Origin of the sequence: Streptomyces roseochromogenus subsp. oscitans DS 12.976 (genome assembly GCF_000497445.1) — a bacterium.
Classification (GTDB): domain Bacteria; phylum Actinomycetota; class Actinomycetes; order Streptomycetales; family Streptomycetaceae; genus Streptomyces; species Streptomyces oscitans.
The window spans coordinates 3,931,150-4,023,446 of the sequence record NZ_CM002285.1 but is presented as its reverse complement, the minus strand read 5'-3'; the positions used below and the strand labels follow the sequence as shown (position 1 = coordinate 4,023,446).

Annotated in this window: 94 protein-coding genes and 6 pseudogenes (1 of these 100 running past the window's edge); 59 read left to right on the top strand and 41 right to left on the bottom strand. The window is 69.9% G+C overall.

Going from position 1 to position 92,297, the window contains the following annotated elements; translation table 11 throughout:
* Positions 1-60: 60 nt before the first annotated feature.
* The 9 genes from M878_RS67100 (at position 61) to M878_RS67065 (ending at position 7,847) form a co-directional block, all read left to right on the top strand.
* A complete protein-coding gene (locus M878_RS67100; RefSeq protein WP_023547642.1) occupies positions 61-705 on the top strand; it encodes an HAD family hydrolase in 645 nt (214 codons plus the stop codon).
* A gap of 93 nt (positions 706-798) precedes the next feature.
* Complete coding sequence (locus M878_RS67095) at positions 799-1,506, top strand: VC0807 family protein (RefSeq protein WP_023547641.1); 708 nt, start codon at positions 799-801, stop codon at positions 1,504-1,506.
* Positions 1,507-1,586: 80 nt separating this feature from the next.
* The gene (locus tag M878_RS67090; RefSeq protein ID WP_031225147.1) at positions 1,587-2,813 is read left to right on the top strand and encodes an MFS transporter; all 1,227 of its coding nucleotides are present in this window, start codon (positions 1,587-1,589) and stop codon (positions 2,811-2,813) included.
* Complete coding sequence (locus M878_RS67085) at positions 2,764-3,936, top strand: acetoin utilization protein AcuC (RefSeq protein ID WP_031225145.1); 1,173 nt, start codon at positions 2,764-2,766, stop codon at positions 3,934-3,936. The genes M878_RS67090 and M878_RS67085 overlap by 50 nt, the downstream gene beginning before the upstream one ends.
* A 166-nt stretch (positions 3,937-4,102) precedes the next feature.
* Entirely contained in the window at positions 4,103-4,918 is an 816-nt protein-coding gene (locus M878_RS67080; RefSeq protein WP_031225144.1) for a phosphatase, read from the top strand.
* A gap of 129 nt (positions 4,919-5,047) precedes the next feature.
* Positions 5,048-5,260, top strand: coding sequence for a helix-turn-helix domain-containing protein (locus tag M878_RS67075; RefSeq protein ID WP_121791081.1), 213 nt, complete (start codon positions 5,048-5,050; stop codon positions 5,258-5,260).
* Between the two features lie 136 nt (positions 5,261-5,396).
* Positions 5,397-5,495 carry a 30S ribosomal protein bS22 gene (locus tag M878_RS94395; RefSeq protein ID WP_003948845.1) on the top strand — a complete coding sequence of 33 codons (99 nt, stop codon included), beginning with the start codon at positions 5,397-5,399 and terminating at the stop codon, positions 5,493-5,495.
* A gap of 210 nt (positions 5,496-5,705) precedes the next feature.
* Positions 5,706-6,767: an NAD-dependent epimerase/dehydratase family protein gene (locus M878_RS67070; RefSeq protein ID WP_031225143.1), complete on the top strand. Its 1,062-nt coding sequence runs from the start codon at positions 5,706-5,708 to the stop codon at positions 6,765-6,767.
* 15 nt (positions 6,768-6,782) lie between these two features.
* Positions 6,783-7,847, top strand: a complete 1,065-nt coding sequence (locus M878_RS67065; protein WP_023547635.1) for a lysophospholipid acyltransferase family protein — start codon at positions 6,783-6,785, stop codon at positions 7,845-7,847.
* Between the two features lie 57 nt (positions 7,848-7,904).
* On the opposite strand, the pseudogene M878_RS67060 reads toward M878_RS67065, so the two are convergent.
* The 3 genes and pseudogenes from M878_RS67060 to M878_RS67050 form a co-directional block, all read right to left on the bottom strand.
* Positions 7,905-9,121, bottom strand: a pseudogene (locus tag M878_RS67060) (DUF5667 domain-containing protein).
* Positions 9,122-9,368: 247 nt separating this feature from the next.
* Entirely contained in the window at positions 9,369-10,157 is a 789-nt protein-coding gene (locus tag M878_RS67055; protein ID WP_023547633.1) for an ECF subfamily RNA polymerase sigma factor, BldN family, read from the bottom strand.
* 426 nt (positions 10,158-10,583) lie between these two features.
* Entirely contained in the window at positions 10,584-11,513 is a 930-nt protein-coding gene (locus M878_RS67050) for an HAD family hydrolase (RefSeq protein ID WP_023547632.1), read from the bottom strand.
* 118 nt (positions 11,514-11,631) lie between these two features.
* Between M878_RS67050 and M878_RS67045 the strand changes: the two genes are divergently transcribed.
* The 5 genes from M878_RS67045 (at position 11,632) to M878_RS67025 (ending at position 17,341) form a co-directional block, all read left to right on the top strand.
* Positions 11,632-11,913, top strand: a complete 282-nt coding sequence (locus M878_RS67045; RefSeq protein WP_023547631.1) for a glutaredoxin family protein — start codon at positions 11,632-11,634, stop codon at positions 11,911-11,913.
* Between the two features lie 280 nt (positions 11,914-12,193).
* Positions 12,194-12,970, top strand: coding sequence for a redox-sensing transcriptional repressor Rex (locus M878_RS67040; protein ID WP_023547630.1), 777 nt, complete (start codon positions 12,194-12,196; stop codon positions 12,968-12,970).
* Positions 12,967-14,661, top strand: coding sequence for a glutamyl-tRNA reductase (locus M878_RS67035; RefSeq protein ID WP_023547629.1), 1,695 nt, complete (start codon positions 12,967-12,969; stop codon positions 14,659-14,661). The genes M878_RS67040 and M878_RS67035 overlap by 4 nt, the downstream gene beginning before the upstream one ends.
* Entirely contained in the window at positions 14,658-15,617 is a 960-nt protein-coding gene (gene hemC, locus M878_RS67030) for a hydroxymethylbilane synthase (RefSeq protein ID WP_031225142.1), read from the top strand. Before M878_RS67035 ends, hemC begins: the two co-directional genes overlap by 4 nt.
* On the top strand, positions 15,614-17,341 hold the full coding sequence (locus tag M878_RS67025) for a bifunctional uroporphyrinogen-III C-methyltransferase/uroporphyrinogen-III synthase (RefSeq protein WP_023547627.1): 1,728 nt from the start codon (positions 15,614-15,616) through the stop codon (positions 17,339-17,341). The genes hemC and M878_RS67025 overlap by 4 nt, the downstream gene beginning before the upstream one ends.
* A gap of 52 nt (positions 17,342-17,393) precedes the next feature.
* Here M878_RS67025 and M878_RS67020 read toward each other — a convergent pair whose 3' ends face one another.
* Together M878_RS67020 and M878_RS67015 are read right to left on the bottom strand one after the other, a co-directional pair.
* On the bottom strand, positions 17,394-17,576 hold the full coding sequence (locus M878_RS67020) for a DUF397 domain-containing protein (RefSeq protein ID WP_023547626.1): 183 nt from the start codon (positions 17,574-17,576) through the stop codon (positions 17,394-17,396).
* Positions 17,573-18,406, bottom strand: a complete 834-nt coding sequence (locus M878_RS67015; RefSeq protein ID WP_023547625.1) for a helix-turn-helix domain-containing protein — start codon at positions 18,404-18,406, stop codon at positions 17,573-17,575. Before M878_RS67015 ends, M878_RS67020 begins: the two co-directional genes overlap by 4 nt.
* A gap of 119 nt (positions 18,407-18,525) precedes the next feature.
* On the opposite strand from M878_RS67015, the gene M878_RS67010 reads away from it, so the two are divergent.
* The 4 genes from M878_RS67010 to M878_RS66995 all read left to right on the top strand — a co-directional run bounded on the left by M878_RS67010 (position 18,526) and on the right by M878_RS66995 (position 21,775).
* Complete coding sequence (locus M878_RS67010; RefSeq protein ID WP_425347933.1) at positions 18,526-19,008, top strand: ATP-binding protein; 483 nt, start codon at positions 18,526-18,528, stop codon at positions 19,006-19,008.
* 229 nt (positions 19,009-19,237) lie between these two features.
* Entirely contained in the window at positions 19,238-20,206 is a 969-nt protein-coding gene (locus tag M878_RS67005; protein ID WP_023547623.1) for a hypothetical protein, read from the top strand.
* A 71-nt stretch (positions 20,207-20,277) separates the two neighbouring features.
* Entirely contained in the window at positions 20,278-21,162 is an 885-nt protein-coding gene (locus M878_RS67000) for a DNA-processing protein DprA (protein ID WP_023547622.1), read from the top strand.
* Positions 21,163-21,175: 13 nt separating this feature from the next.
* Positions 21,176-21,775, top strand: coding sequence for a hypothetical protein (locus tag M878_RS66995; RefSeq protein ID WP_245238119.1), 600 nt, complete (start codon positions 21,176-21,178; stop codon positions 21,773-21,775).
* Positions 21,776-21,917: 142 nt separating this feature from the next.
* On the opposite strand, the gene M878_RS66990 is transcribed toward M878_RS66995, so the two are convergent.
* A complete protein-coding gene (locus tag M878_RS66990) occupies positions 21,918-22,910 on the bottom strand; it encodes a phospholipase D-like domain-containing protein (RefSeq protein WP_023547620.1) in 993 nt (330 codons plus the stop codon).
* A 210-nt stretch (positions 22,911-23,120) separates the two neighbouring features.
* Here M878_RS66990 and hemB point away from each other — a divergent pair, with 210 nt between their 5' ends.
* Positions 23,121-24,113 carry a porphobilinogen synthase gene (gene hemB, locus M878_RS66985; RefSeq protein WP_031225138.1) on the top strand — a complete coding sequence of 331 codons (993 nt, stop codon included), beginning with the start codon at positions 23,121-23,123 and terminating at the stop codon, positions 24,111-24,113.
* Between the two features lie 276 nt (positions 24,114-24,389).
* Here the strand turns inward: hemB and M878_RS66980 are convergent, their stop codons facing one another.
* A complete protein-coding gene (locus tag M878_RS66980) occupies positions 24,390-25,202 on the bottom strand; it encodes a DUF4253 domain-containing protein (RefSeq protein WP_023547617.1) in 813 nt (270 codons plus the stop codon).
* 141 nt (positions 25,203-25,343) lie between these two features.
* On the opposite strand from M878_RS66980, the gene M878_RS66975 reads away from it, so the two are divergent.
* Entirely contained in the window at positions 25,344-26,495 is a 1,152-nt protein-coding gene (locus tag M878_RS66975) for a hypothetical protein (RefSeq protein WP_023547616.1), read from the top strand.
* Between the two features lie 295 nt (positions 26,496-26,790).
* Here M878_RS66975 and M878_RS66965 read toward each other — a convergent pair whose 3' ends face one another.
* Complete coding sequence (locus tag M878_RS66965) at positions 26,791-27,453, bottom strand: zinc ribbon domain-containing protein (RefSeq protein ID WP_023547614.1); 663 nt, start codon at positions 27,451-27,453, stop codon at positions 26,791-26,793.
* 66 nt (positions 27,454-27,519) lie between these two features.
* A complete protein-coding gene (locus M878_RS66960; protein WP_023547613.1) occupies positions 27,520-27,906 on the bottom strand; it encodes a VOC family protein in 387 nt (128 codons plus the stop codon).
* 71 nt (positions 27,907-27,977) lie between these two features.
* Here M878_RS66960 and M878_RS66955 point away from each other — a divergent pair, with 71 nt between their 5' ends.
* On the top strand, positions 27,978-29,003 hold the full coding sequence (locus tag M878_RS66955) for a helix-turn-helix transcriptional regulator (protein WP_023547612.1): 1,026 nt from the start codon (positions 27,978-27,980) through the stop codon (positions 29,001-29,003).
* Between the two features lie 19 nt (positions 29,004-29,022).
* On the opposite strand, the gene argS is transcribed toward M878_RS66955, so the two are convergent.
* On the bottom strand, positions 29,023-30,801 hold the full coding sequence (gene argS, locus M878_RS66950) for an arginine--tRNA ligase (RefSeq protein WP_023547611.1): 1,779 nt from the start codon (positions 30,799-30,801) through the stop codon (positions 29,023-29,025).
* Between the two features lie 128 nt (positions 30,802-30,929).
* Here argS and lysS point away from each other — a divergent pair, with 128 nt between their 5' ends.
* Positions 30,930-32,669: a lysine--tRNA ligase gene (lysS, locus tag M878_RS66945; protein WP_023547610.1), complete on the top strand. Its 1,740-nt coding sequence runs from the start codon at positions 30,930-30,932 to the stop codon at positions 32,667-32,669.
* Between the two features lie 75 nt (positions 32,670-32,744).
* Here the strand turns inward: lysS and M878_RS66940 are convergent, their stop codons facing one another.
* From M878_RS66940 to M878_RS66930, 3 genes are all read right to left on the bottom strand, one after another.
* Positions 32,745-34,043 (bottom strand): DUF2637 domain-containing protein, encoded by a 1,299-nt coding sequence (locus tag M878_RS66940; RefSeq protein ID WP_209445534.1) that lies wholly within the window; start codon positions 34,041-34,043, stop codon positions 32,745-32,747.
* 93 nt (positions 34,044-34,136) lie between these two features.
* Complete coding sequence (locus M878_RS66935; RefSeq protein ID WP_023547608.1) at positions 34,137-34,961, bottom strand: DUF3558 family protein; 825 nt, start codon at positions 34,959-34,961, stop codon at positions 34,137-34,139.
* Between the two features lie 170 nt (positions 34,962-35,131).
* Positions 35,132-36,013 (bottom strand): hypothetical protein, encoded by an 882-nt coding sequence (locus M878_RS66930; RefSeq protein ID WP_023547607.1) that lies wholly within the window; start codon positions 36,011-36,013, stop codon positions 35,132-35,134.
* Positions 36,014-36,236: 223 nt separating this feature from the next.
* Between M878_RS66930 and M878_RS66925 the strand changes: the two genes are divergently transcribed.
* A complete protein-coding gene (locus M878_RS66925; protein WP_023547606.1) occupies positions 36,237-37,430 on the top strand; it encodes an RtcB family protein in 1,194 nt (397 codons plus the stop codon).
* A gap of 8 nt (positions 37,431-37,438) precedes the next feature.
* On the opposite strand, the gene M878_RS98365 is transcribed toward M878_RS66925, so the two are convergent.
* The 3 genes from M878_RS98365 to M878_RS66915 form a co-directional block, all read right to left on the bottom strand.
* Positions 37,439-37,615: a hypothetical protein gene (locus M878_RS98365; RefSeq protein WP_023547605.1), complete on the bottom strand. Its 177-nt coding sequence runs from the start codon at positions 37,613-37,615 to the stop codon at positions 37,439-37,441.
* On the bottom strand, positions 37,615-38,382 hold the full coding sequence (locus M878_RS66920) for an SDR family NAD(P)-dependent oxidoreductase (protein WP_023547604.1): 768 nt from the start codon (positions 38,380-38,382) through the stop codon (positions 37,615-37,617). Before M878_RS66920 ends, M878_RS98365 begins: the two co-directional genes overlap by 1 nt.
* A 61-nt stretch (positions 38,383-38,443) precedes the next feature.
* Positions 38,444-38,782, bottom strand: coding sequence for a YnfA family protein (locus M878_RS66915; RefSeq protein ID WP_023547603.1), 339 nt, complete (start codon positions 38,780-38,782; stop codon positions 38,444-38,446).
* A 124-nt stretch (positions 38,783-38,906) separates the two neighbouring features.
* On the opposite strand from M878_RS66915, the gene M878_RS66910 reads away from it, so the two are divergent.
* The 3 genes from M878_RS66910 to M878_RS66900 all read left to right on the top strand — a co-directional run bounded on the left by M878_RS66910 (position 38,907) and on the right by M878_RS66900 (position 41,697).
* A complete protein-coding gene (locus tag M878_RS66910; protein WP_342452721.1) occupies positions 38,907-39,386 on the top strand; it encodes a hypothetical protein in 480 nt (159 codons plus the stop codon).
* A gap of 178 nt (positions 39,387-39,564) precedes the next feature.
* Complete coding sequence (locus tag M878_RS66905) at positions 39,565-40,287, top strand: response regulator transcription factor (RefSeq protein ID WP_023547601.1); 723 nt, start codon at positions 39,565-39,567, stop codon at positions 40,285-40,287.
* The gene (locus tag M878_RS66900) at positions 40,288-41,697 is read left to right on the top strand and encodes a sensor histidine kinase (protein WP_023547600.1); all 1,410 of its coding nucleotides are present in this window, start codon (positions 40,288-40,290) and stop codon (positions 41,695-41,697) included.
* Between the two features lie 73 nt (positions 41,698-41,770).
* On the opposite strand, the gene M878_RS66895 is transcribed toward M878_RS66900, so the two are convergent.
* Both M878_RS66895 and M878_RS66890 read right to left on the bottom strand, forming a co-directional pair.
* The gene (locus tag M878_RS66895; RefSeq protein WP_023547599.1) at positions 41,771-43,525 is read right to left on the bottom strand and encodes a phosphatidylglycerol lysyltransferase domain-containing protein; all 1,755 of its coding nucleotides are present in this window, start codon (positions 43,523-43,525) and stop codon (positions 41,771-41,773) included.
* Positions 43,526-43,726: 201 nt separating this feature from the next.
* A complete protein-coding gene (locus tag M878_RS66890; protein ID WP_023547598.1) occupies positions 43,727-44,002 on the bottom strand; it encodes a hypothetical protein in 276 nt (91 codons plus the stop codon).
* 75 nt (positions 44,003-44,077) lie between these two features.
* Here M878_RS66890 and M878_RS94385 point away from each other — a divergent pair, with 75 nt between their 5' ends.
* The 3 genes and pseudogenes from M878_RS94385 (at position 44,078) to M878_RS66885 (ending at position 45,346) form a co-directional block, all read left to right on the top strand.
* On the top strand, positions 44,078-44,473 hold the full coding sequence (locus M878_RS94385) for a M55 family metallopeptidase (RefSeq protein WP_342452720.1): 396 nt from the start codon (positions 44,078-44,080) through the stop codon (positions 44,471-44,473).
* Between the two features lie 116 nt (positions 44,474-44,589).
* Positions 44,590-44,913, top strand: a pseudogene (locus M878_RS99915) (MBL fold metallo-hydrolase); the annotation flags it as partial.
* Positions 44,807-45,346 carry an MBL fold metallo-hydrolase gene (locus M878_RS66885; RefSeq protein WP_245238117.1) on the top strand — a complete coding sequence of 180 codons (540 nt, stop codon included), beginning with the start codon at positions 44,807-44,809 and terminating at the stop codon, positions 45,344-45,346. The pseudogene M878_RS99915 and the gene M878_RS66885, both read left to right, overlap by 107 nt.
* Positions 45,347-45,385: 39 nt before the next feature.
* Here the strand turns inward: M878_RS66885 and M878_RS66880 are convergent, their stop codons facing one another.
* Entirely contained in the window at positions 45,386-46,285 is a 900-nt protein-coding gene (locus M878_RS66880) for a LysR family transcriptional regulator (protein WP_037730683.1), read from the bottom strand.
* A 78-nt stretch (positions 46,286-46,363) separates the two neighbouring features.
* On the opposite strand from M878_RS66880, the gene M878_RS66875 reads away from it, so the two are divergent.
* Complete coding sequence (locus tag M878_RS66875) at positions 46,364-47,434, top strand: EamA family transporter (RefSeq protein WP_023547594.1); 1,071 nt, start codon at positions 46,364-46,366, stop codon at positions 47,432-47,434.
* Here the strand turns inward: M878_RS66875 and M878_RS66870 are convergent.
* The 3 genes from M878_RS66870 to M878_RS66860 form a co-directional block, all read right to left on the bottom strand.
* Positions 47,431-48,615 carry an SPFH domain-containing protein gene (locus tag M878_RS66870; RefSeq protein ID WP_031225131.1) on the bottom strand — a complete coding sequence of 395 codons (1,185 nt, stop codon included), beginning with the start codon at positions 48,613-48,615 and terminating at the stop codon, positions 47,431-47,433. The two genes, M878_RS66875 and M878_RS66870, sit on opposite strands and share 4 nt — an antisense overlap.
* Positions 48,616-48,625: 10 nt before the next feature.
* Entirely contained in the window at positions 48,626-48,877 is a 252-nt protein-coding gene (locus M878_RS66865) for a hypothetical protein (protein WP_023547592.1), read from the bottom strand.
* 156 nt (positions 48,878-49,033) lie between these two features.
* The gene (locus M878_RS66860) at positions 49,034-49,312 is read right to left on the bottom strand and encodes an SHOCT domain-containing protein (RefSeq protein WP_031225129.1); all 279 of its coding nucleotides are present in this window, start codon (positions 49,310-49,312) and stop codon (positions 49,034-49,036) included.
* Positions 49,313-49,542: 230 nt separating this feature from the next.
* Between M878_RS66860 and M878_RS66855 the strand changes: the two genes are divergently transcribed.
* From M878_RS66855 to M878_RS99910, 5 genes are read left to right on the top strand one after another with little or no spacing between them, the layout of a single operon-like run.
* Positions 49,543-50,094, top strand: a complete 552-nt coding sequence (locus M878_RS66855; RefSeq protein WP_245238115.1) for a hypothetical protein — start codon at positions 49,543-49,545, stop codon at positions 50,092-50,094.
* A 10-nt stretch (positions 50,095-50,104) separates the two neighbouring features.
* Complete coding sequence (locus M878_RS66850; protein WP_023547589.1) at positions 50,105-51,115, top strand: hypothetical protein; 1,011 nt, start codon at positions 50,105-50,107, stop codon at positions 51,113-51,115.
* Positions 51,116-51,166: 51 nt separating this feature from the next.
* Positions 51,167-52,501 (top strand): Dyp-type peroxidase, encoded by a 1,335-nt coding sequence (locus M878_RS66845; RefSeq protein WP_023547588.1) that lies wholly within the window; start codon positions 51,167-51,169, stop codon positions 52,499-52,501.
* Positions 52,502-52,524: 23 nt separating this feature from the next.
* On the top strand, positions 52,525-52,647 hold the full coding sequence (locus M878_RS000000101040) for a hypothetical protein (RefSeq protein WP_023547587.1): 123 nt from the start codon (positions 52,525-52,527) through the stop codon (positions 52,645-52,647).
* Positions 52,590-53,273, top strand: coding sequence for a hypothetical protein (locus M878_RS99910; RefSeq protein WP_342452753.1), 684 nt, complete (start codon positions 52,590-52,592; stop codon positions 53,271-53,273). Before M878_RS000000101040 ends, M878_RS99910 begins: the two co-directional genes overlap by 58 nt.
* A 327-nt stretch (positions 53,274-53,600) precedes the next feature.
* Here M878_RS99910 and M878_RS66835 read toward each other — a convergent pair whose 3' ends face one another.
* The 9 genes and pseudogenes from M878_RS66835 to M878_RS66795 form a co-directional block, all read right to left on the bottom strand.
* Positions 53,601-54,101: an NUDIX domain-containing protein gene (locus M878_RS66835; RefSeq protein WP_023547585.1), complete on the bottom strand. Its 501-nt coding sequence runs from the start codon at positions 54,099-54,101 to the stop codon at positions 53,601-53,603.
* Positions 54,102-54,137: 36 nt separating this feature from the next.
* A pseudogene (locus M878_RS66830) lies at positions 54,138-54,688 on the bottom strand (NsdA family TPR-like regulatory protein); the annotation flags it as partial.
* A gap of 88 nt (positions 54,689-54,776) precedes the next feature.
* On the bottom strand, positions 54,777-55,826 hold the full coding sequence (locus tag M878_RS66825; protein WP_023547584.1) for a serine hydrolase domain-containing protein: 1,050 nt from the start codon (positions 55,824-55,826) through the stop codon (positions 54,777-54,779).
* Between the two features lie 86 nt (positions 55,827-55,912).
* Positions 55,913-57,013, bottom strand: a complete 1,101-nt coding sequence (locus tag M878_RS66820) for a glycosyltransferase family 4 protein (RefSeq protein ID WP_023547583.1) — start codon at positions 57,011-57,013, stop codon at positions 55,913-55,915.
* On the bottom strand, positions 57,010-57,546 hold the full coding sequence (locus M878_RS66815; RefSeq protein WP_023547582.1) for a dCTP deaminase: 537 nt from the start codon (positions 57,544-57,546) through the stop codon (positions 57,010-57,012). Before M878_RS66815 ends, M878_RS66820 begins: the two co-directional genes overlap by 4 nt.
* Complete coding sequence (gene dcd, locus M878_RS66810; protein WP_023547581.1) at positions 57,543-58,082, bottom strand: dCTP deaminase; 540 nt, start codon at positions 58,080-58,082, stop codon at positions 57,543-57,545. The genes M878_RS66815 and dcd overlap by 4 nt, the downstream gene beginning before the upstream one ends.
* The gene (locus M878_RS66805; protein ID WP_023547580.1) at positions 58,079-59,317 is read right to left on the bottom strand and encodes a bifunctional UDP-sugar hydrolase/5'-nucleotidase; all 1,239 of its coding nucleotides are present in this window, start codon (positions 59,315-59,317) and stop codon (positions 58,079-58,081) included. The genes dcd and M878_RS66805 overlap by 4 nt, the downstream gene beginning before the upstream one ends.
* On the bottom strand, positions 59,314-60,573 hold the full coding sequence (locus M878_RS66800; RefSeq protein WP_023547579.1) for a hypothetical protein: 1,260 nt from the start codon (positions 60,571-60,573) through the stop codon (positions 59,314-59,316). Before M878_RS66800 ends, M878_RS66805 begins: the two co-directional genes overlap by 4 nt.
* Positions 60,573-61,013 (bottom strand): ATP-binding protein, encoded by a 441-nt coding sequence (locus M878_RS66795; protein ID WP_023547578.1) that lies wholly within the window; start codon positions 61,011-61,013, stop codon positions 60,573-60,575. Before M878_RS66795 ends, M878_RS66800 begins: the two co-directional genes overlap by 1 nt.
* Before the next feature lie 175 nt (positions 61,014-61,188).
* Here M878_RS66795 and M878_RS66790 point away from each other — a divergent pair, with 175 nt between their 5' ends.
* From M878_RS66790 to M878_RS48075, 3 genes are all read left to right on the top strand, one after another.
* Entirely contained in the window at positions 61,189-62,466 is a 1,278-nt protein-coding gene (locus M878_RS66790) for a helix-turn-helix domain-containing protein (protein WP_031225128.1), read from the top strand.
* Positions 62,463-63,008 carry a flavoprotein gene (locus M878_RS66785; RefSeq protein ID WP_023547576.1) on the top strand — a complete coding sequence of 182 codons (546 nt, stop codon included), beginning with the start codon at positions 62,463-62,465 and terminating at the stop codon, positions 63,006-63,008. Before M878_RS66790 ends, M878_RS66785 begins: the two co-directional genes overlap by 4 nt.
* Before the next feature lie 294 nt (positions 63,009-63,302).
* Positions 63,303-64,070, top strand: coding sequence for a hypothetical protein (locus tag M878_RS48075; protein ID WP_158692700.1), 768 nt, complete (start codon positions 63,303-63,305; stop codon positions 64,068-64,070).
* Between the two features lie 86 nt (positions 64,071-64,156).
* Here M878_RS48075 and M878_RS66780 read toward each other — a convergent pair whose 3' ends face one another.
* Complete coding sequence (locus M878_RS66780) at positions 64,157-64,345, bottom strand: hypothetical protein (RefSeq protein ID WP_023547574.1); 189 nt, start codon at positions 64,343-64,345, stop codon at positions 64,157-64,159.
* Positions 64,346-64,978: 633 nt separating this feature from the next.
* Between M878_RS66780 and M878_RS94375 the strand changes: the two are divergent.
* Positions 64,979-65,251 (top strand): annotated as a pseudogene (locus M878_RS94375) (site-specific integrase); the annotation flags it as partial.
* A 65-nt stretch (positions 65,252-65,316) separates the two neighbouring features.
* Here M878_RS94375 and M878_RS66770 read toward each other — a convergent pair.
* The gene (locus M878_RS66770) at positions 65,317-65,952 is read right to left on the bottom strand and encodes a hypothetical protein (protein ID WP_209445532.1); all 636 of its coding nucleotides are present in this window, start codon (positions 65,950-65,952) and stop codon (positions 65,317-65,319) included.
* Between the two features lie 381 nt (positions 65,953-66,333).
* Between M878_RS66770 and hemL the strand changes: the two genes are divergently transcribed.
* The 8 genes from hemL (at position 66,334) to M878_RS66730 (ending at position 74,506) form a co-directional block, all read left to right on the top strand.
* Positions 66,334-67,653 carry a glutamate-1-semialdehyde 2,1-aminomutase gene (hemL, locus tag M878_RS66765; RefSeq protein ID WP_031225125.1) on the top strand — a complete coding sequence of 440 codons (1,320 nt, stop codon included), beginning with the start codon at positions 66,334-66,336 and terminating at the stop codon, positions 67,651-67,653.
* Positions 67,650-68,336, top strand: coding sequence for a histidine phosphatase family protein (locus M878_RS66760; RefSeq protein ID WP_023547569.1), 687 nt, complete (start codon positions 67,650-67,652; stop codon positions 68,334-68,336). The genes hemL and M878_RS66760 overlap by 4 nt, the downstream gene beginning before the upstream one ends.
* Positions 68,337-68,501: 165 nt before the next feature.
* Positions 68,502-69,767 carry a polysaccharide deacetylase family protein gene (locus M878_RS66755; protein ID WP_023547568.1) on the top strand — a complete coding sequence of 422 codons (1,266 nt, stop codon included), beginning with the start codon at positions 68,502-68,504 and terminating at the stop codon, positions 69,765-69,767.
* Between the two features lie 148 nt (positions 69,768-69,915).
* Positions 69,916-70,506, top strand: coding sequence for a TlpA family protein disulfide reductase (locus M878_RS66750; protein ID WP_031225124.1), 591 nt, complete (start codon positions 69,916-69,918; stop codon positions 70,504-70,506).
* Between the two features lies 1 nt (position 70,507).
* The gene (locus M878_RS66745) at positions 70,508-71,278 is read left to right on the top strand and encodes a cytochrome c biogenesis CcdA family protein (protein WP_023547566.1); all 771 of its coding nucleotides are present in this window, start codon (positions 70,508-70,510) and stop codon (positions 71,276-71,278) included.
* Positions 71,279-71,281: 3 nt separating this feature from the next.
* Positions 71,282-73,006: a cytochrome c biogenesis protein ResB gene (gene resB / locus M878_RS66740; protein WP_023547565.1), complete on the top strand. Its 1,725-nt coding sequence runs from the start codon at positions 71,282-71,284 to the stop codon at positions 73,004-73,006.
* A complete protein-coding gene (gene ccsB / locus M878_RS66735; RefSeq protein WP_023547564.1) occupies positions 73,003-74,079 on the top strand; it encodes a c-type cytochrome biogenesis protein CcsB in 1,077 nt (358 codons plus the stop codon). Before resB ends, ccsB begins: the two co-directional genes overlap by 4 nt.
* Before the next feature lie 25 nt (positions 74,080-74,104).
* Positions 74,105-74,506 carry an SRPBCC family protein gene (locus M878_RS66730; RefSeq protein ID WP_023547563.1) on the top strand — a complete coding sequence of 134 codons (402 nt, stop codon included), beginning with the start codon at positions 74,105-74,107 and terminating at the stop codon, positions 74,504-74,506.
* A gap of 22 nt (positions 74,507-74,528) precedes the next feature.
* Here the strand turns inward: M878_RS66730 and M878_RS66725 are convergent, their stop codons facing one another.
* Both M878_RS66725 and M878_RS66720 read right to left on the bottom strand, forming a co-directional pair.
* Positions 74,529-75,935: a condensation domain-containing protein gene (locus tag M878_RS66725; RefSeq protein WP_023547562.1), complete on the bottom strand. Its 1,407-nt coding sequence runs from the start codon at positions 75,933-75,935 to the stop codon at positions 74,529-74,531.
* A 158-nt stretch (positions 75,936-76,093) separates the two neighbouring features.
* Positions 76,094-77,059, bottom strand: a complete 966-nt coding sequence (locus M878_RS66720) for an isopenicillin N synthase family dioxygenase (RefSeq protein ID WP_023547561.1) — start codon at positions 77,057-77,059, stop codon at positions 76,094-76,096.
* A 241-nt stretch (positions 77,060-77,300) separates the two neighbouring features.
* Here M878_RS66720 and M878_RS66715 point away from each other — a divergent pair, with 241 nt between their 5' ends.
* Together M878_RS66715 and M878_RS66710 are read left to right on the top strand one after the other, a co-directional pair.
* A complete protein-coding gene (locus M878_RS66715) occupies positions 77,301-77,501 on the top strand; it encodes a hypothetical protein (RefSeq protein ID WP_023547560.1) in 201 nt (66 codons plus the stop codon).
* Positions 77,502-77,504: 3 nt separating this feature from the next.
* Complete coding sequence (locus M878_RS66710) at positions 77,505-78,818, top strand: cytochrome P450 (protein WP_023547559.1); 1,314 nt, start codon at positions 77,505-77,507, stop codon at positions 78,816-78,818.
* A gap of 75 nt (positions 78,819-78,893) precedes the next feature.
* On the opposite strand, the gene M878_RS99900 is transcribed toward M878_RS66710, so the two are convergent.
* Positions 78,894-79,169, bottom strand: a complete 276-nt coding sequence (locus M878_RS99900; RefSeq protein ID WP_023547558.1) for a hypothetical protein — start codon at positions 79,167-79,169, stop codon at positions 78,894-78,896.
* A gap of 123 nt (positions 79,170-79,292) precedes the next feature.
* Between M878_RS99900 and M878_RS66705 the strand changes: the two are divergent.
* Both M878_RS66705 and M878_RS000000101435 read left to right on the top strand, forming a co-directional pair.
* Positions 79,293-79,741 (top strand): annotated as a pseudogene (locus M878_RS66705) (Scr1 family TA system antitoxin-like transcriptional regulator); the annotation flags it as partial.
* Positions 79,707-79,817 (top strand): annotated as a pseudogene (locus tag M878_RS000000101435) (DUF397 domain-containing protein); the annotation flags it as partial. The pseudogenes M878_RS66705 and M878_RS000000101435, both read left to right, overlap by 35 nt.
* Here the strand turns inward: M878_RS000000101435 and M878_RS66695 are convergent.
* On the bottom strand, positions 79,798-80,400 hold the full coding sequence (locus M878_RS66695) for a TetR/AcrR family transcriptional regulator (RefSeq protein ID WP_023547555.1): 603 nt from the start codon (positions 80,398-80,400) through the stop codon (positions 79,798-79,800). The pseudogene M878_RS000000101435 and the gene M878_RS66695 sit on opposite strands and share 20 nt — an antisense overlap.
* Before the next feature lie 88 nt (positions 80,401-80,488).
* On the opposite strand from M878_RS66695, the gene M878_RS66690 reads away from it, so the two are divergent.
* Complete coding sequence (locus M878_RS66690; protein ID WP_023547554.1) at positions 80,489-81,076, top strand: LppU/SCO3897 family protein; 588 nt, start codon at positions 80,489-80,491, stop codon at positions 81,074-81,076.
* A 21-nt stretch (positions 81,077-81,097) separates the two neighbouring features.
* Positions 81,098-82,987, top strand: coding sequence for a serine/threonine-protein kinase (locus M878_RS66685; RefSeq protein ID WP_023547553.1), 1,890 nt, complete (start codon positions 81,098-81,100; stop codon positions 82,985-82,987).
* Between the two features lie 13 nt (positions 82,988-83,000).
* Here M878_RS66685 and M878_RS66680 read toward each other — a convergent pair whose 3' ends face one another.
* The 3 genes from M878_RS66680 to M878_RS66670 all read right to left on the bottom strand — a co-directional run bounded on the left by M878_RS66680 (position 83,001) and on the right by M878_RS66670 (position 85,190).
* The gene (locus M878_RS66680; protein WP_023547552.1) at positions 83,001-83,354 is read right to left on the bottom strand and encodes a hypothetical protein; all 354 of its coding nucleotides are present in this window, start codon (positions 83,352-83,354) and stop codon (positions 83,001-83,003) included.
* Entirely contained in the window at positions 83,351-84,079 is a 729-nt protein-coding gene (locus M878_RS66675) for a DUF6232 family protein (protein ID WP_023547551.1), read from the bottom strand. Before M878_RS66675 ends, M878_RS66680 begins: the two co-directional genes overlap by 4 nt.
* 136 nt (positions 84,080-84,215) lie before the next feature.
* Positions 84,216-85,190 carry a quinone oxidoreductase family protein gene (locus M878_RS66670; protein WP_023547550.1) on the bottom strand — a complete coding sequence of 325 codons (975 nt, stop codon included), beginning with the start codon at positions 85,188-85,190 and terminating at the stop codon, positions 84,216-84,218.
* Between the two features lie 205 nt (positions 85,191-85,395).
* Between M878_RS66670 and M878_RS66665 the strand changes: the two genes are divergently transcribed.
* From M878_RS66665 to M878_RS66655, 3 genes are read left to right on the top strand one after another with little or no spacing between them, the layout of a single operon-like run.
* Positions 85,396-86,670, top strand: coding sequence for a hypothetical protein (locus M878_RS66665; RefSeq protein ID WP_023547549.1), 1,275 nt, complete (start codon positions 85,396-85,398; stop codon positions 86,668-86,670).
* Complete coding sequence (locus M878_RS66660) at positions 86,667-88,304, top strand: vWA domain-containing protein (protein ID WP_023547548.1); 1,638 nt, start codon at positions 86,667-86,669, stop codon at positions 88,302-88,304. Before M878_RS66665 ends, M878_RS66660 begins: the two co-directional genes overlap by 4 nt.
* Complete coding sequence (locus tag M878_RS66655; protein ID WP_158692699.1) at positions 88,291-89,070, top strand: hypothetical protein; 780 nt, start codon at positions 88,291-88,293, stop codon at positions 89,068-89,070. The genes M878_RS66660 and M878_RS66655 overlap by 14 nt, the downstream gene beginning before the upstream one ends.
* 51 nt (positions 89,071-89,121) lie before the next feature.
* On the opposite strand, the gene M878_RS66650 is transcribed toward M878_RS66655, so the two are convergent.
* Positions 89,122-89,445, bottom strand: coding sequence for a PLD nuclease N-terminal domain-containing protein (locus M878_RS66650; protein ID WP_023547546.1), 324 nt, complete (start codon positions 89,443-89,445; stop codon positions 89,122-89,124).
* Between the two features lie 178 nt (positions 89,446-89,623).
* On the opposite strand from M878_RS66650, the gene M878_RS66645 reads away from it, so the two are divergent.
* The 3 genes in view from M878_RS66645 to M878_RS66635 are tightly spaced (at most 46 nt apart) and all read left to right on the top strand, a layout consistent with a single transcriptional unit that may run on beyond the window.
* Positions 89,624-91,075 carry a menaquinone biosynthesis decarboxylase gene (locus M878_RS66645; protein ID WP_023547545.1) on the top strand — a complete coding sequence of 484 codons (1,452 nt, stop codon included), beginning with the start codon at positions 89,624-89,626 and terminating at the stop codon, positions 91,073-91,075.
* Positions 91,072-91,974, top strand: coding sequence for a menaquinone biosynthesis prenyltransferase MqnP (gene mqnP / locus M878_RS66640; protein WP_023547544.1), 903 nt, complete (start codon positions 91,072-91,074; stop codon positions 91,972-91,974). The genes M878_RS66645 and mqnP overlap by 4 nt, the downstream gene beginning before the upstream one ends.
* Positions 91,975-92,020: 46 nt before the next feature.
* Positions 92,021-92,297 carry the start of a Uma2 family endonuclease gene (locus M878_RS66635; protein ID WP_023547543.1) on the top strand. 296 nt of this gene lie beyond the right edge of the window, so the window shows 277 of its 573 coding nt (coding positions 1-277); the start codon lies at positions 92,021-92,023; the stop codon falls past the right edge of the window.

Genomic DNA, 92,297 nt, shown 5'->3' with positions numbered 1-92,297 from the left:
AAAACTTGAGAAAGGCCCACGCCGCATGGCGTGGGCCTTTCTGCGTTTAAGCTCGAATGTATGCGCTATGACCTGGTGATCTTCGACAACGACGGGGTACTCGTCGACAGCGAGCCCATCTCCAACCGGCATCTGGCCGCCTATCTGACCGAGTTGGGCCACCCGACCTCGTACGAGGACTCCATCCGGGACTACATGGGCTCGGCGATGCATCGGATCCATGACCTCGTACTGGAGCGGACCGGTCAGCGGCTGCCTGACGACTTCGATGACCTCTTCCACGCGCGCGTGTTCGCCGCGTTCGAGCGGGAGTTGCAGCCGGTGGCCGGCGTGGACGTCGTACTGGAGAAGCTGGCCGCGGACGGGGTGCCGTACTGCGTGGCCTCGTCCGGGAGCCATGCGCGGATCCGGGTCGGGCATCGTACGACCGGGCTCGACCGGTGGTTCGCGGAGGAGCGGATCTTCAGCTCAGAGGACGTGGGGCGGGGCAAGCCCGCGCCTGATCTCTTCCTGTACGCCGCCGAGCGGATGGGGGTGGCGCCGGAGCGGTGCCTGGTCGTGGAGGACTCTCCGCTGGGTGTGCAGGCGGCTGTGGCGGCCGGGATGACTGTCTATGGGTTCACCGCGATGACGCCGGCGGCGAAGCTGGCGGGGGCCGATCAACTCTTCGCCACCATGGGTGAGTTGGCTGACCTGCTGGTATGACCTGAGCCATCGGTCCCGGTCTGACAATTGTCATACGCACCTCCGGACGATCGTTTCTACTGGCGGACCGCCCGTGGCGGCGAAGCTGAGGGCATGACGAAGAACACGGGGATCCAGAACTTCCGGCCGCTGCTCCTGGACGTGGCCGTGCCGCTCGGCTCGTACTACCTGTTCAAGGACGCCTTCGGGATGAGCACCTTCGCCTCCCTCGCCTGCAGCAGCGTGGTGCCGGCGGTGCGGACCGTGTGGGGCCTGCTGAGGGAGCGCAAGACCAACGGTCTGGCCGGTCTCATCCTGGTCGTCAACGTCGTCTCGCTGCTGCTGAGCTTCGTCTCCGGTGACCCGCGGCTGATGCTCGCCAAGGACAGCGGGGTCAGCAGCGTCGTCGCCTTCGGGATCCTCGCCTCCGTCTGGCTGGGCAAGCCGATGATGACCGCGGGCATGAAGCCGTTCCTGGTGAAGGGGGACGCGGAGAAGGAGGCCGCCTGGGAGCGGCTCCTGTCCGGGGCGTCGGACCGGTCCGCGGCCTTCCGGAGCAAGGAGAAGGCGTTCTCGGTCGTCTGGGGGCTGGTGCTGCTCGCCGAGTGTGTGGCCCGGGTTGTGGGCGCGTACACCATTCCCGTGGACACGATGGTGTGGCTCGGCAGTGTCTGCCTCACAGGCGCGATGGTGATCGGGTTCGTGGTGAGCGGTGGGCTGGCCGCCGGACCGATGGAGAAGATGCTGGCCGCCGAGGTGGAGGACGGCAAGGCCACCCAGCAGGAGCAGCCGGAGCAGTCCGGACTGGCCGTCGCCGCGTGAGACCCGGTCGGTCAAGCTGAGGGAAATTCATCTTTGGCTGGATCTACCCACAGGTAGCCCGGGGCCCTACGCTCGCCGCCATGACTGATGTGCTGCGGCGCGGCAGGGCCTCGCTGGCGTTCAGCTTCTTCGCTCAGGGCGCCACCTTCGCGCTGCTGGTGACGCGCATCCCGGCCATTCAGGCCCGGTACGGGGTCTCCGACGCGCTGCTGCCGCTCTTCCTGGCCGCCGTACCGGTCCTCGCCGGGGTCGGCAGTGTGACCACCGAGCAGTTGGTGAAGCGGATACGGCCCAGTCGGCTGCTGCGCTGGTCCCAGCCGGTGGTGTTGCTGGCGCTGCTCGGTGCCGGGGCGGGTGGGCGGATCGCCGGGCTGGCGGTGGCGCTGGGCGCGTTCGGGCTGGCCGTGGGGGCGCTCGACGCCTCCATGAACATGCTCGGGGTGAGCCTGCAGCGGTCGTACGGGCGCAGCATCATGCTCAGCTTTCATGCCGCGTACAGCCTGGGCGGGATTCTGGGCGCCTCGCTGGCGTGGGTCGGGGCGCACTGGCATCTCGCGCTGTGGGTGTCGTATCTGCCGGTGGTGGTCGTGCTGCTGCCGGCGACGCTGGTGGGGAGCCGGTGGTACGTCGACGGCGATCCGGCGCCCTTGGGGGAGGAGCGGGGTCAGGGCACAGGTGTTGTCTTCAAGCTGCTGCTGCCGCTCTGTCTGGTGATGACCTTCGCCTATATCGGGGACTCGACGGTCTCCAACTGGAGCGCGAAGTATCTGAAGGACGTGCTGGGCAGCTCGGAGCAGCTGGCGACCGTGCCGTACAACGTGTACATGGTGACCACGCTGCTGGGGCGGGCCATCGGGGACTTCGGGGTGCGGCGGTTCGGGGCGGTGGCGGTCGTACGGCTCGGGACGCTGGTGGCGGCCGGCGGGTTCGCGGTGGTGGCCTCGGCACCCGGGGCGTGGGTCGGGATGATCGGGTTCACTCTGCTGGGGCTGGGGTTGTGTGTGCTGGTGCCGCAGACGTTCGCGGCGGCGGGGCGACACGCTTTTGAAAATCACGGTCCGGGGGCTTCGGACGCGGCCATCGCGCGGCTCAATATTTTCAATTACGTGGGTTTTCTGGTCGGTTCGCCGTTGGTGGGGGCTCTGGGGGAGGCGTGGAGCTATCGGGGGGCGATGCTTGTGCCGATGGTGTTGGTGCTGGTGACGTTGGTGTACGCCAGGTCGTTCGCCGCTCAACCGGACCGATACGGTGGCGGGCATGAGCGGCCGCGCACAGCTGATGTGGGACGAGGCAGTAACGGGCTATGACTTCGGCCCGGACCATCCGATGGATCCGGTCCGGCTGGCGCTGACCCGGAAACTGGTGGGTGCCCTCGGGCTCGACCGGGAGGTGGCGGTCGTCGCGGCCAAGCCGGCCGGTGAGTCGACGCTGCGGCTGGTCCACCGGGAGGACTACATCGATGCGGTGAAGGCCGCGTCGGCCGATCCGGCAGGGGCGCGGGGGGAGTACGGGCTCGGTACGGTCGATGATCCCGCGTTCGCCGGGATGCACGAGGTGTCCGCGTTGATCGCCGGGCAGTCCGTGGGGGCGGCGGAGGCGGTGTGGCGGGGGGATGCCGAGCACGCCGTGAACTTCGCGGGCGGGCTGCATCATGCGATGCCGGGGGGTGCGTCGGGGTTCTGCATCTACAACGACGCCTCGCTGGCCATCGCCCGGCTGCTGGAGCTGGGAGCCGAGCGGGTCGCCTATGTGGATGTCGACGTGCATCACGGGGACGGGGTGCAGGCGGCGTTCTGGGAGGATCCGCGGGTTCTGACGATCTCGCTGCACGAGCATCCCCGTACGTTGTTCCCGCAGACCGGGTGGCCGGAGGAGGTCGGTGCCGGGGCCGGGGAGGGGTCCGCCGTGAATGTGGCGTTGCCGGCGGGGACCGGGGACCCGGGGTGGGTACGGGCGTTTCACTCGGTGGTGCCGGAGCTGCTCGCGGAGTTCCGGCCGCAGGTGCTGGTGTCGCAGCACGGGGCTGACACGCACTTCGAGGATCCGCTGGCGCATCTTGCCGTTTCGCTGGACGCGCAGCGGGCCGTGCAGGTGGCGTGTCATGAGCTGGCGCACGAGTACGCCGGGGGGAAGTGGGTCGCGTTGGGGGGTGGGGGGTACGCGGTCGTGGATGTCGTGCCCCGGTCGTGGACGCATCTGGTGGGGATCGCGGCGGGGCGGCCGGTGGCGCCGGAGACGGTGATTCCTGAGGGGTGGCGTCAGGAGGTGTTCGCCCGGACTCGGCAGTTGGGGCCGCAGCGGATGACTGATGGGCGGTGGCCGGTGAGTTGGGCGTCGTGGGATGCGGGTTACGACCCTGCGGATCGGCTGGATCAGGCTGTGCTGGCCACTCGGCGGGCCGTGTTTCCGCTGCGAGGGCTTCTGCCGTAGCGCGGCGCGGCTGGTGCTGGGCGGGTGGCGGCGCTTGCCCGCGCCGCCCCAGCGGCACGACCGCCCGCAGCGGCACTGCGAAGCCGACGGCGCCCATTACGCCAACTGTGCGCAATTCCCCCGGTTTCGTCCCGCACCTCCTCCCCGATGCGTCACCATCGCATCCGTGTCGACCAGCGGAGCTCTACGCGCGCATCTGCTGGCTGTTCGGCTTGCCGGGGAGGTGGGGACCTCTCGGGAGGACAGTCTGCGGAGTTATCGGCTCTTCGCCGCCCGGGATCCCCGGGTGTTGATCGGGATCGATCCTGAAGGGGCCTGGGGGCAGCCGGATTTACTGCGGCTCATGGCGGAGAAGTGCGGGGTTTCGGCCGATCCCGGGCACACTTCGGGACCGGATGTGATCGATCCGGAGCGGACGCTGGCCGCGCTGGACGCGTTCGCGGGTCGGATCCGGGAGGCGGCCAGGCGGGGCGCGCCGGTGCTGTTCGGGACCGGGCATCCGCAGCGGCTGCTCGGGTTCTACGCCGGACTCGCGGACGCGCTCTCGGCGGCGGGATGTGACGTGCTCACTCCGGCGCAGGGTCGCTGTGTCGACATATTGACCCGGTTCGGTCTACGTACGTGTGCGGTGGACTACGCACGAGGAGTCGGGTTGGTGCGGGAAACCGACGGTGGGCGCCCCGGTTGTGAGCCGGGCGTGCACTGTCATTCGCCGCTGCCGGTTCGGGTCGTGCTGGAGGCCGCGGCGGAGGGCGGCGGGCCGTTGCCCGAGCTGGTCGTGGGGGACCACGGCTGGGTCTGCGGTGCTGGTCAGCTGGGGTTCGAGGCCATCGGTCTGGCCGACACCGATGATCCGGCGCTGTTCGTGGGGGAGGCGGAGGGGCGCGTGTCCGTCGCCGTTCCGGTTGATGACGCAGTGCGGTCTGCTCACTACCGGCCGCTTACCCGCTACGTACTCAAACGAGCATGTCTGTCACAGTAGGCCTGCGATGGGTGCACCTCTTCCCCACTTGCATCACCCGCCCCTACATTGGGGAGTGAGCACGCAACGACGAAGAGTCACCGGAAGGGGAAGCCGGTGGCCGTCGAGTGCGGAAGGTTCAGGTGTGTCATGGCTGCAGCTGGCGAGAGGCCTCTGAACGAGGTTCAGTTCCTTACCGTGGCGGAAGTCGCCTCGGTGATGCGAGTGTCGAAGATGACCGTGTACCGCCTGGTGCACAGCGGTCATCTGCCCGCGATCCGGGTGGGGCGGTCCTTCCGCGTCCCGGAACAAGCGGTACACGAGTACCTCCGTGACAGCTATGTGGGGGTGGAGACTGCCTGACGGCGACCCTCGGGTTACCCCGGGGTACCCCCTCGATTACGACCTGGGCGCTCGGTTGGGTAGGCTAGCCCCTCGTAGGTCGTGTGGGCCCATGGCGCCCAAACAACCGAGTGATGAGAAGTGAGCGAGGGTAGTCGTGGGCTCTGTTATCAAGAAGCGGCGCAAGCGGATGGCCAAGAAGAAGCACCGCAAGCTGCTCAAGCGCACGCGCGTTCAGCGTCGCAACAAGAAGTAAGCGGCGCGCGAGAGCGTGTCGGCGCTGTCTGTGGCCTCCCATCGGTACTGGTGGGGGGCCACAGGCATATCCGGGTACTCGCACGGTCGTACCCGGCATATTCCGATCAGTGAATTTCCGTCACTTCGTGCATCGGGTGGTCATCACAGCGCAACATCAACCCGCTAAGTTGGCCGCACACACGGCGGTCGTAGAAAGAAGGCGCTGATCTTGGGGAAGGTCGTGCTCGTCACCGGAGTGGCCCGGCAACTGGGCGGCCGGTTCGTGCGGCGGATCCAGCGGGATCCTGAGGTCGACCGGGTGATCGCCGTGGACGCGGTGCCACCGGCGCACCATCTGGGCGGGGCGGACTTCATCCAGGCCGACATCCGGCTGCCGACGATCGCCCGGGTGCTCGCCGAGACGGGCGCCGACACGGTCGTCCACATGGATGTGACGGGCACGGCGCTGGGCAGCGGCAGCCGGGCCACGGTCAAGGAGACCAACGTCATCGGCACCATGCAGCTGCTCGGCGCCTGCCAGAAGTCGCCGACCGTGCGGCGGCTGGTGGTGAAGTCCAGTACGAACGTCTACGGCTCCGCACCGCGCGATCCGGCCGTTTTCACCGAGACGACCCCGCCCAAGTCACTGCCGAGCGGCGGCTTCGCGAAGGACACCGTCGAGGTCGAGGGGTATGTGCGCGGGTTCGCCCGGCGGCGGCCGGACGTCGCGGTGTGCGTGCTGCGGTTCGCCAACATCCTCGGGCCGGCCGCGGACACCCCGCTCGCCTCGTACTTCGCGCTGCCGGTGCTGCCGACCGTGTTCGGCTACGACCCGCGGCTGCAGTTCGTGCACGAGGACGACGTCGTCGAGGTGCTCAGGATCGCCTCGCACGAGCCGCGCCGGGGCACCCTCAACAGCGGCACGTTCAATATCGCCGGGGACGGTGTGCTGCTGCTCTCGCAGTGCTCCCGGCGGCTCGGGCGGCCGACCGTGCCGCTGCTGCTGCCCGCCGTCACCTGGGCGGGTTCGCTGGTGCGTACGCTCGGAATGACGGACTTCTCGCCGGAGCAGATCCGGCTGCTCACGCACGGGCGTGTGGTGGACACGGTCCAGATGCGCGAGACGCTGGGCTTCACGCCCAGGTACACGACGGCGGAGACGTTCGCGGACTTCGCCCGGGGCCAGGGTCCCGGGCTGGTGCCGCCGGAGGCCCTCGCGGGGGCCGTCGACCGGATCGCCGCGCTGGCCGCGGGGGGCGGCGGCCGGACCACGACGCACAGCGCCAACTGAGGAGAGCGGCACACGATGGCGGACGCCAAGGTCATTCCGTTCGACGACGACCGGTCCCGCGGGGGCGCAGCTCAGCGCCCGGCGCGGCGCCGGAGCACGGGCAGCCGGCGCGGCTCCCTCGGCGAGGCCGGGGAGCTGGGTGAGGTCCAGCCGCTGCCGGGCCGGGTCCGGGCGCAGGAAGATGGGCCTGTGAGCCGTGAGGAGGAGCCACTGGAGCGGTCGGGTGCCGACGGGCCCGGCGGGGGCCTGGAGAAGCGCGTGGCGGCCGGGCTGGCCTTTCTGCGGCGCCGGCTGACCGGGGACTACGACGTCGACGACTTCGGTTTCGACGAGGAGCTGACCGACCAGGTCCTGATGTCGCTGCTGCGGCCGGTGTACGAGAAGTACTTCCGGGTCGAGGTGAAGGGCATCGAGAACATCCCGGCCGAGGGCGGGGCGCTGATCGTCGCCAACCACTCGGGGACGCTGCCGCTGGACGGGCTGATGATGCAGGTGGCGGTGCACGACCACCATCCGGCCGACCGGCATCTGAGGCTGCTCGCGGCCGACTTGGTCTTCGTGCTGCCGGTGGTCAACGAGCTGGCCCGCAAGCTGGGGCACACCCTGGCGTGCGCGGAGGACGCGGAGCGGCTGCTGGGTCAGGGTGAGCTGGTCGGGGTGATGCCGGAGGGCTTCAAGGGCATCGGGAAACCTTTCAGCGAGCGGTACAAGCTGCAGCGGTTCGGCCGGGGCGGCTTCGTCTCCACGGCCCTGCGGCAGGGGGCGCCGATCATTCCGTGCTCGATCGTCGGGGCGGAGGAGATCTATCCGATGCTCGGCAACGCGAAGACGCTGGCGCGGCTGCTGGGCTTTCCGTACTTCCCGTTGACGCCCACGTTCCCGTGGCTGGGGCCGCTCGGTGCGGTTCCGCTGCCGACCAAGTGGACGATTCAGTTCGGTGAGCCGATTCCGACGGACGGGTATCCGGCGGAGGCCGCCGAGGATCCGATGCTGATGTTCAACCTGACCGATCAGGTACGGGAGCAGATCCAGCACACGCTGTACAAGCTGTTGGTGCAGCGGCGGTCGGTGTTCTTCTGACGGTGGGGGGCACCCCGCTCGGGAAGGGTGCCCCCCACCGTCATAGCCGTATCGGTGTCAGTGTGTGTCCTCGCCCTCGATGCCGAGGCCTGGCAGCAGGCCCGGGAGGAGGGGTGGGATGGTGACGTCCGGGGTGGTGGACGGGGGCTTGGTGGTGGACGGGGTGCCGCTGCCGGGGCCGGTCTTCGGTGGTTCGAGCAGGCCGCCCGTGTCGCCGCCGATGAGGCCCACGCCGCCGCTGCCGCCCGCCGTGCCGCTCGGGTCGCCGGTGCTCGGGTGCTTGCCGGAGGACGGGTTGTGGCCGGAGGCGCTGGGCGGGGTCGACCGGTGGCCGCCAGAGGTGCCGTTGCTCGCCGAGCCGGAGCCCTGGTGCTTGCCGTCGCCGCCCTGGGCGGGCGACTGCGGGAGCAGCGACTGCAGCGGGGCGACCTCTTGGTCTATGGCGTCGAACACCGACGACACCTGCTGTTTGACGTCGCCGAGCTGCACGGGCAGCTTGCCGCTGAGCACGCTCCAGGCTTCGCGGTGGGCGCGGGAGAAGGTGGACAGGGCCTGGATCGGGCCGAGCGAGCCGGGGTCGGCCTCATAGGCCTCGTGGAGCAGGCGGTGGCCCTCGGTGACGTCGCGCTGCATGCCGGAGAGCGTGCGGCGGATCTCGCCGATGGACTCGTGGTCCAGGTGGCCGCTGCGGCCGCGTTCCATCAGCCGACGGGCCTCGCTGAGCCGGGTCGAAGCCTGGTCCAGATAGGTCTGGCCGCGTGCGTCGTCGCCGTCGGTCAGGTAGTTGAGCTTGAAGTCCTCGATGCCGCGTTTGAGGCCGTACAGCGAGTCGCCGGGCAGGGCGTCGGAGCTGGCGGCGGCGACCCCGCCGAAGGCTCCGGCGGCCACGCCGACGCTGAGCCCGCCCGCGGCGAGGCCCTTGGTCAGCCGGGAGCGCGGGCGGAGTTTGGCCAGCGGGCTCGCCCGGTGCGCGCCCTTCTGTCTGGGTACCGATACGTCCGCCGCCCCGGTGCCCTCCTGGAGCATGGCCTCCATCGCGGCCACCAGTTGGGCGCGCTGCACGACCTTGACCTCGGGGTCGAGCTGCGGCTTGGCAGCGCACCGAGGTCCCCGGCGAGGGCGAGGAGTTCGCCCCGCTCGGTCTGTTCCTCGGCGGTCGGCGGGCAACCCGCCGGGCTTACGGACTGCTCGGCCGCCGTGTCCCGGTCGGACAGCTCATCCAGGGCCTGGGCGAAGGCGTTCGCCCGCCGGTGTGCCGATACGTTCGCGATCACTGGCGGCACCTCCTCTCGTCATCACGGTCGACTCCCCAGGGGGTCCTGAGGGTTGCACGCCCGCGACCACTTCCACACGATCGAGTGATCAGGGTCGGCCAGACGTGACCACAGGGAGCCTGTATCCCGCACAACGACTGGCGCGGCACTTGGGTTACGGACGGCGGATGACCGGATCGGAAAGGCAACGAGCCATCACGGAACGTGAGTTGAGCGTCGCCGTGTGTGGTGGGGCGCGGGCTGTGGCTCAGCGCGCGTCGTCCGGCAGAAGCCGGGCCAGGGTGCGAACGGCGCGGTACTGGAGGGTCTTGATGGCACCCTCGTTCTTGCCCATGACGCGGGCGGTCTCGGCGACCGAGAGGCCCTGCAGAAAGCGGAGCGTCACACACTCCTGCTGCTGCGGGTTGAGGCGGCGTACGGCGTCGAGGAGCGCGGCGTTGGAGAGCGACTCGAGGACGGAGTCCTCCGGGGAGCGCTCGACCTCGTTGGCATCGAGCATCTCGCCGGTGGTGACCTCCAGCCGGAAGCGACTGGACTTGAAGTGGTCTGCGACGAGGTTCCGGGCGATCGTCACCAGCCAGGCGCCGAAGTCGCGGCCCTGCCAGGTGAAGGTGCCGATCCTTCTGAGCGCCCGCAGAAAGGTCTCGCTGGTGAGGTCCTCGGCCGTGGCCCGGCCGCCGACGCGGTAGTAGATATACCGATACACCGTGTCGCTGTACTGGTCGTACAGTCGGCCGAAGGCCTCGGCCTCGCCCGCCTGAGCGCGTTCGACCAGGTCCATCATCCGGGCGCTGTCGCTGTCGGCGGCCGGGCGGCGGGCGGTGGTGGCTGCGCCCGCGCCGGCGGAGCGCCCTCGTCTGCCGACGGCGGCACTGCCGTCGGCCAGCGCGTAGCACGGGCCGGTGGGCGTGGCGGCGGCGAAGGCGGGGACGGCGTACGCGGTGGGGACGAGGCCGCGCAGCGTCTCTTTGACCGTCGCGACTGTTGCGCGCAGCGTAGCCAGGCCCGAGGCGTCAACCCCGACGTGTGGGTACACGGGACTCCCAGAGGCAGAGCTTCCATCACGTGCAGTGCGGGACCGTTCACCCGTCGTAGCGACGGAGAGGTACCGGTTTGCGTCTGAGGAGAATAACGCTTCGTGCAGGCACTGCTACACCGAGTTGCTCAAATCATCGATTGCGTCGCTTCTGTTACCGGTTGACGGCCTATCAAGTGCCCTAGCCTGATCGGTTGTTGATCGGAAAGGGGCTAGTTTCGGCGAGGTACGGGGCGTGTTGAAGTGGCCGCGGCATAATCCGGGCGCGCGGGACTGCTGCTGGACGAGGGTGGGGCGCTGCTCGCTGTGAGGTGCGGCTGCGGCTCCCCCAGGGGCGCGGGGAACTGCGTGATCAGCACAGGCGGAGCCGCGGTCGGCGGATGGCCTCCACCGCTACGGCGCTGAGCCGTGTCCGCCCACTCGGACTCAACGGCGACGCCGGCTCAGGGCGATCGCGGCAGCAGTGCCACCGGCGACCGCGCCCACGCCCGCCGCCGCCGGGATGCCCACCTTCGCCGCCTTGCGGCCCGTGCGGTAGTCGCGGAGGCGCCAGTCCTTTTCGCGGGCGTGTTTGCGGAGCTTGGCGTCGGGGTTGATGGCGTAGGGGTGGCCGACCAGGGAGAGCATGGGGATGTCGTTGTGGCTGTCGCTGTAGGCCGCGCAGCGGGAGAGGTCCAGGCCCTCGGCTGCCGCCAGGGCGCGTACCGCCTCCGCCTTCGCCGGGCCGTGCAGCGGCTCGCCGACCAGCTTGCCCGTGTAGACGCCGTCCACCGACTCCGCCACCGTGCCCAGCGCGCCCGTGAGGCCGAGGCGGCGGGAGATCACCTGGGCGATCTCCACCGGGGCCGCCGTGACCAGCCACACCTTCTGGCCGGCGTCCAGGTGGGCCTGGGCCAGGGCGCGGGTGCCGGGCCAGATGCGGTCGGCCATGTACTCGTCGTAGATCTCCTCGCCGATCGACTCCAGCTCGGCGACCCGGTGGCCCTTGACGATGGACAGCGCCGAGTCACGGGCGTCCTGCATGTGCTCGGGGTCCTCGACGCCGGCCAGCCGGAACCAGGCCTGCTGCCAGGCGAACCTGGCGAGGTCGCGCGTCTCGAAGAACTTCCGCTTGTACAGGCCCCGGCCGAAGTGGAACAGCGCGGCGCCCTGCATCACGGTGTTGTCGAGGTCGAAGAACGCGGCCGCCTTGTCGTCGCCCGGCACCGGGAACTCCGGTTCCGCACGGGTGACCTGCGGAGTTTCCTGCGCTTCCTGCGAGGACTTGCGGGCAGCCTCCGCCGAGGCCTCGCCTGCCAACACGCTGCGCGCCGTGGCGGAGCGCCTACGGGGGGTGAGCCATCCGAGAGCGGCCATGTCGTGAGCATAGCCAGTTTGTTCGGTGCTTCCTCGGTCGCCGGGGTTTGAAGGGTGTGAACTCTCCGCGACCGGGCCGTTAAAGGGCTGATCGGAAGGGTGTGGGGCAGGCGAGAGAATGGCCGGTATGAGTCCACTGTTCCGGCGCAAGGCCGACCCCCGCGAGCGGCTCGTCACACTGATCCGCAAGCCCGGCTGTCATCTGTGCGACGACGCACAGGTCGTGATCGAGAAAGTCTGCGGCGAACTCGGTGTGACCTGGGAGCCCAAGGACATCACCGAGGACCGCGCCCTGCACGACCAGTACTGGGAGCAGATCCCGGTCGTACTGATCGATGGTGAACAGCACACCTTCTGGCGCGTGAACGAGGAGCGGCTGCGCCGGGCACTGACCGACTAGTCCAAACCGGCCCGAAAGTCGCTTAGGATCGACGGCGGTTTGATCTCGGGGGCGGGATTCGTGAGGAGAGTGTGCGGTTTTGCCCCCAGTAACGAAGGAACGTCGGTGCGTATGCGCCGGTTCCCGGCGCGGGCGCGAAAGGTGCGTGACCCCGGTCACTTCTGCCGGGCAAATCGGACACCATCTTTGTGCACGCGTTCACAAAGACATAGCCTGCTGTCGACGGGGCGGTCTGGGGACGTATGACCGCCTGCAGCCCCGCTCTACCCGCAGGAGCACCGTGGCAACTGGCCGAACACACCGACCGGCGACCCGTAGCCGAGGGATTCCCGAGGCCACCGTCGCCCGGCTTCCGCTGTACCTCCGAGCCCTGACCGCACTGTCGGAGCGCTCGGTACCCACGGTCTCCTCCGAGGAGCTCGCGGCCGCGGCGGGGGTCAACTCCGCCAAGCTGCGCAAGGACTTCTCGTACCTGGGCTCCTACGGAACGCGCGGTGTCGGCTACGACGTGGAGTATCTCGTCTACCAGATCTCCCGTGAACTCGGCCTGACCCAGGACTGGCCGGTTGTCATCGTCGGTATCGGTAACCTCGGCGCCGCCCTGGCCAATTACGGCGGGTTCGCCTCCCGTGGCTTCCGGGTCGCGGCCCTCATCGACGCCGATCCGGCGATGGCCGGAAAGCCGGTCGCGGGCATTCCGGTGCAGCACACGGACGACCTGGAGAAGATCATCCGGGACAACGGCGTGTCCATCGGTGTCATCGCCACCCCCGCCGGCGCCGCCCAGCAGGTCTGTGACCGGCTCGTGGCCGCCGGGGTCACCTCCATCCTGAACTTCGCGCCGACCGTGCTGTCCGTCCCGGACGGTGTCGACGTACGCAAGGTCGATCTCTCGATCGAACTCCAGATCCTCGCCTTCCACGAGCAGCGCAAGGCCGGCGAGGAGACCGCCATGGAGACCGCCGTGGGCGACGCCGCGCTGCCCGTCGCCGCCACCCGTGGCGACTCCACCGAGCAGGGGCCCGACGGGGACGTACCCGCCGTGATGCCGGCATGAGTCTCCTCGTCGTCGGACTGAGTCACCGCAGCGCGCCGGTGAGCGTGCTGGAGCGGGCCGCGCTGAACGCGGACGCCCAGATCAAGCTGCTGCAGGACACGGTCGCCGCCGAGCCGGCCACCGAGGCCGCGGTGCTCGCCACCTGCAACCGCATCGAGCTGTACGCCGATGTGGACAAGTTCCACGCCGGTGTCGCCGAGCTGTCCACGCTGCTCGCCCAGCACAGCGGGGTGGGACTGGAGGAGCTCACGCCCTATCTGTACGTCCATTACGAGGACCGGGCCGTCCATCACCTCTTCTCGGTGGCGTGCGGGCTCGACTCGATGGTCGTCGGCGAGGGCCAGATCCTCGGGCAGATAAAGGACTCGCTGGCCCGGGCGCAGGAGCTGCACACCGCCGGCAAGCTGCTGAACGACCTGTTCCAGCAGGCCCTGCGGGTCGGCAAGCGCGCCCACTCGGAGACCGGCATCGACCGCGCCGGGCAGTCACTGGTCACCTTCGGCCTGCAGCAGCTGGCCGTCGGCGGAGCCGTCGAGGACTGGGCCGCGGGCAAGAAGGCGCTGGTCATCGGTGCCGGGTCGATGTCCTCGCTGGCCGCGGCGACGCTGGCGCGGGCCGGGGTCGCCGAGGTCGTCGTCGCCAACCGCACCTTCGAGCGCGCCGAGCGGCTCGCGCAGATACTGACCGAGGCCGACGACAACGCGGTGGCCGCCCGTGCGGTACGGATGGACGCCGTACCGGACGAGCTGACACGTGCCGACGTCGTCGTCTCCTGTACCGGGGCGACGGGCCTGGTGCTCAGGGCGGAGGCGGTCGCGCACGCGGTCGAGGGCCGTACCGGGCAGCCGGTCGTCACCGGACCCGCCGACAGCGGTCGTACGACCCCGAAGGCCGCCGTCGCCCCGCTGCCGCCCACCAGCGTCGGCAGCGACGAGAACTGCCCGCTGGACCTGGCCGCCGTACAGCCCGGCTTCTCCGTCATGGGCGAGGCCGCCGTCGCCGGTATGGACGCGGCCACGCTGGAGCAGCACGCGGCCTGGGTCGCGGGCGGGGCCGTCGACCGCCGGGAGCGCCGTACGCCCGAGGCGGACGCCGAGCTGATCACCGCGCTCGCCGCGACCGCCGCCACGGTGGGCCGGATCCCCGAGCGGCGCAAGCCGGAGCCGGTGGCCGAGCGCCCCGCGCCCGTCTTCTTCCTCCTCGACCTGGCCATGCCCCGCGATATCGACGCGGCCGTGCACCGGCTGGCCGGCGTGCGGCTGGTCGACATCGAGTCGCTGGCGGAAGCTTCCGCCGACGCCCCGATGGCGGCCGATGTGGACCAGGTCCGGCGTATCGTCTCCGACGAGGTCGCGGCCTTCGGCGCGGCACAGCGGGCGGCGCACATCACGCCGACCGTGGTCGCGCTGCGCACCATGGCCGCCGACGTCGTCGCCGGTGAGATCGCGCGGCTCGACGGCCGCCTGCCCGACCTGGACGAACGCCAGCGCGGCGAGATCCGCCAGGCTGTGCACCGGGTCGTTGACAAGCTGCTGCACGCGCCGACCGTACGGGTCAAGCAGCTCGCGGCCGAGCCCGGCGGTGCCGGGTACGCGGACGCGCTGCGCACCCTGTTCGACCTCGACCCCGAGACGGTCGCCGCCGTCTCCCGGGCCGGGGACAGCACAGACAAGAAGGACCGACCGGCATGACTGACAAGGCACTGAGACTGGGGACCAGGCGGAGCAAACTCGCCATGGCCCAGTCCGGTCAGGTGGCGGAGACCGTCCGCCAGGTGACCGGGCGGCCCGTCGAACTGGTCGAGATCACCACATACGGCGACACCTCCCGCGAGCACCTGGCGCAGATCGGCGGCACCGGCGTCTTCGTGACGGCACTGCGCGACGCGCTGGTGCGGGGCGAGGTCGACTTCGCGGTTCATTCGCTCAAGGACCTGCCCACCGCGCAGCCCGAGGAACTGGTCCTGGCCGCGATACCGCAGCGCGAGGACCCGCGGGACGTGATCATCGCCCGCGACGCCCTCAAGTTCACGGACCTGCCGCGCGGGTCGCGCATCGGCACCGGTTCGCCGCGCCGCATGGCGCAGCTGAACGCGTACGCCCGCACCCACGGTCTGGACATCGAGACGGTCCCGATACGGGGGAATGTGGATACCCGAATCGGGTATGTGCGGGACGGCGAGCTGGACGCCGTCGTGCTCGCCGCGGCCGGACTGCACCGGATCGGCCGCATCGACGAAGTGACCGACTTCCTGTCGGTCGACACGGTTTTGCCCGCCCCCGGCCAGGGGGCACTGGCGATCGAGTGTGCCGCGGACAACGCGGACCTGATCGCCACGCTCGGCGAGCTCGACGACCCGTTCACCCGGGCCGCCGTGACCGCCGAACGGTCACTGCTCGCCGCCCTGGAGGCCGGCTGCAGCGCCCCTGTGGGCGCGCTGGCCGACCTGCTGGCCGACGGGCAGATTGTCAAGGAAATGCGCCTGCGCGGCGTCGTCGGCACGACCGACGGCACCCGCATGGTGCAGTTGTCCACCACCGGTTCCGTGCCCCAGACGGAGACCCAAGCGTTGGCACTCGGTCGCGAACTCGCGGCCGAGATGCTCGCCCAGGGCGCGGCCGGTCTGATGGGGGAGCGAGCACATTGAGCCCCACCGCCCTTCCTGCCGCCGGTCCTGAACACGGGCACGTCACCTTCCTCGGTGCCGGACCCGGAGATCCGGGACTGCTGACTCTGCGCGCCGTGGAGGCGCTGTCGAACGCGGACGTCCTGGTCGCCGAGCACGAGGTGCTCGACGTGATCCGGACGCACGCCCGACAGGGCGTCTCCGTCGTACAGACAGACGTCGCGCCGACGAATACAGCCCCTTCTTCGGTCTCGCCGCCGGGCACGGGCACGCCCCAGCTGACGGTCGTTGACGGCACGTCAACAACCGCCGCTTTCCCGGCCGCTGCCCGGGATGCCGCTCATCTTGTCATGGAGGCTGCGCGGGGCGGCAGGCGGGTCGTCCGTGCGGTGTCCGGGGACCCGGGACTTGATACGTACGCGGCCGAGGAAATGCTCGCCTGCGCCGCCGCCGGGGTGCCCTTCGAGGTCGTCCCGGGCGTCGCGGCCGCGGTCGGAGTGCCCGCGTACGCCGGCGTGCCGCTGCGGGACGCGCAGGGCGCAGACGTCCGGTTCGTGGACGCCCGTACGGCCTCGGACCGGTGCTGGACCGAGGTGGGCGCCTCCGACGGCACGGTCGTCGTGTCCACGACCCTGGACGCGGTGGCCGCGGCGGCCGGTGAGCTGGTCTCGGCGGGCCGCAAGCCTGACACCCCCCTGTCGGTGACGATCGCCGGTACGACGACCCGCCAGCGCACCTGGACGGCGACGCTCGGCACGATCGCGCAGACGCTGAAGCAGGCGAAGGTGCTGCCGTCGCCGGACGGCGGGCGGCCGGTCATAGCCGTGGTCGGCGAGCGTTCCGCCGCCGCCCGGCGCGACCAGCTGTCGTGGTTCGAGTCCAAGCCGCTGTTCGGCTGGAAGGTGCTCGTGCCGCGGACGAAGGAGCAGGCGGCGTCGCTCTCCGACCAGTTGCGGTCCTACGGCGCGGTGCCGCACGAGGTCCCGACGATCGCGGTGGAGCCGCCGCGCACGCCCCAGCAGATGGAGCGGGCGGTCAAGGGCCTGGTCACCGGCCGCTACGAGTGGATCGCCTTCACATCGGTCAACGCGGTGAAGGCAGTACGGGAGAAGTTCGAGGAGTACGGCCTCGACGCCCGGGCCTTCGCGGGTATCAAGGTGGCCGCGGTGGGCGAGCAGACCGCGAAGGCGCTGGTGGCTTTCGGCGTGAAGCCGGACCTGGTGCCGAGCGGTGAGCAGTCCGCGGCGGGTCTCCTGGAGGACTGGCCGCCGTACGACCCGGTGTTCGACCCGATCGACCGCGTCTTCCTGCCGCGCGCGGACATCGCCACGGAGACCCTGGTCGCCGGTCTGATCGAGCTGGGCTGGGAGGTGGACGACGTCACCGCCTACCGGACGGTCCGCGCCTCGCCTCCGCCGGCCGACACCCGCGAGGCGATCAAGGGCGGCGGCTTCGACGCCGTGCTCTTCACGTCCTCGTCGACGGTCCGGAACCTGGTCGGCATCGCGGGCAAGCCGCACAACGTGACGGTGATCGCGTGCATCGGCCCGGCCACGGCGAAGACGGCCGAGGAGCACGGGCTGCGGGTGGACGTCATGGCGCCGGAACCGTCCGTGCACAAGCTGGCGGAGGCGCTGGCCGACTTCGGCATGAAGCGGCGCGCTGCCGCGGTGGAGGCGGGGGATCCGGTGACCCGGCCGAGCGAGCGGCGGCCGGGGGCGCGGAGGCGTCGTACGACGACGTGAGGTGTGGCGGAGTGCTCCTTGCTGGGGGCACTCCGCCGCGCTTTTCGCCCGCTCAGTGTTCCGAGGCGTACGGCAGGAAACTCGCCCAGGCGGCGGGGGCGAGGGCGAGGCGGGGGCCGGTGGGGTTCTTGGAGTCGCGGACGAGGATCTGGTCGGGGACGGTTGCGACCTCGACGCAGGACGGGCCGTCGTCCGAGCTGTAGCTGCTCTTTATCCACTTCAGCTTGGGGCTCATGTCTCTCCAAGTACTTTGTCGATCAGGGCCAATGACTCCCGTGGCGTGAGAGCCTGCGCTCGGATGATCCCATAGCGCATGTCGCCGACGGTGGTCTCCTTGGGGTTGCAGAACACGCGGCTGATGAACGCTGCTTCGCTCAGTGCCACGGTCGCCCCGTCCTTGAGTTTCAGCAGCCGGAAGGGGCCGCCGAGCCCCGAGTTCTCCTCGCTGCCGAGGGGGAGGACTTGCAGGTCGATGTTGGGCAACCGGGCCACCTCCAACAGTCGTTCGAGCTGCCCGCGCATGACCATCTTGCCCCCGATCGGCCGCCGTAGCGTCGATTCGCACAGCACAAAACTGAAGAGTGGCTCGGCCGTTGCGGTGCTGATGATCTCCTGACGAGCGAGTCGTGCGGCCACCTGTCGCTCCAACTCATCCACCGTGAAGGGCGGTCGCCGGGATCCGATGACGGCCTGCGCGTACTCCCGGGTCTGGAGGAGCCCGTCCACAATCGAGTTGTTGTAGGAGCAGATCTCCACCGCCTCGGCTTCCAGCCGCTTCACGTCCCGGACCTTCTTCGGGTACCGAAGCTCCGCCACGTCCTGCTTCATCGCCGCGATCTTGCCGCCCGCAGCCAGCACCTCATCCGCCGCGTCCAGATACTCCGGCCGGGGAATCCGCCGCCCCCGCTCCACCGAGGAAACCAGCTCCTCCCCGTAGCCGATGGCCGCCCCGAACTCGGCCTGGGTGAGACCGGCCGCCTCTCGCCACAGCTTCAGCTGCCGCGAGACCGTACGGATCACCGCCCCGGCCTCGTCATCCTCCAGCCCCGCGTCCCAGTCGCTCACGTTCGCTGTCCCTCCCGTCACCAGTCACCCCGTACGGCCCGGACGCAACCGGACACCACACGGACAGCCCCCGTCCGCACGGGCTGCCGTTCTTCACAGGCTAAGCAGGCTCGGACACGCTGAGTGACGTGAACGAGCAAATCTCCACCCTCCACGTCTCGGCGCGCCAGTTCTGCGTCCCTCTTTCCGCGACCCGGCGCGGCGCCCGCCTCGGCCGGCTGCTCGCAACTGAGCAACTGCGCTCCTGGGGGCTGCCGTTGGACCCCGCTCGGCTGATCGTCGCCGAGCTGGCGGCGAACGCCGCGTTGCACGGCCGAGTTCCCGGCCGGAGCTTCCGGCTCGCTCTCGCGGTGACGGCCGAGGGAGTTCTGCGCATCGAGGTCACCGACACGCGTGGTGAGGCACTGCCCGTTCCGCAGCCCGCCGCCACCGTACCGGCCGAGTGTGGCTACGGCCTGCTGCTGGTCGAGGAGTTGGCGGACCGCTGGGGTGTGCGGCACGGACCGGTGCCGCGCAAGACGGTCTGGGCGGAACTGGATCCGGCGACCGGCGCCGGGAAATACGTGCTCCGGTCGCACGCGGGCCGGGGCTGCGGGCGGTAAAAGACCAAAGAACCCTGGGAGAAAACCAACCAACCAAACCAAACCCCGCGTAGGTCACCCGACCGGGTGAATGCGGTCGATCCGGCTGGCGCGGCGGCGGCTCGGGCATGCAGTCTCACCCCGAGGCATATGCGCCTCGCAAGACACAACCCCCATACATGCAACGGCCCCCGCCGGGACGGCAATCCCAGTGCGAGGGCCTGACCAACGAGGAAGCAGACCCTTCCCTATGGCTGAGAAGAAGCCTAACGCTGCCCTGCGCCCGATTCACGGTGTTCGGCGATCCACCACCCACTCCGGTGTCACCCACGTACGCACGTACCAGTCCGGTCAGTACGTGGTCGTCGGCAACCACCTCGCCCAGCACCGGGAGCTGTCGCTGACCGCCATCGGACTCGCGACCCACATCCTGTCGGTGCCCGAGGGCACCCCCGTCGACATCCGCAGCCTCGCCGACCGCTTCCCCGAGGGACGGGAGCGGATCGCGTCCGCGCTGCGCGAGCTGGAGGCGCACGGCTATCTGGCGCGGGTCCGCGAGCACACGGAGTCAGGCCGCCTGGTCACACGGACGTACGTCCACCACACCCCCGTCCCGGATCGCGCCGCCGCCGTCGCGCCCTTGCGCGTGGCCGGGCGTCCGGCTCGAACGACTGGTACCCGTGACCGTCGGCCCGAGGCAGGCAGGGGGGTAACGGAAACGCCCAAGGAGGACGACCAAGCGCCCCACCGGGACACGCTCGAACCCGAACCCGAACCCGAAGCCGGGTCGAAGGAGCGCGGCCCCCGTGACCGGCATCACGACAGGGCCGTCGCCCTCCTCGCGGGCCTGCGCCGCACCGACGAACGCCTCGCCCTCTCCCAGCGGCAGGTGGACCGACTCGCTCCTGCCGTCGTCGCTTGGTTCGAGGCGGGGGCGACGGAGACCGCCGTTCGCCGCGCGCTGAGTGCCGATCTCCCTGAGGACATGCGGCACCCGGCCGGTGTGCTCGCCTACCGGCTCGATGCGATGTTGCCGGTACCCCTCCCCGCCCTCCCCGCGCCCTCACCGATCAGCGAGGGCGAGGCCGGTGCCACCCGGCGTGATCCGCTCCAGAACTGCGACGGCTGCGAGCGCGCCTTCCGCGCCCCACGCCCCGGCCGTTGCCGCGACTGCCGTGCGGACCGGACGGTGCCGCGCGAGGCGGTATGTGTCGCATGAGCCTGCTGTACCGGCCCGTTGCCACTGCGCAAGCCGCCCGCCACAGGGGGAGCCGTTCCTATACTTGCCGCATGGACCAGGAACTGGAGCGAGCCGCTCTCGTCGCCCTGCTGCGGCGCGGTGATCGCCTGTGGTCCGAGGTCACCGACCAGGTGGAGACGGTCGGCAGCGCCCGGGATGTTCTTGAAGACTCACTCGATCTCTCGGGACAGGGAGCGCTCTTCGGCGCCGGGCCCTCTGTCGATCTGGAGAAGGTCGCGGCGGAGATCGCCGACTGGGATCGTGAGGGCATGCGGCTGGTCACGATCCTCGACCATGACTATCCGCTCTATCTGCGGCTGGTCCATCAGCGTCCCCCTCTCCTCTTCCTCCGGGGGACGACGGCCGACGACGACCTGCGCGTCGCTGTCGTCGGCACCCGCACGCCCACTCCGGAGGGCGTCGCCCACGCCCGTGCGATCGCGGGTGGTCTCGCCGAGCGCGGTGTCACCGTCGTCAGCGGGCTGGCGGCAGGCATCGACACCGCCGCGCATGGCAGTGCTCTGGCCGCCGGTGGCCGAACCGTCGCCGTGATCGGTACCGGTCTGCGCCACGTCTACCCGGCTCAGAATGCACGACTCCAGCGGGAGATCGCCGAAAAGGGGCTGCTGATCTCGCAGTTCTGGCCGGACGCCCCTCCCTCGAAGACGTCCTTCCCCATGCGCAACGCGGTGATGAGCGGTTACAGCCTGGCCACCGTCGTGATCGAGGCCGCGTACCGCAGCGGTGCCCGGATGCAGGCCCGACTCGCGCTGGAGCACGGCCGCCGGGTGTTCCTCATGCGCTCGCTGATGTCCCATGAATGGGCGAGGGAGTACGCCACCAGGCCCAACACGACCGTCATCGACGGCCCGGAGGACGTCTTCCGCCACCTCGACTCCCTCGTCCCCACCACGGGCGAGCTGACCTGGACCTGACCGGCGGACCAGCGTGGCAACCGTCGTCGGGCTATCCGCCCGCTACGCCAACTTCCTGGTCCACCCGCTGCTGCCCGGCCCGGGCGTGTGCTGGGTCTGCCGAGGTCCCGCCAAGGTCGGGTATCGAACCTGTCTGCGGTGCAACGAGGCCGCCAAGCTTCTCGGAGCGGGAATGGCTGACGCCGTCGTTCCTGTCAGCCTGGCCCTCAAGGGCGAGCAGTACGCCAACGAACTCTGGCGCTACAAGAATGCGGCGGGACCTCAGCAGCAGTACTTCCGCATGGGGCTGGCGGCCGTTCTGTGGCGTTTCCCAGCCATGCACGAGAAGTGCATCAGGGCTCACTGCGCAGTGTCCTCCTTCGACATCGTGACCACGGTGCCCAGCACCAGTGGGCGTACGACACATCCCCTGCGTGCTTTGGTCGCTGAAATGGCCGAGGTCACCCGGGGCCGCCACCGCGACCTGCTCGCCCCGACACCGGAGGCGGTCCACCTGGGCCGGGCGGCCTCTTCCAGGCGCTATGCGTCAGCGGCACTCCGGGGCGAAAACGTCCTGCTCATCGATGACACTGGGCAACCGGCAACCACGCGCAGTCCGCAGCAGCCGCGCTGAAAGCGGCCGGTGCCGACAGTGTGGCTGTCGTGGTTCTCGGTCGCCACCTCAACGTCGACTACGGCAACACGGCTGAGCACTCCTGACCAGGGCTGCGCGAGGTCGAGCGGGCGGTGGAGCCGCCCGCTCGACCGTTCCACGGCTACGCCGCCGTACCGCCCGCGTAGTCGCTGTCGAACGTCGTCTCGATCGTGCTCGCCACCGGCTGGGCCACGCCCGTGCCGGTCAGGATGATGCCCAACTCCCTGTTGTTGCTCAGGGAGTTGCTGCTGATGTTCATGGAGCCGGCCTCGACCTCCTGGGTGGACAGGCCGTAGTCGGCGACCATCGCCTTGGCGTGGATGTAGAAGCCGTTCGGGTCGGAGTAACCGACGACCGTGCCGCCGGCGGCCTCGATCTCGGAGACCTCGCTGGAGTAGCTGGAGGGGTTCTCCAGGACGACCCGGACCTGCACGCCGGCCTCGGCACGGGCCACGATCGCGTTGACCACCGTGCTGTCGCTGAACTCCAGCTCCTCCACGTCCAGCGTCGTGGTCGCGGAGTTGATGAAGGACACCAGGCGGCTGCGCGAGTCGGTGGGGGACCACAGGAGGTGGTCGCCGTCGGTGGGGGTGACGGACGTCGCCGTGTAGTCGGCGTTGAAGACCTTCTCTATCGCCGTCACATCCCTCGTGTCGTCGGTGAAGACGCCGTAGTCGCGGCCGGTCGTGTAGTACTGCGAGGTCAGATTGCCGGTCAGGATCAGGGACTTGGTGCCGTCGACCGTGATCGTCTTCTGGTGGGTGTAGACGTAGGCGGAGGACGACCAGACCACGCCTATGCCCGCGTTCGTCAGGGACGTGTACGCCGAGTTGTTGGCGGTCTTGTGCTGGCGGTCGAGGATGACGCGGACCGTGACGCCCTTGTTCTTCAGGGCTATGAGGTCGTTGACGGCCGTGGTGTCCTCCAGCTCGTACATGGTCATGTCGAGTGTGCTGGTGGCCGAGTTGATGAAGTCGTAGATCGTGGGCTGGCCGCCCGTCTGGGAGAAGGCGAACGCCGAGTAGCTCGCCGCGTTCGCGGGGACGGCGGTGGTGACGACGGCGGCGGTGGCGGCGAGGGCGACGGCCGCACGGGTGAGGACCTTCCGCAGCATGCGTGACTCCTGGTGGGGATGCGTGGTGGGGATGGGCGCCGTGGGAGGTGGCGCGTGCATGACACCACGCGCGTAGAACGATGGGGAGTCGTGCGGATCCAGGGACGGCCAGGAGAGCGCAAAAACTTTCTATGGAGGTGCCGCTGTGCCCCCATCGGGCCGACAGGGCGTCGGCAAAGGCGCGGGCCGGGCGGGCGTAGCGTAGAGGGCATGACGAAGTACGGATCGTTTCCCGGTACCCGTCCCCGGCGGCTGCGGACCTCGCCCGTCATGCGCCGCATGGTCGCCGAGACGCGACTGCACCCGGCCGACTTCATCCTCCCGGCGTTCGTCCGGGAGGGCGTGAGCGAGCCCGTGCCGATCGCCGCCATGCCCGGTGTCGTCCAGCACACCCGCGACAGCCTGAAGAAGGCCGCGCAGGAGGCCGTGCAGGCCGGTATCTCCGGCATCATGCTGTTCGGCGTGCCGGAGGAGGGCAAGAAGGACGCACTCGGGACCCCGGGCACCGACCCGGACGGGATTCTCCAGGTCGCCATCCGGGACGTGCGCGCCGAGGTCGGCGACGACCTGCTCGTCATGTCCGACCTGTGCCTGGACGAGACCGTCGACCACGGGCACTGCGGGGTGCTGGACGCCGAGGGCCGCGTCGACAACGACGCGACCCTGGAGCGGTACGCCGAGATGGCCCAGGTGCAGGCCGACGCCGGAGCCCATGTCGTGGGCCCCAGCGGGATGATGGACGGCCAGATCGGCGTCATCCGCGACGCGCTCGACCAGATCGGGCGCGAGGACGTGGCGATCCTCGCCTACACCGCCAAGTACTCCTCCGCCTTCTACGGCCCCTTCCGCGAGGCCGTCGCCTCCTCGCTCCAGGGCGACCGCAAGACCTACCAGCAGGACCCCGCCAACTGGCGTGAATCCCTGCGGGAGTTGGCCCTGGACCTGGAGGAGGGCGCGGACATGGTCATGGTCAAGCCGGCCGGGCCGTACCTCGACATCCTCGCCCGGGTCGCGGACGCCGTGGACGTGCCCGTCGCCGCCTACCAGATCTCCGGCGAGTACTCGATGATCGAGGCCGCCGCCGAGAAGGGCTGGGTCGACCGGGACCGGGCCATCTTCGAGACCCTGACGGGTATCAAGCGGGCCGGGGCACGGAACATCCTCACGTACTGGGCGACGGAGGTCGCGCAGAAGCTCCGCTAGGGCCTGTCCGGCGGCTCAGGGCACGGGAAAGCGACGGTGCCTGATCGGCGCAGGTGAGCGGGGGCGATGGGGGAGCGTCCAGCTGCGAGGCGGACGGGCCCGAGCGCTCCGCTCCCCGCCTGTGCTTCGCCACCCAGGCACCGGAGGAGATCACGGAGGGGCCGTGCAGGCTGGGGCGGGGGCTCGGGGGCTGAGCGCCGGAGCGGGCCGGCCGCACCGAGAGGGACGGCTCGGCCCGACCGGGAGGGATGGCTCAGCTCCGCCGGGAGGGACGGGTCAGTCCCACCAGAAGGTCCAGGTGGGGACGCCGATCAGGCTCTTGGCGTAGGCCCGCAGGCTCGCGCTGCCCTGGGTGATGTTGTCCGGGCAGAAGGCGAAGTGTTCGGCGGCCAGGGCCTCCGCGTCGGCGAGCGTGGCGGGCGGGGCCGCGACGGACACCACCAGGGTGTCGAAGCCGAGCCCCACCACCCGTATGCCGAAGCGGTCCTCCCATGAGCGGAGGACGGCGCACAGCCGGGCCACGTCACTGTCGTGGTTCAGCGGACCGGACCAGCCGATCGCCGCGGGTATGTCGGCGGACCGGCGGGCCGGGACCAGGGCGAGGCGCGCCTCCCGGAACCACTGGGGCGGGGCGTCCGTGAGCGAGTCGGCCACCTGGGCCGCGCGGGTGTCGGCACCGGCCGTCGGGGTGAGTGCGGGCGCGAGTCCCGGCCACGCGGCCCCGAACGGCTCGACCTCCTCGCCCCAGCCCTCCTCCGTCCAGTCCTCCCAGTACTCGGCGAGGACGTCCTCGGCGTCATGATCGCCCGGGTAAGACATCAGCCGGGGCATCAGCTCCCACTCCGCGGGCCCGCCCTGGCCGCCTCCCGCCTCCACGAGCACCGGCAGCAGACCGGCGCGCGCCGCAGGAACCCCCAGCGCCTTCCAGGTGCCCGGCGCGGCAGGCTTCTCCGCGTGCCACAGCAGAGGCTCGTGCCAGGGGCCGTCGTCCGTCAGATCGACCAGTCTGCCGGGTGGCAGCTGAAGCCCCAGGGAACGGCCGCTGGGGTCGGTGGCCAGCTTGGGCAGCGGGTTGGGAAGAGTCGCCATGACCGTGACTGTAGAGGCCGCCACTGACAACGCCGTTGGCCCGCCGCCCCGATGAACCGGCACCCGCCGAACCCGCTCTTACCAGATGATGCTGTGATGGGGGCGGGTGACGGTGGTTGACGGGTGTGGGAAGGACGGAACGTGCTGAACGGGCGTTACCCGGTGCGGTGGCACATCGTGCTGCTCACCCTGTGGACGGCCATCTGGTTCTTCGTGGCCGAACGCCATGGCGCCATTTCCTGGCACTATCTGAGAACCGGCGAGCAACTGCTCTTCGGCCAGGCGTCCGGCGGCGGCCTGGCCCTCTACGCCAACCACCCCGACCTGCAGATCGGTCCCGTCAGCTTCATAGTCGCCGGACTCTTCGCGCCGTTCCCCGCCGCCGTCGGTGAGAAACTCGCTGACGCGTTCATGTCCGGCCTTGGCCTGTACATGCTGGTCCTGATCGGCCGCGCCGCCGCCGACTACAACCGGGGCACCGGCCTCAACCACAAACGCCTGCAACAGCGCGTCCTGATCGCCGGAGCCGCCTTCATACCCATGTGGGTCGAGGTCTCGGTCCGCTTCGCCCACCTCGACGACGTCCTCGCCCTCTTCTTCACCACGCTCGCCGTCCGCGCGCTGGTCCGTGGCAACGCGACAGCGGTGGGCGTCTTCCTGGCCCTGGCGGTCGACTCCAAACCCTGGGCCGTGGGCTTCCTGCCCCTCCTTCTCGCCGTACCCCGTCCGGCCCGGCTGCGCTCGGCGGCCTGGGCCTTCGGCCTGGTGGCGGTGGCCTGGCTGCCCTTCTACCTGACCCACCTGGACACCCTGCAGGCGGCCCGCTTCACCATCCCCAACCAGCCGGCGTCCTCGCTGCGCTGGTTCGGAGTGAACGACCCCGCGACACCACCGTGGGACCGCCCCGCCCAGATGGCCCTCGGCCTGGCCCTGGGCGCGCTGGCGGTACGCCGCAACCGCTGGCCGGCGGTGGTCTTCCTGGCGGCCGACGCGCGCATCATGCTGGACCCCAGCGTGTACACGTACTACAACGCCTCGGTGCTCCTCGGCACGCTCCTCTGGGACTCCATCGGCCAGCGCCGCCTGGTCCCCTGGGTCAGCTGGATCGCCCTCATCTCCCTCTACGGCAGCGCCCTCGTGATCCCCTCGGACGCCACCCGGGGCCTCATCCGGCTGGCCTTCTGCATCGGATCGGCGGCGTACGTCCTGCTCTGGCCGCAGCGGGCGCCTCGCGGCAGACGGGGCCGACCGTCACGCCGCGAGCCTGTCGACGGCGACCTCATCAGAAGCTGACCGCCTCGCCTGCACGCCGGGTGGGGCCGGCGGCTCGCGGGCGGTGGGCGGGTGCGGGTGGCCCTGGTGGCGCGGACCCGCCGTCGGCGGCTTGCGGCTGTGGGGGCCTCACGAGGTGCACGACAGCGGAACCGGTGCTCCCGAAGTCATGGACGCCCCGGACGAAGGCGAGGGCGGACGCGGACTGGTGCCGGTCTCGGCGCCGGCCGACAAGTGAGGCGTCGGGGAGCGGGCCCCGGGCAAGGCGGTGTGGTGCGAGTTCGCCCTGCCGTAGGCCCTTCCCCGGGCCCCGCCGTCAGCGCCTGGTGCCGCAGGACGGGCAGAAGGCGGCGTCGTCCGGGAGGGCGGCGTGGCAGGACGCGCAGTTCGTGGTCTGTGCGAGACGGTGGCCGCAGCCATGGCAGAACGCGCCGCCCCGCGTCTCCGTACGGCAGTTGGGGCAGACCAGCTGGCGCGGGCTCGTGACGTCGTACCCGGCGCCCTGCTGCTGGCCGGCGTCGTACGCCCGCTGGGCGACCATGTCGTTCAGCCCCCGCTGCTGCGCCGCCTGCGCCTCCGCCGCGGTGTCCGGAGAGCAGTTCAGGCACAGCCCCTGCCCCGCGTTCCAGCAGCGGGCGCAGACATAACTGGTGCAGCGAGGGCAGCGGTTGAAGTGGCTCCGCGCGTTCTCGATCGCGCGGGTGAACGCCGCGTCCCGCTGGCTGCCGAAGCTCGCCCCGGCCAGCCCGTCCGCGGCGTTGGTCACGCCCTGCGTGGCGCTGCCGCCGATGAGCGACCACGCCGCGTTCACGCCCCGGGACAGCCACCCGGCCACCTGCCCGGCCCGGAACGGCTCGAACGGCGAACGCCAGGTGTCCCAGCAGCGCGAGCAGTTGAACTCGAACTGGAAACCCGCCCCCGTACCGTGCTCTATGCACAGGTCACGGTAGTTGTTGCTGAAGTAGATCTCGGTGCCCATGGCGACCGTCCCCCCAGAGAAGGTGAACCCCGCTGGGAGTGTATAGCCGGGTGCGGTCGGACCAGGTCAGACCAGGGTCGTGATGCAGAACGGGTGCCCGGCAGGATCCAGCAGTACCCGCCACCGCTCCCCGTCCGGCTGGAACTCCGGCTTACTGGCACCCAGCTCCAGCAGCCGCTTCTCGGCGATGTCCAGGTCGTCCACGCCCAGTTCGATGTGCGCCTGCTTCTCCTGCGTGGGGTCCGGCCAGGTGGGCGGGCGGTAGTCGGCGAGGCGGTTGAAGCCGAGGCCGGTCGCGCCCTCCTTGCCGAGCAGGACGAAGTCGTCGGTGGAGTAGAGGGCGGACATGCCGAGCAACTCGCCGTAGAAGCGGGCCATTTCGGCGGGGTCGGCGCAGTCGAAGGTGACGGCGGCGTAGCGGAACGCGGGCGCGGTGGTGGTGTCCGTGGTCATGGAAGGAACGCTATGCCGTGACCCGGACAGTTTCGGTCCTGGTTATGAGCTCGTATGGAAAACTCCTGAACGTGCTCAGCTCCTCCGCCCGCCTTCTCCGCCTCCTCTCCCTGCTCTCCTCCCGCCCCTCCTGGACCTGCGCCGAACTCGCCGGCCGTATGGAGGTCACCGACCGCACGGTCCGCCGGGACGTCGCCCGACTCCGTGACCTCGGCTACTCCGTCGACTCCGAGGCCGGCCCCTGGGGCGGCTACCGCCTGCGCGCCGGCTCCCGGGTACCGCCGCTGATCCTCGACGACGAGGAGGCCCTGGCCGTGGCGGTGGGGCTGAGCGAGGCGGCGCTGGGCGGCGATCAGGCGGCCCTGTCCGCGATGCTGAAGCTGCGCCAGGTCCTGCCCCGGCGGATCGCGGGCCGTCTGGGAGAGCTGGACGACGCCTTCGTACGACTCCCGGGCGCCGAGAAGCCGCAGATCAGCCCCGGGCTGCTGCTGGAGCTGGCGACCGCCTGCCGGCGCGGGGAGCGGGTCCGGCTGTCGTACACCGATGGAGAGGGGCGGAGCACGGTCCGGGACATCGACCCGTACCGGCTCGTCCACACCGGCCGGCGCTGGTACGTCGTCGCGCGGGACGTGGCCCGGGGACAGTGGCGCACCTTCCGGGCCGACCGCGTCGACCACCTCCAGCCGACCGGCCACCCGGCGGACCTGACCGACCCACCCGACCCGGCCCAGCTGGTCTCCCGCAACATCGCGAACGGCCCCTACCCGCTGACCGCGACCATCCGCGTTCCGCTTCCTCTGCGGGAGGCCCTGCGCCTCGTCCCTGCCACGGTCGGCACCCACCGCCCCGACGGCCCCGACGGACCCGATGGCTCCGACGCGACGATCATCGACATCGGCGGCCCCGACCCGGACGGCCTGGCCCGCTATCTCCTGGGCCTGGGGACACCCCTGCGGGTCCTCGCGCCGGAGACGGTCCGGGAAGCTCTGGTGCGGCGCACCCGCCAACTGCTGAACGACAACGCCGCACAGCTGACCGCCAGCGGTCTCACGCAAGGCGCGCAGGAGGCCGCCCCCACCGCCTCGGGCGGAATCTGAGCCCCCAGGGCAGGGTCCGTCAGAGCTTCTCCGGCGTCCTGATGCCCAGCAGGGCCATGCCCTGGTTCAGGGTGCGGGCCGTGATGTCGCACAGGAAGAGGCGGTTCTCGACCTGCTGCGGCGTCTCGGCCTTCAGGACCGGGCACTTGTCGTAGAACGACGTGTAGAGGGACGCGAGCTGGTACAGGTACGCGGTCAGCTTGTGCGGGGCGTACTCCGCCGCCGCCTCCGCCACCGTCTCCGCGAAGGCGTCCGCGTGCAGGCCCAACGCGCGCTCCGCGTCGGCCAGTTCCAGCTCCGGATGTGCCACGGGGCGGGTCTCGCCCGCCTTGCGGAGGATGGAGCGGATCCGGGCGTACGCGTACTGGAGGTACACGCTCGTGTCGCCGTTCAGGGACACCATCTGGTCCAGGTCGAACTTGTAGTCCCGGTTCGCCGACGTCGACAGGTCCGCGTACTTCACCGCGCCGATGCCCACCTGGGTGCCCCGCTCGGCGATCTCCTCCGCGGAGAGGTCCTGGGCCTTCTCGCGGACGACGGCCGACGCACGGTCGATCGCCTCGTCGAGGAGGTCGACCAGGCGCACCGTCTCGCCCTCCCGCGTCTTGAACGGCTTGCCGTCCTTGCCGAGGACCGTGCCGAAGGCCAGCTGGACCGCCGTGACGTCCTCGCCCAGCCAGCCGGCCCGCCGGGCGGTCTCGAAGACCATCCGGAAGTGCAGGGACTGACGGGCGTCCACCACGTACAGCAGGGTGTTCGCCTTCAGGTTGAAGACGCGGTCGCGGATCGCGGACAGATCGGTCGCCGCATAGCCGTAGCCGCCGTCCGACTTCTGCACGATCAGCGGCACCGGGTTGCCGTCCGGGCCCTTGATGTCGTCGAAGAAGACACAGAGCGCGCCTTCGCTGCGGACCGCGACACCCGACTCCTCCAGGAGACGGCAGGTCTCGGCCAGCATGTCGTTGTACCCCGACTCGCCGACGATGTCGGGGTCCTGGATCTCCATGTCCAGCTTCTCGAAGACGGAGAAGAAGTAGATCTTCGACTCGTCCACGAACTTCTGCCACATGGCGAGGGTCTGCGGGTCGCCCGCCTGGAGGTCGACCACCCGGCGGCGGGCCCGCGTCTTGAACTCGTCGTCGGAGTCGAATTTCTTCCGCGCCGCCTTGTAGAGGCGGTCCAGGTTCGACATCGCCTCCTCACCGGAGGCAGCGGTGTCCTCGGCGGCGGCCCGGTGGTCCAGCTCGTGCGGGTGCTCGTCCAGGTACTGGATGAGCATGCCGAACTGCGTGCCCCAGTCGCCGATGTGGTGCCGGCGGATCACCTGCTCGCCGGTGAACTCCAGGAGCTGGGCCACCGAGTCACCGATCACCGCCGAACGCAGATGACCGACGTGCATCTCCTTCGCCACGTTCGGCTGCGCGTAGTCGATCACCGTCGTGCCCGGCTGCGCGGCGGCCGGGACGCCGAGGCGGCCGGTCTCGTCCGCGTACCGCGCGGCCAGGTTCCCGGTGATCGCCCGGTCCGAGATCGTGATGTTCAGGAAGCCGGGGCCCGAGACCTCGACGTCCTTGATCAGCCCGTCACCCGTGACCACCCGGCCGACGACCTGCGTCGCCAGCTCCCGCGGGTTCGCCTTCGCCTTCTTGGCCAGCGCCAGGATGCCGTTGGCCTGGAAGTCGGCCCGGTCGCTTCGTCGCAGCAGCGGGTCCGCTCCGGCCGCCTCCGGCAGGGTGGCCGAGAGGGCGGATGCGAGATGCTGCTGGACGACATCGCTGAGGGACGTGACCGAGGCCATAGGGATGGGTGCCGTTCTCCTCGTGGGGATCGATAGACCCGGCCAGTATCCCACGGAAGGTAAAGCCGTTTTCGCGCGCGCGAACCGGTCTGTGAGAATGGAGTGTCACCCCGTTCAGAAAGAAGGACGTGCCGATCGTGGCTCAGAGCACCGAGACCACCGACTGGGTCTCCCGTTTCGCGGATGAGGTCATCGAGGAGTCGGAGCGCCGGGCCCCGGGTAAACCCGTTGTCGTCGCGTCCGGCCTCTCCCCCTCCGGGCCCATCCACCTGGGCAATCTCCGTGAGGTCATGACCCCGCACCTGGTCGCCGACGAGATCCGCCGCCGCGGCCATCAGGTCCGGCACCTGATCTCCTGGGACGACTTCGACCGCTACCGCAAGGTCCCGGCCGGCGTCGCGGGCGTCGACGAGTCCTGGGCCGAGCACATCGGCAAGCCGCTCACCTCGGTGCCGGCGCCGAAGGGCTCGTCGTACGCGAACTGGGCCGAGCACTTCAAGGCCGCGATGATCGCCTCGCTGGCCGAGCTGGGCGTCGAGTTCGACGGGATCAGCCAGACCGCGCAGTACACCTCCGGTGTCTACCGCGAGCAGATCCTGCACGCCATGAAGCACCGCGGCGACATCGACGCGATCCTCGCCCAGTACCGCACGAAGAAGGCTCCGAAGAAGCAGCAGCAGAAGGCCGTCGACGAGGCCGAGCTGGAGGCCGAGGAGGGCTCGGGCGCGGCGAGCGAGGACGACGGCTCGTCGGGCTCCGCCGGGTACTTCCCGTACAAGCCGTACTGCGGCACCTGCGACAAGGACCTGACGACCGTCACGTCGTACGACGACGACACCACCGAGCTGTCGTACACCTGTAATGCCTGCGGCTTCACGGAGACCGTCCGGCTCAGCGAGTTCAACCGCGGCAAGCTGGTCTGGAAGGTCGACTGGCCGATGCGCTGGGCGTACGAGGGCGTCATCTTCGAGCCGAGCGGGGTCGACCACTCGTCGCCCGGGTCGAGCTTCCAGGTGGGCGGCCAGATCGTCGGCATCTTCGGCGGCCAGCAGCCCATCGGGCCCATGTACGCGTTCGTCGGGATCTCGGGGATGGCGAAGATGTCCTCCTCGCGCGGCGGGGTGCCCACGCCCGCCGACGCGCTGAAGATCATGGAGCCCCAGATCCTGCGCTGGCTCTACGCCCGCCGCAGGCCCAACCAGTCCTTCAAGATCGCCTTCGACCAGGAGATCCAGCGGCTCTACGACGAGTGGGACAAGCTCGCCGGCAAGGTCGCCGACGGGTCCGCCCTCCCTGCGGACGTCGCCGCCTATACCCGTGCCGTCGGTGCGGCCGCCGGTGAGCTGCCGAAGACACCGCGCCCGCTGCCGTACCGCACGCTCGCCTCCGTCGCCGACATCACCGCCGGGCACGAGGACCAGGCGCTGCGGATCCTCTCCGAGCTGGACCCGGAGCAGCCGCTCGCCTCCCTCGACGAGGCACGGCCGCGGTACGACAAGGCCGAGGCGTGGATCAACACCCACGTCCCCGCCGACCAGCGCACCATCGTGCGCGACGAGCCCGACGCCGAACTGCTGAAGTCCCTCGACGAGGCGTCCCAGCAGTCCGTACGACTGCTGCTCGACGGGCTCGCCGAGCACTGGTCCCTCGACGGCCTGACCCACCTCGTCTACGGCGTGCCCAAGGTGCAGGCCGGGTTCCCGGCCGACGCCACGCCCAAGGAGCTGCCGCCGGAGATCAAGACGGCTCAGCGGACCTTCTTCGCCCTGCTGTACCACCTGCTGGTCGGGCGTGACACCGGGCCGCGACTGCCCACGCTGCTGCTCGCGGTGGGGCAGGAGCGGGTGCGGCGCCTGCTCGGCGAGTAAGCGGTAACGCCTGAGCGGTAACGGAAGAGGGGCCCTCGGATCGAGGGCCCCTCTTCCTGTGCCTCTGTGTGCCTCTCAGGCGATGTGCTCGTCTGCCAGTTCCGCGTTGAGGCGGTTGGAGAACCGGTTCACCATGCGCTTGGACTCGGCCTCGGGGAGCGTGATGCCGTACGTCGCCTCGACATCGGCGATGAACCCGCGGGGCGTGGGCGCTCCGTTCCCGCTCTTGATCGACTCACGGAAGATCTGGTAGTAAGCGTCCTCGCCCGGCTCCGGAGGGCCGCCGCCGTCGCCCAGTTCGCGGGTGCGGTTCGGGCCCACCGGGATGGGGAAGCTACCGGTCTCCTCGGACGAAGAGGGCTGCTGGAACTGCTCCGGGGGCTGTTCCTCGTACCACGGCTCGTATCCCTCTTCAGGGACGTACTGAGGATCGGGGGCCGGTTCGAAGGTGGGGTCGTAGCCGCCGTGGTACTCGGCTTGCAGCTGGGCCTGGAACCAAGGGCTCTGCTCGTCCACGGGGATCTCGGGGTGCTGCCCCCCAGGGGGTGCCGCTCGCTGTGGGACGGGCGCCGCCCCAGCGGCACGACTGCCCGCAGCCGCGATGGCCGGATCGGAAGCAGCCGCGATGGCCGGATCGGAGGCCGGCGCCAGCTGCGGCTGCTGCGCCGCCGGTAGCAGAAGCGGCTCTATGCCCGCCGCCGCAAGGCCCGCCGGGGCCGTCTCCGCCAGGGGAACGCCGTAGCGGGCCAGGCGCAGCGGCATCAGGGACTCCACCGGAGCCTTCCTGCGCCAGGCGCGGCCGAAGCGGGAGCGCAGGCGGGCCTGGTAGACGAGACGTTCCTGTTCCAGCTTGATGACCTGCTCGTAGGAGCGCAGTTCCCACAGCTTCATACGGCGCCACAGGAGGAACGTCGGCACCGGGGAGAGGAGCCAGCGGGTGAGGCGGACTCCCTCCATGTGCTTGTCCGCCGTGATGTCGGCGATCCGCCCGATCGCGTGCCGGGCCGCCTCCACCGCGACCACGAACAGGATCGGGATCACCGCGTGCATGCCGACACCCAGCGGGTCCGGCCAGGCGGCGGCGCCGTTGAACGCGATCGTCGCCGCCGTCAGGAGCCACGCCGTCTGGCGCAGCAGCGGGAAGGGGATACGGATCCAGGTCAGCAGCAGGTCCAGGGCCAGCAGAACACAGATACCCGCGTCGATGCCGACCGGGAACACATACGAGAAGTTCCCGAAACCCTTCTTGATAGCCAGCTCACGGACGGCCGCGTACGAGCCGGTGAAGCCGATCCCGGCGATGATCAAGGCGCCGGAAACGACCACGCCTATGAGTACGCGGTGCATTCGAGTCAGCTGCAGTGGCGCGGCCACTCGTACTCCCCTCCCCTTGCCTGTTGTTGCGCGCAACAGGGTGGCACACGCACACGGCGAGCGTGGTACCGGTCAGGGCTTCGGACCCCTCGGTCAGCCCTTGTTCGCGGCCGACTTGGACGGAGACGGGCTGGAAGAGGCCGACTTCGACGGGGAAGCCGAGGAACCCGAGGACGAACCGCCCGACGAGGAGACGCCGTTGGCGGACGACACCGCCCCGACCGCCTCCTTGATCGCCTGCTCCGCGGAGTTCGTCAGATCGTCGGCGTCCGGAGTCTTCTCGCCCGCGAGACCGGCGCCGTTGAAGTCGAGCGTGACGACCACGTTCTCGACCCGCGCGACCACGGTCTGCTGCTTGAACAGACCCTCCTTCTTCTGCAGGTCGTAGCGCACGGCCGTGGCTTCCGAGCCCGTACCGGACAGCGGGATCTCCTTGGTGTTCTTCGCGCCGTCCACCGCCTTGGCGTCCTTGACCTGCTGACCGAAGTACGTGTGGGCCTGCGCCTCACCGGAGCCGCGCGTGGTGTCCGAGTCGAAGCGGAGCAGGGAGACGTTCAGCCAGCGGAACTGCGAACCCTTGACGCCGTTGTTGTCCAGGCTGCTCCAGGAGCACGAGGCACGCGACGACGGATCGTCCGAACTGCCCTTCTTGCCCGACGTGCCCTGCGGCACCAGATCCGTCAGGGTCTTCTTCGACAGCACCGCGCACGCGTCGGGAAGCTTCTTGTACGCGGCCGCCTGCACGGACGGGGACGCACTCGCCGACGGGTTCGTGCCGCCGCTCGCGGACTGCTGGGCGCTGCTGCCGGTGCCCTTGCTCTTGGAGTCCCCCGAGCCCGACGAACAGGCTGCGGTGATCAGTACCGCCGGAACGGCGGCCGCGCAGACAAGAACACGGCTCAGGCGCTTGCCACGCATCTCTCGACGGGCACGGTCGTCTCGCTGGGCTGCTCGCTGCATGGTTCCTTCACTCATGACGCTGGGTAGTCGTGCGGGTTCCTGCGGGGCCCCACGGTACGCGGTGAAGGAGCTGTGCGGTTTCGGTTCGGGTACTTCGCAGACGGCTCGGCGAGCGGTTCCGGGGGCCGTCAACCGCCCAGCGTGTCGTCCAGTTGAGAGGCCAGATCACGGGCCCTGTCCTGCATTTCCTTGCTGTCAGGGACCGTTCCGGTGGCCGTCGGCTGCTCCTCGTACTCGATGGTGACGACGACGTTGGACGTGCGGAACACCACAGTCACCGTCCGCTGCTCGGCGGTCGAACCGGACGAACCGAGCTGATCGTCGATATACGCCTCGTCACCGAGACCGGACAGCACGCGCGGCTGCAGATCGGCCGCGGAGGCGTCGGGGGAGGGGGAGCCGGAGGGGGAACCCGAGCCGGAGGCGCCGGCGGAGGCCGAGTGGGAGGGGGAGCCACTGGCGCTGGGCGAGGATGTGGGCGACGAACTCGGGGTGGAGGCCGAGGCGGAGACGGAGGCGGAGGTGGGCGTCGGCGACCCGGACGCCGACGAAGAACCGCTCGGCTCGGGGAGATCGGCGGCCGTCTCCTTGTCCGCGAACAGCTTCTGCGCCTGGTCGTCGTCACTGACCGAGTTGTCGTACGACACCACGCGCTCGAAATCGACCGAGAGGCGGTCGGTGGCGTCGGCGGAGTCGACCTTCCAGTGGCAGCCGACCTTGCGATCGGTGTCGTAGGTCAGCTCGGCCTGACCCTGGTAGGCCTTGTCCCGCTGGTCGGGGTCGGGGATCTGCTTGATCCCCAGCATCGAGTCGAGCGTGTCATGACCGACCGCGCCGCACGGTTCGGGCAGCGTGCGGTACTTGCCGGGCTGGGCGGCCACCGTCGTCGTACCGGCGTCGCCCGGATTCTCGTTGTCCGTCGTGCTGCCGCCGCCCGAGCCGCTTGTGCAGCCGACCAGCAGCGCCGCAAGGACGGCGGCGGTGCCGGTTACATACGCCTTCCGCTGCACGGTCGGGCTCCTCTCGGACGTGCGCTCGCTGGGTGCTCCAGTGTCCCCGCTGGTTATTCGCTTGCCGCAGCGGGGCGCCCCCTGGAGACAATGTGTATCGCACGCACTGCCGTGGCCGCCGGTCCCTTGTCTGCTTTCACCGACCTTGGCGCCAATTTCCTTTTTGTTGTCTATAAGCCTTCTGTAAGTCTTTTGTTGTCGTTTTCGGGGGAATGAGGAACGTATGTCGTACGTGGAGATGCCGGGCGCGAAGGTCCCGATCCGGATGTGGACGGACCCCGCGACGGTCGAGGACGTGGCCCTGCGTCAGCTCCAGAACGTGGCGACCCTGCCGTGGATCAAGGGCCTGGCCGTGATGCCGGACGTGCACTACGGCAAGGGCGCGACGGTCGGGTCGGTCATCGCGATGCAAGGTGCGGTGTGTCCGGCGGCGGTGGGGGTGGACATCGGCTGCGGAATGTCGGCGGTGAAGACGTCCCTGACGGCGAATGACCTGCCGGGTGACTTGTCGCGACTGCGGTCGAAGATCGAGCAGGCGATTCCGGTGGGGCGGGGGATGCATGAGGATCCGGTGGAGCCGGGGGACTTTCATGGGCTGGCTACGGCTGGGTGGGAAGGCTTTTGGGGGCGGTTTGACCAGGTCGCTGACGCTGTGAAGTTCCGGCGGGAGCGGGCGGTTTTGCAGATGGGCACACTTGGATCGGGGAATCATTTTGCAGAATTCTGTATAGATACGCAGGACGGGGTGTGGTTGATGCTCCACTCCGGCTCCAGGAACATCGGCAAGGAACTCGCCGAGCACCACATCGGCGTGGCGCAGAAGCTCCCGCACAACCAGGGCTTGGTCGACCGGGACTTGGCGGTCTTCGTGGCGAATACCCCGCAGATGGCGGCCTACCGCAACGACCTCTACTGGGCGCAGGAGTACGCCAAGTACAACCGCACGCTGATGATGGCGCTCCTGAAGGACGTGATCCGGAAGGAGTTCAAGAAGGCCAAACCGACCTTCGAGCCGGAGATCTCCTGCCACCACAATTACGTTTCGGAGGAGCGGTACGACGGCATGGACCTGCTCGTGACCCGCAAGGGCGCGATCCGGGCCGGCACCGGCGAGTACGGGATCATCCCCGGCTCCATGGGCACGGGGTCGTACATCGTGAAGGGTCTCGGGAACGAGATGGCCTTCAACTCGGCCTCGCACGGCGCGGGTCGGCGGATGAGCCGTAACGCGGCGAAGAAGCGCTTCTCGACCAAGGACTTGGAGGAGCAGACCCGGGGCGTGGAGTGCCGCAAGGACTCCGGCGTCGTGGACGAGATCCCGGGCGCCTACAAGTCGATCGACCAGGTCATCGATCAGCAGCGGGATCTGGTGGAGGTCGTGGCGAAGCTGAAGCAGGTCGTCTGCGTGAAGGGCTGACGGTGCGGTCAGTGACCGTGTCGTACCGCGTAGATCATCACGAAGGCCACGATGTGGATGCCGAAGAGGAAGTAGCCGAGGAAGTACCAGACCTTGCGCTCGTCTTTGGTCTCCTGGGCCAGGCGGCGTTGCTCCAGGTTCTCCGGGGAGGCGGCGGAGTCGGGGGTCTCGGGAGAGCCGGGCATCACAACTCCCTGTGGACCTTGGTGTTGGACGCCTGGGCGCGGGGGCGGAGGACCAGGAGGTCTACGTTGACGTGGCTGGGGCGGGTTACCGCCCAGGTGATGGTTTCCGCCACGTCGTCTGCCGTGAGGGGGTCGGGTACGCCCGCGTAGACCTTGGCCGCCTTCGCCTCGTCGCCGGCGAAGCGGGTCAGGGCGAACTCGTCCGTCTTCACCATGCCGGGGGCGATCTCGATCACGCGGACCGGCTGGCCGACGATCTCCAGGCGGAGGGTCTCGGCGAGGACGTGGGAGCCGTGCTTGGCGGCCACATAGCCGGCGCCGCCCTCGTAGGTGCCGTGGCCGGCCGTGGAGGACACCACGACGATCACGCCGTCGCCGCTCGCCACCAGTTTCGGGAGCAGGGCCTGGGTGACGTTCAGGGTGCCGATGACGTTCGTCTCGTACATCGTGCGCCAGTCCGCCGGGTCGCCGGTGGCCACCGGGTCCGCGCCGAGGGCGCCGCCCGCGTTGTTGACCAGGACGCCGATCGTCTGGAAGGCCGTCGCGAACTCGTCCACCGCCGTGCGGTCCGTCACGTCCAGCGGGTACGCCGTCGCCGAGTGGCCCGCCTTCGTCAGCTCCTCGGCCAGCGCCTCGATACGGTCCTTGCGGCGGGCGGTGAGGACGACGCGGTAGCCGGCCTCCGCGAGCTGCCGGGCCGTGGCGGCGCCGATACCGCTGCTCGCACCGGTGACTACCGCTATGCGGGACGCGGGGGCCGGGGCCATGGGTTGCTCCTGTGGTCGGTCGAGTGGTCCGGTGGCGTGCTTCGTCCAGCCTAAGTGAGGCTCAGCCGCCGTTCCTCGGCACCCACATGATCACTGCCATCCCGGCGAGGCAGATCAGCGCCCCGACGATGTCCCAGCGGTCGGGGCGGTAGCCGTCGGCGACCGCGCCCCACAGCAGTGAGCCGGCCACGAAGATCCCGCCGTAGGCGGCCAGGATGCGGCCGAAGTGGGCGTCCGGCTGGAAGGTGGCGACGAAGCCGTACGCGCCGAGGGCGAGGACGCCGCCGGTCATCCACAGCCAGCCCCGGTGCTCGCGTACGCCCTGCCAGATCAGCCAGGCGCCGCCGATCTCGAAGATCGCGGCGACGACGAACAGGGCGGCGGAGCGGAGGATCGACATGGCAGCAGCTTGGCACGGGGCCGCGCCTGGCCTTCCTGGGCCCCTTGTCACCTGATGGACGGCGCCTGGTGACCGGGTCGCGTGGCATACATCCGTACGGCAGTCGGATCGCGAGTGTTGGGTGGTGAGCGGCGTGCGGATGTGGACCTGGGTTGTCGTGGGGGCCTGTGCCGGTGTGGTCGTGGTGCCGGGGGCCGCCGTGGCCGCTCCGGCGCCCGCGCCCGAGGCCGACCTGGCCTTTCACGGGACCGTGGTGATGGCGGGCGACAGGGTGCAGGTGAGGCTGACCGCGCGCAACAACGGGCCCGCCGCCGTGCCGGGCGCGACCGTGCGGCTGCGCTGGTCGGTGGCGCTGGCCGAGGCGCAGCAGCTGCCCGCCCGGTGCGCGCGGGAGGACGTGCGGACGGTGGTGTGCGGGACGGGTGCGCTGGCCGTGAACGGGGTGGGCGAGCGGCTGACCGTGGCGGTACGGCTGAAGGGGCGGCCGTCGGAGGTCAGGCTGGAGACGGACACGGCGTGGGGCGGCGGCGCGGTGGACAAGAACCGGGGCAACGACCGGCTGAGGGTGCTCGTGCTGAACACCGGGGACGCGTACGCGTTCTGAGGGAGCTCGTTGCGCGGGGCTCGCCCGGCTCGGCGCTCGGGCGGGGTGAGAAGACGGTAGGTGCCTGATTCCGGTTGCCCGTGTGACGGTGAGAGGGCGGTAAAAAGGGTGATCGTAGGTCCGCCCGTCCCGGCCGAACGGGCGGCGGCCTTGGCAGACTGGGTATGTGCCCCAGACTGTGCTGCTCGCTGAAGACGACCGTGCCATCCGTCACGCCCTGGAGCGTGCCCTGACCCTGGAAGGGTACGAGGTCACGGCGGTCGCCGACGGCGTGGAAGCGCTGGCGCAGGCCCACACGACGCCGCCGGACGTCCTCGTGCTCGACGTGATGATGCCCGGCATCGACGGCCTCCAGGTCTGCCGGGTGCTGCGCGCCGAGGGTGACCGCACCCCGATCCTGATGCTCACCGCACTGGTGGAGACCGCCGACCGGATCGCGGGCCTGGACGCCGGCGCCGACGACTACGTGGTCAAGCCGTTCGACGTGGAAGAGGTCTTCGCGCGGCTGCGGGCGCTGCTGCGCCGTACCAGCCCCGTTCCCGCCGCCAGCGGCGCGGGGTCCGGGGCCGAGACCGGCGGGCGGGACGTGCAGATCTCCGACCGGCAGGTCGAGGCCGCCGGCATCCGGATGGACCTCCAGGCCCGCCGGGCCTGGCGCGGCAAGCGCGAGCTGGAGCTGACCCGCACCGAGTTCGAGCTGCTGGAACTGCTCGTGCGCAACGCGGGCATCGTGCTCGACCACTCCACGATCTACGACCGGATCTGGGGCTACGACTTCGGTCCCGGCTCGAAGAACCTCGCCGTGTACGTGGGCTATCTGCGCCGCAAGCTCGACGAGCCCGGTGCGTCGCAGCTGATCCACACCGTGAGAGGCGTGGGTTACGTGCTGCGGGAGGACTAGGTGGGCCGCCTGCGGCGGCTGCTGGCCCCGGGCCGGCCCAAGCTGGTCTCCCTGCGCACCACCTTCGCCGTCTCCTTCGCGGCCGTCACCGCCGCCGTCACGATCCTCGTCGGCATCCTGTCGTACGGCAGCGCGGCGCGGCTGGTCCGCGTCGACCAGCAGTCGGTGTTCTCGCAGGTCGTGCAGGATGTCCGGGACGAGGTACGGCAGCACGAGATGGTCCCGGAGGACTTCTCCTCCTCCCGCCCCGGGCACGACCTGGTCCGGCCCGCCCGCACCGATGTGCAGGTGCTGGGCGCACAGGGCCAGATCGTGGACCACGGCAATCCGAGCCTGCCCGTCACCTCCCGTGACAAGGCCATGGCGCTCGCGACGACCGCCGGGAAGGTCGTCCAGCACAAGGACGTACCGGTGGACGGGGACCTGTTCCGCATCGCCACCGTCTCGCTCGGTGACGGGCGGGGCGCGGTCCAGGTCGCGCAGGAGTTCAGTGACACCGAGGATCTGCTGCGGACGCTGCAGCAGCGGACGCTGATCCTGATGGCGGCGGTCGTAGTGGCGGCCGGGCTCTTCGGGTGGTGGCTGGCCCGCCGGATCACCCGGCGCCTGGTGATCCTCACCTCCGCCGCCGAGGACGTGGCCCGCACCCGCCGGCTGGGTATCGAGGTGCCGGTGGCCGGGCTGGACGAGGTGGGGCGGCTCGGCCGCGCCTTCGACCGGATGCTCGGCCGGCTCGCGCAGTCCGAGGAGGACCAGCGGCGCCTGGTCCAGGACGCGGGGCACGAGCTGCGTACCCCGCTGACGTCCTTGCGGACGAACATCTCGCTGCTCCGGCGCATCGACGAACTCCCGCCGGCGACGCGTGACGAACTGGTCGCCGACCTCGGCCAGGAGGCGCGGGAACTGACCGACCTGGTCAATGAGCTGGTCGACCTCGCTGCGGGGCAGTCCGACACCGAGCCGCCGCAGCGGGTGGACATCGCCGACATCGCCGAGGAGGTCGTGGGGCTCGCCAGACGTCGTACCGGACGCGAGATCGTGCTGCGGACGAGCGGCGACACGACGACCGACGGGCGGCCCGGGATGCTGCAGCGGGCCATGTCCAACCTGGTGGAGAACGCGGCCAAGTTCGACCGGGCCGGGAAGGCGCCGATCGAGGTCAACATCGCCGGGCCGACGCGGACGAGCCCGGTGCGGGTGGAGGTGCTGGACCGGGGGCCCGGTATCGCCGAGGGCGACCTGATCCGGATCTTCGACCGCTTCTACCGCGCCGCTGACGCCAGGTCTCTGCCGGGGTCCGGGCTGGGGTTGTCCATCGTGCGGGAGGTTGCCATGGCGCATGGCGGAGCGCCGTTCGCCTTTCGGCGCGAGGGCGGCGGGGCGGTCATCGGTTTCACGGTGGGCGGGTAGCGGGTTTCACGGTGGGCGGGTAGCGCCGTGGCCCGGGACTGCAGCGTGTCGGCGCTCCCGCCCCCGCGCCCTCCTACGACCGGTGCCCGCCCATTCCCGGCAGCTCCAGGAAGCCCTCCGCGCGGGCGCTCGCCAGGCCGATGCGAGGGATGTCGCTCGACTTGGCGAAGAGCAGGAAGCGGGGTTCCCAGACGGGGCGGTACTTGGCGTTGGCGCGGTACAGGGACTCGATCTGCCACCAGCGTGAGAAGAAGGTGAGGGTGGAGCGCCACAGGCGCAGGACGGGGCCCGCGCCCAGGCGGGCGCCGCGCTCGAAGACCGAGCGGAACATCGCGAAGTTCAACGACACCCGCTTGATGCCCAACTCCTTTGCCTGAAGCAGGAGTTCCACCACCATGTACTCCATCAGGCCGTTCTCGCTGTCGCGGTCGCGGCGCATCAGGTCCAGGGAGAGCCCGTGCTCGCCCCAGGGGACGAAGCTGAGCAGGGCGCGCGGCTCGTCGTTCGCGTCGCGGCACTCCAGCATCACGCAGCGGCCGTCCGCCGGTTCGCCGAGGCGGCCGAGGGCCATGGAGAAGCCGCGTTCGGTGGCGCCGTCGCGCCAGTCGTCGGCGCGCTTGACGAGCAGGGCCATCTCGTCCGCGGGGATGTCCTCGTGGCGGCGGACGCGGACGGTGTAGCCGGCCCGCTTGACCCGGTTGTGGGCCTGGCGGACCACGCGCATGGCGCGGCCTTCGAGGGTGAAGTCGGCGATGTCCACGATGGCCTCGTCGCCGAGTTCGAGGGCGTCCAGGCCGTGCCGGGCGTAGATGGTGCCGGCTTCCTCGCTGGCGCCCATGACGGCCGGGGTCCAGGCGTGCCGGCGGGCCTCGGTGAGCCAGGCCTCGATGGCGCCGGGCCAGGCCTCGGGGTCGCCGATCGGGTCGCCGGAGGCGAGGGAGACGGCGCCGACGACGCGGTAGGTGACGGCCGCCTTGCCGGTGGGGGAGAAGATGACGGCCTTGTCGCGGCGCAGCGCGAAGTAGCCGAGGGAGTCACGGGCGCCGTGCTTGGCGAGCAGCGCGCGCAGCTTCTCCTCGTCCTCGTCGGTGAGCAGCTTGCGGCCGCGCGGGGAGCGGAAGCAGGCGTACAGGACCAGGCAGAAGGCCGCCGCGAGCAGGATGTTGATGATGATGTCGACCCAGCGGGGCGCGTGTACGGAGTCGACCCGGTCGGCGAGTGGGCCGACGCTGATGCCGCGCAGCAGGGTGTAGGCCAGCTCTTCGAGCAGGGGCGCGTGCGGCAGCTTGTTGGTGGCGTGCACGAGCAGTGTGCCGAGACCGCCGGTCAGCAGGACCCCGCCGGCGCCGACGGCCAGCGCCAGCTTGGGGTTGGAGGGATCGCCGACGGCGTTGAACTCCCGGCGGCCGATCACCAGCGCGGCCACGAAGAGACCGGTGAGGGCGGTGGAGACCCAGTTGAAGACGTGGTCGCGGAACGGGTGCTGGGTGAGGGCGAGGACGTAGAGCGCGAAGAGGGGGCCGGCGAGCAGCATGTTGACCACCCACGCGGCCCGCTTACCGCGGCGCATCACCAGCGCCAGGAAGATCGCCGCCGCGGCCGAGGCCAGGCCCGCGGTGGCCAGGTACGGGGTGAAGAACTGGCCGGCGTGGTGCGTGTGCGCGTGCACATGGCGGGCGGTGAACAGCTTGCCGTCGTTGTGCTCCTGCACCTCTTTGCGGAACGGCAGCGACATCACCGCGATGATGTTGAACACGGCGATCAGCCGCAGGTACCACACGGTGGCGGCGGCCGCCCCGGCCCGCAGCCGCGGGCTGGGCGCGGGCATCGGGAAAGCGGGGCGCGTACCACGCTGACGGGGGACCTTCGCTTCGGTCTGGGTCGACGCTTGAGCGGGCATGGTGACTGGTCACCTTGGGTGCAGAGGGACGGGGGGAACATCCACCCTACAGTTTGTAGGGTGGCATGCCTGTGTAACGGGAGCGTACCGGCATCTTCTCTTACCTTGCCCCTTCCTCTGGTACGTCTCTTACCTGGCCCTTTCCCTGCCGCTCCGGGCCGCCATCAGATGCCAGGCCAGGTTGCCGACCGCCGCGCCGGCCGCGACCACGGCGACGATCACCCCGCCGGTCGCGAGGCCGTCGCTGAACAGGTGCGGGCGCCGGTCGAGGCTGTGCAGACCGAAGCCGCACAGCTCGTACACGCCGACGGCGGCGATGAGGAGGCTGACGACCAGCAGGGTCAGCGTCGGCGCGAGACTGCGCAGGCGGACCTCCGCATCGGCCTCCGTATTCATGTCCTGCATGGATCCCCCGGTGAACGGACGATGGAACAGCCCTGCGGCCGCTGGCGGTTGGGAACCTACAATACGTAGGGTCCGATGGCGTCGAGGCGTGCGTGTCCGCCTCGGCGTCGATATGGAAGGCGTCACCGGGCTCGTCGACGCCGACGACGTCCAGCCGGGCGGCCCGTTCGCAATCTACTGCCCGAGGCGCTGCACCCAGCCGTCCGACTGGTACGGGGCAAGCCCGGGCAGACGGGCACGCTGGAGGGCCTGACCAGCGAGTACGACGCCGTGCTGGGCGTCGGCCACCCCTCCCGGGCCGCCGCCCCGGGTGTCCTCAGTCACAGCTTCATGGGCCACGAGTGGGCCACGAGACCGAGGACACGTGGCTGGACGGGCGGCCGGTGGGTGAGATCGGGCTCGCCCACGCGACGGCGCCGGGGATGCCCATGGTGGCCCCCACGGGTGACGACGTGGCGTGTGCGGGGATGACGGCCCACCCAACCGGATGCTGTTCCTGGACGAGCGGTACCGGGATCTGTACGCCAGCATTCGGCCCACGGTGAACCTCTCGCCGGACCCGCGGTCACCCTGGTGGGATCCCGCGCATGACTGCTTGCGTGAACGGCTGGTACGAGCTGACGGAACCGGTCGACGGCGTCGTACGGATCCGTGAACCCCATGTCCATCCACTGCTGCGGGCCAACCTGTGGTGGCTGCGTGGCGCCGACCGGGACCTCGTCGTGGACGCGGGACTCGGCGTGGCCGCCCTGCGTCGGCACCTGCCGCGCCTGTTCGAGCGGGATCCGCTGGTCGTCCTCACCCATGCCCACCTGGATCACGTGGGCGGCGCCCAGGAGTTCCGCGAGCGCGCCGCGCATCCAGGTGCTGGCCGCGGGCGTGCCCGCGAGTCTGTACGGCCCCGAGCTGTACGCGCGCCTCGGTATCGACGCCGGCGGGGCGCCCGTACCGGACCTGCTGATCGACGCGCTGCCCCACCCCGGCTACGACCCCCGTACCCACCGCGTAGACCCGCTGCCGGTGACCCGCACCCTCCTGGACGGGGACACCCTCGCCGTCGGCGGCCGGACCCTGACCGTCCTCCATCTGCCCGGCCACACGCCGGGCTGCATCGCCCTGTACGAGGAGCGGACCGGCGCGCTGTACACCGGCGACGTGCTCTACGACGGCGAGCTCATCGACGATCTGCCCGAGTCGGACCCGCCCGCCTACCGCCGCAGCCTGGCGCGCCTTGAGCGTCTCGTGGACCTGGGGGTCCGCGTCGTCCTTCCCGGCCACGGCCGCCCCTTCGGTCCCGATCGGCTGCGCGACCTGGCCGGCGCCTACGCGCGCCGGCCCTGCTGACGGTCTCCGGTGCGCGTCGCTGACGGTCTCCGGTGCGCGTCAGGACCGTGCCGGCCGTGCCCGGACCCCGAGGACGTCGAGCATCGCCAGGGTGGCCGGGCTGGGGTTGAAGCGGCTCCACGCCAGATACTCCAGGCGGCGCGGCCCGTCGGCCACCGGGACCAGGGCCAGGCCCGGGTCGTCGGCGGCGAGCGGCCGGATGAACGCCGACGGCAGCAGCGCGATGCCGAGCCCGCGCGCGACCAGCCGGGTGATCAGCTCCACGACGCCCGCCTCGTACGCGACGTCACGGGCCAGACCCGCCGTGGCGAACGCCCGGTCGGACTGGGCGCGGGCGGGCGTCCCCGCCACGAAGTCCACGAATGTCTCCCCGGCGATCTCCGCCAGCGTGACCCGGGCGGCGCCCGCCAGCCGGTGCCCGGCCGGGACCACCAGGACATGCCGGTCGTGGTCGAGGACGACCGTCTCCAGACCGGCCGGCCGCTCGCCCTCCGGCAGACCGAGGAAGGCGATGTCCAGCTCCCCGGCGCGGATCGCCGCCGCCAGTTCGTCGCTGCGCCCGGACCGCAGGACGACCTGGACGTCGGGGTGCTGGGCGCGGTACCGCTGCAGCAGCTCGGGTACGTCGACGGCGGCCGTGGTCACGATCACGCCGACCGCGAGCCGCCCGCGCACCACACCGGTCGCGGCGGCGGCGTCGGCCACCGCACGCTCGGCGGCGGCCAGACAGTCGCGCGCACCGACGAGGAACGCCGCGCCGGCATCGGTCAGTTCGACCCGCCGACTGGACCGGGCGAACAGCCGCACCCCCAACTCCCGCTCCAGCGCGGCGATCCGGTGGCTCAGCGCGGACTGCACCACCTGACAGCGTTCCGCGGCGCGGGTGAAGTTCAGGGTGTCGGAGACGGCGACGACGTAACGCAGCTGCTGCAGATCCACGAATCGATCGTTCTCCTTCATGACTGTGATGACAACCATGCTTTGAAATCATGAGCATGTCCCGCCGAGACTTCCCCCATGCACGGCTACAAGGCGCAGGCGACGACCACCGTTCTGCTGACCGCGCTCGCGCCCGCGTCCTGGGGCACCACCTACGTGGTCACCACCCGGCTGCTCCCGCCCGGGCATCCGCTGTTCGCGGGCCTGATGCGGTCCCTGCCCGCCGGGCTGCTCGCGCTGGCGCTCACCCGGGTGCTGCCGCGCGGGGAGTGGTGGTGGAAGACCGTGGTCCTCGGCGTCCTCAACATCGGCGCCATGCCCCTGCTGTTCGTGGCCGCCGAACGCCTCCCCGGGGGTGTCGCCGCCACCCTCGGCGCCGCCCAGCCGCTGCTGGTCGCAGGACTGGGCCTCGCGGCGCTCCACGACCGCCCGACGGCCTGGCGGCTGACCTGGGGCGTGCTCGGTGTGCTCGGAGTGGGTCTGGTGGTACTCGGACCGGGGGCCCGGCTGGACGCTGTAGGCGTGCTCGCCGGCCTCGGCCATACGACCACCATGGCCGGCGGCGTCGTCCTCACCAAGCGCTGGGGCCGCCCGGCGGACGTGGGCCCGCTGACCCTGGCCGGCTGGCAACTCGCCGTCGGCGGACTGCTGTTGCTTCCGCTCACGCTGGCGGTCGAGGGGGTGCCGCCACGGATCGACGCGGGCGCCGCCGGCGGCTATCTGTGGCTCGGCAGCATGGGCGGACTGATCGCCTACACGCTGTGGTTCCGTGGGATCGGCCGACTGCCGGTCGCCGCGTCGGCACCGCTGGTGCTGCTGTCCCCGCTGGTCGCGACCGTCATCGGCATCGCCCAGGGCGAGTCACTGAGCTTCCCCCAGACCCTGGGCTTCGTCCTCGCACTGACGGCGCTGGTGGCCGCACAGCTGAGTCCGCGACCAAGTCGGCAACCCGGCCCCCGACTCTCCCCCCGACCCGGTGCGACGGGAGCCTGGTCCGCGGCTGCCGTCGCGATGGGGGTCCCCCCGGGTTCGAGCGAAGCCGAGAACGCCGAAATCGCCGAGAACGCCGAGAACTTGGGGGAGCGACCGGTCACGGCGGTGCCGCAGACGAAAGACAACCCCTCGCGGGACAACCCGCGGAGCGACTAGTCCACGTCGACCGGACCGTCGTCCGACCGCTGGTCCTTGCCCGAGTGCAACTGGAGCAGGCCGTTGGACTTGGTCTCCTCGGGACGGCGCTCGGCCGGTTCCTGGCCGTTCAGGTTCTGCCGGACCGAGTCGAGGATCGTCAGGCCCTGGGACACCAGGCCCGCGGCGATCTCGCCGAGGCCGTCCGCGCCGTTGAGGACGTTGACGTTGGCGCCGGCCAGGCCGCCCGCCGCCTCCTTCACGATCTGCGGGAGCTGGTCGATGAGCATCCGGTCCAGCGCGACCCGGTCGTACGAGGCCGCGGCCTCGGCCTGGATCTTCATGCGCTGGGCCTCGGCGGCGGCGAGGATCCGGACCCGCTCGGCCTCCGCCTCGGCGGGCTTCACGACCTCGGCCACCAGCTGCTGCTGGCGCAACAGGGCCTGGCGCTGGGCCAGTTCGGTCTGGGCGTCCAGCACCTCCTGCTGGGCGTGCGCCTGCGCCAGCGGTCCGGCCTGCGCGGCCTGGGCCTGGGCGCGGTCCACCTCGGCCGAGTACTCGGCCTTGACGATGGCGGTCTGCCGGGCGTACTCGGCCTGCTTGCGGGCCGCCTCCTGCTGCGCCTCGACCGAGGCCTGGGTGGCCTGGGCCTGGGCGATCTGGGCCTGCCGCTGGATGGCCGCCTTGTGCGGGGCGGACATCGCGTCGATGTAGCCGGTGTCGCCGTCGTCGATCGACTGGATCTGCAGCGAGTCGACGATCAGGCCGATCTTCGCCATCTCCGTCTTCGAGGTGTCGAGGACCTCGGCGGCGAGCTTCTGGCGCTCGGTGACGATCTCCTCGACCGTCATCGAGCCGATGATGGCCCGCAGATGGCCGGCGAAGATCCGGCCGGTCAGCACCGACATCTGCTCCTGGTCGGAGAGGAAGCGCTGGCCGGCGTTGATGATGCTCTCGTGGTCGTTGCCGACCTTGAAGGCGATGACGGCGCGGACGTGCAGGGAGATGCCCTGCTTGGTCACACAGGTCTCGGTGACCTCGGCCTCGCACATCGCCAGGGAAAGGAAGCGGGTCTTTCGGAAGAACGGGACCACGAACTTGCCGTGCCCCGTCACCACTCGGAACGGCGCGCCCCCCAGTCCCCGTCGCCCACCCGAGATCAACATCGCCTCGTCGGGAGCGGGAACGCGGTATCCGAACATGCTCTACTCCTCAGCTTGCGCCGGCGGTGTCGCCGCCGAGCGCGTCCAATGGATCCACCCACTCGATGACGCCGACCTCGCGGCATCCCCGTGATTCGATCACGAGGACCGTTGCGCCCGTGGGCAGGGGATCCTCGGACCACGCCAGGAACGTCTCGGAGCCGCCCCGGACCCGTACCAGGACCTCGCCGGGGCCCGCGGATCCACGCGTTCCGATGACCACCTTGCCCACACAGCCGACCACGGCCTCGTCCTGCGGCATCACCGGCCGTCCTCCTCGTCCTGACCCCGGAACTCAGACGATAGACCCAGCTGAGCCGGGACCCAACGGGGTGGTGGCCGAGCGGAACCGGGGCACGCCAGGGTGAGCAGCCTGCCAACCGGTCCGCAGGTCGGCCTCGGACGCGGCCGCCGGGGCTCACTTCGGTCGTGGCCGGTAGGCGGCCAGATGTTTGCGCGCCTCGTGGTAGGCGTCCGCATCGATCTCGCCCGAGGCGAAGCGGCGGTCGAGGATCTCCTCGGGTGTCTCCCTCGGTGTCTCTCCGGGCAGCCATCCGCGCTCCGTGCCGTCGCCCCGGCCGGCCGGGCGCCGCGTCAGACGGACCACGGCCCAGACCACCAGCCCGATGACCGCGATCCACAGCAGCGGCAGGAAGGCCATCCAGACCCAGCCGCCGTGCCCGTAGTGCCCGTACATCACCACAGCTCACCTCCCGGAGGCATCCCACACCCCATCTTCCGCCCGCCCCGGCCCCCGTGCCACGCCGGTCCGGGCGGGGAGCGGCTCGCCGCACGCCGAGCGAGAGGGGGCCGACGGGTTCCGGGACGGCTGCAAGACCGGCCGGCGCCGCGCAGGGCCCGGTCTCCTCCTGTCCAGCGGGCGCGTCCAGTGACCGGGCGGCAAAATGGATCTGTACCGGCCACTGGATGGCGGGAGAAGCGGACATGGAGATCAAGCCGCAGGCGGTCGTCATCCCCAAGGAGACCGACCACCTGGAACAGGGGAAGTACGGCCCCGTCTTTCCGAGAACTCCGGCCTGCTACGGCTTCACCATCATCGCGAACGTCAAACCGGGCAGGGCCGGCGCGATACGGGAGCACGGCCACACCCTGGCCAAGGCCCTGGAGCAGGATCCGTACCTTCTCGCACCGTTGAAGCTGCACTACCTGCGCTGGGTCCTCTTCGACGACGACACCCGCTTCATGTATCAGGGGATCTTCGACACCGACTTCGACAAGTACACCGAGGACGCCGTCGCGCTGTTCAGCAAGTCGGGCGTGAGCACCACCTTCGAGAACCTCGAAGGGTTTCCCGAGGACTGGCGGACGAACCCGGAGGCGTTCGTGCGCTTCGTACGGGAACACCACTGTCCGAGCTTCATCGAATACGGAGAGTATCCGTATGTGACGGCGGACGAGATCAAGAAGGCCCTGCGGATCAAGAACGCTCTGTCCGAGATGCTCGACCAGATGCAGTGAGGGCTGGGCCATGAGTGAGGCCAGAACCGCACGGACCTACAACCAGCGGCACGTTCCCCGGAAGTACACCCCTGGCGGGCGCCGTGCGAGCATCTACGTCTCGTGGAGCTATCCGGCCGAGGCGGGCCGGAACGCGGCCGAGCTGGACAACCGGTTCTCCACCATGACCGAGGTGCGGCGGGTGGCGTGGCCGGCCTACGAGGACCCGAAGTGGTCCGACCCCTGTCAGTTCCAGCAGGGCATCGGGGGATCGCTGGAGCTGTTCTTCTGGGCCTGGGTGCCGTTCCAGGACTTCGCCGAGGAGGTCACCGGACATCCCGTCCCGGTGTACCAGCGCATCGACCAAGCCGGTTTCCACACCCCGCTCGATGAGCGGGTGCTGGCCGACACGGACGTCCTGTTCGTCTTCGGACTGGACCACATGATCACCGGGCAGGAGGCGCAGCCTGGCGAGACCGAGGCCCTGCGTGCCTTCCTCGCCCGGGAGGACGCCCGCCTCGTCCTGGGGCCCCATCACGACGTCGGCGCGTCGGACGACCTGTCCGTGCGGGAAGTGGAGTACCGCCACCACGGCGATCCCCTGGTGCCCCGTCAGCAGCGGTTCGCCACCTACGTCAGGGACGTGATGAAGGGCCTGGGCGTGCCGGTCATCAACCAGTACGGGCTCCGTCCCGCCACCGGTGAGGACAACCGGATCGCCCCGCTGTCGACCAACAGGGATCTGGACGAGAAGGGATGGCTGAACGGAGTCACGAACTTCAACTTCCACATGCACCTGCCGCACTACGCGGTGACGACCGACGAGCCGAAGGCCATCCATGTGCTGGCCCGCCAGCCGATCGACACGTCCCGGCCCCATCCGTTCACCGACGACGGGAACACCGAGTTCAACATGTTCCTGTGGATGCCCCCTGGCGACGACCGCGCGGCAGACGTGCTGCTGGCCGACTCCACGATCTTCAGCACGCTCTTCGGCGCCGACGACAGCCTCCGGAATTTCTGGCGCAACCTCGTTTCATAGCCATGCATTTCATAGCGATGCATTTCATAGCGATGCCGCAGGGAGGCCGACGTGTGCGCACCCACGGACGTCACACTGGAACTCGACGACATTCAGCGCGGGGTCCTCAGCCCGCGCCCCACCCCGTACGCGGCGACGTACCTGGTCTTCCGCATCGACGACCGTTCCCAGGGACGGGAGTTGATGCGGCGGGCGAGCGCGGCGGCGACCTCGGCCGCCGACTCCTCCAGCCCCCTCGGGGACACCTGGGTCAGCGTCGCCGTCACGTGCTGGGGCCTGGAGGCGCTGGGGGTGCCGCGCGCCTCGCTGGACACGTTCGCCTGGGAGTTCCGGCAGGGAATGGCGGCCCGCGCGCGAGCGCTGCGCGACGAGGGGGCGAGCAGCCCACAGCACTGGGAATCCCCGCTCGGCACGCCCGACGTCCATGTGGTGATCACGGCCATCGCTCCCGACGCTCCACGTCTGGAGGCGGCCATCGACCGCGCCCGTCCCGCCTACGACCGCCTCCCCGGCGTGACAGCGATCTGGCGGCAGGACTGCTACGCACTGCCCACCGGGAAGGAACACTTCGGCTACCTCGACGGCGTCAGCCATCCCGCCGTCGAAGGCAGTGGCATTCCAGGTTCCAATGAGTGGGAAGTGCCCTTGAAGAGCGGGGAGTTCGTCCTCGGCTACCCCGATGAGATCGGCGGTGTCCGGACACCGCAGCCGACCGTGCTGGGGCACAACGGCAGTTACGCGGTCTTCCGTAAACTCCACCAGAACGTCGCCGAGTTCAGGCGCTACCTGAGGGACAACTCCGCCGACGCCCAGGACGAGGAACTGATCGCGGCGAAGATCATGGGCCGCTGGCGCAGCGGTGCCCCTTTGGCCCTCGCCCCGGAGCACGACGCCCCGGCCCTCGGCGCCGACCCCCACCGCCGTAACACCTTCCTGTACGAGCAGGACGACCCGGCGGGATTCATCACCCCGGGCGGGTGCCACATACGCCGGGCCAACCCGCGCGACGCCTCGGTGGCCGGGGAGGTACGGCTGCACCGCATGATCCGGCGCGGCGCCGTCTACGGTCCGCCGCTGCCCGAGGGAGCGATGGACGACGACGGAGTGGACCGCGGTCTGATGTTCGCGTTCATCGGAGCCCATCTGGGCCGGCAGTTCGAGTTCGTCCAGTCGGAGTGGATGAACGACGCCGTCTTCTTCGGGGCCGGTGACACGAAGGACCCCGTCGTCGGAGCCGCGGACGGGCGGACCGGCTACACCATCCCCCGGCGGCCTCTGCGCCGCCGCCTCGCGCCGCTGCCCCGGTTCGTCGTCACCCGAGGAGGCGAGTACTGCTTCCTGCCGAGCCTGAGCGCCCTGCGCTGGCTCGGGGACCTTCACGACTGAACGAGGCGGGCAAGCGCGGCGTCTTGGCCGACGTCCCGCTCCTGTTGCTGGCGCTGATCGCCAACATGGTGGTCATTCCCCTGCTCGGCTGGGGCATCGGCGCGCTGTTCGGCCTCCCCCGGCCTCCTTCATCGCCCTCATCCTGATCGCCTCGTCCCCGGGCGGCCCCTTCGGAGCGAAGCTGGCGACGGTGCAGCAGGGCGACGTCGTCGCGGGCGCGGCGATGCAGGTACTGCTCGCCTCCGTCGGCAGCCTCACCTTCGCCCCCACCGTCAACGCCGTCCTCACCGCCGCCGACATCGGCACCAAGGTCTCCCTCGACGTCGGCGCGCTCGTACGGACGGTCGCGCTCCTGCAACTCGTCCCCTTCGCCATCGGCCTGCTCATACGCCGCTACGCCGAACCCACCGCACAGTCATGGCACCCCACGACAGCCGCGGTCTCCAACATCACCTTCCTGATCGTGCTGGCGGGCATGTTGCCGGGCAGCTGGCAGGACGTCGTTGCCCTCTTCGGCTCACTCGCCCTCCTCGCGGGCTTCCTGCTCGCCGTGTTCGCCTTCGCCGCAGGAACACTGCTGGCCACCGGCCCGACGACACGCCGCACCACCCTGGGAGGCGTCGCCTCGGTACGCAACGCCGGCCCCGCCCTGGCCGCCATCGGCCTCGCCTTCGCCGACCAGCCCGCCGTCCTGGGCGCACTCGCCGCGATCCTCCTCAGCGGCCTGGCGGCGGCCCTCCCGGTCGCCACACTGCTCAGCAGGCGCCAGTGATTCGCCCCCGAAGATCAACCGCCTTTCGGGGTTCGCAGGAATCGTGCGCGCTTCACTTCTTTCCGCATTCTGCAGCAGCAGTCGTCCAGCCTTCCATGCTGAGTGGAGGTCGATCAAAACGCGGTCCCGATCACGTCGGTGGAATAATCGACCAGAACATCCCGCAGGTCAGCGCCGAAGTGTTCCAGCAGTGTCAGCGCTATGCACTCATCTTGGTACTCAAACCGGGCACGTGTCTCAGGGCCTGTTTTTCTTTGAACGCGGGGCAGCGCTTGAGTAGCTTCGAGATGCGGATCGTGATTAGACAAGTTACGCCCTGGCACCGCGCTAGCTCCAACCGTCAAGGGAGACTTCCGGCCCTCCAGTGAGATATCGGTGGAGGGCACTGGCGGTGGTGTCCACGAAGTCCTCAGGGATGGCGTCGGCGTCGCGCCAGCAGACCTGGGCGTGCTTGCGAGGTTCGCGATTCTCCGGTTCGCCGGTCCACTCGTGCGTGGTGAAGACAACGGTGAGGAAGCCGTTGGGAGCTTCGACGCCCCAGGCTCCGTGGATGATGTGGGCCACCTTCAGGGCCTCGGGCTTGACGGTCAGGCCGGTCTCTTCGTACAGCTCGCGTACGGCGGTCTCGGTGATCGGCTCGCCGGGCTCGCTTTTGCCGACGGGCAGGTCCCACATGCCCTGGGCGAACTTGGCGTTCTGGCTGCGTTGGAGGAGGACGACGCGGTTGGTGGCCTTGTCGTGGACGATGACGGCGGCGACCAGCAGGGTCATGGATTCGAGGGCGGGCTTGAGGGCTTTGGGCTGGTCGTCGGTGTTCGGCTGAGCCACGGTTGGCGTCCCTTCGTCGGCCGGTTGGTGGGCAGCTTAGGCCTGTGCTTCGCGTGCGCGGCGGGCGAGTTCGGCGGCTCCGGGCACTCTGCGACGCTGGTAGATGGCGAGGGTGGAACGGCGCGAGGTGATCGCCTTGCGGGTGCGGTCCGAGGTCATGCCCTCCATGAGGGACAGGGCCTGGGACCAGGCGGCAACGGCTTCGTCGGCTCGGGCTTGGGCGGCGAGGCTGTCGCCGAGGTCGGCGTAGGTGAGGGCGTGGACGCGCTTGTACTTCTGTGGGTCCCAGCGGACCAGGGCGTCTCGGTGCTGCTGCTCGGTGCCGATGTGGTCGGCTAGGTCGGTCAAGGTGCGGGCGGTGTGGCTGGCCACGGTGCCGGCAGCCGGGCCGCTGACGCGGGAGTAACTGGGTTGTGGGCCCGTCGTCGCGTAGGAGGGCATCTTCGGCGGCGAGCAGGGCGGGCGCGGGCCGCTGCGGGCTTCTCGCCCACAGCGGCGTACGCGCGGGCATGGGTGATGTGGAGCAGCGCCTCGGTCTGGCCGTCGACGCGGCCCAGGCCGCGGGTCAGTGCGCCCTCGACGAGGTCGCGCGGAGCACCGGCCTCGCGGCGCCCTGCCCGCCCGGCAGTACCTCACGCGAACTCCCGCACCCTGATACAGGGCGGCTTCCCCATGTCAGGCGAAGGCGATCCCCCGGAACGCATTGCGCACATCGGTAAGCGGCTGGCGATCGCGCGTGTAGTAGAGCTTGTTGGTCAGCAGTACCGCCCAGCGGTCATTGGCCGGAGCGACCCACATGCCGGTTCCTGTGAAGCCGTAGTGGACCCAGCAGTCCTGGGCGGGTGTGGTCTCCGGCGCCGGATGCCAGAAGAGGCCGCGGAGTGGGGTGAGTTGACCGGTGTGGATCTGGAGCGACTGTTTGATCCAGGCTGGACCGAAGCCGGGACGCTCGGGTGACTGGTCGGGGTCGAGCAGGTACCGGAGGAAGGCCGCGAGGTCGTCGAGTACGGAGAAGACGCCGGCGATACCGCACACGCCGCCGAGGAGTCGGGCTGAGAAGTCGTGGGCGGATCCCTTGAGATGTGCCCCTGTGCTCTCGTCGAGCTCGGTTGGCGCGCAGCGGGCGATGGACTCTGTGGGGAGCGGTCCGAAGCGCGTGGCGGTCATGCCCAGGGGTTGCCAGACGCGAGTGCCGGCGAGCTGGTCCAGGGGTTTGCCGGAGAGGTGCTCGGCGAGGTAGCCGAGGACGAGGGCGGCCCGGTCGGTGTATTCGACGGCTTGGCCGGGTGGGCGGTGGAGGGCTTCGTGGAGGACGCCGTCTCGGACGTCCTGGGGATCGGTGCCGTAAAGATTCTTGAGGTTGGCCCGGAGCGGGACGCCGGCGGTGTGGGTGAGCAGGTGCCGGGCGGAGACTTGGGCGAGGGGATGTCCGTGGACCCCCGGCCAGAAGTCGCCGAGGGCTGCGTCGAGTTGAAGTTTGCCGTCCTCGACAAGAGTGCCGATGGCGGACCAGACGGCAAGGATCTTGGTGAGGCTGGCGACGTCGAAGACGGTGTCCAAACGCATCGGCTCGTTGGGCCGGGCAGGGTCCAGAACGCCGACGGTGCCGCTGGCCCGGGTGCCGGTGCCGTCCCCGACGGCCCAGACGGCACCGGGGTAGACCTTGTCCCGGACGCCCTCGTGGAGGAGCTGGTGGATGCGGTCGGTGTCGAGGTCGAAAGCCATGGTCTCCCGATCGGTCGTGGGCGCGTGGGTTCCCGTCGGTCAGGTTAGTGAGGCAGCCGTGGTGGGACCGGCTGCGCCACAGGGGATCAGGTGAGCTGTCTGCCCAGTGCGATCAGGGCGGAGGCTGTGGTGCTGAGCGGATAGCGGGCCGCGTTGGCGCGTCCTGCTGCCTGAAGGGCTGCGATCAGGCCGGTCGTGGTCCGGAGACGTTCGAGGTCGCGTGCGAGTGCGGTCGGGCTGGTGAAGTCGGTGGCCAGGCCGCTCACGCCGATGGATTCCTTCAGTCCGGCAACGGGCTGGTAGACGACGGGCAATCCGCAGGCTTGGGCTTCGAGGGCGACCAGGCCCATGGCTTCGAGGGTGGTCGAGGGCATCACCAGGGCGTCGTGATCGGCGAAGGTTTTCCACAGTTGGGGGCGGCGGAGCCAGCCCACGTAGCGGACTTGGGCCCCGAGGGGCCGCAGTAGAGGGGCCAGGGCGTGGAACTGGTGGCGCGGGGCGGCGATGCTCAGCTCGGCGGCCTGGGCGAAGGGGAGGGCGTGCAGCAGCGCTTCGATGCCCTTTTCGGTGGTGAGGCGTCCGGCGTACAGCAGGCGGAGATGGCTGGTGGTCCGGTGGTCGGGTCGTGGCGGTGGGCTGGTGAGCAGGTGGTCGGGGATTCCCCAGGGGATCGTTTCGATCTTTCGGCGGTCGGTGGTGGGCGCGAGGCGGAGCAGCCTGTCGGACATCGCTGTGGTGGGGACGACGATTGCGTCGGCGGCACGCGTGGTCTCTCGTAAGACGCCGAGTTGGTCGGGGTGCGCTTCGGCGAACAACAGGTCGGTGCCGTGGACGAGGGCGATGCGAGGGTGGTCGGGCAGGGCACGGATCAGGGCGGGGGCGGCGCCGAAGGCGAGGTGCTGGAGGTGGAGTACGCCGATGTCGGCGGGGTCGACGATCCGGTGTGACAAGGCCCGGCGCAGGGCGTGGACGTAGTGAGTGAAGGGCCCACCGGCCAGGCACTTGCCGGGGACCGGCAGCAGCTCCAATCCGGGGGGCAGCTGGGGCGGCTGTGCTTGCGGGGAGAGCATGAAAGCCTGGGCGGGGACGAGCGGATTCTGGCCCGTGTAGAGGTCGAGGAAGAGTTCGACGCTGCCGCCGGCGCTGCCGAAAGGGAGGTCGAGCGCAGTCGCGACCAGGTGGCTCACGTCCTGCCTCCCGGGATCTCTTCGTACAGGCGCGAGATGTCGATGCCGTCGCTCGCCATGTACTTCCGCCCGTGGAGTTGGTAGCTGGCCGGCGTGCCGAGGCAGCGGAGGAAGACGAGCTTGCCGAACGTCATCTGGGGATAGACCCGTACGGGCCTGGCGACGCGGATCTCCAGCGTCCAGCGGATCGCGTGACCCTGGTGGCCGAGCGGTGCGGAGACATGGACCCAGATGCCCAGGGCGCCGATGGTGCGGTCGCCATTGAGTATCTGTGCGTACGTCTCGGAGCCGGTCCTCTCCAGCGTGACGCCGAGGTAGAGCGGTCCGGGTCGCAAGGTCAGGCCGGTTGCGGGGATCGACTGTTCGGCGAAGGGGGTTGGTGCGGCAGCGTCAAGGTCACCGTCGCAGACGCGGAGCGTGTCGCCGAGTCGCCAGTCGTAGGCGTTCGGAGAGAGACGGGTGGGGTCGTACGGATCGATGGTGATCTCGCTGGCCTGGATGGCGGCGGCGATGCCGGGTCCTGTGAGGATCACGAAGCCACCACCCGAAGTTCGGCGACGTCGCGCCAGTAGGCAGAGGGCTGTGGTCCGGCGGCGGCCTGGTACTTGCCGCAGTAGAGGTCGATGGTGCCGGTGGAGACAAAGAACATGATCTGCCCGATCTTCATCCCCGGATACACGCGCAGCGGTCGTGTCGGGGTGAGCATCAGCGTCCACTGGCCGTGGAAGCCGATGTCGCCGATGGGGGCGGTGATCTCGACGAACAGGCCGAGCCGGCCGACGGAGGAGCGGCCGAAGAGCAGGGGGACGAAGGTGTCCGAGCCGACTTCTTCGAGGGTGTGGCCGAGGTAGAGCTCGTCGGGCTGGAGGACGAGCCCGTCGGGTCCGATGGTGGTCTTCCGGGTGGGGTTGGGGCGGTGCGCGTCAAGGACCTCGCCGGTGTAGGTGATCAGGGTGGGGCCGAGTCGGACGTTGTAGCTGTTGGGGTTGACCTGGTCGGCGGCGAAGGGAGAGATGCGGAGGCGGCCGTCATGAGCGGCTGCCGCGATCTCGGGGCCGGTGAGGATCATTCCCTGCTTCCATCCGCGATGTCGGGGAATCGAGCGGTGAGAACGTGCTGGATGGCCTGGTCCAGGCGCAGGCCGGCCTCGTGGGTGCGTCCGCCGAGGTAGGTGTCGGCGAGGTAGTCGGTGGTCAGCACGGTGGTGATGGCGTCCGGCAGGGGATCGGGGGCGGTAACGAGCGGGCCGGTCTGGGCGGTCAGACGTGAGAGCAGGCCGCGGACGTCGCAGCGCTCCGTCTCCGGAACGTGGGCGTGCACCAACTGGTTGCCGAACGGCTCGATGGAGAGCAGGTCGCTCAGGGCGAGGGCGTCGCCGAGTGGGACGGTGCGCAGCGCGGTCTCGTTGAGGATGACCGCGCCCGCGCCGAGTCCTGTGCGCAGGCGGGCAACGAGGTCCACGAGCAGGTCATGCCGGTCAGGCACCTGGTGACGGTAGGCGGTCCGGACTGGTCCGAGGACGTCGCGCAGTTGCGCGCTGACTTCGTCGATGTGTGCCGTCACGTCCGCGAGTTCCATGGGAACGGCGCCTGGGGTGCGGTCCGGGAAGCGGGTGGTACCGGCGCCCCATCCCGCGCCGACGGGCGTGGCGATCGCATAGCCCTTCGCGAGTTCGAGCCCCTTTACGACGAGGGTGTCACCGACGCGAACCGGGCCGTACTGGTCGCTGTGGCAGTGCCCGGCGAAGATCACGTCGAGGAACGGACAGGCTGACGCCAGCTTGAGATCCTCCTCGAACCCGGAATGGCTCAGCAGGACCCAGCTGTCCACCCTGTGCTGGTGGGCGAGCGTCAGCTCATGCAGAGCTTGTACGGGATCGGTGACGTGGTGGCCGGTTCGCTGAGCTGCGGGGATCGAGTGAAATGCCTGCTGTCCGATCACGGAGGTCACACCCACACGGCGTTCGCTGATGTCGGCGATGCGTAGACGGAGGAAGAGCGCGTCGCCGGTTTCGGCGTTGACGGCGTTGGCGCAGACCGTGCGTCGGTGAAGATCGGGTTCGAAGTAGTGGGGCCAGCCGTGGTTGCCAGGCGCCAACACGTCGTACAGCTTGAGGAGGATCTTCCGCTCGATCTCGCCCTGTGCGATGCGGTAGTAGCCGCTGCCTTCGAAGAAGTCCCCACAGTCCACGGTGAGCGAGGTCGGACGGAGAGCACAGAGGTGGGTCAGGAAAGGTGCGGCGTTGGCCAGGGCGGAGTGGACGTCTGTGGTTGCCACGATCTGGCGCCGGGCGTGGACGGTCATGGCGTGACCTCGCAGATGTCGGCGCCCAGGGTGCGAAGTTTGCCGGGCAGGTCGGCGTGGCCACGGCGGAGCTGGTCGAGGCCACCGAGGGTGGTGACGCCTTGAGCCGTGAGGCCGGCGACCATGAGGGCGGAGCCGGTGCGGATGTCGGTGGCCTCCACCCCTGCTCCGATCAGGTGCTGGGGTCCGGTGAGGCGGCACTCGGTGGGGGACATCTCCTCGATGCCGGCGCCGAGACGGGCCAGCTGGGGCAGCAGATTGCCGTGTCGGCCGGGGTTGATCGAGTCGGCGAACAGGTGGGTGCCGGGCAGACCGAGGGCCAGTGCCATGAGCGGTGGCTCGAAATCGGCGTCCAGGCCGCCGGGGATGAGCGAGGCGATCGCCCGCAGAGGACGGCCGGTCGTACGCCCGTCCTCGGCGTTCACGGTGAGAGCGTTCGCCTCATTGCTGACGGAGATCCCCAATCGGCGCAGAGCCGCCACGAGAGGGCTCATGTCTTCGGCCTGTGCGCCCTCGATGCGCCCGATACCGCCAGTGGTGGCGACCGCGCACGCCAGCGTTCCTGCTTCGACCTTGTCTCCTGGCACTACCCACTCGGTGTCATTCGAGGCAGAGCACGGTGGCGACAGGGTGATCAGGCGTTCGCCAGCCCGGCCCTCCCAGCCCGCTTGGTTCAGGGCGTCCAGCACGCACAGGACTTCCGGCGAGGGGTTGGGCTCGCCCAGCCGCAGCGGTCGTCCGGTCGTGACGGCGCGGAGTATGGCGACCACCGTCGCACCGCGCGAGCGGAACGGCAGCACGAGAGAGACGGTGCCGGTGCGCGGTGTGCCGGACTCGATGCGGTATCCGGAGTCGTCCACCAGGCTCCGGTCGCCGAACGCCTCGTATACCTTGAAGTGCAGGTCCATCCCTCGTGCGCCGATGCGGCAGCCGCCCGGCCCCGGCAGCCGAGCCTCTCCGTAGCGGGCGAGCAAGGCCGGTACCAGGTAGTAGGAGGCCCGGATATGGGCGGCTGTGGGCAGCTCCGGGAGTGACCGCCGGCTCTCGGCCGGCACGATCACCGCAGTGGTGGGCTCTCCGACCGGCTGTGCGACGTGCCATCCAGCCTGCTGGATCAGGTCGAGCGCTGCGGCGGCGGCCAGCAGGGGGAGCGCGGCGTTCTTGGAACCGTCGACCGCGACGGTGCCGGTCAGCGGCGGGCCGGGCCGTACGGCGATCACCTCGGCGGCCGTTAGAGAGGGCGGGGTGGTCGGCATCAGCAACTCCTCTGCAGGGGTAGGAAGACGGCGGACGCCTGGTCCGGACTGCCGGCCAGAGTGATCTCGGCCCAGCACTGCTTGCCGGTAGGGGTTGGTTCGGCGCCGTACCGGTCGGCGAGGGCGGCGACGAGGAACAGACCCCGGCCGCTCTCGCTGTGCGCATCCGGCAAAGCAGGCTGCGGCAGCGTGGGACTGGCGTCACAGACCTCGACACGCAGGACGTCCTCGATCAGCAGGACTGCAAGGGAGACCGGGCCGGAGTCTGCGTGCCGCACCGCATTCCCGACCAACTCGCTGATCACCAGCTCCGCGGTGTGGACCACTTCGGTGCCCAGTCCCTCGTCCCAGTTCTGTATCGCGACCACGGCCTGGTGCCGGGCGGCCGTGACCGAGGCAGGCTGAGCGGGTAGGGAAAGAGTGAGCTGGTGCGCTTCCACGAGCGGCCTCCCGAACTAGGTGCGGCCACTTCACGCAACCAGTCCATCGCGGTCGGTGGTTAGTCCGGGTGCGGGCGCTGCATTGCTTATGCAGGAGCTGCATCACCGCCAAGTACGCCTGATCTATGCTCGATTGAGCAGGCAGGATCAGCGACGGCGGAAGGAGCCGTGGCAGATGGCCGATGCTCATGGGGAAGCGAGACGGATCGGCGAAGAGATCCGCCGCGCGCGTGTCTTACAGCGGCGTTCACAGAAAGACGTGGCCGCGGCGCTCGGCTATCACCAGTCCAAGGTGAGCCGTCTGGAGAGCGGTCGCGGCACGGAGGACATCCGCGTGCTACGCGCCGTCGCGCAGGAACTGAGCATCCCGACAGATCAGTTGGGACTCGCTCCCATCCAGGACGACCCCGCCATCGATCCCGAAGCTGACGACATGCACCGCCGTACCTTCCTCACCGCCAGCATCGCCGCCCTCGCTACCCCTGCCGGATCTGCCGCCGCGCATGTGGACTTTGTCCAGGCTCTCCTGCCGGGACCGGGACAGGGACCTACGGAGACCGGACGCGCCCTGGACACTCTCGTCTTGCACGATCGGGTCGGGGCAGCGCTCAGCCTCTTCCACACCTGCAACTACACAGAGCTGGAGCGCACCCTCCCCGACCTGATCGCCGACCTGCGGCTGGCCTCCAGCGGCACGACGGACAGGGATACGGTGTCCGGGCTGTTGGCCACGGCGTACCAGACCGCGACCAGCCTGCTGCTCAAGCAACACGACCAGGGCAACGCCTGGCTCGCCGTCGGCCGGGCCATGGCCGAGGCCGAACGCTCCGGTGACCCGGTGGTTCTCGCCTCCAGCGTGCGCGTGCAGGCCCACGTCCTGGTCCGCGAGAGGCACACGAACGAAGCCGTCACTCTCGTCCGGCACACCGCTGACCAGCTCACCGGTTCCTACGACCGGCGCTCTCCGAAGTACCTCGCCGCCGTAGGACTGCTGCTCCTGCGCGGTGTGACCGCGGCCAGCAGCCGCGGTGATCGCGCGGCCACGAAGGAATTCCTCACCGAGGCCAAGGAAGTCTCCCGGTACGTCACCCTGGACCGGCCCGACGCTTGGGCCACCTTCAGCCCGACCAATGTCGCCCTGCACGAGCTGAGCGCCCTGGTGGCCTTCGGTGACGCCGGCCTCGCCCTCCAGGCGGCCCGCCCTCTCATGCGCCGGCACATCCCCGTCCCCGAGCGACGCGCCGCCCTGTGGGTGGAGGCGGCCCGCGCCTACAGCCAGCAGGGCCGCCTCGCCGACGGATACCAGGCCCTGCGCATCGCCGAGACCTGCGCCGCCCAGGACATCCGCCGCCCCGACGTCCGCCACCTGGTCGCCGATATGGCCGCCCGGGACCGCCGTCGTACGCTGCCGGAACTGCACCACTTCAGCCGCCAACTGGGAGTCCCCGCGTGACCGAACCGACCGCAACGGACAAGAAGCCCTTCCTGTACGTCGTCGTCTGTGCGGCCGGCGTTGCCCGAGACGTCGGCAAGCTGATCACCGCTGCGCAGGAGGCGAACTGGGACGTCGGTGTCATCGCCACGCCGCAGGGCCTTGGCTTCATCGACGCGAAGGCGGTCGAGGCACAGACCGGCTACCCGATTCGCTCCGCCTGGCGCTCGCCGGGGGACCCTCGCCCACTGCCGCCCGCAGACGCCATCGCGGTCGCCCCGGCCACCTTTAACACGATCAACAAATGGGCCACCGGGATATCCGACACCCTTGCCCTGGGCATCCTGTGCGAGGCGTACGGCATGGGCATACCAACCGTGGCACTGCCCTACCTGAACTCAGCCCAGGCCGCTCACCCGGCCTACGAGCAGAGCCTGGAGCGGTTGCGGGGGATGGGCGTCATGATCGGCTCGTGTGAACCGCACAAGCCGAGGGTCGGCGGCGGGGCGGACCGGTTCCGGTGGGAGGAGGCCCTGGAGCTGTTGGAACCCAAGGTGAAATAGGGCACGCAGGTTCCGGTGTGTCGGCGCGCGGGGCGATGATCTCCGGCTACCTTGGACCCAAGGGCTGGGACAGTCCGGAGGCGTGCGGTTCACCCGGGTGAATACGCGGATCCGCCTGAAAGGTGCGATGCCTGGTCCCGCGAAGATCCCTTCGATTTTCTCCTGTGTCAGCGGCGTGCCCTTGGGCAGCTGCCCGGGCAGCGTCTGCCGCTGAAGGGAGAACCCGTGCCCCACGTTCGCGATACGGCACGCCTTCGGGCTGCCAGTTCGCTCCTCTGCGTCCCGTACAGCGCGATGCCCCGCACACCAGACGGCCATCCCGCGCTCGATGTCGCCGGTCCTGATCAACAGCGCTTCCAGGCGGTGTTGTTCGGATGCCTGATGAGCGGCGATCCCTACCCGCACGAGTGGGAGCACCCCACCAAGCCGGCCATGGGAAGTATCCGGTGCTATCTGAACTGGATCATTCCGCACCGCGACTCGGTGGAGATCCACACCAACACCGCCTGCCGGGTGGCTTCCCGCATGCTGCCGCTCCTGCACCGTGATGCCAGGATCTCCGGGATCCCCGGCCTACGGCTGGTCGACTTCGGCAAGCAGCGCTTGCGCCTGCATCACCTGCCGACTGGCGCACGACTGGATCTGGTGGATGCGGACGGCTGCGACAACCGACGCGATATGGGCCGCATCCTGAGCCTTGAGACCGCATGGCACCACAAGGACAACACCGAAGCGCTCTGGTCTCGAAGGGACCTTTCCCGCGAAGAACGCGCCTACGACCAGCATTGGGTCGCAGCCCCGTGTACCCCGCTGCGGAGTTCACTGTTGGTGCGAGTGGCCTGGTTGGTATGGAAGTTCTGGCCGGTATGGAAGGCAGCTCCTCCGGCTGGTTCATACGAGCGGCTTTTCTCGACGCGTGGACGCTCTCCCCATGCTGCGGGCGAGTTCCTGGCAGCGACTGAGGCCCGGATTCCGGGCGCCTCCTACCAGCCGCGAGACGAGAAGGAGGGCCTACTCACGTTGGGAAGCGCCGGGATCGTGCTCAGCCGCTCGGCCGGATGACCGAGGTGCTATCGAGTCATCGCCGAGGTGAAGTTCCTTCACGGACTCGAGTTCGAACCGAAGACCAGGGGGCACGCCGGGCTACCTCAATCATCCCAGGCGGCAGGGATCGGTGTGCACAGGTCGGCGAACAGCACCAGGAACGCGCGATCCTCGGGGGTTCCGTCCAGCAGGGCGCACACCTCGCCATGCCTCGCGGGGCAGGTCGTGCCGCTCGATGAGGCCCGGGACGCACGCACGTTGCCAGTGGTCGCGGTCGCGGTGCGCTCGGGCATTACGGCACGCAGCCGTAGCCCGGTACGGCCGCCTCCCCGGTCCTGATCGGCTCCCTACGAGCCGCACTGGCCGAAGGCCAGCGGACCTCTTCCGCTGGGGAGAGGCACTTGGGTTTCTTGGCCCCAGGCTGTTCGCTGTGGAACGCTCAGCGTCGCCGAGTCGGCGACGTCTGCGGTGACGGCGTGGCTGCTGCTGGGGGGACCGAAACGGCGGGGCGCTGCGTGGTGCTGCGGGCTCTGGCTGCCTCGGCTCGAGGACTGGGTGCGTGGCGCTCGCCGAGACGGCGGATGCGCCAGGTCAGTGCGCGGGCGGGGCTGCGGGTGTCGTCCAGGGTGCGCTGTCCGAGCGCCTGGTCGAGCACGGTGGCTGCGTTGTGCCCTGCGGTCTCCGCCTCGGCGAGCACGGTGGCCAGTGCGTCCCAGGCAGGGTCGGCCAGGATGCGCTCCGCGTGCTCTGGAGCATTGCGCGATGCCCGCCAGGACTGGTCCGGAGACCTGCGCGTACGCGATCTGCAGGTGGACGAGGGCCTGCTCGGCTGCTGTCTGCTGTTGCGCGTGATGGCGGGTGCGGTGCCAGTGCATGCGAAGGCCACCGCGGTGAGTGCGGCGTCCAGGAGCATGGCGAAACCGGCCTCGGCCACCCTGCCTTGGGCCAAGCCGGACGGTGATCCGAAGACCTTCCGTCTCCTCTTCGTCGACGCGAAGGGGCGGGCCTACAACCGCAGCGTCTTCAACATGGGCGACCGGAAGCGCGCCCTGGCCGCCGCCGATGCGATCCCTCCCCGTGAGCGCGGCGCGCGCTACCTCCAGGCGGCTCCGGAAGACGGCATGCACGCCCTCCGGCACGCCTGCGCCTCCGTGCTCTTGGACGGGGGGGAGAGCATCAAGGTGCTCTCCGAGCACCTGGCCCCTCTCCGGCACTAGCGAGAGCGGGACCCGAAAGCCCCGCCCGAACCCCACGAAACCCCAGATCAGGGCCAAACCAAGCAATACGGCTGATGCCCCGCCTCATGCAACCGATGGCTGAAGTCCTGCCACTCATGCAGCAACTGGTACACATTGAACGCGTCCCGCGGGCCCCCGCGGTCCGGGACCGTCGACCAGATGAAGGCCGCCGCGCCGACCGCTTCCTCGCCGATGCCGCGCAGGGGATCGACGACGGTCATGGGGAGTTTGACGACCGCGTAGTCGGGGTGCAGGACGACCAGTTCCAGGGGCGGGACCTTGTGCAGGGGGACGCCCTCGATGCCGGTCAGGACCATCGCCGCCATCGTCTCCGGCTTGATCTTGGTGAACATGCCGTTCATGCCCAGCTCGTCGCCGCCGAGTTCCTCGGGGCGCATCGAAATGGGGACGCGGGCCGCGGTTGCGCCGTCCGGCGCGCCGAAGTATTTGTACGTCACCCCCACCCGACCACCATTCCTGCTCCCCGCCCGGAGGCGGTCAGCCCGGCTCCGCTCGGGCTCACCCGGTACACCCTGTGTATGACGTGCGTCAGCCTGACGTGCTTCGGCCGCTTCCTCCGCGTCGCGCCGGTGCCTTCCCCGCCGGGCACGTCGAGGACCCAGATCATCAGTCCCCTCGCCCAGTCCGCCACCGCGATGCATATCTCCACCCGACTGCTTTTCTAGGACGCGTGGCCCCCGCCGCGCAACCCGATCATCGTGTCAGTGACCTCCCCCACGGCCGCCCGCCGAAACGTGCGGTGGAACAACAGGCCACGGGATCTTTTCCGGTCCCTGATCACTACGTGCGTATGAGCTGTGTGTATCAGGTCTCAGTCTCGCAGATGGCGGACGGCGGCGGCGGTTGGCAAAACTTCGGCCGCCACGTCCGCCTGCACCCCCCCGTCGCCACCTCCCTCGGCAGTCCCTCAGCGTCTCGATCTCGAGGCGGCCCACGCGCCCCCCGTACCGCGGCCTACCCTGAGAAGGTCACCCAAGTCACCGGAGTCCGAGAAGCCGGAGAAGTCGCACGTCATGAGTGCCCTGAGCGAAACGCCCTATCCCTACGATGCGCCCGTCTCCCAGGCGCTCTTCGACCGCGCCTCCGCCGTCACACCCGGCGGCGTGAACTCCCCGGTGCGCGCCTTCCGCGCCGTCGGCGGCACGCCTCGCTTCATGGTGTCCGGGAAGGGGGCCTACCTCACCGACGCCGACGGCCGCGAGTACGTCGACCTCGTCTGCTCCTGGGGCCCGATGATCCTCGGGCACTCGCACCCCGAGGTCATCGCCGCCGTCCAGGAGGCCGTCGCGCGCGGTACGTCCTTCGGCACGCCCGGTGAGGGCGAGGTCGCACTCGCCGAGGAGATCGTCGCCCGGGTGGAGCCCGTCGAGCAGGTGCGGCTCGTCAGCAGCGGGACCGAGGCGACCATGAGCGCCATCCGGCTCGCTCGTGGGTTCACCCAGCGGTCCAAGGTCATCAAGTTCGCCGGCTGCTATCACGGGCATGTCGACAGCCTCCTCGCCGCCGCCGGGTCGGGTGTGGCCACGTTCGCCCTCCCCGACACCCCCGGCGTCACCGGCGCCCAGGCCGGCGACACGATCGTGCTGCCGTACAACGATCTGGAGGCCGTACAGGAGGCCTTCCACCGGTACCCGGGCGAGATCGCGTGCGTGATCACCGAGGCCTCGCCGGGGAACATGGGCGTCGTCCCGCCGGACCCCGGCTTCAACCAGGGGCTGAAGGACGCCTGCCGGAAGAACGGCGCCCTCTATATCTCCGACGAGGTCATGACGGGCTTCCGCACCAGCCGGGCCGGGTGGTACGGGGTCGACGGGGTCAAGCCCGACCTGATGACCTTCGGGAAGGTGATGGGGGGCGGGTTCCCCGCCGCCGCGTTCGGGGGGCGGGCCGATGTGATGGCGCATCTCGCTCCCGCCGGGCCCGTGTACCAGGCCGGCACGCTGTCCGGGAACCCCGTCGCCACCGCCGCCGGGCTCGCCCAGCTGCGGCTGCTCGACGACGCGGCGTACGACACCGTCGACGCCGTGTCCGCGCAGATCCAGGCCCTCGTCACCGAGGCGCTGAGCAAGGAGGGCGTCGCGCACCGGGTGCAGACGGCCTCCAACATGTTCTCCGTCTTCTTCACCGACCGGCGGGTGCGGACCTACGAGGACGCCAAGCGGCAGGAGTCGTACCGCTTCACGGCGTTCTTCCATGCGCTGCTGGCGAACGGCGTCTATCTGCCGCCGTCGTCCTTCGAGTCCTGGTTCGTGTCCACGGCTCACGACGAGCGGGCCATTCAGAAGATCGCCGACGCCCTTCCGGCGGCGGCCCGGGCGGCTGCGGAGGCCACGGCAGAATGAGCGACAGCAGCAAGGACGTCACCGTCGTCCATCTCGTGCGGCACGGTGAGGTCGAGAACCCCACGGGGATTCTGTACGGACGGCTGCCCGGGTACCACCTGTCCGAGCTGGGCCGGCGGATGGCCGACCGGGACGCCGAGCACCTCGCCTCGCGGGACGTGACGTACGTCTGCGCCTCGCCGCTGGAGCGGGCGCAGGAGACGGCCACCCCGATCGCCAAGGCACACGGTCTCGACCTGGACACCGACGAGCGGCTCATCGAGGCCGACAACGTCTTCCAGGGCAAGACCTTCGGGGTGGGGGACGGCGCGCTGCGCAAGCCGGAGAACTGGAAGCATCTCGTCAACCCGTTCAAGCCGTCCTGGGGCGAGCCGTACGTCGACGTCGTCGTGCGGATGATGGGCGCGCTGAACGCGGCCAAGGACCAGGCCCGCGGGCACGAGGCGGTGCTGGTCAGTCATCAGCTGCCGATCTGGATCGTACGGTCCTATGTGGAACGGCGGCGGCTGTGGCACGATCCGCGCAAGCGGCAGTGCACCCTCGCCTCGCTGACGAGTTTCACTTATCTCGGCGACAAGATCGTGTCCGTGGGCTACAGCGAGCCCGCCATCGATCTCGTCCCGGCTCATCTGCGGGCCGGCGCCAAGCCGGCGCCGGGGAAGAGCAAGGCTTTCGGCGCGTGACGCCTGGGCGCCCAACTGCCGTTTCTGGCATTGCGTTTGACTTGCCTTAGGACGCTTTTGCCGTAGATATTGCGAAAAACATAAGAATCAAAGTGAACCACCCCGATCGTCGCGCCCTCTCAGTGAGTGACGACTACCAGCAGGCGCGACGAATCGGGGATTTCCATGCGCACCGTCTCCCGGACCTTCTCCCGCCGGGGAATACTCGGCCTCGGCGCGGGTGCCGCGGCCGCCGCCACTCTCGCCGGCTGCGGTAGCTCCACGTCATCGGACGGCAGCGGGCACGCGGCCGGTTCCGGCGGCGGCAACGACGGGCAGGGGGGCGACGCGAGCGCGCCCCAGGGCAAGCTCATCGGCGACGGCTCCACCTCCTTCACCGGCAAGCAGCCGCACCAGCCCGGCCAGCCCGAGCCGCTGGAGCCCGGCCAGACCCCGCCGCAGTTCGTGGTCTTCTCCTGGGACGGCGCCGGCGAGGTCGGCAACGGCCTCTTCCCGCGCTTCCTGGACCTGGCCAAGGAACACGGCGCGTCCATGACCTTCTTCCTCTCGGGTCTCTATCTGCTGCCCGAGGACAAGAAGCGCTTGTACCAGCCGCCGAACAACAAGATCGGCGCCTCCGACATCGGCTACCTGAACAACGAGCACGTCAAGGCGACGCTGACCAACGTCCGCCGGGCCTGGCTCGAAGGCCACGAGATAGGCACCCACTTCAACGGCCACTTCTGCGGCGACGCCCACACCTCGGTGAAGTGGTGGACGCCCCAGCAGTGGCACAGCGAGATCAAGCAGGCCAAGTCCTTCGTGCAGAACTGGAAGACCAACACCGGTTTCACAGACCTGCCGCCCCTGCCGTTCGACTACGAGAAGGAACTCGTCGGCGGCCGTACGCCCTGTCTGCTCAACCAGCAGAACCTGCTGCCGACCGCCCGTGAGCTGGGCTGGCGCTACGACGCCTCCTCGCCCGGCGGTCTGCAGACCTGGCCGACGAAATTGCATGGGCTGTGGAACTTCCCGCTGCAGGCGATTCCCTTCCCGGGCAAGAAGTTCCAGGTCCTGTCCATGGACTACAACATGATGTTCAACCAGTCGCAGAACTCGACCAAGGCGCCGGCCTACAACTACCCGGCCTGGCGCGAGCAGGCGGCCGGGGCGTACATCGCCGGCTTCAAGCGGGCATACTTCACAAACCGGGCGCCGTTTTTCATCGGCAACCACTTCGAGCACTGGAACGGCGGCATCTACATGGACGCCGTCGAGCAGGCCTTCAAGCACATCGCGCAGGCGAAGGAGAAGGGCGCCGACGTCCGGCTGGTCTCCTTCCGGCAGTTCGCCGACTGGATCGACGTGCAGAAGCCCGAGGTGCTCGCCAAGCTGCGCACCCTGGCCCCCGGACAGCAGCCCACCGGCGGCTGGAAGACCTTCCTCGCCTGAGCCGCTCCCGTGGGTCCGCGTAGGTCCGCGTAGGTCCGCACCCCGCCCCCTGTCGGAATTGTCCCGTGTAAATACGCCCTGAAATGCGGTTTTCCGCCCGGCAGGGGGGCGCGCGAGATCCCCGGAACTGGCATGCGAAACTTTTCACATGAGTACCCGTAGCCGCGCCGTCCTGCTCAGTGCCGTGGCCGCCGTGGCGGCTCTGACCCTGTCCGCGTGCGGCAAGGGCGGCACCTCCGGCGGCGGTGGCAACACCAACTTCGTCACCGGCAACAACGGCGTCGACACGGTGCCCCAGGGCAAGCGCGACGCGGCCCCGGACCTGTCCGGCCGGACCATCGACGGCAAGACCCTGGACGTCGCCGCCTACAAGGGCCAGGTCGTCGTCGTCAACGTCTGGGGCTCATGGTGCAGCCCGTGCCGGGAAGAGGCGCAGTACTTCGCCAAGGTCTCGAAGCAGTACGAGGGCAAGGGCGTGGAGTTCGTCGGGATCAACACCCGCGACACCAGCACCACCCCCGCGGTGAACTTCGAGAAGGAGCACGGGATCACCTACCCGAGCCTGTACGACCCCACGGGCAAGCTGATGCTCCGCTTCAAGAAGGGCACGCTCAACCCGCAGCTGATCCCCTCCACGCTCGTCATCGACAAGCACGGGAAGGTCGCCGCACGCGCCCTGGAAGCGCTCGACGACACCGCCCTGCTGAAGATGCTCAAGCCCGTCCTCGCGGAGAAGTGACGTGAGCGCCCTCGTGACGCTGGCCCTGACCGGCCAGAACGAGACCGTGCGCGACGGCGCTCTGCTGATCGCCCTGCCGGTCGCCCTGCTCGGCGGGCTCGTCTCGTTCTTCTCGCCCTGTGTGCTGCCGCTGGTTCCGGGCTACCTCTCCTACGTCACCGGAGTCGCCGGCACCGATCTGGCCGACGCCCGGCGCGGGCGGATGGCCACCGGCGCGGCGCTGTTCGTCGTCGGCTTCACCGCCGTGTTCGTCTCCGGCGGGGCGCTCTTCGGTTTCTTCGGCTCGACCCTGCAGGAGTACAAGGACACGCTGTCCAAGGTGCTCGGCGTGCTCATGATCCTGCTGGGCGTGTTCTTCATGGGGCTGATGCCCTGGCTGACCCAGCGTGAGTTCCGCTTTCACCGGCGGCCGGCCGCCGGGCTGATCGGCGCACCCCTCCTCGGTGCCCTGTTCGGCATCGGCTGGACACCCTGCATCGGCCCCACCCTCGCCTCCGTGATCGCCCTGTCCTCCCAGCAGGCGAGCGCCGGCCGGGGCGCGATACTGACCGTCGCCTACTGCCTCGGCCTCGGCGTCCCCTTCGTCCTCACCGCCATCGCCTTCCGCAAGGCGCTCGGCGCGTTCGGCTGGGTCAAGCGCCACTATGTCTGGGTGATGCGCATCGGCGGCACGATGATGATCGTGACCGGTGTGCTGCTGCTGACCGGCGCCTGGGACAGTCTGGTGCAGCAGATGCAGACCTGGTCCAACGGCTTCACTGTGGGGATCTGATCGATGAGCACGACCGAAACCGACAACAGCCGGGACCACGGCAGCCAGGACCAGGAGGACCTCGGCGCGGCCGGCTCCCAGCTGTCCACCGCGCCGGCGGAGGAGCTCTCCGCCGCCCCCGGCCTCGGCGTCATCGGCTGGGCCCGCTGGTTCTGGCGGCAGCTGACCTCCATGCGGGTCGCGCTGCTGCTGCTCCTGCTGCTCTCGCTCGGCGCGATCCCCGGCTCGCTCATCCCGCAGTCCGGCGCCGACCTGAACAAGGTCGACGACTTCCGCAAGGCCCACAAGACGCTCGCGCCGATCTACGACAAGCTCGGACTGTTCCACGTCTACAGCTCGGTGTGGTTCTCCGCGATCTACATCCTGCTGTTCGTCTCCCTCATCGGCTGTATCGTCCCGCGCACCTGGCAGTTCGTCGGCCAGCTGCGCGGCCGGCCGCCGGGCGCGCCCAAGCGGCTGACCCGGCTGCCCGCCTACACCACCTGGCGCACCACGGCCGAGCCCGAGCAGGTCCGCGAGGCCGCGCTCGCCCTGCTGAAGAAGCGCCGCTTCCGCGCCCATGTCGCCGGTGACGCCGTCGCCGCCGAGAAGGGCTATCTGCGCGAGCTGGGAAACCTGGCCTTCCATATCGCCCTGATCGTGCTGCTGGTCGCCTTCGCCTCCGGCCAGCTGTACAAGTCGGACGGCACCAAGCTGGTCGTCGAGGGCGACGGATTCTCCAACTCGCTTCCGCAGTACGACGACTTCAAGTCCGGCAGCCTGTTCCAGAACGACGACCTCGTGCCGTTCAGCTTCAATCTCAAGGAGTTCAAGGGCACCTACGAGGTCACCGGTCCGAACAAGGGCACACCGCGCACCTTCGAAGCGAACATCGACTACAGCGAGGGCGCGTACGGCAAGGAGAAGCCGACCACCATCAAGGTCAACCAGCCGCTGCACATCGGCGACTCCAAGGTCTACCTCGTCAGCCACGGCTACGCGCCCGTCATCACGGTCCGCGACGGCAAGGGCAAGGTCGTCTACCGCCAGGCCGTACCGCTGCTGCCGCTCGACGGAAACGTCACCTCCAACGGCGTGGTGAAGGTGATGGACGGCTACAGGAACGGGCAGGGCCAGTCGGAACAGCTCGGCTTCCAGGCGTTCTTCGTGCCGACCTTCAACCCGAAGGCGGGCACGATGCTCTCGCAGTTCCCGGCGCTGGTGAACCCGCTGCTCGCGGTGAACGCCTACCACGGCGACCTCGGCGTGGACTCGGGCATCCCGCAGAGCGTGTACCAGCTGGACAAGACGCACATGAAGGCGTTCAAGGACGGCAAGGGCCAGCTGTTGAAGAAGCTGCTGCAGCCGGGCGACACGCTCACGCTGCCGAACGGCGCAGGGTCCCTCACCTTCGAGAAGGACATCAAGCAGTGGGCCGGCTTCGAGATCGTCCAGGAGCCCGGCAGCGGCTGGGCACTCGGCGGTGCCCTCACCGCGATCTTCGGTCTGGCCGGCTCCCTGTTCATCCAGCGGCGCCGGGTCTGGGTGCGCGCGGTGCGCGGCGCCGACGGCGTGACGGTCGTCGAGATGGCCGGGCTCGGCCGCAGCGAGTCCGCCAAGGTGCCCGAGGAACTGGGCGACCTCGCCGGAACCCTTTACGACCAGGCGCCGGGGGCACCCGAACCCGACGACGACTCCGCAGAATCCCCCGACACACCAGTCGTACCTGCCGAAGGGGCTGAGAAGTGACTCTCGCCGCCGCAACCAACGAACATCTGGCGAGTATCAGCAACACGCTGATCTACTCGTCCATGGCCGTCTACACCCTGGCCTTCTTCGCGTACATCGCCGAATGGCTCTTCGGCAGCCGCAGCAAGGTCGCCCGCACGGCGGCCGCGCTGACGGCGGAGACCCCCGCGAAGGCTCCCGCCGTCACCGTGCAGCAGGCCGGCGCAACGGCCGTGCTGGAGCGGCCCAAGGTCGTCGTCCGCTCGGCGTCCGGCGCCCGCGATGTGCCGGACGGGCCCGGCGCGCACGGCGGGGACGTGCAGGGCGACCTGTACGGCCGGATCGCCGTGTCCCTCACGGTGCTCGCGTTCCTGGTGGAGCTGAGCGGTGTCGTCGCCCGCGCGGCCTCCGTGCAGCGGGCGCCGTGGGGCAACATGTACGAGTTCAACATCACCTTCTCCACCGTCGCCGTCGCGGTGTACCTGGCGCTGCTGGCGCTGAAGAAGAACGTGCGCTGGCTCGGCCTGTTCCTGATCACCACGGTCCTGCTGGACCTGGGCCTCGCGGTCACCGTCCTGTACACGGCGAGCGACCAGCTGGTCCCCGCCCTGCACTCGTACTGGCTGTACATCCACGTCTCCACCGCGATCTTCTGCGGCGCGGTGTTCTACGTCGGCGCGGTCGCCACGATCCTGTACCTGTTCAAGGACTCGTACGAGAACAAGCTGCAGACCGGCGGCAAGCCCGGCGCCTTCGCCACCTCGGTGCTGGAGCGCCTGCCCGCCTCGGCGTCCCTGGACAAGTTCGCGTACCGGGTGAACGCGGCGGTGTTCCCGCTGTGGACGTTCACGATCATCGCGGGCGCGATCTGGGCGGGCGACGCCTGGGGCCGGTACTGGAACTGGGACCCGAAGGAGACCTGGTCCTTCATCACCTGGGTCGCCTACGCCTGCTATCTGCACGCCCGCGCGACGGCCGGCTGGAAGGGCCGCAAGGCCGCCTACCTGGCGATGATCGCCTTCGGCTGCTGGCTGTTCAACTACTACGGCGTCAACATCTTCGTCAGCGGCAAGCACTCCTACGCGGGCGTGTGAGCCGAGAGGCGCCCACACTGGTGTCATGAGCGGTTCCATCGCACAGGGCACCAGCCAGACCCACGGGAACACGCACATACTCCACTTCCTGGTGCGGCTCCCGAGGCCCATGGAAGACGTCTGGCCGGCGGTGGCCACCCGCGAGGGACTCACGGGATGGTGCACCGCCGTCGACGTTCTCGAACCCCGGCTCGACGGCGCGGTCGTACTGGGCGAGCTGGGCTCCGGCCGGGTCACGGCCTGGGACGTGGACCGGGTCGCGGAGTACGGCATCGAGGGCGGCGGCCGGATCCGGTTCCATCTGGAGCGGGACGGGGACACGGCCAGCGTGCTGCGCTTCACCCGTGAGTTCCGGGGCGAGACCGACTCGGAGTCCGCCTGGCGGATCAGATTCGAACGCCTTGTCGAATACGTGGCGCGTTCCTAGGCCAGGGCGGCGCGTTCCCGGGTCAGGACACCGCCGACAGGCTGCCGTGAGCCACCGAGGTGATACGGTCGCGCAGCCGCTCGACGTACAGCCGCAGGTTCTTCGCCGCCACATCCGTGTCCGGGTACCGGCTCGCCAGCCACAGCCCCTCGTGCAGCCGGTTCACCCACACGCACACCTGATCGCCGTACGACACCCGCAGCAGCGCGTGCGCCCGCTGCTCGGCCCAGCGCTCGGCGCCGGGGACGGCCCGGGTGTCGACGTAGGAGACGATCGAGTACAGATCCGGCGAGGTCGGCCGGAAGTCCGCGCCGAGCAGCCTGATCACCCGGGCCAGCGGCATCCGCGCCAGCGACCGGTTGGCCTGCAGCTCGGCACGCACGGAGCGCAGCGCGTCCGGGAAGCCCGCCGTCCGGCCGACCGGGACCTCGATGGGGGCGCCGCCCACGTACCAGCCCACCGAGTCGCTCCACCGCGACTTCACCCGGGTGTGGAACGGCACCACGGTCCGGTACACCGAGTGCCCGCCCAGCTCGTGCACGATCAGCCCGGTCGCCGCCAGCAGACCGACCAGACTGCCGCCGTAGGGCCTGCAGTACGCCTCGAACGCCGCAGCTTCCGCCGCGTCCGCCAGCGGCTCGCACAGCATCCGCTGCCCCGGCAGCGGGCCGTCCGGCTCCAGACCGAGGTCGACGGGGAAGCTCGGCAGCCTGCCGTCGCAGCGCCGGATGAACTCGCGCCAGCGGTCCACGATCGCGTGCCGGCCGTCGATGGCGTCCGCGTCGGCCCGCTCGATCTCGCAGAAGTCGACGTAACTGGCCGCCGGGGCGAGGGAGCCGGGCGCGGTGCCGGCCAGGCCGGCCGTGTACAGCTCGTGCACCTCGGCGGCGATCCGGGTCAGGGAGTAGGCGTCGACGTTGCTGTGGTCGAAGGCCATGTACACGCTGGCGCCGTCGTCGCGTACGACCGCGGTGTAGATCAGGTTCGGCCAGCGCAGCGCGTCCGCGACGGTGTCGAAACGGTCCTGGAGGTGCCGGACCAGCTCGTCCGCGTCGTCGAAGTCGCCCGCCTCCTCGCGCTGCAGGGACACATCGGCGGCGTCGAGGGTGAACCGGCGCAGCTGGTCGTCCTCCCAGCGGAAGCCGCTGCGCAGCGTCTCGTGCCGTACCGTCCACGTCCGCAGCGCCTCCTGGAGCACGCCGAGGTCGACCGGGCCCGGCAGGTCGAAGGCGGTGCCGAGCCAGGTCGGCACGAACAGCCCGTCCTCCCGGACACACTTGGCGGTCCTGATGTGGGACTCCTGGATGTAGGCGGGGGGCCGGGAGTCCTCCGGGAGCGCCGTCGCCGCCGCCACGGTCGCCGGGCTCAGTGTCCACTCGACGAGCCGTCCCGGCCGGACCTCGCAGCGCTGGATGTCAGTGATTCGCACGCGTCTCCCATCACAGAAAAGGGGCCCTGCTTACGGGCCCCCCTCAAGGCAATGCCGCGAGACGCGGCCGGGATATGCGCGTCTGGTTCATTTCACTGGAATGGCTGGCACTTGGAACGCGTGAGCGATTAACTCACGGTGTCCGGTCGGGGATGCGCTCAGCCGACGGAGATGGAGTCGAGCTTCTCGCGCAGATACACATGCGAGTCGACCGGCGGATACGCCACCCGGCCCACCGGTGCCGGCGCGGACTCCACGAGGGTGCCCGGGGTGCACTCGCCGAAGTACACGAGCGACATCAGCTCCTCAGCCGGGGCGTCGACTGGCGGCGGCAGCACCCGGTGCCGCCCGGACCGCCACCGGTCGCCGGTCCAACGGGCCAGCAGATCACCGATGTTGACAGTGAACGCGGCCGGGTCGTAGGGCGCGTCCTCCCACCCGCCCGCCTCGGTGTAGATCTGCAGCCCGCCCTTCCCGGCCTGCCGGTCGAGGATGGTGACGGTGCCGAAGTCGGTGTGCGGCCCGATCCGGAACTGTCCCGGCAGCGGCTCGCCGACCACCTCGGTGCCCGGGTACCAGTTGATGTTGAAGCCGTACGTCGGATGGTCCATGTGCCGGGAGAAGAAGTCGCGTTCGAGCCCCAGCGCACAGCCGAGCAGCGACAGCAGCTCCTTCTCCAGGGCGGCCATCCTCGCCAGGTACTCCTTGCCGAGCGTCTTGAGTCCGGGCACCTCGGCGGGCCACACGTTGGGCGCGTACCACTCCGCGTTGACGACGGGGTCGTCGAAGGGCTCGTCCGTGGCGAAGGTCAGCGACTCCTTCAGGTCGGGCGGTGTCTCGGTGCCCTCCGCGTACCCGTTGGCCTCGGCGCCGGGACCGAGCCAGCCGCGGCCGCCGACCTTCGCGGCGTAGCGCCGCTTGACGTCGTCCGGAAGCCGGAAGAACTCCCGAGCCGCCTCCCGGACCCCGGCCCGCAGTCCGGACTCCACCCCATGCCCGGTGACCAGCAGGAACCCGGCGCTCCGCAGCGCCTCGTCGACGGTACGGGCGAGAGCGGCGCGAGCCTCGCCGTCGCCGCCGGACCAGGGACGCAGATCGATGGTCGGAACACACGCGTCACTCACCGATGTCCTCATTCCACAGCTCCGTGCCTGTTCCTGATCCATACGTTCACTCTCCGGCAGCGCAGACGACGGGGCAACGTGCGGACAGCGGCGCGTGTCCCGTCGATTCCCCTCCCGTCGATTCCCCTCCTGTCATGCCACGAATTCTCGTGACATGACGCGAAGGGCTGCCGCTGGCTGAATCGAGGGCGACGCCCGGGCGGACGGACGCCTCGGGCGATGGTCCGAAAGGAGAGAAACCATGGCTGCCCTGACTCGTGTGCACAGGATCGCGATCGCGGCCGTCTCGGCCTTCGCGGCGCTGGTCGGTGCCGGATCGGCTTTCGCGGCATCGGGTGCCACCACGCTGGCCGGTGACCCCTCAGGGGCCAAGACTGTGCACAGCGCCTCGATGAGAAGCGTGCTCAGCCTCAGCGCGCCTGCGTACCGCTACAGGAGGTGACCCATGGCGGCGGCTTCCGTCCCTCTCCGCCTCGCAGGGCACGGGCTGGGCAACAGACTCGCCTTCGAGCGGGATCCACTGGGTTTCCTGCTGCACCAGCGGCAGTACGGAGATCTGGTCCGCATCGACGACGAGCTGTACATGGTCAACACGCCCGCGCTGGTGGAGCAGGTGCTCAAGAACACCAACAGCACCTTCAGCATCACCCGGGACCTGCTGGGTGAGGAGATCGACGGAAGCCGTGCCTCGGAAGATCTCGCACAGTGGATGCGCGCCCGTCACGTCGCCGGGCGCGGCGTGAACCGCAGCGGTCTGCGCGCTGCCGGGGACCGGATGGCGGCGGTCGTGGCCCGGCACGCCGAGGCGTGGCGGGATACGGGAACCATCGACGCGATCACCGCGCTGGAGGACCTCAGTGCCCGCCTCATCGCCGAATTCTGCCTGGGCCCCGACCCCGGCCGGGTTCCGGCGCTGGTCGCCCGCCTCCAGGACGCACGCCTGCCCGGCGCCCTGCCCTGGCCTGGCTGGGCACCCAGCCTGCGCGGACGGCGCCTGCACCGCGTGGAGCGGGAACTGGCCGCGGACGTGTCCCGCCTGATCGAGGAGCGCGGGACCCGGCCCGAGGGCCCTGCTTCGGTGGTCGTCGACCAGCTGATCGACGCGTGCGGGCAGGGTGTGCTCACCCACCAGGGCGCGGTCGGCGTCGTCGTCTCCACGCTGTTCGCCGCGCACGAGACCACCGCTGCCGCGCTGGCGTGGCTGTTGCTGTTGCTGGACCGGCATCCGCAGGTGCGCCGACAGGTCGTCGACGAGGTCGACCGGGAGCTGGGCGGGCGCCTTCCGACGGCAGGCGATCTGCCGCGGCTGGCGATCACCGGGGCGGTCGTGAAGGAGACGCTGAGGCTGTATCCGCCGCTGTGGTACCTGGAGCGGACGGTCGCAGAACCCGCCGAACTCGGCGGCCACCGGCTGCACCCGGGCCAGCGGGTCGGCCTCAGCCCGTTCGCGCTGCACCGCGATGCGCGCCTGTACGACCAGCCCGCCACGTTCCACCCCGCCCGCTGGACCGACCGCCCGGCGCACACGCGGCTGCCCGGATACGCGTACCTGCCCTTCGGCGCAGGGCCCAGGATGTGCCTGGGCGCGCACTTCGGGACGGTCGCGATGACCACCACCACCGCCACCCTCACCGCCGGCTACCAGGTCACCCGGGCAGCCGACTGCACGCCGACCTTCGACACCCGGACCATCCTGCAGCCCCGCGGCCTGACTCTGGACATCACCGACCGCGCTCCGATGTCACGAACTTACCGGTGACTGTTCCAGGACCGCGTAGTCGGCGAAGCGGCGGCGGTAGCGGGTGTGGCGGGTCTCCTGGGTGTGCAGGCGCTGCTACTCCTCCTGGACGATCGAGTACGACACGTAGCGGAAGATCCGGCGGACGTTGTGGTCGGTCCCGTCGCCTTGGGCGCGAGCCTCCTCCCGGAGTACGACGAGTTCGGTGCAGGCCGGGCAGCCGGGGACCGGAACAGGCGGCAGGCTGATGTCCTCGATCCCATAACACCTGCTCTCCGAGCGGGCGTTGACAGCCCGCACCGCCGCGCTCAGCCGCTCCGTCGGAGTCGCCTGCGTTCCCGTTTCGATTCGCTGTGCGTTGTGTTCGACCATGCCCACTCCAGGAACCACTTCGTAACTCTGGGTGTATTGAGCATGACGCAGGGGAACCGTCGGTATCAATGCTCTGCCCGTGCCACGGGTGCCTGTCACGGAGGGGGACGACCTGTGACCACCAACTGGTATCCGCAGGTGGAGCATCCGGATTGGTTCAAGCGCAGGGCCGAGATGGACGAGCGGGCGCTGGGGCTGCGCGAGTATCAGGAGCGCGTCGTTCCTGGGCTGTTGCAGGGGCCGGGCTATGCGCAGGCCCTGTTCTCACAGGTCGCGAGAGACGAGAGTTGTCTGCGCAATGGGGTCGGAAGTCCGGAGGTCATGCGTGAGCAATGCGCGCATCTGCTGAGCGTCGGGCAGCGCCCTAACATCCGTATCCAGGTTGGGCGGACATCCCGTCAGCTCGCGAGTCCGCCGCTCTGATCAGCGACGTGATGGAGGGGTACGAGCACTGTGAACAGGAACTGCCTCAACGCGGCGACCTGGATCAAGAGCAGCTACAGCGACAGCAACGGCGGCAACTGCGTCGAAGTCGCCCCCGAGTTCACCTCCGCCGTCGTCCCCGTCCGTGACAGCAAAACCCCCGACGGCCCGGTCCTGATGATCCCTCGTTCCGCCTGGTCGGCGTTCACTTCGTCTCTGCGCTGACCGACCTCCAGATCCTGTCCGGCAGGACCACCGCGGCCTCGTCCAAGTCGACGTCGTCGATCCCGGACAGCCAGCGGCGGGCCACCGCGACGACCGGGCCCAGGATCAGTGATTCGAGCAGCGGCGCCGGGAGCGGAGCCAGCTCGCCGGAGTCGACGTGACGTTGCGCCCACTGGGCCAGCGGTGACAGCCGGGCCTCCTGCGTGTCCCGGAGCCGGTTGCCGTCGGCCATGCCCTGGCGGTCGGCGTAAGAGGAGTGCAGGAGGCGGGCGGCCTCCCGGTGCTCCTGTGCGAAGGCCAGGTAGGCGCCGACCAGCGCACGGATACCCGTGTGCGCGGTACGGGTGTGCTCCAGAGCCTTCACCAGCTCGCCCAGCAGTCGCTCCAGCCAGCGCATCACCAGGGCGTTCATCAGCCCGTCGACACTGCCGAAGTGGTGGTAGAGGCTGCCGAGGCTGACCCCGCTCGCCCTGGTGAGCGCCGCGACCGTCAGCCCCTGCTCGCCCGACTCGGCGTACACCCGCAGGGCGGCGTCCAGGAGCTGTTCGGCGGTGGCCTCGCCACGCTTCTGCTTGGGGCTCATTCTGAAGTACTTTTCTAGAAAGATATTTTAGTTTCTGTGGGCTGCCGGCCCACACTGGTTGCCTCATCCTCACATTCAGGAGCGGCTCATGTCGTCACCCGAGAACCCAGGAACCCCCGAGAAGAAGCAGGGCCTCGCCTGTCTGGGCGTGCTCGGTGTCATCGCCTTCGTCGTGTTACTCCTGGTGTTCACCAACCGGGGCGGTGGCAGCGGCGACTCGTCCGACGACACGGCCGCGTCACCGTCGTACCCGACCGCCACGGCGACCGACGACCCGTACACGAGCACTCCGTACCCGAGCGACCCGAGCAGCAGCGACCCGTACAGCGCCGCTCCGGACACGAGTGACTCGTACAGCAGCGATCCGTACGGCACCGACGACCCCTACGGCACCCCGAGCCCGGACCCGAGCCCCTACACCTCGGGCACCTGCCTCAACGGCACCTTGCCGGACTCCACCACCGCGCAGTCCGTCAGCGGTGTGGACGAGGTCTCCTGCTCCGCGTCCGACGCGCACTACAAGGTGATCGAGACGATTCCGCTGACCTCGGACATGAGCCGCTGCAATGACAACCCCCAGACTCAGTACGCCTTTTCCTCGCGGTACACGATCAACGGGTCGACCATCAACGAGTATGTGTACTGCCTGGTGGGCCTCGGGTCCTACGCACGCTGAAGCAGAAGCAGGGGGAAAGAGTTGAACGGGGAACACAACGGGGTCGAGCCGCTGGAAGGGGACGATCCCCGGCGGATCGGACCGATCCCGCTCGTCGGACGGCTCGGCGCCGGCGGCATGGGGCGGGTCTACCTCGGTGTGCACGAGGGGCGGTACGCGGCCGTCAAACAGGTCCTGCCGTCGGTCGTCGGCGAGGACAAGGACTTCGTCCGCCGCTTCGGACACGAGCTGGACAACCTCTCCCGGCTGCCCGCCGGGGCCACCGCACCGCTGCTCGCCGGGGACCGGGACGCCCGCCCGCCGTGGTTCGCCACGGCGTACGTCCCCGGGCTGACCCTGCGCGAGGCCGTCGAGGCGCACGGCGGGCCGCTGCCGGCCGAGTCGCTGTGGCTGCTGCTGCGGCAGGCGGCGGAGGGGCTGGCGGCGGTGCACGGGCTGGACATGGTCCACCGGGACGTCAAGCCGTCCAACGTCATGCTGACCCTGGACGGGGTCACCCTCATCGACTTCGGGGTCGCCCGGGCCGCCGAGCAGAGCCAGCTGACCCGGACCGGCATGGTGGTCGGCACCCCGGCCTACATGTCGCCCGAACAGGCCTCCGGCGCCCGCCGGCTGACCGGTGCGGTGGACGTCTTCGCGCTCGGGTCCGTAGTGGCGTACGCGGGGTCCGGGCGGCCGCCGTTCGGTGACGAGTCGGGGCACGGGGTGCTGTACCGGATCGTGCACGAGCAGCCCGATCTGGACGAACTGCGGTCCATGGACGCCGAGTTGGCCGACCTCGTCGACTCCTGCCTGGACAAGGACCCGGAGGGCCGCCCCACCGCGTCCGAGCTGCTGGAGCTGACCGCCGGCCACGCACCGTCGTCCGACGCACCGCTGTGGCCCACGGTCATCACCGAACGCCTCACCTCTCGCGCGCAGTTCGCGACACAGGTGCCGGAAGTGCCGGAAGTGCCGGAAATGGAGGACCGGACGGTTCCGGCGTCAGACGGAACAACCGGGCCGGAGCCCCAAGGCGCCGCCGGGCCGGAGTCCGAGCCGCAGGTCGTCGTGCGGCCCGGCGCCGGGCGGCCCGAGCGGGAGCGGCGGCGCAGGCCGCTGCTGGTGGCCGTCGTACCGATCGTGGTCGGTGCCGGTGTGGCGACCCTCGCCTTCCAGCTGGCCCCGTACACCACCGACACCCACCACAACGGCGCCGCAGGCACACCGGGCGCCTCCGTCTCCGCGTCGGCCGGTGCCACGCCCGGCGGATCCTCGCCGAGCCCTTCCGGAAAGCCGACGCCCGGCAAGAACGGCTCGGCCTCCCCGGCGAGCGGGAAGAAGCAGGACGGGAAGAACGGGGAGAGCGGGGAGAACGGGAAGAACGGGGACTCGAAGACGGACCCGCAGGGCACGGACGGATCCGGCACCGGGAGTGCCGGCACCGGAGGGAACAGCTCGGGCGGCTCCGGAAGCTCCAGCGGCTCAGGCGGGCCGAGCGGCTCCGGTGGGTCGAGCGGCTCCGGTGGCAGCAGTGGTGGCTCGTCCGGCGGGGGCACCAGCCCCGGTTCCGGCACGTTCCGGCTGAAGAACGGTGAGAACGGCAAGTGCCTGACCCAGGTCTACGGCTCCACCGGTCTCGGCAGCTGCTCGGACGCCACGGCCCGCTGGACCTTCCGCAGCGCCGCCGGTGGCAGCGTCAAGGTCGTCAACGTCTCGACCGGTTCCTGTCTGAGCGCCAACGGCAACGGCCAGGCCGTCTTCGTCGGCGACTGCTCGCAGGGCGGCAGCAACCTCCGCTGGGCCACGGGCTCCGGCGACTCCTTGCGCACGGTCTACGACGGCGGCTGCCTCGACCTCGCCTTCGGAGGCGGTGTGGCCGAGGCGAGCTGCCAGTCGGGGGCGTCCTCGCAGAGCTGGGCCCGGACGTGACGACGCCGGCTGTCTATCCGCTGATGATTCCCGTGATCGCCCGTACGGCCTCGGCCACCGGCTGGCCGACCGCTCCGACGGCGGCGGCGATCCCGGCGATCGCCCGCAGCGCCCGGTGCCGCTCCAGTGCGGGTACGGCGGCGTCGGTGCTCAGGGCGGGCAGGGACTCGTCCAGGAGCTGGGCGTCGGGCGCCGGCACCTGAGACCGCAACTCGGCGGTCAGCCGGGTCAGTTCGGCGAGCGCGGCGACCAGGGCCGGGTCCTGCTGCCCGGCTCCGGCGCCGCCCTCGTTCCTGACGATGCCCTGGTTGCCCTGGCCGCCGTACATGTTCACGTTGTCGCCGTAGAAGTAGTTGTTGCCGCTCATGCGCCGATCCCCACGTTTCCGCTGCCGCCGTACATGTTGACGTTGTCGCCGAAGTAGTAGTTCTTCGGCGAGACGGTGAGGCTCTGCACCGTCACCTTGAACTCGGTGTCCGGGTGATCGATGGCGTAGGAGATCTGGCCGACGATCTGGTCCAGCTGGCGCGGGTCCTGGCTGGTGACCAGCGCGGTGGACGCGCCCGACGTCTCGACCGCGAGGACGTGGTGCGCGGAGGCGGTCAGGACGGACAGCATGTCGATGAGGAAGAAGATCTCGGCGACGGCGGCCACGCTCCAGATGAAGGTGACGTAGCCGGCGGCGCCGGAGTTCTGCTCCCCTCCACCGCCCAGGGTGAGGGAGGGCAGGCTGGGCAGCATCGCGATGAACCCGATGACCAGTGTCCCGGCGGTGTACCGCAGAAACCGCAGCACCGCCTCCTTGCGCTTGGGGCGCAGGATGAAGGAGTAGACCCGGGCTATGTTGTGCAGCGGGTACACCGCCGCGCCGATCCACAGGATCCGCTTGCTGACCCGGAGATCGAGCCGCGTCGGCGCCGGATACGGCGGGGGTGCGGGGACGTCCGGCATGGGCGGTGCGGTGGCGGGCGCGGCGGGCGGCGTGGTGGGTGCGGCCGCCGACGGGGCGGTGGGTGCGGCCGCCGGGGTCGGCGGGACGGGTGCGGGCGGTGGCTGCTGGGCCGGGTGTTCGGGCGGCTGGCCGTTCTGCATCTGCTTCTGTCCCCCAGAGGTCAGGCGATACCTCGCAACTCAGTGACGACCATTAACAACACCCCTGGCGGGGGGATGGCAAGCCGTTATGGACGGTGAAGTGCCAGCTGAATGGGGGGACTTGATGGAGACGGAGTCAGTCGGCGACGCGCAGCAGCAGCTTGCCGGTGCTCGACCGACCGCCCATCAGCCGGTGTGCCTCCGCCGCGTCCGCGAGGGCGAACTCGGCCGTCACCGGCAGTGCCACCGTCCCGTCGGCCGCCTTCGCGAACGCCTGCCGCGACAGCCGGCGCAGCGTGTCCGGCGCGCCGGCGGCCAGGGTCAGGATGGAGAAGCCGGCGACCGAGGCACCGAGCGGGGCGAGCTCCGCCTGGCCCACGGTCCACGGCTCGGCGCCGCTCGCGTTGCCGAAGGAGACCAGGCGCCCGAAGACCGCCAGCGAGGCCAGTCCGGAGCGCAGCGTGTCGCCGCCGACCGGGTCCAGCACCAGGTCGACGCCCCGCCCGCCGGTCGCCTCGCGCACCGGCTCCCGGAAGGCGCCGACGAACACCTCGTCGTAGCCGTGACGCTTGGCGTGGGCGGCCTTCGCAGCCGAGGACACCACGCCGTACACCGCCCCGGCGCCCGCAGCCCGCGCCAGCTGACCGACCGCCGTGCCGATGCCGCCCGCCGCGCCCTGCACGAGCACGGACTCGCCGGGCTGGAGCCGGCCGACGGTGTGGACGAGGGCGTACGCCGTGGGCAGGACCGCCGGCAGGGTCGCGGCGGTGCGCAGATCCAGTCCGGCGGGGACCGGGAAGACGGTCGTCGCCTCGGCTGCCACCACCTCCGCGTACGCGCCGCCCTGGGTGAGCGCCACCACCTCCTGACCGACGGCCAGGTCCGTGACGCCGGCGCCGAGCGCGCGGACGCGGCCGGAGACCTCCACGCCGGGGACGTACGGCAGCGCGGGCACCCGGTAGCCGTCCGCGCGGGCCTTCAGATCGGCGAAGTTCACGCCGGCGTAGGCCACGTCGACGCTCACCTGGCCGGGGCCCGGCTCCGGTGTCTCGGCCGTCACCAGCCGCAGCACTTCGGGACCGCCGTACTCCTGGAACTCCACCGCGCGCATGCCGTACCCCCGACTCCACTCATGTGTTCCATCGAAAGCGAACACCCACCAGTGTGCAGCAGTTTCGCCGCACGGGGACGGACCGATGGGTTCCGTTCTTCGCTGACATACCTTCATATGTCGTTCTGTTCAAGTTAGTTGGACGTTCCATCCGGCGGCGTCCGGGCGGCGGACGATCCTGTCCCCGCTGACGCAGGAGACACGGGTGGCCACAGACAGAGCCGAGACCGACAGACCCCGTCAGAGCGGCGAGCCGCGCCTGCAGGTCGGCGCCCCCGCCGTCGTACCCCCGCCGCGATCCCGGGCACGCCGATTGATCCCCCGCCTCGTCGCGGCCGTCACCGCCCTGTGCGCGATCGTCGTCCTCGTCCAGGGACACCCCGGGCTGCCCTTCGAGCGGATCGTCACGATCGAGGCCAAGATGGCCTCCAAGGCCGACTACTTCGAGGACCCGGAGGTCCAACGGCTGCTGATCCGCCACGGCTTCCGGGTGCACATCACCCGCATAGGGTCGAGGGGCATCGCCACCCAGAGCTACGACGGCTACGACGTCGTCTTCCCGTCCGGGCAGCCCGCCGCCGACCTGATCACCAGGAGGCGCGCGGCCGAGGGCCACCCGGCGACCACCTACCGCCCCTTCGTCAGCCCGATCGTGCTCGGCACCTACCGCGAGTACGCCGAGACGCTCCAGGACGCCGGGATCGCCACCCCGTTACCGGGCGCGCCGGCCGGGCAGAAGCCGCTCTACTACGCGCTGAACATGGAGAAGTTCCTGCGAGCGACCGCCGACGGCGTCCGCTGGGACGCGCTGAAGATCTCCCGGCACGGCATCCACAACGGCAACAAGGTGCTCGCCCAGACCGCCGACATCTGCGACGCCAACTCCGCCGGAACGTATCTGGGCCTCGTCTCCTACGTGTGGAACCACGACAACATCCCGCAGAGCCCGGCCGAGGCGACCCGCTTCGCCGAACAGATCCGGCTCCTCCTCAACGACCAGGGCATGCCGTCCTCGGAGAAGAACGAGACGTACGTCTCCGCCGAGGGCAAGAGCATCGCCCCCATCGCGGTGATCTACGAGCACCAGTTCCTGGCCCACCAGATCGCCGCCCAGGACGACACCGGGCACATCGACAGCGAACGGGTGCTGCTCTACCCGTCGGCGCGGTTCGTCACCGAGCCCCAGCTCATCGCGCTGACCCCGGCCGGCGACCGGCTCGGCGCCCTGAGCACGACGGATCCGGCCCTGCAGAAGCGGGCGATGGAGCTGGGCTTCCGGGTCCGGGACGCCCAGGGCGACGAGGCCACCAGCGACGCGCTGACCCGGTTCCTGCGCGAGCGGCACATCCAGGTGCCGGTCCTGTCGGCCGACGACACCAAGGCGGTACTGCCCCGGCTCGACCTGCTGGAGCGGATGATCGAGAGCGTTGGCGACTGCGCCCCGGTGACCCAGTCGGCAGCCGACGGGGACGCGCCATGACGGCCCGCGACCGACGGCGACGCACCCCGACGGCCCGCGCTCTCCTCCCCCTCCCCCTGGCCTTGGCCCTGTGCCTGGCCCTGCTCGCCGCGCTGGTCTCCTGCTCCGGTGGCGGCGGCGGTCCGGACACCTCCCTGCACGTCCTGGCCAGCGACGAACTCGCCGACATGAAGCCGCTGTTGGACCAGCTCGCGAAGGACACCGGGGTCCGCCTGGACATGGACTACGAGCCGACCAACGACGCCGGCGACACCCTGCTCACCGGCCGCCGCTCCTACGACCTGGCCTGGCTCTCCTCCGACCGCTACTTCCGGCTGAAGGCCAAGAAGGCCGCCGCCGGGACCCACCCGGCCGCCATCGCGCAGAGCACCTCGATCATGCGCTCCCCGGTCGTCGTCGGCCTCACCCAGGACGTGGCCCGGCAACTGCGCGACAAGGCCCCCGGCGGCCGTCTCTCCTGGGCGGACATCGCCGACGCGGCCGCCACCGGCACCGTGCGCTTCGGCATGGCCGACCCCCGGCACAGCAACAGCGGCCTGGCCGCACTGGTCGGTGTCGCCACCGCCGCCGCCGGCACCGGCAGCGCGCTGCGCCCCACGGACGTCAGCTGCGACCGGCTGCGCGGCTTCCGCTCCGGGCAGACCCTCACCGCCGAGAGCTCCCACGCCCTGCTGGACGCCTTCGCCGCCCGGCCGGGCCGTACCAACGCCCTGATCACCTACGAGTCCGAACTGCTCACCCTGAACGCCTCCGGCCGGCTGAAGCAGCCCCTGGAGATCGTCCACCCCGCCGACGGCATGGTCCTGTCCGACTACCCGCTGCTGCTCCTCGACCCGGCCCGTCGCGCCGCCTACGACCGCGTGGTGGCCTGGCTCACCGGGACCGGCCACCAGCGGGACATCATGCGCCGGACCCTGCGCCGCCCGGTCAGCACCGCCGTCCCCCGCGACCCCCGGCTCGCCGCCCCGCTGGACAACGCGCTGTACTTCCCGGACGACCCGGCCGTCCTCGACCGGCTCCTCGCCGACTACGGCGACCCCCGGCGGCGCGTCGCCGACCAGGTGATCTTCCTGCTCGACTTCTCCACCTCGATGCGCGGCGCCCGTACGACCGCGCTGCGCGCCGCGTTCGCCTCGCTCAGCGGCGCGGACTCCTCCGCCACGGCCAAGTTCGTCCGCTTCTACCAGGGCGAGCGGCTCACCGTCGTCCGCTTCGGCGGCCGCCCGCTGGCCGAACACACGGTCACCGTGCACCGCCCGGCCGACCTCGCCGCCCTCACGGACTTCGTCGCCCACGGTGGCTACGACGACTCGACGGCCGTCTGGACCGCCCTGGACCACGGCTACGGCGATGCCGAGCAGACCCTGCGCGCGGACCCGGGGCGCACGGTGTCCCTCGTGCTGATGACCGACGGCGAGAACAACGCGGGCATCGACCGCGCCTCCTTCGTCAGCCGCTACCGGGCCCGCCCGGCCGACGTCCGCGCCGTGCACACGTACCCCGTCCACTTCGGCGAGGCCGACGCGGCCGAACTCCGTGCGGTCGCCGCCCTGACCGGCGGCCACATGGTCGACGCCGCCGCCCCTGACTCGTCCCTGTCCAGCGCGTTCAAGGAGATCCGTGGCTGTTCTTGACGGCACCTGGTGGAGCGTCTGGTGGGGCGCGATGGTGTGGTGGCTGGCCGCCTTCGCCGGTCTCCTCGTGCTGGCCGCGCTGGCGCTGCGCCGTGGCCTGGGCCGGCTCGGCAGGCCGGCCGAGGATCCCAGCTACCAGCCCCTGTACCTCGACAACGACGCGGTCATGGGCCTGTTCAAGATGGGCAACTACAAGTCGGCGATGCGCCGGGAGGTCGAGGAGCGGCGGATGCGCAACGCCGGCTGCCTGGCGGCGATTCCCCTGCTGTCCCTGCTGTTCAAGGTGACGGGCGGCAGCAGCACCGAGGTGGTCGCCAAGTACGTGGAGAGCAGTGAGCCGATATCGGTGATCGGTCTGCTGCTGTCCGTCCTGCGGCGCAAGGACGCCCTGGTCGAGGTGGAGCTGGGACGGAACTCCGGGACCGTCACACCGAACCATGTGCTGAGCCGGAAGCTGGCCGGCTCCGGCGCGCCCGCCGGCGCCGCCCGGGAGGTGGTGCTCACCGAGATCGGCGAGTTCGTCATGGTCACCGGCCGGTTCGAGGCGGTGGCCGCGCGGGGCGAGACCCTGGTGATGCGGGCACCCTACGGGGACGGGGAGTCCTCCGCGTATCTGCGGGTCGTCATGCGCGGCGACGGGCTGCGCAGACCCGACCGGAAGCTGCCCGGCGGCCAGTTCCCGGCCCACTGCCTGGGCAAGGTGACGAGCTGGGACCCCGAGGCCCGTGAGAGCGTGCTGGAGTACCCCATCGCGGTGTTCCTCTGAGCCGTGTTCCCCGGAGCTGTGTTCCCCGGAGCTGTGTTCCTCCGAGCCGGGTCAGTCGCCCTTGGGATCGTCCGTGTCGCGCGAGTTGGTGTCCAGGGACTTGAGGAACTCGGGGTTGTCGTCGGGGGCGACCCAGCGAGCGGGCGCGTCCCGGCGCCGTTCCGACGGGCCGGAGCCGTCCGCGGCCGCCTGCCGCCCCCGGCCGGTGATCAGCCAGGCGACCGGGCCGACCAGCACCTCGCCGAAGAGCAGGATGATGACCACCCACGCCAGCTTCGGCAGATGCCGCACCTCTTCCTCCGGGGTGTTCAGACAGTCCACGAAGGCGTAGATCCACAGGGCCAGGACCAGCAGAAACGGAAGATACCTGAGCATGGCGTGCGATCCCCCGACAAGTGAGACGAGTGAGATGATCCCGGCGACCGAGCCAGACTAGCGGGTGGACAACTCCCCGGGGGCGCGGGGAACTGCGCGACCAGCCGCGACGGACCCGCGGTCGGCAACGGCCAGCCCTGCCACGGCGCGAATCCGTACGTCGGCGATACTTGACGGCATGGCTTACGACGATCTTCGCTCCCTGCTGCGGGCGCTGGAGCGCGAGGGCGACCTCAAGCGCATCAAGGCCGAGGTCGACCCTTATCTGGAAGTCGGGGAGATCGTCGACCGGGTGCAGAAGTCCGGTGGCCCGGCGCTGCTCTTCGAGAACGTGAAGGGCTCGGCGATGCCCCTCGCGATGAACGTCTTCGGTACCGACCGCCGCCTGCTGAAGGCGCTGGGCCTGAAGTCGTACGGCGAGATCTCCGAGAAGATCGGCGGCCTGCTGCGGCCCGAGCTGCCGCACGGCTTCGTCGGCGTCCGCGAGGCCTTCGGGAAGCTCGGCGCGATGACCCACGTGCCGCCGAGGAAAGTCAAAGAGGCTCCGGTGCAGGAGGTCGTCCTGCGGGGCGACGAGGTCGACCTGGACCGGCTCCCGGCGCTGTTCACCTGGCCCCAGGACGGCGGCTCCTTCTTCAACCTGGGGCTGACGCACACCAAAGACCCCGAGACCGGCATCCGCAACCTCGGCCTGTACCGCCTCCAGCGCCACGACAGGCGCACCATCGGCATGCACTGGCAGATCCACAAGGACAGCCGCAACCACTACCAGGTCGCGGCGAGGAGGAGTGAGCGGCTGCCCGTCGCCATCGCCTTCGGCTGCCCGCCGGCCGTGACGTACGCCTCCACCGCCCCGCTCCCCGGCGACATCGACGAATACCTGTTCGCCGGGTTCATCGCGGGCAAGCGGATCGAGATGGTCGACTGCAAGACGGTCCCGCTGCAGGTCCCGGCGAACGCCGAGGTCGTCCTGGAGGGCTGGCTGGAGCCGGGCGAGATGCTGCCCGAGGGCCCCTTCGGCGACCACACCGGCTTCTACACCCCGCAGGAGCCGTTCCCGGCGCTGAAGATCGACTGCGTGACGATGCGCAAGCGCCCGCTGCTGCAGTCGATCGTCGTAGGCAGGCCCCCCACGGAGGACGGCCCGCTGGGGAGGGCGACGGAGCGGTTTTTCCTGCCGTTGCTGAAGATCATCGTCCCGGACATCGTGGACTACCACCTGCCCGAGGCCGGCGGCTTCCACAACTGCGCGATCGTCTCGATCGACAAGAAGTACCCGAAGCACGCGCAGAAGGTGATGCACGCGATCTGGGGGGCGCACATGATGTCCCTGACCAAGCTGATCGTGGTCGTGGACGCCGACTGCGACGTGCACGATCTGCACGAGGTCGCCTGGCGGGCCCTCGGCAACACCGACTACGCCCGCGACCTCACGGTCGTGGAAGGCCCCGTCGACCACCTGGACCACGCCTCCTACCAGCAGTTCTGGGGTGGCAAGGCGGGCATCGACGCCACGAAGAAGTGGCCGGAGGAGGGCTACACCCGGGACGGGGGGTGGCCGGACATGGTCCTGTCGGACCCGGATACGGCGGCGAAGGTCGACCGCCGCTGGAAGGAGTACGGCCTGTGAGCAGCGCCTCCGCCGCGATCCCCCAGCCGGGACGCACCAGAGCCTTCCTGCGCCTGGTGATGATCGAGCACTCGGTCTTCGCCCTGCCCTTCGCGTACATCGCCTCGCTGACGGCGATGTACGAGTGGGACAAGAACATCCACTGGGCCCGGCTGCTGCTGGTCACCATCTGCATGGTCGGCCTGCGTACGTTCGCGATGGCGGTCAACCGGATCATCGACCGCGAGATCGACGCCCGGAACCCCCGTACGGCGCACCGGGAACTGGTGACCGGCGCGATGTCGGTGCGGCACGCCTGGACGGGCGCCCTGATCGCGCTGGTGATCTTCCTGGGAGCGGCTGCCCTCCTCAACCCGCTGTGCCTGGCGCTGGCCCCGGTGGCCGTGATCCCCATGGTGATCTACCCCTACGGCAAACGCTTCACGAACTTCCCGCAGGCGATCCTGGGTCTCGCCCAGGCGATGGGCCCGATCGGCGGCTGGCTCGCGATCTCCGGGACCTGGTCCTGGGACGCGGTGATCCTCGGCCTCGCCGTCGGCATCTGGATCGGCGGCTTCGACCTGATCTACGCCTGCCAGGACGTGGAGACCGACCGCGAGATCGGCGTCATGTCGGTCCCGGCCCGCTTCGGCGTCCCGGCCGCGATCTGGGGCGCGCGGGTCTGCCACACGATCACGACGGCGCTGTTCGTCTGGTACGGCATGGCCACTCACGCCGGCGCCTTCTTCTGGCTGGGCCTGCTGATCGTCGCGGGCGCGTTCCTCTACGAGCACAGGATCGTCCGCCCGCATGATCTTTCACGGCTGAACAGGGCGTTCTTCAGCGTCAACGGCTTCATCGGTATTGCCCTGTTCGTGTGTGCGTTGCTGGATCTCCTCGTTCGGGGTCTGACCGTCTGAATAGCGTGCGGCCTACCATCGAGTGCAGGACCCCAGGGAGGCCACCGTGACCATCTCGGGCATCGACCGCCTGCACTCGCAGCTCAGCAAGCTGGAGGACATGTTCCCCGGCTATGTCACCGAGATTGTCGAGGGCAACATCGTGATGAACCCAGTCAGGCCGTTTCACGGGAGGACGATCCAGAGCTTCTGGGGGATCGTCGAGCCGCAGCTGCCGGCGGGCTGGGTCGTGGTGACCGACGTCGCGTTCCCCTTCGACGACGCACACGAGTTCTGCCCGGACATCGCGGTCATCCCGGGCGAGGCGGAGGCCGAGAACCGCA

What these genes read in the sequence shown, in the direction of transcription:
- M878_RS67100 (WP_023547642.1), top strand. Translation starts at nt 61, where the DNA reads ATGCGCTATGACCTGGTGATCTTCGACAACGACGGGGTACTCGTCGAC.
- M878_RS67095 (WP_023547641.1), top strand. Translation starts at nt 799, where the DNA reads ATGACGAAGAACACGGGGATCCAGAACTTCCGGCCGCTGCTCCTGGAC.
- M878_RS67090 (WP_031225147.1), top strand. Translation starts at nt 1,587, where the DNA reads ATGACTGATGTGCTGCGGCGCGGCAGGGCCTCGCTGGCGTTCAGCTTC.
- M878_RS67085 (WP_031225145.1), top strand. Translation starts at nt 2,764, where the DNA reads ATGAGCGGCCGCGCACAGCTGATGTGGGACGAGGCAGTAACGGGCTAT.
- M878_RS67075 (WP_121791081.1), top strand. Translation starts at nt 5,048, where the DNA reads ATGGCTGCAGCTGGCGAGAGGCCTCTGAACGAGGTTCAGTTCCTTACC.
- M878_RS67065 (WP_023547635.1), top strand. Translation starts at nt 6,783, where the DNA reads ATGGCGGACGCCAAGGTCATTCCGTTCGACGACGACCGGTCCCGCGGG.
- M878_RS67050 (WP_023547632.1), bottom strand. Translation starts at nt 11,513, where the DNA reads ATGGCCGCTCTCGGATGGCTCACCCCCCGTAGGCGCTCCGCCACGGCG.
- M878_RS67045 (WP_023547631.1), top strand. Translation starts at nt 11,632, where the DNA reads ATGGCCGGTATGAGTCCACTGTTCCGGCGCAAGGCCGACCCCCGCGAG.
- M878_RS67035 (WP_023547629.1), top strand. Translation starts at nt 12,967, where the DNA reads ATGAGTCTCCTCGTCGTCGGACTGAGTCACCGCAGCGCGCCGGTGAGC.
- hemC (WP_031225142.1), top strand. Translation starts at nt 14,658, where the DNA reads ATGACTGACAAGGCACTGAGACTGGGGACCAGGCGGAGCAAACTCGCC.
- M878_RS67020 (WP_023547626.1), bottom strand. Translation starts at nt 17,576, where the DNA reads ATGAGCCCCAAGCTGAAGTGGATAAAGAGCAGCTACAGCTCGGACGAC.
- M878_RS67005 (WP_023547623.1), top strand. Translation starts at nt 19,238, where the DNA reads ATGGCTGAGAAGAAGCCTAACGCTGCCCTGCGCCCGATTCACGGTGTT.
- M878_RS67000 (WP_023547622.1), top strand. Translation starts at nt 20,278, where the DNA reads ATGGACCAGGAACTGGAGCGAGCCGCTCTCGTCGCCCTGCTGCGGCGC.
- M878_RS66990 (WP_023547620.1), bottom strand. Translation starts at nt 22,910, where the DNA reads ATGCTGCGGAAGGTCCTCACCCGTGCGGCCGTCGCCCTCGCCGCCACC.
- hemB (WP_031225138.1), top strand. Translation starts at nt 23,121, where the DNA reads ATGACGAAGTACGGATCGTTTCCCGGTACCCGTCCCCGGCGGCTGCGG.
- M878_RS66980 (WP_023547617.1), bottom strand. Translation starts at nt 25,202, where the DNA reads ATGGCGACTCTTCCCAACCCGCTGCCCAAGCTGGCCACCGACCCCAGC.
- M878_RS66965 (WP_023547614.1), bottom strand. Translation starts at nt 27,453, where the DNA reads ATGGGCACCGAGATCTACTTCAGCAACAACTACCGTGACCTGTGCATA.
- M878_RS66960 (WP_023547613.1), bottom strand. Translation starts at nt 27,906, where the DNA reads ATGACCACGGACACCACCACCGCGCCCGCGTTCCGCTACGCCGCCGTC.
- argS (WP_023547611.1), bottom strand. Translation starts at nt 30,801, where the DNA reads ATGGCCTCGGTCACGTCCCTCAGCGATGTCGTCCAGCAGCATCTCGCA.
- M878_RS66935 (WP_023547608.1), bottom strand. Translation starts at nt 34,961, where the DNA reads ATGCGTGGCAAGCGCCTGAGCCGTGTTCTTGTCTGCGCGGCCGCCGTT.
- M878_RS66925 (WP_023547606.1), top strand. Translation starts at nt 36,237, where the DNA reads ATGTCGTACGTGGAGATGCCGGGCGCGAAGGTCCCGATCCGGATGTGG.
- M878_RS98365 (WP_023547605.1), bottom strand. Translation starts at nt 37,615, where the DNA reads ATGCCCGGCTCTCCCGAGACCCCCGACTCCGCCGCCTCCCCGGAGAAC.
- M878_RS66920 (WP_023547604.1), bottom strand. Translation starts at nt 38,382, where the DNA reads ATGGCCCCGGCCCCCGCGTCCCGCATAGCGGTAGTCACCGGTGCGAGC.
- M878_RS66915 (WP_023547603.1), bottom strand. Translation starts at nt 38,782, where the DNA reads ATGTCGATCCTCCGCTCCGCCGCCCTGTTCGTCGTCGCCGCGATCTTC.
- M878_RS66895 (WP_023547599.1), bottom strand. Translation starts at nt 43,525, where the DNA reads ATGCCCGCGCCCAGCCCGCGGCTGCGGGCCGGGGCGGCCGCCGCCACC.
- M878_RS66890 (WP_023547598.1), bottom strand. Translation starts at nt 44,002, where the DNA reads ATGCAGGACATGAATACGGAGGCCGATGCGGAGGTCCGCCTGCGCAGT.
- M878_RS94385 (WP_342452720.1), top strand. Translation starts at nt 44,078, where the DNA reads ATGGCGTCGAGGCGTGCGTGTCCGCCTCGGCGTCGATATGGAAGGCGT.
- M878_RS66885 (WP_245238117.1), top strand. Translation starts at nt 44,807, where the DNA reads ATGCCCACCTGGATCACGTGGGCGGCGCCCAGGAGTTCCGCGAGCGCG.
- M878_RS66875 (WP_023547594.1), top strand. Translation starts at nt 46,364, where the DNA reads ATGCACGGCTACAAGGCGCAGGCGACGACCACCGTTCTGCTGACCGCG.
- M878_RS66870 (WP_031225131.1), bottom strand. Translation starts at nt 48,615, where the DNA reads ATGTTCGGATACCGCGTTCCCGCTCCCGACGAGGCGATGTTGATCTCG.
- M878_RS66865 (WP_023547592.1), bottom strand. Translation starts at nt 48,877, where the DNA reads ATGCCGCAGGACGAGGCCGTGGTCGGCTGTGTGGGCAAGGTGGTCATC.
- M878_RS66860 (WP_031225129.1), bottom strand. Translation starts at nt 49,312, where the DNA reads ATGTACGGGCACTACGGGCACGGCGGCTGGGTCTGGATGGCCTTCCTG.
- M878_RS66855 (WP_245238115.1), top strand. Translation starts at nt 49,543, where the DNA reads ATGGCGGGAGAAGCGGACATGGAGATCAAGCCGCAGGCGGTCGTCATC.
- M878_RS66850 (WP_023547589.1), top strand. Translation starts at nt 50,105, where the DNA reads ATGAGTGAGGCCAGAACCGCACGGACCTACAACCAGCGGCACGTTCCC.
- M878_RS66825 (WP_023547584.1), bottom strand. Translation starts at nt 55,826, where the DNA reads ATGGCTTTCGACCTCGACACCGACCGCATCCACCAGCTCCTCCACGAG.
- dcd (WP_023547581.1), bottom strand. Translation starts at nt 58,082, where the DNA reads ATGATCCTCACCGGCCCCGAGATCGCGGCAGCCGCTCATGACGGCCGC.
- M878_RS66805 (WP_023547580.1), bottom strand. Translation starts at nt 59,317, where the DNA reads ATGACCGTCCACGCCCGGCGCCAGATCGTGGCAACCACAGACGTCCAC.
- M878_RS66800 (WP_023547579.1), bottom strand. Translation starts at nt 60,573, where the DNA reads ATGCCGACCACCCCGCCCTCTCTAACGGCCGCCGAGGTGATCGCCGTA.
- M878_RS66790 (WP_031225128.1), top strand. Translation starts at nt 61,189, where the DNA reads ATGGCCGATGCTCATGGGGAAGCGAGACGGATCGGCGAAGAGATCCGC.
- M878_RS48075 (WP_158692700.1), top strand. Translation starts at nt 63,303, where the DNA reads ATGCCCCGCACACCAGACGGCCATCCCGCGCTCGATGTCGCCGGTCCT.
- M878_RS66780 (WP_023547574.1), bottom strand. Translation starts at nt 64,345, where the DNA reads ATGCCCGAGCGCACCGCGACCGCGACCACTGGCAACGTGCGTGCGTCC.
- M878_RS66770 (WP_209445532.1), bottom strand. Translation starts at nt 65,952, where the DNA reads ATGCATCGCGGTGGCGGACTGGGCGAGGGGACTGATGATCTGGGTCCT.
- M878_RS66760 (WP_023547569.1), top strand. Translation starts at nt 67,650, where the DNA reads ATGAGCGACAGCAGCAAGGACGTCACCGTCGTCCATCTCGTGCGGCAC.
- M878_RS66755 (WP_023547568.1), top strand. Translation starts at nt 68,502, where the DNA reads ATGCGCACCGTCTCCCGGACCTTCTCCCGCCGGGGAATACTCGGCCTC.
- M878_RS66750 (WP_031225124.1), top strand. Translation starts at nt 69,916, where the DNA reads ATGAGTACCCGTAGCCGCGCCGTCCTGCTCAGTGCCGTGGCCGCCGTG.
- resB (WP_023547565.1), top strand. Translation starts at nt 71,282, where the DNA reads ATGAGCACGACCGAAACCGACAACAGCCGGGACCACGGCAGCCAGGAC.
- M878_RS66730 (WP_023547563.1), top strand. Translation starts at nt 74,105, where the DNA reads ATGAGCGGTTCCATCGCACAGGGCACCAGCCAGACCCACGGGAACACG.
- M878_RS66715 (WP_023547560.1), top strand. Translation starts at nt 77,301, where the DNA reads ATGGCTGCCCTGACTCGTGTGCACAGGATCGCGATCGCGGCCGTCTCG.
- M878_RS66710 (WP_023547559.1), top strand. Translation starts at nt 77,505, where the DNA reads ATGGCGGCGGCTTCCGTCCCTCTCCGCCTCGCAGGGCACGGGCTGGGC.
- M878_RS99900 (WP_023547558.1), bottom strand. Translation starts at nt 79,169, where the DNA reads ATGGTCGAACACAACGCACAGCGAATCGAAACGGGAACGCAGGCGACT.
- M878_RS66695 (WP_023547555.1), bottom strand. Translation starts at nt 80,400, where the DNA reads ATGAGCCCCAAGCAGAAGCGTGGCGAGGCCACCGCCGAACAGCTCCTG.
- M878_RS66690 (WP_023547554.1), top strand. Translation starts at nt 80,489, where the DNA reads ATGTCGTCACCCGAGAACCCAGGAACCCCCGAGAAGAAGCAGGGCCTC.
- M878_RS66680 (WP_023547552.1), bottom strand. Translation starts at nt 83,354, where the DNA reads ATGAGCGGCAACAACTACTTCTACGGCGACAACGTGAACATGTACGGC.
- M878_RS66675 (WP_023547551.1), bottom strand. Translation starts at nt 84,079, where the DNA reads ATGCAGAACGGCCAGCCGCCCGAACACCCGGCCCAGCAGCCACCGCCC.
- M878_RS66670 (WP_023547550.1), bottom strand. Translation starts at nt 85,190, where the DNA reads ATGCGCGCGGTGGAGTTCCAGGAGTACGGCGGTCCCGAAGTGCTGCGG.
- M878_RS66660 (WP_023547548.1), top strand. Translation starts at nt 86,667, where the DNA reads ATGACGGCCCGCGACCGACGGCGACGCACCCCGACGGCCCGCGCTCTC.
- M878_RS66650 (WP_023547546.1), bottom strand. Translation starts at nt 89,445, where the DNA reads ATGCTCAGGTATCTTCCGTTTCTGCTGGTCCTGGCCCTGTGGATCTAC.
- M878_RS66645 (WP_023547545.1), top strand. Translation starts at nt 89,624, where the DNA reads ATGGCTTACGACGATCTTCGCTCCCTGCTGCGGGCGCTGGAGCGCGAG.